113 protein-coding genes and 3 pseudogenes (2 of these 116 running past the window's edge) are annotated in these 114,946 nt (G+C 44.5%); 86 read left to right on the top strand and 30 right to left on the bottom strand.

Annotation, left to right across the window (positions count from 1 at the left end; genetic code table 11):
* Positions 1–996: the 3' portion of an aminopeptidase gene (locus tag AAIR98_RS08540; RefSeq protein WP_423971771.1), read on the top strand. Its footprint begins 204 nt before the window's first position; only the last 996 of its 1,200 coding nucleotides appear in the window; its start codon lies beyond the left edge, outside the window; the stop codon is at positions 994–996.
* A 220-nt stretch (positions 997–1,216) separates the two neighbouring features.
* Here AAIR98_RS08540 and AAIR98_RS08535 read toward each other — a convergent pair whose 3' ends face one another.
* The 3 genes from AAIR98_RS08535 to AAIR98_RS08525 all read right to left on the bottom strand — a co-directional run bounded on the left by AAIR98_RS08535 (position 1,217) and on the right by AAIR98_RS08525 (position 2,554).
* Entirely contained in the window at positions 1,217–1,705 is a 489-nt protein-coding gene (locus AAIR98_RS08535; protein ID WP_423971770.1) for a type IV pilin protein, read from the bottom strand.
* 17 nt (positions 1,706–1,722) lie between these two features.
* A complete protein-coding gene (locus tag AAIR98_RS08530; RefSeq protein WP_423971769.1) occupies positions 1,723–2,235 on the bottom strand; it encodes a type IV pilin protein in 513 nt (170 codons plus the stop codon).
* A 64-nt stretch (positions 2,236–2,299) separates the two neighbouring features.
* A complete protein-coding gene (locus tag AAIR98_RS08525; RefSeq protein WP_423971768.1) occupies positions 2,300–2,554 on the bottom strand; it encodes a hypothetical protein in 255 nt (84 codons plus the stop codon).
* A 239-nt stretch (positions 2,555–2,793) separates the two neighbouring features.
* On the opposite strand from AAIR98_RS08525, the gene AAIR98_RS08520 reads away from it, so the two are divergent.
* From AAIR98_RS08520 to AAIR98_RS08510, 3 genes are all read left to right on the top strand, one after another.
* Positions 2,794–4,857: a ribonucleoside triphosphate reductase gene (locus AAIR98_RS08520; RefSeq protein ID WP_423971767.1), complete on the top strand. Its 2,064-nt coding sequence runs from the start codon at positions 2,794–2,796 to the stop codon at positions 4,855–4,857.
* A gap of 181 nt (positions 4,858–5,038) precedes the next feature.
* Positions 5,039–5,227, top strand: a complete 189-nt coding sequence (gene nrdD, locus AAIR98_RS08515; protein ID WP_423971766.1) for an anaerobic ribonucleoside-triphosphate reductase — start codon at positions 5,039–5,041, stop codon at positions 5,225–5,227.
* Positions 5,228–5,391: 164 nt separating this feature from the next.
* A complete protein-coding gene (locus tag AAIR98_RS08510) occupies positions 5,392–6,006 on the top strand; it encodes an anaerobic ribonucleoside-triphosphate reductase activating protein (RefSeq protein WP_423971765.1) in 615 nt (204 codons plus the stop codon).
* A 34-nt stretch (positions 6,007–6,040) separates the two neighbouring features.
* On the opposite strand, the gene AAIR98_RS08505 is transcribed toward AAIR98_RS08510, so the two are convergent.
* The 13 genes and pseudogenes from AAIR98_RS08505 to AAIR98_RS08445 all read right to left on the bottom strand — a co-directional run bounded on the left by AAIR98_RS08505 (position 6,041) and on the right by AAIR98_RS08445 (position 18,251).
* Complete coding sequence (locus tag AAIR98_RS08505) at positions 6,041–6,781, bottom strand: glycerophosphodiester phosphodiesterase (RefSeq protein ID WP_423971764.1); 741 nt, start codon at positions 6,779–6,781, stop codon at positions 6,041–6,043.
* A gap of 5 nt (positions 6,782–6,786) precedes the next feature.
* The gene (locus AAIR98_RS08500; RefSeq protein ID WP_423971763.1) at positions 6,787–7,899 is read right to left on the bottom strand and encodes a GNAT family N-acetyltransferase; all 1,113 of its coding nucleotides are present in this window, start codon (positions 7,897–7,899) and stop codon (positions 6,787–6,789) included.
* A gap of 9 nt (positions 7,900–7,908) precedes the next feature.
* On the bottom strand, positions 7,909–8,556 hold the full coding sequence (locus AAIR98_RS08495) for an LA_2272 family surface repeat-containing protein (RefSeq protein ID WP_423971762.1): 648 nt from the start codon (positions 8,554–8,556) through the stop codon (positions 7,909–7,911).
* A 401-nt stretch (positions 8,557–8,957) separates the two neighbouring features.
* Positions 8,958–10,148 (bottom strand): aminotransferase class I/II-fold pyridoxal phosphate-dependent enzyme, encoded by a 1,191-nt coding sequence (locus tag AAIR98_RS08490; protein ID WP_423971761.1) that lies wholly within the window; start codon positions 10,146–10,148, stop codon positions 8,958–8,960.
* 10 nt (positions 10,149–10,158) lie between these two features.
* The gene (locus AAIR98_RS08485) at positions 10,159–10,626 is read right to left on the bottom strand and encodes an adenylyltransferase/cytidyltransferase family protein (RefSeq protein WP_423971760.1); all 468 of its coding nucleotides are present in this window, start codon (positions 10,624–10,626) and stop codon (positions 10,159–10,161) included.
* Positions 10,607–11,974 carry an acetyl-CoA carboxylase biotin carboxylase subunit gene (accC, locus tag AAIR98_RS08480; RefSeq protein ID WP_423971759.1) on the bottom strand — a complete coding sequence of 456 codons (1,368 nt, stop codon included), beginning with the start codon at positions 11,972–11,974 and terminating at the stop codon, positions 10,607–10,609. The genes AAIR98_RS08485 and accC overlap by 20 nt, the downstream gene beginning before the upstream one ends.
* 13 nt (positions 11,975–11,987) lie before the next feature.
* Complete coding sequence (locus AAIR98_RS08475) at positions 11,988–12,362, bottom strand: acetyl-CoA carboxylase biotin carboxyl carrier protein (RefSeq protein ID WP_423971758.1); 375 nt, start codon at positions 12,360–12,362, stop codon at positions 11,988–11,990.
* Positions 12,363–12,701: 339 nt separating this feature from the next.
* Complete coding sequence (gene secG / locus AAIR98_RS08470) at positions 12,702–12,995, bottom strand: preprotein translocase subunit SecG (RefSeq protein ID WP_423971757.1); 294 nt, start codon at positions 12,993–12,995, stop codon at positions 12,702–12,704.
* A gap of 55 nt (positions 12,996–13,050) precedes the next feature.
* The gene (locus tag AAIR98_RS08465) at positions 13,051–13,812 is read right to left on the bottom strand and encodes a phosphopantothenoylcysteine decarboxylase domain-containing protein (RefSeq protein ID WP_423971756.1); all 762 of its coding nucleotides are present in this window, start codon (positions 13,810–13,812) and stop codon (positions 13,051–13,053) included.
* Positions 13,805–15,046, bottom strand: coding sequence for an ABC transporter permease (locus AAIR98_RS08460; RefSeq protein ID WP_423971755.1), 1,242 nt, complete (start codon positions 15,044–15,046; stop codon positions 13,805–13,807). The genes AAIR98_RS08465 and AAIR98_RS08460 overlap by 8 nt, the downstream gene beginning before the upstream one ends.
* Positions 15,039–15,763: pseudogene (locus AAIR98_RS08455) on the bottom strand (ABC transporter ATP-binding protein). Before AAIR98_RS08455 ends, AAIR98_RS08460 begins: the two are co-directional and overlap by 8 nt.
* Positions 15,764–15,793: 30 nt before the next feature.
* Positions 15,794–16,975 (bottom strand): efflux RND transporter periplasmic adaptor subunit, encoded by a 1,182-nt coding sequence (locus tag AAIR98_RS08450; protein WP_423971754.1) that lies wholly within the window; start codon positions 16,973–16,975, stop codon positions 15,794–15,796.
* A gap of 1 nt (position 16,976) precedes the next feature.
* Positions 16,977–18,251 (bottom strand): TolC family protein, encoded by a 1,275-nt coding sequence (locus tag AAIR98_RS08445; RefSeq protein WP_423971753.1) that lies wholly within the window; start codon positions 18,249–18,251, stop codon positions 16,977–16,979.
* 79 nt (positions 18,252–18,330) lie between these two features.
* Between AAIR98_RS08445 and AAIR98_RS08440 the strand changes: the two genes are divergently transcribed.
* The 3 genes from AAIR98_RS08440 to AAIR98_RS08430 all read left to right on the top strand — a co-directional run bounded on the left by AAIR98_RS08440 (position 18,331) and on the right by AAIR98_RS08430 (position 20,763).
* Positions 18,331–18,663 (top strand): DMT family protein, encoded by a 333-nt coding sequence (locus AAIR98_RS08440; RefSeq protein WP_423971752.1) that lies wholly within the window; start codon positions 18,331–18,333, stop codon positions 18,661–18,663.
* A gap of 193 nt (positions 18,664–18,856) precedes the next feature.
* Entirely contained in the window at positions 18,857–20,257 is a 1,401-nt protein-coding gene (gene creD, locus AAIR98_RS08435; RefSeq protein WP_423971751.1) for a cell envelope integrity protein CreD, read from the top strand.
* Complete coding sequence (locus tag AAIR98_RS08430; RefSeq protein ID WP_423971750.1) at positions 20,257–20,763, top strand: deoxycytidylate deaminase; 507 nt, start codon at positions 20,257–20,259, stop codon at positions 20,761–20,763. The genes creD and AAIR98_RS08430 overlap by 1 nt, the downstream gene beginning before the upstream one ends.
* 304 nt (positions 20,764–21,067) lie before the next feature.
* Here the strand turns inward: AAIR98_RS08430 and AAIR98_RS08425 are convergent, their stop codons facing one another.
* Positions 21,068–21,664, bottom strand: a complete 597-nt coding sequence (locus tag AAIR98_RS08425; RefSeq protein ID WP_423971749.1) for a ribonuclease HI family protein — start codon at positions 21,662–21,664, stop codon at positions 21,068–21,070.
* Between the two features lie 54 nt (positions 21,665–21,718).
* On the opposite strand from AAIR98_RS08425, the gene rlmN reads away from it, so the two are divergent.
* From rlmN to AAIR98_RS08360, 13 genes are all read left to right on the top strand, one after another.
* A complete protein-coding gene (gene rlmN, locus AAIR98_RS08420) occupies positions 21,719–22,735 on the top strand; it encodes a dual-specificity RNA methyltransferase RlmN (protein WP_423971748.1) in 1,017 nt (338 codons plus the stop codon).
* Positions 22,736–22,851: 116 nt separating this feature from the next.
* A complete protein-coding gene (locus AAIR98_RS08415) occupies positions 22,852–23,310 on the top strand; it encodes a hypothetical protein (protein WP_423971747.1) in 459 nt (152 codons plus the stop codon).
* A complete protein-coding gene (gene queC / locus AAIR98_RS08410; RefSeq protein ID WP_423971746.1) occupies positions 23,291–24,751 on the top strand; it encodes a 7-cyano-7-deazaguanine synthase QueC in 1,461 nt (486 codons plus the stop codon). Before AAIR98_RS08415 ends, queC begins: the two co-directional genes overlap by 20 nt.
* A gap of 1 nt (position 24,752) precedes the next feature.
* The gene (locus AAIR98_RS08405) at positions 24,753–25,262 is read left to right on the top strand and encodes a hypothetical protein (protein WP_423971745.1); all 510 of its coding nucleotides are present in this window, start codon (positions 24,753–24,755) and stop codon (positions 25,260–25,262) included.
* 172 nt (positions 25,263–25,434) lie between these two features.
* Complete coding sequence (gene rpsO, locus AAIR98_RS08400) at positions 25,435–25,704, top strand: 30S ribosomal protein S15 (RefSeq protein WP_423971744.1); 270 nt, start codon at positions 25,435–25,437, stop codon at positions 25,702–25,704.
* A gap of 6 nt (positions 25,705–25,710) precedes the next feature.
* Complete coding sequence (gene pnp / locus AAIR98_RS08395; protein ID WP_423971743.1) at positions 25,711–27,807, top strand: polyribonucleotide nucleotidyltransferase; 2,097 nt, start codon at positions 25,711–25,713, stop codon at positions 27,805–27,807.
* Between the two features lie 150 nt (positions 27,808–27,957).
* The gene (locus AAIR98_RS08390; RefSeq protein ID WP_423971742.1) at positions 27,958–29,268 is read left to right on the top strand and encodes a hypothetical protein; all 1,311 of its coding nucleotides are present in this window, start codon (positions 27,958–27,960) and stop codon (positions 29,266–29,268) included.
* 168 nt (positions 29,269–29,436) lie between these two features.
* On the top strand, positions 29,437–30,585 hold the full coding sequence (locus AAIR98_RS08385; RefSeq protein ID WP_423971741.1) for a hypothetical protein: 1,149 nt from the start codon (positions 29,437–29,439) through the stop codon (positions 30,583–30,585).
* Between the two features lie 128 nt (positions 30,586–30,713).
* Positions 30,714–31,661 (top strand): PIN/TRAM domain-containing protein, encoded by a 948-nt coding sequence (locus AAIR98_RS08380; protein ID WP_423971740.1) that lies wholly within the window; start codon positions 30,714–30,716, stop codon positions 31,659–31,661.
* Between the two features lie 2 nt (positions 31,662–31,663).
* Positions 31,664–32,812 carry a 2-C-methyl-D-erythritol 4-phosphate cytidylyltransferase gene (gene ispD, locus AAIR98_RS08375; RefSeq protein WP_423971739.1) on the top strand — a complete coding sequence of 383 codons (1,149 nt, stop codon included), beginning with the start codon at positions 31,664–31,666 and terminating at the stop codon, positions 32,810–32,812.
* Positions 32,813–32,828: 16 nt separating this feature from the next.
* A complete protein-coding gene (locus tag AAIR98_RS08370; protein ID WP_423971738.1) occupies positions 32,829–33,329 on the top strand; it encodes a hypothetical protein in 501 nt (166 codons plus the stop codon).
* A complete protein-coding gene (gene cysS, locus AAIR98_RS08365; RefSeq protein WP_423971737.1) occupies positions 33,329–34,714 on the top strand; it encodes a cysteine--tRNA ligase in 1,386 nt (461 codons plus the stop codon). Before AAIR98_RS08370 ends, cysS begins: the two co-directional genes overlap by 1 nt.
* Position 34,715: 1 nt before the next feature.
* Positions 34,716–35,927 carry an adenosine deaminase family protein gene (locus AAIR98_RS08360; protein ID WP_423971736.1) on the top strand — a complete coding sequence of 404 codons (1,212 nt, stop codon included), beginning with the start codon at positions 34,716–34,718 and terminating at the stop codon, positions 35,925–35,927.
* Positions 35,928–35,955: 28 nt separating this feature from the next.
* Here AAIR98_RS08360 and AAIR98_RS08355 read toward each other — a convergent pair whose 3' ends face one another.
* Positions 35,956–37,461, bottom strand: coding sequence for a chloride channel protein (locus tag AAIR98_RS08355; RefSeq protein WP_423971735.1), 1,506 nt, complete (start codon positions 37,459–37,461; stop codon positions 35,956–35,958).
* 87 nt (positions 37,462–37,548) lie between these two features.
* Between AAIR98_RS08355 and AAIR98_RS08350 the strand changes: the two genes are divergently transcribed.
* From AAIR98_RS08350 to AAIR98_RS08315, 8 genes are all read left to right on the top strand, one after another.
* Positions 37,549–38,196, top strand: a complete 648-nt coding sequence (locus AAIR98_RS08350; RefSeq protein WP_423971734.1) for a TatD family nuclease-associated radical SAM protein — start codon at positions 37,549–37,551, stop codon at positions 38,194–38,196.
* Positions 38,189–38,650, top strand: a complete 462-nt coding sequence (locus tag AAIR98_RS08345) for a glycogen-binding domain-containing protein (RefSeq protein ID WP_423971733.1) — start codon at positions 38,189–38,191, stop codon at positions 38,648–38,650. The genes AAIR98_RS08350 and AAIR98_RS08345 overlap by 8 nt, the downstream gene beginning before the upstream one ends.
* Positions 38,651–39,127 carry a tRNA (adenosine(37)-N6)-threonylcarbamoyltransferase complex ATPase subunit type 1 TsaE gene (tsaE, locus tag AAIR98_RS08340; protein WP_423971732.1) on the top strand — a complete coding sequence of 159 codons (477 nt, stop codon included), beginning with the start codon at positions 38,651–38,653 and terminating at the stop codon, positions 39,125–39,127.
* Positions 39,117–39,797 carry a tRNA (adenosine(37)-N6)-threonylcarbamoyltransferase complex dimerization subunit type 1 TsaB gene (tsaB, locus tag AAIR98_RS08335; protein WP_423971731.1) on the top strand — a complete coding sequence of 227 codons (681 nt, stop codon included), beginning with the start codon at positions 39,117–39,119 and terminating at the stop codon, positions 39,795–39,797. The genes tsaE and tsaB overlap by 11 nt, the downstream gene beginning before the upstream one ends.
* Positions 39,794–40,231 (top strand): ribosomal protein S18-alanine N-acetyltransferase, encoded by a 438-nt coding sequence (gene rimI, locus AAIR98_RS08330; RefSeq protein ID WP_423971730.1) that lies wholly within the window; start codon positions 39,794–39,796, stop codon positions 40,229–40,231. Before tsaB ends, rimI begins: the two co-directional genes overlap by 4 nt.
* Positions 40,228–41,763 (top strand): tetratricopeptide repeat protein, encoded by a 1,536-nt coding sequence (locus AAIR98_RS08325; protein WP_423971729.1) that lies wholly within the window; start codon positions 40,228–40,230, stop codon positions 41,761–41,763. The genes rimI and AAIR98_RS08325 overlap by 4 nt, the downstream gene beginning before the upstream one ends.
* Before the next feature lies 1 nt (position 41,764).
* A complete protein-coding gene (locus tag AAIR98_RS08320; RefSeq protein WP_423971728.1) occupies positions 41,765–42,487 on the top strand; it encodes an acyl-[acyl-carrier-protein] thioesterase in 723 nt (240 codons plus the stop codon).
* 82 nt (positions 42,488–42,569) lie between these two features.
* On the top strand, positions 42,570–43,004 hold the full coding sequence (locus tag AAIR98_RS08315; protein ID WP_423971727.1) for a type IV pilin protein: 435 nt from the start codon (positions 42,570–42,572) through the stop codon (positions 43,002–43,004).
* Positions 43,005–43,058: 54 nt separating this feature from the next.
* Here the strand turns inward: AAIR98_RS08315 and ruvC are convergent, their stop codons facing one another.
* On the bottom strand, positions 43,059–43,619 hold the full coding sequence (ruvC, locus tag AAIR98_RS08310) for a crossover junction endodeoxyribonuclease RuvC (protein ID WP_423971726.1): 561 nt from the start codon (positions 43,617–43,619) through the stop codon (positions 43,059–43,061).
* Positions 43,620–43,666: 47 nt separating this feature from the next.
* On the bottom strand, positions 43,667–44,419 hold the full coding sequence (locus AAIR98_RS08305; protein ID WP_423971725.1) for a YebC/PmpR family DNA-binding transcriptional regulator: 753 nt from the start codon (positions 44,417–44,419) through the stop codon (positions 43,667–43,669).
* Between the two features lie 127 nt (positions 44,420–44,546).
* On the opposite strand from AAIR98_RS08305, the gene AAIR98_RS08300 reads away from it, so the two are divergent.
* Together AAIR98_RS08300 and AAIR98_RS08295 are read left to right on the top strand one after the other, a co-directional pair.
* Positions 44,547–45,374, top strand: a complete 828-nt coding sequence (locus AAIR98_RS08300) for a sulfite exporter TauE/SafE family protein (protein WP_423971724.1) — start codon at positions 44,547–44,549, stop codon at positions 45,372–45,374.
* Complete coding sequence (locus AAIR98_RS08295) at positions 45,371–45,628, top strand: hypothetical protein (protein ID WP_423971723.1); 258 nt, start codon at positions 45,371–45,373, stop codon at positions 45,626–45,628. Before AAIR98_RS08300 ends, AAIR98_RS08295 begins: the two co-directional genes overlap by 4 nt.
* Here the strand turns inward: AAIR98_RS08295 and AAIR98_RS08290 are convergent.
* The 5 genes from AAIR98_RS08290 to AAIR98_RS08270 are packed head-to-tail and all read right to left on the bottom strand — an operon-like array spanning position 45,603 to position 50,904.
* Entirely contained in the window at positions 45,603–46,079 is a 477-nt protein-coding gene (locus AAIR98_RS08290; protein WP_423971722.1) for a hypothetical protein, read from the bottom strand. The genes AAIR98_RS08295 and AAIR98_RS08290 overlap by 26 nt on opposite strands.
* 12 nt (positions 46,080–46,091) lie before the next feature.
* The gene (locus tag AAIR98_RS08285) at positions 46,092–46,709 is read right to left on the bottom strand and encodes a thiamine diphosphokinase (protein ID WP_423971721.1); all 618 of its coding nucleotides are present in this window, start codon (positions 46,707–46,709) and stop codon (positions 46,092–46,094) included.
* Complete coding sequence (locus AAIR98_RS08280) at positions 46,694–48,094, bottom strand: sodium:solute symporter family protein (protein WP_423971720.1); 1,401 nt, start codon at positions 48,092–48,094, stop codon at positions 46,694–46,696. The genes AAIR98_RS08285 and AAIR98_RS08280 overlap by 16 nt, the downstream gene beginning before the upstream one ends.
* A gap of 7 nt (positions 48,095–48,101) precedes the next feature.
* Positions 48,102–49,493 carry a YfcC family protein gene (locus AAIR98_RS08275; protein WP_423971719.1) on the bottom strand — a complete coding sequence of 464 codons (1,392 nt, stop codon included), beginning with the start codon at positions 49,491–49,493 and terminating at the stop codon, positions 48,102–48,104.
* A gap of 16 nt (positions 49,494–49,509) precedes the next feature.
* Positions 49,510–50,904 (bottom strand): YfcC family protein, encoded by a 1,395-nt coding sequence (locus tag AAIR98_RS08270; protein ID WP_423971718.1) that lies wholly within the window; start codon positions 50,902–50,904, stop codon positions 49,510–49,512.
* 170 nt (positions 50,905–51,074) lie between these two features.
* Here AAIR98_RS08270 and AAIR98_RS08265 point away from each other — a divergent pair, with 170 nt between their 5' ends.
* The 8 genes from AAIR98_RS08265 to AAIR98_RS08230 all read left to right on the top strand — a co-directional run bounded on the left by AAIR98_RS08265 (position 51,075) and on the right by AAIR98_RS08230 (position 59,345).
* Positions 51,075–51,569, top strand: a complete 495-nt coding sequence (locus tag AAIR98_RS08265) for a pilin (protein WP_423971717.1) — start codon at positions 51,075–51,077, stop codon at positions 51,567–51,569.
* A gap of 119 nt (positions 51,570–51,688) precedes the next feature.
* On the top strand, positions 51,689–54,517 hold the full coding sequence (gene ileS / locus AAIR98_RS08260; protein WP_423971716.1) for an isoleucine--tRNA ligase: 2,829 nt from the start codon (positions 51,689–51,691) through the stop codon (positions 54,515–54,517).
* The gene (gene lspA / locus AAIR98_RS08255; RefSeq protein WP_423971715.1) at positions 54,517–55,017 is read left to right on the top strand and encodes a signal peptidase II; all 501 of its coding nucleotides are present in this window, start codon (positions 54,517–54,519) and stop codon (positions 55,015–55,017) included. Before ileS ends, lspA begins: the two co-directional genes overlap by 1 nt.
* The gene (locus tag AAIR98_RS08250; RefSeq protein ID WP_423971714.1) at positions 55,014–56,003 is read left to right on the top strand and encodes a tetratricopeptide repeat protein; all 990 of its coding nucleotides are present in this window, start codon (positions 55,014–55,016) and stop codon (positions 56,001–56,003) included. The genes lspA and AAIR98_RS08250 overlap by 4 nt, the downstream gene beginning before the upstream one ends.
* A gap of 10 nt (positions 56,004–56,013) precedes the next feature.
* Positions 56,014–57,963 carry a heavy metal translocating P-type ATPase gene (locus AAIR98_RS08245; protein ID WP_423971713.1) on the top strand — a complete coding sequence of 650 codons (1,950 nt, stop codon included), beginning with the start codon at positions 56,014–56,016 and terminating at the stop codon, positions 57,961–57,963.
* A complete protein-coding gene (queF, locus tag AAIR98_RS08240; protein WP_423971712.1) occupies positions 57,960–58,364 on the top strand; it encodes a preQ(1) synthase in 405 nt (134 codons plus the stop codon). Before AAIR98_RS08245 ends, queF begins: the two co-directional genes overlap by 4 nt.
* Positions 58,361–59,110 (top strand): hypothetical protein, encoded by a 750-nt coding sequence (locus AAIR98_RS08235; RefSeq protein ID WP_423971711.1) that lies wholly within the window; start codon positions 58,361–58,363, stop codon positions 59,108–59,110. The genes queF and AAIR98_RS08235 overlap by 4 nt, the downstream gene beginning before the upstream one ends.
* Positions 59,111–59,135: 25 nt before the next feature.
* Positions 59,136–59,345 carry a hypothetical protein gene (locus AAIR98_RS08230; RefSeq protein WP_423971710.1) on the top strand — a complete coding sequence of 70 codons (210 nt, stop codon included), beginning with the start codon at positions 59,136–59,138 and terminating at the stop codon, positions 59,343–59,345.
* 217 nt (positions 59,346–59,562) lie between these two features.
* Here AAIR98_RS08230 and AAIR98_RS08225 read toward each other — a convergent pair whose 3' ends face one another.
* Together AAIR98_RS08225 and AAIR98_RS08220 are read right to left on the bottom strand one after the other, a co-directional pair.
* The gene (locus AAIR98_RS08225; protein WP_423971709.1) at positions 59,563–61,596 is read right to left on the bottom strand and encodes an APC family permease; all 2,034 of its coding nucleotides are present in this window, start codon (positions 61,594–61,596) and stop codon (positions 59,563–59,565) included.
* Entirely contained in the window at positions 61,596–62,066 is a 471-nt protein-coding gene (locus AAIR98_RS08220; RefSeq protein ID WP_423971708.1) for a PTS sugar transporter subunit IIA, read from the bottom strand. Before AAIR98_RS08220 ends, AAIR98_RS08225 begins: the two co-directional genes overlap by 1 nt.
* A 98-nt stretch (positions 62,067–62,164) precedes the next feature.
* On the opposite strand from AAIR98_RS08220, the gene AAIR98_RS08215 reads away from it, so the two are divergent.
* The 7 genes and pseudogenes from AAIR98_RS08215 (at position 62,165) to prfA (ending at position 75,768) form a co-directional block, all read left to right on the top strand.
* Positions 62,165–63,136, top strand: coding sequence for a tetratricopeptide repeat protein (locus AAIR98_RS08215; protein ID WP_423971707.1), 972 nt, complete (start codon positions 62,165–62,167; stop codon positions 63,134–63,136).
* A 210-nt stretch (positions 63,137–63,346) separates the two neighbouring features.
* Positions 63,347–67,735, top strand: a pseudogene (locus AAIR98_RS08210) (beta-ketoacyl synthase N-terminal-like domain-containing protein); the annotation flags it as partial.
* Between the two features lie 876 nt (positions 67,736–68,611).
* Positions 68,612–68,743: pseudogene (locus AAIR98_RS09895) on the top strand (phosphopantetheine-binding protein); the annotation flags it as partial.
* A 63-nt stretch (positions 68,744–68,806) separates the two neighbouring features.
* A complete protein-coding gene (locus AAIR98_RS08200; protein WP_481128624.1) occupies positions 68,807–72,316 on the top strand; it encodes an SDR family NAD(P)-dependent oxidoreductase in 3,510 nt (1,169 codons plus the stop codon).
* Complete coding sequence (locus AAIR98_RS08195; protein WP_423971706.1) at positions 72,316–72,915, top strand: 4'-phosphopantetheinyl transferase family protein; 600 nt, start codon at positions 72,316–72,318, stop codon at positions 72,913–72,915. Before AAIR98_RS08200 ends, AAIR98_RS08195 begins: the two co-directional genes overlap by 1 nt.
* Positions 72,916–72,941: 26 nt before the next feature.
* Positions 72,942–74,555 (top strand): acyl-CoA carboxylase subunit beta, encoded by a 1,614-nt coding sequence (locus AAIR98_RS08190; RefSeq protein WP_423971705.1) that lies wholly within the window; start codon positions 72,942–72,944, stop codon positions 74,553–74,555.
* A gap of 154 nt (positions 74,556–74,709) precedes the next feature.
* Positions 74,710–75,768 carry a peptide chain release factor 1 gene (gene prfA / locus AAIR98_RS08185; protein WP_423971704.1) on the top strand — a complete coding sequence of 353 codons (1,059 nt, stop codon included), beginning with the start codon at positions 74,710–74,712 and terminating at the stop codon, positions 75,766–75,768.
* Positions 75,769–75,901: 133 nt separating this feature from the next.
* Here prfA and AAIR98_RS08180 read toward each other — a convergent pair whose 3' ends face one another.
* Positions 75,902–76,393, bottom strand: coding sequence for a hypothetical protein (locus tag AAIR98_RS08180; RefSeq protein ID WP_423971703.1), 492 nt, complete (start codon positions 76,391–76,393; stop codon positions 75,902–75,904).
* Between the two features lie 69 nt (positions 76,394–76,462).
* Between AAIR98_RS08180 and prmC the strand changes: the two genes are divergently transcribed.
* The 20 genes from prmC (at position 76,463) to AAIR98_RS08080 (ending at position 95,179) form a co-directional block, all read left to right on the top strand.
* A complete protein-coding gene (prmC, locus tag AAIR98_RS08175; protein ID WP_423971702.1) occupies positions 76,463–77,299 on the top strand; it encodes a peptide chain release factor N(5)-glutamine methyltransferase in 837 nt (278 codons plus the stop codon).
* Between the two features lie 327 nt (positions 77,300–77,626).
* On the top strand, positions 77,627–78,610 hold the full coding sequence (locus tag AAIR98_RS08170; RefSeq protein ID WP_423971701.1) for an AAA family ATPase: 984 nt from the start codon (positions 77,627–77,629) through the stop codon (positions 78,608–78,610).
* 18 nt (positions 78,611–78,628) lie between these two features.
* Positions 78,629–79,489: a DUF58 domain-containing protein gene (locus AAIR98_RS08165; RefSeq protein WP_423971700.1), complete on the top strand. Its 861-nt coding sequence runs from the start codon at positions 78,629–78,631 to the stop codon at positions 79,487–79,489.
* Positions 79,486–80,409, top strand: a complete 924-nt coding sequence (locus AAIR98_RS08160; protein ID WP_423971699.1) for a hypothetical protein — start codon at positions 79,486–79,488, stop codon at positions 80,407–80,409. The genes AAIR98_RS08165 and AAIR98_RS08160 overlap by 4 nt, the downstream gene beginning before the upstream one ends.
* Positions 80,406–81,521, top strand: coding sequence for a VWA domain-containing protein (locus AAIR98_RS08155; RefSeq protein ID WP_423971698.1), 1,116 nt, complete (start codon positions 80,406–80,408; stop codon positions 81,519–81,521). The genes AAIR98_RS08160 and AAIR98_RS08155 overlap by 4 nt, the downstream gene beginning before the upstream one ends.
* Positions 81,521–82,534 (top strand): vWA domain-containing protein, encoded by a 1,014-nt coding sequence (locus tag AAIR98_RS08150; protein ID WP_423971697.1) that lies wholly within the window; start codon positions 81,521–81,523, stop codon positions 82,532–82,534. The genes AAIR98_RS08155 and AAIR98_RS08150 overlap by 1 nt, the downstream gene beginning before the upstream one ends.
* A complete protein-coding gene (locus AAIR98_RS08145) occupies positions 82,531–83,154 on the top strand; it encodes a tetratricopeptide repeat protein (RefSeq protein WP_423971696.1) in 624 nt (207 codons plus the stop codon). Before AAIR98_RS08150 ends, AAIR98_RS08145 begins: the two co-directional genes overlap by 4 nt.
* Before the next feature lie 2 nt (positions 83,155–83,156).
* Positions 83,157–84,959, top strand: a complete 1,803-nt coding sequence (locus AAIR98_RS08140; RefSeq protein ID WP_423971695.1) for a BatD family protein — start codon at positions 83,157–83,159, stop codon at positions 84,957–84,959.
* Positions 84,956–85,678 carry a tetratricopeptide repeat protein gene (locus AAIR98_RS08135; protein WP_423971694.1) on the top strand — a complete coding sequence of 241 codons (723 nt, stop codon included), beginning with the start codon at positions 84,956–84,958 and terminating at the stop codon, positions 85,676–85,678. Before AAIR98_RS08140 ends, AAIR98_RS08135 begins: the two co-directional genes overlap by 4 nt.
* 1 nt (position 85,679) lies before the next feature.
* A complete protein-coding gene (locus tag AAIR98_RS08130) occupies positions 85,680–86,261 on the top strand; it encodes a D-sedoheptulose-7-phosphate isomerase (protein ID WP_423971693.1) in 582 nt (193 codons plus the stop codon).
* Between the two features lie 4 nt (positions 86,262–86,265).
* Entirely contained in the window at positions 86,266–86,718 is a 453-nt protein-coding gene (gene rpiB / locus AAIR98_RS08125; RefSeq protein WP_423971692.1) for a ribose 5-phosphate isomerase B, read from the top strand.
* A 32-nt stretch (positions 86,719–86,750) separates the two neighbouring features.
* Positions 86,751–88,409 carry a glucose-6-phosphate isomerase gene (locus AAIR98_RS08120; RefSeq protein ID WP_423971691.1) on the top strand — a complete coding sequence of 553 codons (1,659 nt, stop codon included), beginning with the start codon at positions 86,751–86,753 and terminating at the stop codon, positions 88,407–88,409.
* Between the two features lie 292 nt (positions 88,410–88,701).
* Positions 88,702–89,943, top strand: coding sequence for a tRNA (N6-isopentenyl adenosine(37)-C2)-methylthiotransferase MiaB (miaB, locus tag AAIR98_RS08115; protein ID WP_423971690.1), 1,242 nt, complete (start codon positions 88,702–88,704; stop codon positions 89,941–89,943).
* 6 nt (positions 89,944–89,949) lie between these two features.
* Positions 89,950–90,108 carry a hypothetical protein gene (locus AAIR98_RS08110; RefSeq protein ID WP_423971689.1) on the top strand — a complete coding sequence of 53 codons (159 nt, stop codon included), beginning with the start codon at positions 89,950–89,952 and terminating at the stop codon, positions 90,106–90,108.
* Positions 90,096–90,413, top strand: a complete 318-nt coding sequence (locus AAIR98_RS08105; RefSeq protein ID WP_423971688.1) for a hypothetical protein — start codon at positions 90,096–90,098, stop codon at positions 90,411–90,413. The genes AAIR98_RS08110 and AAIR98_RS08105 overlap by 13 nt, the downstream gene beginning before the upstream one ends.
* Before the next feature lie 387 nt (positions 90,414–90,800).
* Positions 90,801–91,733 carry a tRNA (adenosine(37)-N6)-dimethylallyltransferase MiaA gene (gene miaA, locus AAIR98_RS08100; RefSeq protein ID WP_423971687.1) on the top strand — a complete coding sequence of 311 codons (933 nt, stop codon included), beginning with the start codon at positions 90,801–90,803 and terminating at the stop codon, positions 91,731–91,733.
* Positions 91,712–92,974 (top strand): GTPase HflX, encoded by a 1,263-nt coding sequence (gene hflX, locus AAIR98_RS08095; protein WP_423971686.1) that lies wholly within the window; start codon positions 91,712–91,714, stop codon positions 92,972–92,974. The genes miaA and hflX overlap by 22 nt, the downstream gene beginning before the upstream one ends.
* 51 nt (positions 92,975–93,025) lie before the next feature.
* Positions 93,026–93,667: a glycerol-3-phosphate 1-O-acyltransferase PlsY gene (gene plsY, locus AAIR98_RS08090; protein WP_423971685.1), complete on the top strand. Its 642-nt coding sequence runs from the start codon at positions 93,026–93,028 to the stop codon at positions 93,665–93,667.
* Positions 93,654–94,637, top strand: coding sequence for an NAD(P)H-dependent glycerol-3-phosphate dehydrogenase (locus tag AAIR98_RS08085; RefSeq protein ID WP_423971684.1), 984 nt, complete (start codon positions 93,654–93,656; stop codon positions 94,635–94,637). The genes plsY and AAIR98_RS08085 overlap by 14 nt, the downstream gene beginning before the upstream one ends.
* Before the next feature lie 281 nt (positions 94,638–94,918).
* A complete protein-coding gene (locus AAIR98_RS08080; RefSeq protein ID WP_423971683.1) occupies positions 94,919–95,179 on the top strand; it encodes an HU family DNA-binding protein in 261 nt (86 codons plus the stop codon).
* A gap of 44 nt (positions 95,180–95,223) precedes the next feature.
* Here AAIR98_RS08080 and AAIR98_RS08075 read toward each other — a convergent pair whose 3' ends face one another.
* Positions 95,224–95,634 carry an ACT domain-containing protein gene (locus AAIR98_RS08075; protein ID WP_423971682.1) on the bottom strand — a complete coding sequence of 137 codons (411 nt, stop codon included), beginning with the start codon at positions 95,632–95,634 and terminating at the stop codon, positions 95,224–95,226.
* A gap of 60 nt (positions 95,635–95,694) precedes the next feature.
* On the opposite strand from AAIR98_RS08075, the gene AAIR98_RS08070 reads away from it, so the two are divergent.
* Positions 95,695–97,278 carry a hypothetical protein gene (locus AAIR98_RS08070; RefSeq protein ID WP_423971681.1) on the top strand — a complete coding sequence of 528 codons (1,584 nt, stop codon included), beginning with the start codon at positions 95,695–95,697 and terminating at the stop codon, positions 97,276–97,278.
* 18 nt (positions 97,279–97,296) lie between these two features.
* Positions 97,297–98,166 carry a S1 family peptidase gene (locus AAIR98_RS08065; protein ID WP_423971680.1) on the top strand — a complete coding sequence of 290 codons (870 nt, stop codon included), beginning with the start codon at positions 97,297–97,299 and terminating at the stop codon, positions 98,164–98,166.
* A 256-nt stretch (positions 98,167–98,422) separates the two neighbouring features.
* Here AAIR98_RS08065 and AAIR98_RS08060 read toward each other — a convergent pair whose 3' ends face one another.
* Entirely contained in the window at positions 98,423–98,956 is a 534-nt protein-coding gene (locus AAIR98_RS08060) for a prepilin-type N-terminal cleavage/methylation domain-containing protein (RefSeq protein ID WP_423971679.1), read from the bottom strand.
* A 106-nt stretch (positions 98,957–99,062) separates the two neighbouring features.
* Here AAIR98_RS08060 and murA point away from each other — a divergent pair, with 106 nt between their 5' ends.
* The 19 genes from murA to AAIR98_RS07965 form a co-directional block, all read left to right on the top strand.
* On the top strand, positions 99,063–100,343 hold the full coding sequence (gene murA, locus AAIR98_RS08055; protein WP_423971678.1) for a UDP-N-acetylglucosamine 1-carboxyvinyltransferase: 1,281 nt from the start codon (positions 99,063–99,065) through the stop codon (positions 100,341–100,343).
* Positions 100,336–101,514 carry a bifunctional folylpolyglutamate synthase/dihydrofolate synthase gene (locus tag AAIR98_RS08050; RefSeq protein WP_423971677.1) on the top strand — a complete coding sequence of 393 codons (1,179 nt, stop codon included), beginning with the start codon at positions 100,336–100,338 and terminating at the stop codon, positions 101,512–101,514. The genes murA and AAIR98_RS08050 overlap by 8 nt, the downstream gene beginning before the upstream one ends.
* Before the next feature lie 71 nt (positions 101,515–101,585).
* Positions 101,586–103,370: a hypothetical protein gene (locus AAIR98_RS08045; protein ID WP_423971676.1), complete on the top strand. Its 1,785-nt coding sequence runs from the start codon at positions 101,586–101,588 to the stop codon at positions 103,368–103,370.
* A gap of 64 nt (positions 103,371–103,434) precedes the next feature.
* Positions 103,435–104,496, top strand: a complete 1,062-nt coding sequence (locus AAIR98_RS08040; protein ID WP_423971675.1) for a D-alanine--D-alanine ligase family protein — start codon at positions 103,435–103,437, stop codon at positions 104,494–104,496.
* Positions 104,493–104,936, top strand: coding sequence for a hypothetical protein (locus tag AAIR98_RS08035; protein ID WP_423971674.1), 444 nt, complete (start codon positions 104,493–104,495; stop codon positions 104,934–104,936). The genes AAIR98_RS08040 and AAIR98_RS08035 overlap by 4 nt, the downstream gene beginning before the upstream one ends.
* A complete protein-coding gene (locus AAIR98_RS08030; RefSeq protein ID WP_423971673.1) occupies positions 104,914–106,905 on the top strand; it encodes an O-antigen ligase family protein in 1,992 nt (663 codons plus the stop codon). Before AAIR98_RS08035 ends, AAIR98_RS08030 begins: the two co-directional genes overlap by 23 nt.
* Positions 106,875–107,111, top strand: a complete 237-nt coding sequence (locus tag AAIR98_RS08025; protein WP_423971672.1) for a hypothetical protein — start codon at positions 106,875–106,877, stop codon at positions 107,109–107,111. Before AAIR98_RS08030 ends, AAIR98_RS08025 begins: the two co-directional genes overlap by 31 nt.
* A 198-nt stretch (positions 107,112–107,309) precedes the next feature.
* Positions 107,310–108,515 (top strand): phage major capsid protein, encoded by a 1,206-nt coding sequence (locus AAIR98_RS08020; protein ID WP_423971671.1) that lies wholly within the window; start codon positions 107,310–107,312, stop codon positions 108,513–108,515.
* A 49-nt stretch (positions 108,516–108,564) separates the two neighbouring features.
* Positions 108,565–109,113 carry a phage head-tail connector protein gene (locus tag AAIR98_RS08015; RefSeq protein WP_423971670.1) on the top strand — a complete coding sequence of 183 codons (549 nt, stop codon included), beginning with the start codon at positions 108,565–108,567 and terminating at the stop codon, positions 109,111–109,113.
* The gene (locus AAIR98_RS08010) at positions 109,110–109,439 is read left to right on the top strand and encodes a phage head completion protein (RefSeq protein ID WP_423971669.1); all 330 of its coding nucleotides are present in this window, start codon (positions 109,110–109,112) and stop codon (positions 109,437–109,439) included. The genes AAIR98_RS08015 and AAIR98_RS08010 overlap by 4 nt, the downstream gene beginning before the upstream one ends.
* The gene (locus tag AAIR98_RS08005) at positions 109,436–109,615 is read left to right on the top strand and encodes a hypothetical protein (protein ID WP_423971668.1); all 180 of its coding nucleotides are present in this window, start codon (positions 109,436–109,438) and stop codon (positions 109,613–109,615) included. Before AAIR98_RS08010 ends, AAIR98_RS08005 begins: the two co-directional genes overlap by 4 nt.
* Entirely contained in the window at positions 109,612–110,004 is a 393-nt protein-coding gene (locus tag AAIR98_RS08000) for a hypothetical protein (RefSeq protein ID WP_423971667.1), read from the top strand. The genes AAIR98_RS08005 and AAIR98_RS08000 overlap by 4 nt, the downstream gene beginning before the upstream one ends.
* An 8-nt stretch (positions 110,005–110,012) precedes the next feature.
* Complete coding sequence (locus tag AAIR98_RS07995) at positions 110,013–110,522, top strand: hypothetical protein (RefSeq protein WP_423971666.1); 510 nt, start codon at positions 110,013–110,015, stop codon at positions 110,520–110,522.
* A 13-nt stretch (positions 110,523–110,535) separates the two neighbouring features.
* Entirely contained in the window at positions 110,536–110,901 is a 366-nt protein-coding gene (locus AAIR98_RS07990) for a hypothetical protein (protein WP_423971665.1), read from the top strand.
* A gap of 62 nt (positions 110,902–110,963) precedes the next feature.
* Complete coding sequence (locus tag AAIR98_RS07985) at positions 110,964–111,122, top strand: hypothetical protein (protein ID WP_423971664.1); 159 nt, start codon at positions 110,964–110,966, stop codon at positions 111,120–111,122.
* Entirely contained in the window at positions 111,115–111,834 is a 720-nt protein-coding gene (locus AAIR98_RS07980) for a hypothetical protein (RefSeq protein ID WP_423971663.1), read from the top strand. Before AAIR98_RS07985 ends, AAIR98_RS07980 begins: the two co-directional genes overlap by 8 nt.
* Complete coding sequence (locus tag AAIR98_RS07975) at positions 111,831–112,484, top strand: hypothetical protein (protein WP_423971662.1); 654 nt, start codon at positions 111,831–111,833, stop codon at positions 112,482–112,484. The genes AAIR98_RS07980 and AAIR98_RS07975 overlap by 4 nt, the downstream gene beginning before the upstream one ends.
* Position 112,485: 1 nt before the next feature.
* Complete coding sequence (locus AAIR98_RS07970) at positions 112,486–114,828, top strand: hypothetical protein (RefSeq protein ID WP_423971661.1); 2,343 nt, start codon at positions 112,486–112,488, stop codon at positions 114,826–114,828.
* A protein-coding gene (locus AAIR98_RS07965) for a hypothetical protein (protein WP_423971660.1) crosses the window boundary here: on the top strand, positions 114,825–114,946 show its beginning. 139 nt of this gene lie beyond the right edge of the window; only the first 122 of its 261 coding nucleotides appear in the window; it begins with the start codon at positions 114,825–114,827; its stop codon lies beyond the right edge, outside the window. The genes AAIR98_RS07970 and AAIR98_RS07965 overlap by 4 nt, the downstream gene beginning before the upstream one ends.

The raw sequence follows: 114,946 nt of genomic DNA, 5'->3' as shown, positions 1-114,946 counted from the left end.
GCCAAATCTTTTTATACATATGCTGACAATACCCAGCTTAAAAATATGCCAAAATGGGTGGTAGCGCAACAGGCAAGCCTTAACGGGCTTATAGCCATACACGCGCCGCAAAGCCTTACACATTTGGCCGCGGTTGACCCTAAAAAAATAGCGCTTGCCGCGCTTGCCAAAAAGGGTATTAGAGAAATTTTAGATAAACGTGAAGCGGCGGGGGATTTTGGCTGGACGCTGTGCAGTTTTCCTACCGAGGCGCTTGCCAAAAGCGCGGGCCTTACCGTGGCGCAGTACGCGGAGCAGGTTAAAAAAGCCGTTTACATTACCGAGCGCGACCCCATAGCCAAATGGCAGGAAATATTTAAAAGTATGAACGATATCGCCGCCTGGCTGGGCAGCCTTAAAATAGACACTATTAATACGCAAAGTAAAAATATGGATTTAACCGTTAAACTTGGTGAGCAGCGCAAATTTTTATGCGCGCGCGGCTGCAATATGCCGTCGTTCGAGATATTTACCTCGCCCGATTGGCGCGGCACAAAAGGCACGTATTTTGCCAATTTAAAGTCACTTAGAAGCGGGCAGATTATTGAAAATATTAAAGTAGAGTTTGCCAAAGGCCGCGTGGTAAAAGCCAAAGCAGCGAAAGGCGAGCAGTACCTTAAAAAAATGATAGCCATGGACGCCGGCGCGGCGCAGGTGGGGGAATACTCTCTTACAGACGCAAGAATGTCAAAGATAGACCGCTTTATGGCTGACACTCTATTTGACGAGAATTTTGGCGGTAAATACGGCAACTCGCACATAGCTTTGGGTTCCAGCTACGCAGATACCTTTGCCGGTGACGTAAGCAAACTTACCAAAGTAAAAAAGAAAGCGCTTGGTTATAATGACTCATCTTTACACTGGGACATTATTAACACAGAAGATAAAATAGTTAAAGCTACGCTAAAAAACGGCAAGGTGGTAACTATATACGAAAGCGGCCGGTTTAAGTATTAGTTAATCTTTCCCACTTTAGCTTGGGGGAGTATGTCAATGTAGGGGCGGATCTTGTGTCCGCCCTTTGCTAATTAAAAAACACCGTTCCTTTGGCAGTAAATATAATAACAGCTTTGCTTGGGGGCCTCACGCCCTTACAGGCCTGAGGGCGCTGCAATAATATATAAAAATACCGCACCGGAGTTAAGCCCGGCGCGGTATTTTATTTTTTATAAATTTATCAATCCAACAGCCAATAGCCGTCATCGTCTTTTTTTGCGCCGATTGTTTTGCAAATACTATCATTATCACCGTCTAGCGACTGGCAGTGGTACCGGTTGCTGTAAATGGGGTCCGTGCCACCATCATAGGCAGGTGTAAAATACTGCACAATATAGCCGCGTTTGGTATTTTCCGCTATTATAGATAGTCCGCATAACCCGTTGCTCCCGCAAATAGCTTCATCTATATAATAGGTAAAATTTTTTGACGTCGGTTTATCTATCCCGCCCATGGCGTATAACTCGTCTTCGGAAGCGCGTGAGGCGGTTTCATAGTCAGACATAAACGCAAAGTCCCCCGCAGAGCCCAGCGCTCTTAATACTGTTTTAGCTTCCGCTATGCGGGATTTTTCCACAGCTTTGGTATACTGCGGCAAAGCGATTGCCGCAAGTATGCCTATAATAAGTACTACTACCAAAAGTTCAATCAGTGTAAAACCTTTCTTCATTTTTTATCTCCTTGAATTTACCAGCATTGCCCCGCGCCTGCTTCGTACGCGTATCCGGACCCTTTGCAAATACTTTCGTATTTATCGTCGTCATAAGAACACTTTATTTCGCCTGTTGTGTCGTCCACATATAAGCAAAGCATACAGTTAAAACTTGTTGTACAGTCCGCGCCGCCGGGGCCGGTGTTTCTGCGGTAAGCCACAGGTGTGCCGCCCGGGGAGTAGATTACTGCGTAAAGGAAGTTTTTAGTTTGCACAAACTGTGTGCCTATTTTTGTGCCGGGCAGGTCTATATCCAAATCATCAATTGTAGGCGCGGATATTTGATAAGGGGTTTCCGGGTTAATGGGGCCGCCTTGCGCCAGGTCATAAATTTGGCCGGCGTCTTTAATTGTTTTAAGCATAAGTCCGGCTTCGGCCAGACGTGACTTTTCCACCGCTTTTGTATACTGCGGCAAAGCAATTGCGGCAAGTATACCTATAATAAGTACCACTACCAATAACTCAATCAGTGTAAAACCCTTTTTCATATTTTATCTCCTTAAGACAATAATCCCCCAGTACAGGGGGATTATTATATAACAACAAATTTATTTATTTCTTGGCGAATTTGGCCAGCGCCATAGCCGCGCCAAAAACTTTGCCCCATGTGCCCGAGAGCGACAGTGTAATAGTTTCCAACAGTTCAAATGTTTTGCTGGTGCGTTCTACCTGCTCGTTGGCGTTTAGCACTAAAAGTTCTACAGACTCGGCCGTTTCTCTTGCTTGTATAAGAAATTTTACCGCGTAAATTATTAAAATTACCAACGCTACCGTAAGTACCCCTGCGCAAATTTGATAAACCAACATAAGCCCCTCCCGCCGTATATATTTATACGTATAATAATATTAAACAAGTTTCCGCCCCCGCAGTCAATATAAAAATGAGCCAAAGTCAAATTTTAGACGGCGCGGCCCCAAACTACGTGCCAAACTTTACCCCCGCTGTATAGGGGATTTGCAATTTTCCCGCATATTTGCGAAAATTAGAAAAGAAAACAAAACCTGCAACAGTTTTCAGCATTATATTAAGAAAAGGAAGTCCCCTCATGGAAAAGTCCGACATAATTATAAGCATTGTTAAAAGAGACGGAACCACACAGAAATTCGACTCTAAAAAAATTACGCGCGCCATACAAAAAGCAGGCGAGGCCACCGGTGAATTTACCAAAGAAACAGCGGATAAACTTACAATAAGAGTGGTAAATATTATACAGCAGCTTTACTCTGACGTCGCCCCAAACGTTGAAAACGTGCAGGACATTGTGGAAGACGTTCTTTTAACATCTAATTTTCATAAAACAGCCAAAGCTTATATTCTTTACAGAGACCAGCACTCTAAAATGAGGGAAATTACCTCCAAGTTCAACGTGGACCTGGTGGACCAGTATCTTAAAAAAATGGACTGGCAGGTAAACGAAAACAGTAATATGAGCTACTCTCTGCAGGGGCTTAACAACTACATTTCTTCAGAAATCAGCAAAGTATACTGGCTTAACAAAATTTACCCCGATACCATCCGCAAAGCGCACCAAGAAGGCGCTTTTCATATACATGACCTTGGCCTTTTGGGCGCGTACTGCGTGGGTTGGGACTTGCAGGATTTGCTAACGGTAGGTTTTAAAGGCGTGGCAGGCAAGGCGGAAAGTAAACCCGCCAAGCATTTACGCACCGCTCTTGGCCAGATAGTAAACTTTTTTTACACTTTACAGGGTGAATCCGCCGGCGCGCAGGCGTTTTCTAACTTTGACACGCTGCTGGCACCGTTTATCTACTATGATAAGCTCAGCTATAAAGATGTAAAACAGGCTTTGCAGGAGTTTTTATTTAACGTAAACGTGCCTACCCGCGTCGGTTTTCAAACTCCGTTTACCAACCTTACTATGGACCTTAACGTGCCGTCTTATTTTAAAACGCAGCCCGTTATAATAGGCGGTAAGCTGATGGATAAAACGTATGGCGAGTTTCAGGCGGAAATGGACCTGCTTAACAAAGCTTTCTTGGAAATTATGCTTGACGGCGACGCTAAAGGCCGCGTGTTCACCTTCCCCATACCCACATACAACGTAACTAAAGATTTTGACTGGGATAACCCGCAGCTTGACCCGCTGTGGGACATTACCGCCAAATACGGTATACCGTACTTTGCCAACTTTATTAACTCTGACATGAGCCCCGAGGACGCCAGGTCTATGTGCTGCCGCCTTAGGATTGATAACAGAGAGCTTAAAAAACGCGGCGGCGGCCTGTTTGGCGCGGCGCCGTTAACGGGCTCCATAGGCGTGGTTACTATTAACATGCCAAGGCTCGGCTACCTGGCTAAGGACGAGGAAGACTTTTTTAAACGCTTAGAAGAACTTATGGAACTGGCCAAAGACAGCCTTGAAATTAAACGCAAAATTATTGAGCGTTTTACCGAGGGCAACCTTTACCCTTACATGAAGTTTTACCTGCGCGTAGTTAAAGAACGCTTTAATCAGTACTGGAAGAACCACTTCTCCACCATAGGTTTAGTGGGCCTTAACGAAGCGTGTTTGAATTTACTTGGCGAAGATATAGGCACGGAGCGCGGCCGCAAGTTTAGCGAGCGTGTGCTTGATTATATGAGAGAAACGCTGGTCAGGTTCCAGCAGGAAACGGACAATAACTATAACCTGGAAGCCACGCCCGCCGAGGGCACCTCGTACCGCTTAGCCAGACTGGACAAAACACAGTATCCTGACATTATTGTGGCTAACGAGGCGCAGGTAAAAAAAGGCAGCGAACCTTTCTACACCAACTCCAGCCAATTACCGGTTAACTATACAGACGACTTGTTTGAATTCCTTGATTTGCAGGATTCTTTACAGGGCAAATACACGGGCGGCACGGTGCTGCACATTTACATGGGCGAGAAAGTTAAAGATATTAAGGCGCTTAAAACGCTTATTAAAAAAGCGTGTGAGAACTATACATTGCCTTACTTTTCTATCACGCCAACCTTCAGCGTCTGCCCCAAGTGCGGCTATCTTGAGGGCGAGCATAAAGAATGCCCCAAGTGTAAAGAAGAAGCGGTGGAAGACTTGGAACGCAGGATTAAAATGCTGGAAGAGCAGCTTTACGCAAGGCAGTAATAAAATTAGCGGCTTGTACGTCTGAAATTTTGCATTAATGTTTACTTTTAACGGGTATTTTTGATTAAAACAACTAATTAAAAATACCTGTTGAATGAAACTGGCAAAACAGATAAAATGAAACAAGAGATTTAAGATTTTTACAGTTTTATATTCAATAGTACCACGGGGGGACTAACTTATGACAGCAAAAGAAAGAACAGCCTTAGAAACCGAACTTGCCGCTTGCAAAGCGCAGCTTAGCGAGGTAAAAGGCTCTAAATGTGAAGTATATTCCAGAGTTTGCGGCTACCTTAGGCCTATTACAAACTGGAACCACGGTAAAAAAGAAGAATTCGGCATGAGAAAGTTCATGTCAGTTTGCAAATAAATTTATCCGCTTTTAACTTTAACGTCATAGCGCGTTAAAGTTAAAAGCCATACAATCCTGCTGCAGTACCAAATTAACCTAAACTTTTAGTTTTAAATTTGAAAAACTTAATCTTACTTAAGTTTTAGCGGTTACTCGTAATTTGATATATTTTAGGACGTAAAATGAAGATAGGCGGTTTGATAAAAACATCTTTGGTGGATTACCCCGGTAAAGTTGCGGCTGTAGTGTTTACCCAGGGTTGTAATCTGCGCTGCCCCTATTGTCATAACCCGGAACTTGTTTATCCTAATATGTTGTTGGAGCCTTACGACGAGGCGGAAGTACTGTCTTTCCTGCAAAAACGCGTTGGTATGCTGGACGGAGTGGTTGTGTCGGGCGGCGAGCCGGCCATGCAGCCTGATTTGCTTGATTTTCTTGCTAAAGTTAAGGCGATGGGTTATAAAATAAAGCTGGACACCAACGGCACTTACCCGGGCGTAATTAAGCAGGTTATAGCGCGCGGCCTGGCAGATACTATAGCTATGGATTTAAAGGCCCCTTTTGCCAAATATAACGCCATTGCGGGCGTAAAGGTAGACACGGGCCTTATATCTGAAACCATGGCTATTATTATAGAAAGCGGCATTGATTACGAATTTAGAACAACTTACGACAAAACCATACTTAACGAGGGCGACATTAAAGAAATCAAGTCACTTGTCCCCGATGAGCAGCACTTTACTCTGCAAGAGTGCCTGCCAGTAGAAGAAAAACCAGTTTTAAAGATAATAAAATAAAGGATTTGCTTTTAAGCAAATCCTTTTTAAATTTCTATAATTCTACGTTTGTCATCAGTATATCCGGGTAATCACTAAAAACCCCGTCTACGCCCATTTTATCCAGCTTAACAATTTTGCTATAAGAGTTAACGGTGTACACAAATACTTTCATGCCGTGCGCGTGTGCTTCTTTTACTATCTTTTTGGTGACAATGTCTTTTGACATGTTAACGCTGTAAGCGTCCAAAGCGTCGGCGGCGTCTATGTCAAAGCTTCTCATAAGCACGCCTATTTTTATTTTGGCGTCCAGCGCTCTAACGCGCTGTAAAGTGGGGTAGTCAAAAGAGGAAATTACAATTTTGCTTTTAAATTTCTCGCCGTAGCCGTTAAGCATATCCATTACCGCTGTTTCAATGCCGGGGTAAATGCCGCCGTCATTTTTTATTTCTATATTAAGCGCGGCGTCTTCGGGCAAATAATCCAACAGAGATTTTAATGTGGTTAAATTAAGCTTAGACTGGGCGGTATCTTTTATGATATTGCCTTGATATTTATAATCATGTATAAGCACCAGCACGCCGTCTTTGGTCATTTGCACGTCGGTCTCAAAAAATTTATTTCCAAGCGCGGTAGCATAGCGGAAAGCGTTAAGCGTGTTTTCCGGCTGGTGCCCGCTGGCGCCGCGGTGCGCTATTATTTGAATATCAGGCACTTTCATTATAGGGCCGGCTGACATGGCGGCGGCTGGTATTGTTAACGCAAAACAAAGTACTGCCAATATAAATTTTTTCATAATCCTCACAGTTTACTTTCGTATACGCGGTAACGTCTGTTGGACAGGCGGCAGCCGCTTTCTTTTACTACTGTTGTAATATCTTTGTTATCTTCCAGCATCCAGCTGAGTTCGGCCATGTTGTAGCCCACTTCCTGGCCGTGCTCTACTATATGTTTTATTAAAATAAGGTCCAGGCCCCTGCGGCGGTACTCCGGCAGTACCCCTAGCATTATCAGGCGGCAGTGTTTTATTTTGCGCCACGCTAAAAGAGCGCGCACAAGGCGCAGCGGGTTAAGTATACTGCCTTTTAAAACTTTTAAAACTTGGTTCATGTTAGGTATAGAAATATAAAAGCCCGCCGGCACGCCGTCCACTTCGGCAATGGCGGTAATTTCTGTGTTTACAATGGGTTTAAGCTGGCGGGCGGTTTCCATAATCTCGGCCTCGCTTATCGGTAAAAAACCCCAGTTTTGCGCCCAGGATTTGTTGTAAATATCACGCACTATCATAACTTCGGCGTTAAAATTTTTAATGTCTATGGGGCGTATTTTTACGCCGCCTTTAGCGGCTGCGCGGTCAACAATTTTGGCAAAACGGGGGCTAAACTGGTCTTCACCGGTTCTTTCAAAAGCAATTAAATCTTTAGCCTTTGTGAACCCGGCAGACTCCATAAGTTCATTATAATACGCATAGTTGTAGGGCATCATTATAAAAGGGTGCTCGTCAAAGCCGGCGACAAGCATGCCGCAGGTGTGGTTGGTAGACGGGTTAAACGGGCCGCGTATTTTATCCATCCCCTTTTCTTTAAGCCAAGTTTTAGCAGCGTTTAAAAGAGCGTCAGACACTTTTTTATCGTCTATGGTATCAAAAAAACCAAACATGCCTGTGTGCTCGCGCCAGTATTCATTGTGCGTATGGTTGATGAACGCGCAAATGCGGCCGACAACTTTTTTATCGCGGTAAGCCAGAAAAAGTTTTTTGGTGGCGTGATTCCAAAACGGGTCTTTGGCAAACAGGTGCTTGGCGTCCATCTTAAGGTCGCCCACCCAAAATTTATCATTCTTATATAACTTGTAGGGGAAGTTTATAAACCGGTTAAAGTTTTTTTTGTTTACGGGTATTATTTCAACGCTCATAATTGTCCTCTAGAAAGCGCCGTTAATTATTGGCAGGAACGGCACGGTGCCTTTGGCATGATAGTTAAACGGGCCTATCTGCACGCCTTTTTTTATTTCACCGGCGTAGTTAAACACGCCAATTTGCACGCCGGTAAGTACGGTTGTTGTATTAAAAAAACCTATTTGTACGCCGTCTATTAAGTTGGTTCTGTTTATAAAACCTATCTGCGCGCCGTTAAAAGCGCCGCTTGCGTGATAGACGGAAGAAAAGTTAAACGCGCCCAACTGCAGGCCCGATGATTCGCGCATATTAATATTGGCCACCGCTATCTGCAGGCCTTTCATATAAGAAGAGGCGTTTATTAAAGCCGATATTGAAACACCGTGGGACTGCTCATGGTTAAGCGTAGCTAATGATGCTATCTGCAGCCCGTTCATGCGGCGCGCGCCGCCAAACATGGCAAATAATTGTACTCCGTTTAAGGCGTGTGTGTCGGGCGCTAGAATGCCGGTGTCCAAACCATAGACATTATAGAAATTCCACGGCACGCTGTATACGGGGGTAAGGCTGAATTTAAAGGGGGTTATTTTGGTATATTTATTATCAGTGTTTTCCTGTGCGTATATCGCGGCGGCGGAGAGTATAAAAATTAATAAAAATAAAAATTTCTTCATACCAGATTATAACAAAATAAGAAGAGAAAGCAGGAGTATTTATTTAGGGAAAAAGTTATAAAAAACCAAATAAACTTGTTGTAGGGGCGGAGCTAGTCTCCGCCCATTGTTATTTTATTCTCAGTAAATAGGACGCGAGCATTGCGAGTTGTAAATATATAGTTATTAAATAAAGTCATATTTAGTTTGCGCGTAAGTGCGTTGAAGTAAATGTCTGTAGTTTAAAAATGTAAATTATGTTATGTAAGCCGAGTAGCGGCGCGGCGGGCGGATACAAGATCCGCCCCTACATTTTTTATAAAGTAGATTCTCATGGCGCTATGGCGCGGCTCAGGATGACTTTATTTATATGACAAAATAAAAACCCCCGCAATTCTGCGGGGGTTTAAAACTATTATATTCTATTTTATTATACCAAGCGCTTTGCCTGCGGCGGCGAAAGCTTCCGCTATCTTATCTACTTGCTCCTTGGTATGCGTGGCCATAAGAGTTACTCTTATAAGCGCGCGGCCCGGGGGTACCGCTGGGCTGACAACGGGGTTTACAAATACGCCCATTTCGTTAAGCGCCTTCCACATTTTAAAGCAGTTCTCATTGCTGCCTACCACTACGGGCAGTATTGGTGTTTCGCTCTCGCCAAGGTTAAAGCCAAGCTTTGCCAGACTTTCTTTAAGATAGGCTGTTTTTTCAAAAAGCGAATCGCGCCTTGAAGTGTCGTTCTCAATTAAATCTAAAGCTTTTGATATTGAGGCTACGCATACGGGCGGCAGAGCGGCTGAAAATATTTGGCTGCGGGCGTTGTGGCGCAAGTAGTGTATAACGTCAGCGTCACCCGCTACAAAGCCGCCTACTGAGGCAAATGTTTTAGAGCATGTGCCTACCACAAGGTCAACCTCGCCGTTTTCAAGGCCAAAGTGTTCGCATGTGCCGCGGCCTGTTTTGCCGAGAATGCCTGTGGCGTGCGCATCGTCTACTATAATTCTGGCGCCGTATTTTTTGCCCAATCTTACAATTTCAGGCAACGGTGTAATATCGCCCTCCATACTGAACACGCCGTCTACAATTATAAGTTTGCCTTTAGCGGGGTCAATTTTGGCAAGCACCTTTTCTAAATCTTCCATGTCATTGTGTTTGAACCTTACCATCTCACCCTCAGACAGTTTTACGCCGTCTAAAATGCTGGCGTGGTCCAGTTTATCTACAATGGCTACGTCGCCTTTTTTTAGCAGCGCGCTTACTACGCCCAGGTTCATTTGGTAGCCTGCGGCAAAAACTAAAGCGGCTTCTTTTCTTTTAAATCTTGCTATCTGTTCTTCCAGTTTATCATGGTAAATTGTGTTGCCGTTTAGCAGCCTGCTGCCGGCGCAGCCTGTGCCAAATTTTTCTACCGCTTCTGCGGCGGCCTTTTTCATTTCCGGGTCATTAGCCAGGCCTAAATAATTGTTAGAGCCCGCCATAATAAATTTTCTTCCGTTTAACATCACTTCAGGCGCCTGCGCGGATTCTATCGGTTGGAAGTACCCGTAAACCCCCATCCTCATTATCAGCCTGGCTTCTTTAAATTCATAACACTTCTCAAAAATATCAGACATAATTACTCACCTATGATTTTATTTTACCGATTAAATTTGTGGTAGAACGTCCTTTTAAAAGAGAAAAACGCACAACTTTCTGCGCGAATTCGCGCCCTACAATTTCACACGCTTTATAGTCCCCGCCTTTTACAAGCACATCGGGGCGTACAAGCTTAATTAAATTATAAGGGGTGTCTTCGCCAAAGAAAGCCACCGCGTCTACTGATTCTAACGCGGCGCATACAAGCGCTCTGTCAGATTGTTTATTTACAGGTCTGCTCGGCCCTTTAAGGCGTCTGACTGACGCGTCCGTATTAAGACCTAAAATAAGCACATCGCCTTTAGAACGCGAAAACTCCAGCACGCTTACGTGGCCCGCGTGCAAAATATCAAAGCAGCCGTTAGTAAACACTATCTTCTTGCCTTGTTTTTTGCATTTAGCCACAAAAGCCGCCAGCGCGGTTTTGCTTAATATTTTAGTTTTTGCTTTTCTCATTTTTAAACATTCTCTCTAAAAGGCCTGTGTCCATATTGCCTTTCACAAAGTCTTCGTTATTTAAAATCTTATTGTGAATACTTATTGTCGTTTTTATGCCGCCCACGGTAAACTCTTCCAGGCAGCGTTTTGCTCTTACAATGGCCTCGGCCCTTGTGGGCGCCCATACTATAAGCTTGGCTATTAAACTGTCGTAGTAGCTGGGTATGGTGTAGTTGGTGTACATATGCGTGTCTACGCGCACGCCTAGGCCGCCCGCCGGTATCCACTCTGTTATAGTGCCTGGGGAGGGGACGAAATTATTCTCGGCGTCTTCGGCGTTAATGCGGTGCTCTATGGCGTGGCAGTTAATTTGCAAAGCTTCTTTTTCCGTTAAAGAAAGCGGCATGCCTTGCGCTATTTCCACCTGCATTTTTACAAGGTCATGGCCGCACACCATTTCAGTCACAGGGTGTTCTACCTGTAAGCGGGTGTTAACTTCCATAAAATAAAAGTTTCTGTCCTGGTCCATCAAAAATTCTACCGTGCCCACGCCTGTGTAATGGCAGGCCCTTATCATTTTGCTTGCGGCGTCCGCAAGGCGCTTTCTTACTTCGGGCGTTACAAAAGGCGACGGGGATTCTTCCACTAACTTTTGGTGCCTGCGCTGCATGCTGCAATCACGTTCGGCAAAAGAAAGTACTTTGCCGTGCGCGTCAGCCGCTACTTGCACTTCTATATGGCGGGGGTTTAAAACTAATTTTTCAAAATATACTCTGTCGTCGCCAAACGCGGCCTTGGCCTCGTTCTGCGCCATTTGTAACATATTGTCTAAATCTTCTAATTTGGTAACGGCCCTCATACCTTTGCCGCCGCCGCCCATGGTGGCTTTAATCATTATGGGGAACCCTATTTTCTTAGCTACTTCCCTGTAATTTTTGCCTACTATACCGTCAGAACCGGGTATTACCGGCACGCCCGCTTTTACCGCTATATCGCGCGCGGCGCTTTTTACGCCAAGCTGCTCAATAGCGTCAGGCGTAGGGCCTATAAAAACTATGCCAGCTTTGCTTACAGCGGCTGAAAATTTGGGGTTTTCTGAAAGGAAACCGTAGCCCGGGTGCACGGCGTCGGCGTTGGTTATTTTAGCGGCTGACACAATGGCGTCTATGTTAAGGTAAGATTCTCTTGACGGGGCGGGGCCTATGCAAACGGCTTCATCCGCCGCGCGTACGTGCAGTGAATCTCTGTCCGCCTCTGAATATACAGCTACTGATTTTATGCCCATCTCTTTAAGTGTGCGGCAAATACGTACGGCGATTTCGCCGCGGTTGGCAATAAGTACTTTATTAAACTTTTTAATTTTCATCTAAACCATGCTCCTAGGATTCAATAAAAAATAAGGGCTGGCCGTAGTGCACGGGTTTACCCTCTTCTATGGAGATTACTCTTAATACGCCGCTTACAGGCGCTAAGACGTCATGGTTTTTAGAAGGCATTTCTATGGTGCCTAGTATGTCGCCCTCGGCTACTTTTTGCCCTTCCGCAATTACTTTGGCCTTGCCTTTTATTGTGCGGTGGTAAATGCCTACCGCCGGAGATGTGACTGGTGTTAAATTACATTCAAAATTGGTTCCTGCCGCCGGCGCTTCTATTGTTTTAATTTCAATATTCTGGCCGTCTTTTTTATAAACAAATTCAACTATATCAGTTTCTTTCAGCCAGGTTGTTATTTGCGTAAGGGTCTTAGTGTCCATACAAACCTCTTTAAAATTAAGTATATACAAATGATACCATTTTCAAATGCTAAATAAAATAAGCTAGGGGGTGGTTAATGGCTTGTTTTTTCGCTTTGCGTCCGTTTATCGTGTCGCTCTCTGCGTTTGCTTAGTTTTCATCAGCGGTATAAATTTTCTTCGGATTTTGGCGGATTTTTGGTTTTTCTACTTCCACCACACCCACCGTGTTCCCGCACCAAGTGTGCCGGAAGTAGAAAAACCAAAAATCCGCTCAAACTCCTGTGAAAATTTTGTTCTATAATGGCACTTATTTATAAAATAAAAAACCCCCGCGTTGGCGGGGGTTTGGTTTAAATCTTATTTGCTTTGGGTTTGTGCCGCGGGGGCTTTGTAATTATCTATTACAGAGCTGGCGCCGCGTTTGCCTGAAATCATGGTAAGTGATATTGATGTGCAAAATATAATTATGGCAACCGCCGCTGTAAATTTGTTAAGAACGTTAAACGCTGTGGGGCCGGCAAAAATATTGTCACCGCTGCCCGCACTGCCGCCAAATAAACCAGCCGCAGAACCTTTGCCGCTTTGCATAAGTACTGATAAAATTAAAAGCGCGCACGCTATAAAGTGGATTACTAAAATAAAAGTATACATTACTAAGACCTCGCCAAAATCAATTTTCTATATTGTACTATTTTTTTGTTAAGTGTTACAGCAGTGTTTTAAGGAAGGCCGCTATCTCCACGCCGCCCTCTAGGTCACGCCCTGTATAGCCGTTCTCATCAACTACGTGGCACAGGTGGCGGCCCTGGTTTATAAGAGACAGGTCATTAGCTATTACGTAGTCTAAATTATTTTTGGCGCATAATGCGGTGGCCACGCTGATAATATGGCTTTTGGTTACATTGTCTAAAAGTTTAAACCCTACAAGCTTTGCGTTTGGAAACCATGTGCGTAAGTTTGAAATTATTTTTGGCGTTAGGCCAAGTTTAACTGTAAGGTTAGGCTCGTAAGAAGATATTTTTGTGTGGGAGTTTACGGCGCACTCTGGGGCGGTCAGATGTTTGAGTATGGCTTGGCGCCTGAGCGCCGCGTCAGCGGCGCAAACGGCCGGGTCCGCAGTTAGTTCATCGGCCAGCATTTCCATTGTGAACACGGCGTCCGCCTTATAGTCACCCACCGCGCTGTTATGCACAACCAGGTCAAAGTGTTGGCCTGCCATGGCGGCAAGCGCGGCCAGCATATCCTGCGTTGTTTCTATAACGGTAAAAGCGCAAGATTCTAAACCGTATTCTTTAAACAAAACATCCCGTGTTAAAAATTTGTTGCCCACCAGGTGCACTTCATGCCCAAGGTCTTTAAAGTGGCGTGCTATCTCAAGCCCCGTGCGGCCGCTGGACATATTGGTAATTTTCATTACCTCGTCTATATATTCATTGGTGGGGCCGGCGGTAATTAAAATTTTACTCATATCTTAAAGCGTCTATCGGGTTAAGTTTGCTGGCTTTGTACGCAGGGTAAAAACCAAAGGTTATACCTATAGCCGCTGATACGAAAAATGACAGCAGTATAGAAGACAGCGTGATATCCACCGTCATCCCGCCAAAAGATTGTATGGCTTTTGCTATAGAAATACCTAAAATAATACCCGTAATACCGCCAAGCAGCGAGAGTATTACTGATTCCATTAAAAACTGCATGCGTATATCCCATACATTTGCGCCTATGGCCATGCGTATGCCTATTTCTCTTGTGCGTTCTGTGACAGACACAAGCATAATGTTCATAATGCCTATGCCGCCAACCAAAAGCGATATGGAAGCGATTGCCGCCAGCAGCAAGCTCATTGTTGTGGCTACGCCTTGCATAGTCTCCAGCATTTGGGCTAAGTTTCTGATAAAAAAGTCGTCGGGCTGTCTGGCCGTAAGTCTGTGGCGCTGGCGCATAAGTTTGGTAACTTCTGTTTCTGTTTCTTCAATTTGGTCAAAGCTTCTGGCTTTAATTGTAATAACCTGTACGTATTTAGGGCGGTTGGCGGCGTAACCCATTTTGGTTTGCATTGTGCTTAACGGGATTATGGCGCCGCTGTCAGGGTCAAAACCCCAAGAACCTTCGCCAACTTCATCTAATAAACCTATTACTCTATAGATAATACCGTCAATACGTACGTTTTTGTCTATAGGGTCCATATCGGCAAAAAGTTCTTTGGATGTCTCGCTGCCTAAAATACATACTGTGCCGGCAGACGCAAGTTCCGCCTCTGAAAATGTGCGCCCGCGGCCCACTGTCCAGGGCTGCACGTTGAATGCTGTGTTGGTGGTACCCATAACGCGTATTATGGTGCCCACATTATTATTAACTATGTTTTTGCCGCTGGCAGTTATATAAGGGTAAGCAGCTTCTACGGTGGAAATTTCCCTCTGTATAGCTTCAACGTCATCGGTAGTTAAATATTTAGCCTGGGAGGAAAACGTAAACCCGCCGCCGCTGGCAAAGCCTGCCTGCAGGTTAATAATGTTAGAGCCCATTTTTGCCACTCTGTCTGAAATATCTTTACTGGCGCCCGAACCTACAGCCGTCATGGCGATGACTGACGCCACGCCTATAATAATACCCAAACTGGTAAGCGCGGAGCGCATTTTATTGGCCCAAATAGCTTTAACCGCTATGCGGATAACGGTGTAGGTGGTAACAAAGTTAAGCATTGTCGTCCTCCGTTTTCTCAAGAGGTTTGCGCGGTTTTTGCGTTTGGTCTTCTACAATTTTACCGTCTAAAAAGCGTACTACCCTTTTGGCGTATTGGGCGATATCATTTTCATGCGTGATAACGATAACAGTCTTTTTAAACTCGCTGTTAAGGCGGCTGAAAAGCGACATTACCTCATGGCTGGTTTTGGTATCCAAGTTGCCTGTCGGTTCGTCGGCAAAAATAATAGGCGCGTCGTTAACCAAGGCGCGGGCTATGGCCACACGCTGCTGCTGCCCGCCAGAAAGCTGGCTGGGCACGTGGTCAAAGCGGTTGGCAAGGCCAACTTGTGATAATGCGTGCATGGCGCGTTCGCGCATTTGCGCGGGGGGATTCTGTTATAAATCATGGGGAGTTCAACGTTTTCTAACGCTGTTGTGCGGGAAAGTAAGTTAAAACCCTGAAAAACGAAACCTATTTTCTGGTTTCTTATGCTGGCCAAATCAGGCAGAGATTTTGAAATAATATCTATGCCGTCCAAATGGTACGCCCCGCTGGTGGGTTTGTCCAAACAGCCAAGTATGTTCATGCAAGTGCTTTTACCGGAACCGCTGGGGCCCATGATGGCAACAAATTCCCCTGCGTCTATGGTTAAAGACACGTCGTTAAGCGCGTGTACTTTAACCTCACCCAGTTCGTATATTTTAAATAAATTTTTAATCTCAATAAGCGCCATAATTAAACCCTTTTGTTAAACTTTTTTAACTTATCTCCTGCCGCCTCTGCCAGGCGCGGCGAATAAGCTTTTTGTCTGTTTGGCGGTGGTGGATTCCGATATAATAGCTTCCTCACCCTCACTGATGTCGCCGGACATTATTTCGGTATTTTTATCGTCCATAATACCGGTTTTAATATCTATGCGCTCGGGGCCGTTTTTGGTAAGCAGCCAAATGCCTTGTGAGCGGTATTTTTCTGTAGACGCTTTGGGACTGTAGCGCAGCGCGGCGTTGGGCGCCAACAGGACGTCTTCTTTTTGCTGTGTAACAATGGTTACGTTTGCCGTCATGCCGGGTTTAAGTTTAAGCTCGGGGTTGTCCACAAGTATTACCACTGTGTAGGCCACCATGCCCTGCACTGTCTCGGGCGATAAACGCACCTGGTTTACCTTACCTTTAAAGTTGGCTGTGGGGTAACCGTCAATTGTAAACGTAACGTCTTGGCCTTCTTCTACTTTAATAATGTCGGCCTCGCTGACTTTTACTTCTATTTGCATTTTGGTTAAATCTTGCGCCACTAAAAATAATGTAGGCGTGTTAAAGCTGGCCGCCACCGTCTGCCCGAGGTCAACCGAGCGGGATATAACAATGCCGTCTACAGGTGAAGTAATTTTGGTATAAGCTAAGTCTGTTTTGGCTTTTTCTAAACTGGCCTGGGCCTGAATGGTGCTGGCCTTGTTGGTAAGGTAAGTTGTCTCGGCCTGGTCAAGCTCGCTCTTGGAGACAAAATTTTCTTTGTAAAGCTCTTTGTAGCGGTCATATGTGCGCTGTGAGTTGGCAAGCTCGCTCTGCGTTTTCATGAGCGACGCTTCCTGCTGCAGTACCTGCTGTTTTAACGTAGCGGGGTCAATTTCCGCAAGCAGCTGGCCCATTTTTACCGGGGTGTTATAGTCCACATACATTTTATATATAGTGCCGGAAACCTGCGTGCCAACCTCTGTCTGCGCGACGGGGTTGATAGTGCCGCTGGCTTCTACCACTTCTTTAATAGAACCTTTGGTAATTGCCGCGGTTTCGTAGTACATTTTCTCGCCGCCGCTAAATATTATTATAAGGATAATAATAACTACAGGCGCTAAAACTAAAGCTTTTTTAAACAAGCTTAACCCTAAAAACCATGCCAATAATGATTTAAGTTTTTGTCCAAACCCTTTTTTATTTTCTTTTTTCATATTATCTCTTTCCCATTGATTTTAAAATATAAGCTTTTGCTATCTGGTAATCCGCTAAAGATTTGGCGTAAGACAACTCTGCCTCGCTGTAAGAAGACTCGGCGTCTTTTACCTCAATACTGTTACCTATGCCCACTTTGTAGCGGCCGTTGGCAAGCTCTAAATTTTCTTTGGCTTTTTCCACGTTAAGTTTAGATACGGGTATAGCTTCTTCCGCCTGCGTTAAGTTGGCGTAGGCCTGCGTAAGGTCTTTCATAATAGACTGGCGCACAGCTTCCTGCGTGTACTGGTTAGCCATAAAAGTGGCTTTTAATTCTTCCACTCTTTTAGTTGTGCTTAGGCCGTTAAATATTGACCAACTGGCGCTGAGGCCCACAGAGCCGTTTTCTCTGCTTAAACTGGTGGACCCGCTTACCCCGTATGAGGCGCTTGCGTTTATTTCAGGCAGATAATTGGTGCGCTGCGCGTTTAAAGTAGCTTTGGACGCTTCGGTTTTGGCTACTGCGGCGGCTAAGTCCGGCCTGTTTTGATAGGCTGTGGTTAGGGCGTATTCGGCCGAAATTTCGTACTTTTCTGATTCAAGGTCGTCATCCACAGAGTAAAGTTCCAGCTTTTTAAGGCCCATAAGGCTGTTAAGCGTGGCGTAAGATGTTTTAACATTATTATAAGCTTTAATAAGGTTAAGTTTAGCGTTGTTAAGGTTAACTTCGGCGTTTGTAACGTCTATTTTAGAACGTATGCCTACCTTGTAAAAGCTTTGCGCCTGGGCAAGCTGTTGTTCATATTGCTGTACGGAGGTTTTGTAAACTTCTACGCTTTTTATGGCGTAAACTAAATTGTAATAGGCTTCTTTAACGTCGTAAACTGTTTTGTTAAGCGTGTCTTGGTAGGTATAGTCAGAGCTGGTGTAGCTTAACTGCTGCGCGCGGAAAGCAAGGTAGTCTTTACCAAAGGAAAATACTGCCAAGCTGGCGCTTACGCCGGCATTGACTTTGTTGCCGTAGCTAAAAACGTCGTCTAAAACTTCAGTCCTGCTGCGGGACCACCCGCCTGAGGCGCTTATTTGGGGGAAAAAGACTGACCCGCTTTGCCACACTTTTGCCTTAGCGCCAAGTAAATTGCTGTGAGCTGCGGCTAATGTGGGGTTTTTTTCAAGCGCTATTTCTATGCACTTGTCTACAGAGTACAGCGGGATGTTAACATCCTGCGTAGCGTCCTGCGCGCTTACGGCTAGCGCTAACGGTAAAATTAATAATGTGAATATAGCTTTTTTCATATATTTATTGTACAAATTATTATAAAGTATAATGGTTATTACCTTAATACAACGCAAAAAAATTAAATTTATTGCATTTATGTATAAAACATTAATATTATTAACAATTTCAAACATTTTTATGACGGCGGCCTGGTACGGGCACCTAAAATTTAAAAACAAAGCTTTATGGCTGGTAATACTTGTTAGCTGGCTTATAGCTTTTGTAGAATATTGCTTTCAGGTGCCGGCTAACAGGATAGGCTCGCAGTATTTTACCGTCACACAGCTTAAAACTATACAGGAAATTATAACTCTGGCCGTTTTTGTAATATTTTCCACATTATATTTTAAAGAAAAGTTTGCCTGGAACCATTTTGTAGGTTTTTGCTTTTTGGTTTTGGCGGCATATTTTATATTCAGGGCGCGTTGACACTATTTAAGCGTCTGCGCCACTATCATTTTTTTCGTAAATTTCCACTTTTTTACGACGAGGATAGTGGTGCTATCTAAGGAGTAAAAAAGTGGAAATTTACGAAAAAGGAGTGTGGCCCTATGGGTTGTGTCAATTTTGACACAACGCAGATGTTTAAATAGTGTCAACGCGCCCTAAGAAGAGGTTATTTATGGCAGAAAAAAAGTCCAATATAAAACTGATGGTAAAGGCAGGTATAATAGGCGTGCTTTTGCTTCTCATGTTAATACCGCTGGCGTTTATTAAAAATATTATGATGGAACGCAAAGGCTATAAGGCCGAGGCGTTTAAAACAATTTCCAGCTCCTGGGGCGGCGACCAGCTGGTGGCGGCGCCGTTTTTAAATGTGCCGTACAGCTATTCTTACCAGCAAACCGACAAAGATAAAAATGTAAAAACTATTACGGTAACGGGTATTTATAAGGTATCCCCAAGAGATTTAAACGTTGACGTAAACCTTGTGCCGCAAATACGCTATATAGGTATATTTGAAATGCCTGTGTACACGGCAGATATTTCACTTAAAGGTAATTTTGGCAAAATAACAGATACCCCGTCTGACAGAAAATTAGACTTAGCTAAAGCTTTTATCACGCTTGAGCTTACAGACGTTAAAGGCATAGTAAAAATGCCTGAAGGCAACTTTAACGGCGGCGCGCTGGACTTTGCCCCTTACGCCGTGCCCAACACCGTTGAGTTTAGCGGCAACCTTGGTAATGATGAAGATTATAAAGGCACGGCCGACGCCCCAAGATCAAAGGCTTACGCTGCTTATGACTATGAGTATTCCCGCAGTTCAAGCACATCACTTAAAGCTATTTTTTCCGATGTTAACTACGCAAACCAGAAAGGGGAATTTGATATTAAATTTTCGCTTCGCGGAAGCGGCAGCATAAACTTTGTGCCGTCGGCCAAACAAAATAAGTTTAATGTTGCTTCCACCTGGAAAGACCCGCTGTTTTTTAACAGCTTTTTACCCTCAACCAAAACAATTAATAATGACGGTTTTACGGCGGAGTGGGACATATCTTACCTGGCCAGCGGCATACCGCAAGTGTTTGAAAAGCTTGACGTAAGCAGCGCTATTTTCGGCGTTAAACTTTCCACGCCGGTGGATAATTACCGCAACGGGCTGCGCGCTGCAAAGTACGGCATTTTATTTGTGGCGTTGACGTTCTTGGCATGCTTTGTTTTTGAGATGGTTGGTAAGTCGTCCATACACCCGTTCCAGTACACGCTGGTCGGCCTTGCTATGGCGTTGTTTTACTTGTTGCTAATTTCTTTCTCGGAGTTTATCGGCTTTGGCTGGGCTTATATAATAGCGTCGGCCGCTGTTGTGCTGATGATATCCTTATATATAAGGTACGGCGTTATTAAGCAGGGCGGGTGGAAATATTCTGTCCTGCCGGGTGTTATAATAGCCGCTTTATACGCTTACTTATATATACTGCTGCAGCTGCAGGATTTTTCCGCGCTGTTTGGCGCTATAGGTTTATTTGTGGGCCTGGGCGTTGTTATGTATACTACAAGGAATATTAACTGGTACGAATAATGAAAAATAAACATAAACTTTTTATAAATATGGCGGAATTAATAGCGGACCAAAGCACCTGCTGCCGCATGAAAGTAGGCGCTGTGCTGGTTAAAGACAGCAGAGTTATAAGCATAGGTTATAACGGCGTGGCCTCAGGCCAGGCGCACTGCGAGGATTGCTTTAAAGATATTTACGCGGAAAAATTTGCCGCTAAATACCCGCAGTCTGAAGAGTTTTTTAAAAGCCGAGATTTTTTTGACGCGCACGGCGAGTTTTCTAACAATAATGAACTGCACGCTGAGCAAAACGCTATTTTATTTGCCGCCAAGAACGGTATTTCTACAGCCGGCGCCACTGTTTACGTAACCTGGTCGCCCTGTATAAACTGCGCCAAGGTTATTGTAGCCGCCGGCATAGAACGCGTGTATTTTAAAGAGCTTTACGACAGGTCGCAGGAAGGCATAGTATTTTTAGCCAAAAACGGCATAGAATGCAGACAACTTACAGAAGAAGAAATTAAATAATAAAAAATGCCCGCAAAAAACTGCGGGCATTTTTTATCCCCAAATCTTTGGCGGCTTTTGGCTTTTTCTTGACATCAACACACCCCGTCCGCCCTTTGGGCTCCTCACGCAAGTGTGCTGATGTCAAGAAAAAGCCAAAAGCCACTCAAAGCTTCGGGACCCCTTGGAGCGGCATTTATAACAGCAAATAGGAATATGGCTTCACGGCACTTATGATTTCCTCTCCCTTCTTTGACGGGAGAGGAGGTTTTTATTTTGCAGAGCAAAATAAAAACAGGTGAGGGTGAATATGAGTGTTTGCGGGTTAAAAAAGTTCTAGTTGTTCTGAGCCTTGTACCTTTTTCTTTTGAGGTTTTGGTTTGTCTTCTGCTTTTTTGGCGGTAGTTTTTGGTTTGGGTTCAGGCTTTGTTTCAGGCTCCTCGGGCGCGGCAAGGTGGTTTACTATTTTGGGCTCGGTCATTGGCATGGCGGCCTCGCGCTGCATTTTTTGTACAGACGGGTTTATCGCGCGGTCCATGGCTATGTTGGCGAGTTTGTCGGCCTCTTTATTTTTTTCGCGCGGGACGTGGTTGATAAGCACCAGGCTGAACATGCGGGCTTTGCGGCGTATTTCTTCCATTAATTCTTTTAAAGTGGGGTGTTTTATTTTGTATTCGCCAAGAAATTGTTTTACTAAAAGGAGCGAGTCTGAGTATACCTGTAGCTCAGTAGCTTTTAATTTTTTAGCGGCGTCAAAGGCTATTAAAAGGGCGGTAAACTCGGCATAATTGTTGGTGCATACGCCTAAAAATTTACCTTCACTGGCAAGCAGCTTGCCCGAGGTATCTTTTATAACGTACGCAGAGGCCCCAAAACCGGGGTTGCCGCGTGAGCCGCCGTCTATATTAATAATCACTTTCATAAATTAATTATAACATTTTGCCGTGCCACTCTGATAAATGCTAAAATATCATATATGAATTTTGAGAATATAAAGCAGTTTTTAAAAGATAATAAATACCCTTCTTACCGCATGGCGCAGGTTAAAGACGCCGTTTATAAAAACGCCGTTTCCTCATGGGATGCCGCCACCACCTTACCCGCGGACATTAAAAAAGTTCTTAACGAGAACTTCCCGTTACTTTCCTTTACCGTAAATAAAATGGAAATTTCACAGCGCGACAGGACGGCGAAGGCGCTGTTAAAACTTACCGATAAATTAAAAATAGAAACTGTTCTCATGCGCATGGGCGACACGTGGACAGTGTGCGTTTCCACCCAGGTTGGCTGCGCGGTGGGGTGCAGCTTTTGCTCTACGGGTAAAATGCGCTTTAAACGTGATTTGACCGAAGAAGAAATAACAGACCAAGTGCTTTTTTGGACACAATATTTAAGAAAAGAAAAACTGGCCGAGCGTGTAAACAATGTTGTTTTTATGGGCATGGGTGAGCCGCTGCTTAACTACGCCAACACCGTTAACGCGGTAAAAGAACTTGCTAACCCCGACCACCTGGCCATAGGCATGCGCCATATTTCAATTTCCACCTCAGGCATAGCGGACAAACTGCACGCCATGGCGGTGGATTTGCCGCAGGTTAACTTGGCTATTTCTATACACAGCGCCGACGATGACGAAAGAACAAAAATTGTACCCATTAACCGCAAATATAATTTAGAAACATTACAAAAAGCTGTTACAGAGTATATCGCCATGACCTCAAGACAGGTTTTTATAGAGTATACTGTAGTTGAGGGCGTTAATGACCGCCCGGAACACGTGCGTTTACTTGGTAAGTGGATTATGGGTATTAAAGACAACTATCTTATTCACGTTAACCTTATTGCCTGCAATATGGGCAAAGGTAAAAATACGGACGAAAGAATAGTAAAACAATTTGCAAAGGGCTTGCAGGGCCTTAATATAAGCGTAAGCATAAGGCGCAGCCTTGGCAGTGATATTCTGGCGGCCTGTGGGCAATTAGCCACAAAATAAAATCCGTGTAGGGGCGGAGCTGGTCTCCGCCCGTTTTACCGGGATAACCAACATGATTTAATTGACGTAAACAAGTATTCAAACGCAGAATAGCAATAATTAAGGAGTATTTTTTTATGAAAAAAACTTTAATAACTCTTATGGTAGCTAAAAAAATTATCACATTAATTTTAGTTTTATTTTTCGCGGCCGGCTGCAGGGGCTTTTTTGTGCAAACGCCGGACTGGATACCTACGGGGCCTGTATTTGCGCCTAATAAAGGCGAAGTTGAACTTTATTCCAACTATACAGAAATCAAACGGCCTTATGGTAACCTGGGCATGATACGTATGAAAGGCGTGCCCCAGAGAAGAGAGGACGTAAAGTCGGCATTAAATACTATGGTCAAGTTTGCGGCTGAAAAAGGCGCTGACGCGGTGATAGTGGCGCAAGAGGCTGAGGGTGAAGGCATGACAGGTACCATAATGATAGTTGGCTACGCGTTAAAATATGTGGATAATCTTACCCCGGAAGATGACGCCGCCATAAAAGAATTTAACTTAATAGGTGTTATAGATGAATACACTCGTCGCTAGAGCGCCGTCCGAATGTGAAGACTGGCAGGGTAACGCGGTGGTAATAGACGTACTTAGAAGCGCCACAACAGTGTGCGCGCTTATTAAAAAAGGCAAAAAAGATATTAAGCTTTTTGGCGATAAAGAGCTGGCCGCGCGGTACAAACTTGCCAACCCCAAAGTAGAACTTTACTCAGAACTTACTTTTGATAAAAATATTATTAAAGAAGACAACTCCCCTTACGCCGCTTCTAAATCCTCCGCCAAAACACCCGCGGCTATTGTAACCACAGCGGGCACACCCGCCGTAATGGCGCTAAAAAACGCTAAAAATATTTTTATGGGCGGGTACTGCAACATACTTACCCTTGTAAGTTATCTTAAAACACAAGAGGAAGATGTGCTGTTGGTACCGTCCAATTTGTTTGGACATATTAGCGATGTTGAGGACGCGTTATGCGCGGAAAGCTTTATGTCTCTTATGATAGGCTTGGGCGATATAGAGCAGGATGTTGAATCTGTCCAATCCACCGCGCGTTATGAAGATTTTTTAAAAAACGGCCCCAAAACAGCCGCTAAAGACGCCAAACTTGCCTTTGATATTAACGCCATGCCTGTAATACCCATGATAAAAATTGTGGGTGATTATGGTATTGTGGCAACGCCTTTTACCATGGAAGAAGCTATTAAAGAACATGAGGCTTCTTTATCCCCCGCAGAGGTTCAGGCCGTGCCGCTTGAAAAAGAAGCGCCACTACCCGCTAAAGAAGCAAAGGAAGAAATTGTCTCCGTTCCGCTCAGGGCTAAAAAGAAGGCCGTTATTATGTTTTCGGGCGGTATGGACTCTACGGTATGTCTTTATTGGGCTATGGATAAGGGGTATGAGTGTGAAGTTTTAACGGTATCTTACGGCCAAAAACATCTTAAAGAAGTTGAAGTGGCCAGAGCGTTGGCCGAAGATGCTGGCGTAAAGTTTAACCATGTTGAACTTAACCTGCCTTGGCTGGCGGCGGCAACTTCGCTGGTCGGCCTTGGGGAAATACCTAATACGCCTTTTGAGGAAATAGGCGCGAATGGCGTGCCGTCTACATATGTGCCCGCGCGTAACCTTATGTTTACCGCATTGGGCGCTAGTTTGGCCGACAGCATTGGGGCCGAGGCTATTGTGCTGGGGCCAAACGCTGTTGATTATTCCGGCTACCCGGATTGTACTCCTGAGTTTTATAAACCTTTGACCGAGGCTGTAAAAGTTGGCACTCGTTTGGGCAAGAAATTTGAACTTTTAACGCCCATTATTAAACTTAACAAAGCCGAAATTGTTAAACTTGGCCGCAAGCTTGGCGTACCGCTTGAGCGCACCTGGACATGCTACCGCGGCGGCGATAAACCGTGCGGGGAGTGCGAGTCCTGCAAACTGCGTAAAAAAGGCTTTGAAGATGCCGGGGAAAAAGAGGAATATTAATATGAAAAAATTATTTTTAACATTTACATTGTGCTTTTTTGCCGCTGCCGCTTTCGCGCAGACCTGTACGGACGGTAAAAATTGCGCGGATGGGTTAAAATCACCCAAAATGCCGCTGGATTTCAGCGCGGTATCAAACAATAAAAAAGCTAAAGATAAAAAGAGCGAAAAGCTGGAAAATCTTTCAAATTCTTATAAATCAGCCAAAACCAGCGCCGAAAAAACAAAAATAAAAAAAGAAATTGAAGAAGAAGTAACCAAAAACCAAAAAGAGCGTATAGAGCGCGAACGCACCCAAATAGCCCGCCAGCAGGAAAAACTGACCCAGTGGAAAAAAAGCCTGGATTCCCAGGAAAAAAACCAGAAAAAGCTTATTAAAGAGGAAGTGGACAATGTTATAGCCGGCACCTCTAAGCCTGAAGCGTGGGAAAAACTGAAAGAAAAAAAGACGGACGAGGCCAAAGACCTTAAACAAAAAGCTCTAGACAAAGCCACGGCCGCCAGCAATTAATTAGCTACCAGCGGCCGCTACCCAAATTTAGTACAATAGTAATGTAACATAATGTATTCAAAAGTGAATATAAATAAAAACAAGGAGAAGGTTGGACTCAGGCTTGGTTTTCCATTTTGTGATGTATGCGGGGAAAACTCGGTTTGTGTTATTAACCTAAGTGTATAAAACAATGGTATTATCAGTAAACGACAGAAAAGAAATCATGGGCAAATTCCAGACAAGCGCCGCCGACACAGGCAGCCCCAGCGTGCAAGTTGCCCTTATTACGGAAAGAATCAAATATTTATCAGAACATCTCAAAGCTAACCCTAAAGACTACGCTGGTGAAAGAGGCCTTAACAAATTAGTAGGCCAGAGAAAAAGACTTTTAGCTTATTTAAAAAAGTCAGACTTCGCTAAATACACGCAAGTCACAAAAGAACTTAAATTAAGGAAATAAAAAATAATGTCTAATCCTAACACAACAACCCTTGACGTTAAAGTCGGGGATAAAACTTTATCTTTAGAAACAGGTTGGGTAGCAAAACAGGCCGACGGCAGCGTAATTGCCCGCATGGGTGACACAATGGTGCTGGCCGCAGCTGTTTCAGATAAAACACAAAAACCCGGAATTTCTGACTTTGTCCCTTTAACAGTCAATTACAAAGAAAGAACTTACGCCGCAGGTAAAATACCTGGCGGTTTTTTCAAAAGAGAATCCAGACTCAGCAAAAAAGAAACATTAGCCAGCCGCATTATCGACCGTACCTTAAGACCTATGTTTGACGCCGGCTACGCCTGCGAAACAAACGTAACGGCCATGGTGCTTTCCGCCGATAATGTTTATGACTCAGAAATTTTAGCTGTAGCGGCTTCTTCCACAGCTCTTATCATTTCTTCCATACCGTTCAACACGCCGGTCGCCGCTGTAAGAGTAGGCCGTTTAGACGGTAACTACATTGTTAACCCCACCTTAGAAGAACAGAAAAAATGTGATATGGACCTGGTTATAGCCGGTTCCATCTCAGGCATTTTGATGGTAGAGGGCGGTTCTAAAGAAGTAGGCGAAGAAGACGTTATTAAAGCTTTAGAAATAGCTAAACCGGAAATTGACGCTTTATGTAACGCCCAGCTTGAGCTTAAAGCTAAAGTAGGCAAAGAAAAGTTCGCTTTCACGGCCGAAGTTTTGCCCCAGTCAGTAGTTGACCTTGGCAATAACAAATACAGGGCTGAAGTAGCTAATATTTTAAACGCTTTCTACGACAAACAGACAAGAGACGTTAAAATAGCCGAGCTTAAAGCCGCTTTCGCCGCTGAAATTACCGAAGAACACGGCGCCAACGCGACAATGTTTGCCGGTATAGCGATGGAAAATTTATCATACGAAGAATCGCGCAAACTCGTACTCGACAAAGGCGTACGTGTTGACGGCAGAAAAACCGACGAAATAAGAGCGCTTAACAGCATTATCGGTTTACTTCCCAGAGCGCACGGTTCCGCTTTATTTACCAGAGGCCAGACACAGGGCTTAGTAGTTTGCACACTGGGCACTTCAGGCGACGCGCAGATGGTAGAAGGTTTGGACGAAACATATGACGAAACGTTTATGCTTCACTACAACTTTCCGGGCTTTTCAACAGGCGAATGCAAACCTGACAGAGCCCCGGGCCGCAGAGAAATTGGCCACGGCGAACTTGCCAGACGCGCATTACTCCCGTTGATACCGGACGCTGAAAAGTTCCCGTACACAATAAGAGTAGTGTCTGACATTATGGAATCCAACGGTTCCAGCTCTATGGCTAGCGTTTGCGGCGGTTCACTGTGCTTATTTGACGCGGGCGTACCTATGAAAGGCGCTTGCTCCGGCATAGCCATGGGTCTTATTAAAGAGGGCGACAAATACGCCGTTCTCTCTGACATCATGGGCTTGGAAGACCACCTTGGCGACATGGACTTTAAACTTACAGGTTCACGCAAAGGTATTACCGCTTTCCAGATGGACGTTAAACTTGCGGGCGGTATTTCCATAGAAATTTTAAAACAAGCAGTAGCGCAGGCCACCAAAGGCAGAATGCATATTATGGACCATATGGAAAGCGTAATAGCTGAACCTAAGAAAACAGTTTCAGACTTTGCTCCTATAATCTATCAGATGCAGATACCGCAGGATAAAATCGGCGCGTTAATCGGCCCCGGCGGCAAAAATATCAAGAGAATTACAGAAGCCACAGAAACCAAAATTGATATTAATGACGACGGTATCGTACAAATCGCCGCTGCCAATAAAGAAAAGCTTGAAGCCGCTAAAGCTGAAGTTGAAATGCTTACAGCTGAAGTGGAACTTAACAAAATCTACAAAGGTAAAGTTGTATCCATACAGCCCTTTGGCGCTTTTGTCGAGCTTATCCCGGGCAAAGACGGTCTGCTCCATATATCTGAAATTGACAAAAAACGCATCAATAAAGTTGAAGACGTGCTTAAAATGGGCGATATTGTCGAAGTTAAGGTTGTGGAAATTGATAATAACGGCAAAGTCCGCTTATCACGCAAAGTATTGCTTTAATTAATACTTTTAAAACCCCCGTCCATTATTGGACGGGGGTTTTTAAATACCCACGCCAAAAGGCCCAGGGTAAAAATAGGCCTTTGGACCCATGACAAAATATTAGTATTTCTTATATTTGTAGTATAAATCAGTACAGTCAGGAGACTTATGAAAAAGTTTAATAAACTAGTCTCTCTAACGCTCAGCCTGCTTTTGCTTTCTAACACGTTCACCTATGCCCAACTACCCAGAGAAGACTTTAACAAGATGCACCTTAAAACCCTGGACAGCTTTACTTTGCTTAAATCACAACCCGATGTAAAAAATGCGGACGACTCACTTGTTTATGCAATAATTGCTTACACTGTTCTTACGTATGTTGTCATGTTTGCATATATGCATATGGATAACAAGGCGTTAATAAGATATTTTGACAACTCAGATGCGGGCGCAACAAAAAATAATCATCTTGCAAAATCAAGTAAAAAATCCATAAAAAGAACGACAGGTAAACTTGCGCAAGGAATAAAAGCCCACGCTAATTACGCCAGCAATGATATTATTAAACAGGTTATAGATAATAACGCTTCCCGCCTGGCCTTAAGCGGTGAAGGTGTAGTAAACAGCCTTGAAAGCGCTATGAGGAAATCCTCTTCTATAGATAGATTTGTCTATTTACAAGAAGCTGAACTGCGCTTTAACAGAAGCTACCTTGAGGCTGCCGGCGGATATCATGAGGAGTTGAGTAACAGTCTTAAAAAAGTGGAAAATGGCATTTTATCCCCTAAAGAATACCGCTATCATAAAAACCAGGTATACGCCCGTCTTTATGACCCTAAGAAAATGGAGTTTTATACAGAATTAAAGGCTGGTGTTTTGCATGCAAGAAAACTTGGCATGGAGCATAGGTCTCTCTATAATGCCCAAACAAGACTTTATGAGGGCAAATGGTCTTATGATCTTTTTATAATAGAAAAAGAATTAGTAAAAGCGCATTTACCGCCTGTCTATCATAGTGAAGTAAACGGTTTGTTTAGAGAAATGTACGCGGCAGCCAAAACCAACTCAACCCAAAAACTTTATGTTCCCAAAGGTGCCGCCTATAAAGGCCTGCGTGGTATGGCAAAGGGCCTTGGCCTGGCGGTGGTAATGTTTGCCGTAGCCACGTCTCTAGACGCCGCCGATGACAACGGCATGCTTGAAAAGTTTGTTGCTAAGCCGGAACTTTTATTAAAAGTAAAAGATCCTCAAACTCTTACCTCTATTTATGAAAATGAAACCACCAGAGACCTTGCCATAAGTATGTATATGGCTATAGAGGATATAGTAAATATGTCAGAGGAAGAGCGCGCGGAGTTGTTTGACCACCAATTAAAGACAGATAAAAAACAAGTCATAGCGCAAAACCAAGCTGACCGCCAGGCGGAAAAAATAACCGCACAAAAAACAGTGGCTAAATACAGCCGCATGGGTAGATAAGTAAAATTATTTTAACCGCTCCCCATTATAATGGAGAGCGGTTTTTTATGCCAAAATAATTAGTTGTTTGGTCTTAAGGGCCTATGTTTAAATTAGGTCTTTAGGCCCTGTTTTTGGGCGCGTAAAATACATATTATTTAATTAATAATCTCAGTTACAGGAAAACTTATGTATAACATTAAAAAAATATTTACACTCACATTAACCGCCGTGCTGTTATATAACAATACCGCAATGGCGCAAAGCAATTCTTCCTCACAAAAACACACCAAGTTTCAAAATGATCTTAGGGTAATTGAAACCCGCTCGCAAAATTTAAAAATTAATACCGCAAATACCGCAGCCTCCGTTTTTTTAGCCGGTGCGGCGCTGCGCGGCACGGCGTATTTGCTGCCTAAAAGTTTTAGCTTTTTAGTTAAAGAATCTTTTTGGGAAACCCCAGCCAATCTTAAAAAAGTAATTAATTCCAGCCGCTCCGCCGGGGTCAAATTGTCTTTAGAAAATTTGCTTGAGCAAAAACTTACAGGCCGCGACCTTATGATAGCGGTGCAAAGGACAGAGCTTGAATTAAATAAAAAACATCTTTTAGGTTCTTATAAAATATTTAATGAGGAGCTTGAAAAGCTTGCCGCCGGCAAAATAACCCCCCAGGCGTACCTTAATAAAAAATGGAGTTTATACGGCCAATATAATATTCTTACAAACTACAGTTATCATAACGGTAAAGGTATTAAAATGTTTGACGGCGCAAACGGTAAATATCTTATAAAATTGGACGCGGATTTTGCCGCCGCGCAGTTTCCTAATTTAGAACGAAAAGCTATAGAACAAGTAATAAAAGAAGGGGAAAACCTGGCTTTTCATATGACAAACCCCTATGCTTGCAAAACTAAGATTTTTAAAGGCTTTCTAAAATCAAACACAGTCATTTCAGGCAGTGCGTGGAAAATATTAAAGCGTTCCGGTATAATACTTGGCGCCATGTTTGTTTTTTCAAGCGCTTTAAACGCTGCGGAAAAAGACACTCAGATTATTGAAAAATTTATACAAAACCCGGAGCTTCTGGCCACAGCGTCAGCCCAGCAGGCCGCCGCAATAAATGCCAATAAAGAAGCGCGTGAAATAGCGGACATTATGTATGGTTACGCGGCTGAATTTGCCGCGATGTCTGACAAAGAATTTAAACAAAACATGACCGCGCTGGCGGCGCAGCAAGGCACGCAGGAATTTAAAATAGAAAAGTCTAAAGCGGTACGCGAGCAGGAAAAGAAAACCTACCGCAAAACAGTTTCTAAATACGGCAAAGTGGGCCGCTAGAAAAACTGTTACATTTGTATTTAATAAAACCCCCGGCATTACGACGGGGGTTTTATATTCTTTATATAACATTAACATTTTTGCTAATATGTATATATATTATATATATATTATAAAACGGAGGTTTTATGTCCCTTTGGCTTTACAGGCTTTCAGCTTTAGTTGCGTTCCCTTTTTTAACTTATAACTTTATTTTAAGTGATAAAACTGGCTTTATAGCAGGACTACTTTGCGCTGTTATTTTAATTTTTGTTGAGATGGTGTTTAAGAAGCTGCGTCTTATAAAAATAATGATAGCGCTTTTCGGCGGTATAATGGGCTACTTTGTGTACGCTTTTTTTGACCACGCCGTTTTTAGAATGGACGTGCCGGACATTACGGTCTGGTGGGATAAATATGATTTTTATGTGCAGTTTACGTTGGTTTTCATAGGCGCATTGGTAAGCGTTATTAAATCGCGCGACCTTGAAGGCCTTAGCAAAATAGGCAACCACTTAAAAGTGCTTGATATCACAGCTTTTATAGACGGCCGCGTAATAGACCTGGTAGAAACAAACTTCCTTTCGGGCGCCTTAGTATTCCCAAAATTTATACTTAACGAGCTTGACACTCTGGCCAACTCTAAAGACGCGCTTGAACGCGCCAAAGGCCGCCGCGGCCTTGACGTTGTAGCCCGCCTGCAAGAGCAAAAAGAAGTGCCTATCCGCGTAACCAATAAAGAAATTGAGGCCGCTACCGAGCAGGAAAGAATAATTAAGCTTGCCCAGTCTCTTAAGGCGGAAGTTGTTACATTAGATTTTAACGTTAACAAAATGGGCGCCATATATGACGTTGTTGTGCTTAACGTGAGCGACCTTGCTACCGCTCTTAAACCTGTTGTTCTCCCCGGTGAAGCCATGTCACTTTTTATAATGAAAGACGGTAAAGAAAAAGAACAGGGCGTAGGCTACCTGGACGACGGTACAATGGTAGTAGTTGAAGAGGGCAGAAAGCATGTAGGCAAACGTGTGGAAGTAGCGGTTTACTCTATACTGCAAACTTCAGCCGGCAGAATGATTTTTGCCAAAGTTAAATAAATATGAATTTTATTTCAGCGGTAATAGTGGCGGGGGGCAGCGGCAGCAGAATGGGCCGCCCCAAACAAATGCTTAACGTGGCGGGCACGCCTGTTTTAACGCGCAGTATTAACGCGTTTAAAGCTGTGCCGGGCGTTAAAGAAATTATAGTTGTAACCACCGCCGAGGTACGCGCTGAACTTGAAAAAACTTTTGATAATTTGCACTACGCTTTACCTGGTGATACCAGGTTAATTTCCGTTATAAACGGCGTGGCTAAAACCGCGGCTGAAGCGGACATTATACTTGTGCACGACGGCGCCCGCCCTTTGGTAGTGCCTGAGGATATTACTAAAGGCGCCGAGTTAGCGTTTGAACACGGCGCAAGTGTACTCGCAGTACCCGTAAAAGACACTATTAAACAAGTTGACGGCGGCACTGTGGTAGTAAAAACGCTTGAGCGCGGCGCGTTATACGCGGCGCAAACGCCGCAGTGTTATAAGGCAGATATTATCAGACAAGCTTTAGCAAAATTTGGCGCCGATATTAACGCTACCGACGAATCGCAGTTAGTTGAAAAGCTTGGCGTAAAGGTAGTTATCGTGCCTTCAAGCTACAAAAATATAAAAATAACCACGCCGGAAGATTTGTTAACGGCGGAGGCTTTTGTGAACGAAGATAAAAACGATTTTATACAGCGCACCGGCATAGGCTTTGACCTGCACAGGCTGGTGGAAGGCAGAAAGCTTTTTATAGGCGGGCTTGAAATACCGCACAGCAAAGGGTTTCTTGGCCATAGCGACGGCGACGTTGTGCTGCACGCTGTTTGCGACGCCGCTTTAGGCGCCGTATGCGCCGGGGAAATAGGCATCTATTATCCGCCGACGGACGCTAAAATAGAAGGCATTTCCAGCGTTACAATAGCTAAGCGTGTGCTTGAAATACTCAAAGAAAAACACGCTGAAATTGTGCATATAGACGCCACCATTATCACAGAAGAACCTAAAATGAAGCCGCATTACGCCGCCATTACCCAAAGCATGGCAAGCGTGTTTGATGTGCCGGCGGCAAATATTAATTTTAAATCAAAAAGCCACGAACGCCTGGGCGACATAGGCGCGGGTAACGCCGCCATGTGCCAGTGCGTGGTGACAGTAAAAATAAAACAGTAAAAGAGAGGTAGTTGTTATGAAAAGAAGTATTTTACTTTTAGCTTTAGTTGCATTTATATTTGCGTGCGGCGGCAGTTCTACCGACGTTACCAGACGTTCCGGTATAGACTATTCCCAATACGCCGGCGTACCTACCACAGATACGGACTACCAAGGCAGTGAAGAAGAAGATTTTGTTGGCGAGTCACGCTACAGCTCACAGGCCGCATACGGCGACGCGGTTGTAACCGTAGCCAGCAAGAAAATACCGCTTGGCAGAAAAGCCAGCGAAGCGCACATGAAAGTTTTTATGCAAAGCTTAGACAAGGCTTACATTGACGCTAAAAGGGCGTACAACCCGGTTGGTTTTACATACGCTATGTCACTTGCGGGCACAATTAACCCGTTTTCAGATATGGAAGTGCAGTGCATGCTCAGCCAGGAAAGCGCCGACGATATTGGGCAAGTTGCCTGTGATTTATTTTTTAAATCTTTACGCTCTGAATACGCTTTAGCTATTGAAGAGGCCAAGCTTTAATGCTGCTTTACAACACTTTTACAAAAGAGAAAGAAGAGTTTGTACCCTTACACAACAGCGGGGCTACGCTGTACGCCTGCGGCCCTACTGTATACAACTACGCGCACATAGGCAATTTACGCACATATATTTTTGAAGATTTTTTAGTACGCACCTTACGCACGGAAATGCCCGTTAAGCACGTTATAAATATAACGGACGTAGGCCATTTAACCTCAGACGCCGACAGTGGCGAGGACAAGATGGAACTTGGCGCCGCGCGCGAGGGCAAAAGCGCCTGGGACATAGCCAAATTTTACGAGAAAAAGTTTTTTGAAGATTTTGACGCGCTTAACTGCACCCGCCCCAGCATAACCAGCCACGCCAGCAAGCATATTGATGATATGATAGCGCTTGTACAAGTGCTTGAGCAAAAGGGTTATACCTACAAAACCTCAGACGGTATTTATTATGATACGTCTAAATTTCCTAATTACCACGGCTTAGTCGGGCACGCGCACATAAGCGGCCTTAAAAGCGGCGCGCGTGTAGAGTTTAATACAGAAAAACGAAATCCCAGCGATTTTGCTTTATGGAAGTTTTCACCAAAAGACAGCACAAGGCAAATGGAATGGGACAGCCCGTGGGGCGTGGGGTTCCCCGGCTGGCACATAGAATGTTCCGCCATGGCCATGAAATATTTGGGCCCTACAATTGACATACACTGCGGCGGCGTGGACCACGTGGCCGTACACCACAGCAATGAAATAGCGCAGAGCGAGGCCGCCACCGGCAAGCCCTACGTACGCTGCTGGGTACACGGCGAGTTTTTGGTTTTACGCGCCGGCAAAATGTCTAAGTCAGACGGTACATTTTTAACAATAGACGCGCTTAAAGAGCGCGGTTACAGCCCGCTTGACTACCGCTACTTGTGCCTGGGCGCGCATTATAGAACCCAGCTTGAATTTACTTTTGAAAGTTTAGACTTTGCCCGCACCAGCCTTAAAACGCTTAAAGAACGTATCAAAGCGCTTACTGATGAGGGGGATTTTGACAAACCCGGCTACAAAGATTTAAAAGATAAATTTATGGCGGCCGTACGTGACGATCTGAACACCGCCAAAGCGCTTGCCGTAGTATGGGAGTCTTTTAAATCACCAACAAATGACCATACTAAAAGAGAATTTCTTAAAGAAGCGGATAAAATACTCGGTTTAGATTTACTTAAAATAGAAGAAGAAAAACCGCTTAATATACCGGCCGGCATTCAAGCATTGCTTGACGCCCGCGCCGACGCCCGCAAAAACAAAGATTTTAAAAAGTCCGATGAATTGCGTGATCAACTTGCCGCCCTGGGTTTTGTAGTAAAAGACACGCCCCAAGGCCAAGTATTGGAGGCAAAATAATATGCCCATAATGGATATAGAATTAATAAAAAAACTTCCTAAGACGGATTTACACTTGCATTTAGACGGTTCAATACGCCTAAGCACGCTTATAGAGTTGGCAAAAAAAGACAAAATAACTTTGCCCGCCTACAGCGAAGACGGCCTGAGAAAAAAAGTTTTTAAAGAAAAGTACAGCAGCCTTGTGGAATATTTGCAGGGGTTTAATTACACAACTCTTGTAATGCAGAGCAAAGAAAATATTGAACGTATTTCCTATGAACTGGCGCAGGATAATATTGAAGACGGCGTGCGTTATATAGAAGTGCGCTTTGCCCCGCAGCTGCACACAACAAACATGACCAGCGAGGACGCGCTGAGAGCGGTTATAAAAGGCCTGCAAAAAGCGGCCGATGAGCATAATAAAACTAAAGCCGTTGCCTCGGGCGAAGACATCAAATTTTATTTTGGCATAATAGCCTGCGCCATGAGAAGCTTTAATGAAAATATGTCACCGTATTACCGCCGTCTTTTAAACACACTTTCACACGCGCCGCAGGACGAAGTTTTTGCCGCCGCGTCTATGGAGCTTGCCAGAACGGTAGTAAGGCTTGTTAAAACGGAACGCTTGCCCATAGTAGGCTTTGACCTTGCCGGGCAGGAGGCGGGGTACCCTGCCGAAGTGCACATGAAAGCATACCAGCTGGTGCATGAAAATTTTATAAGAAAAACCGTTCACGCAGGCGAGGCTTACGGGCCGGAATCAATATTTCAGGCCATTACGGACTGCCACGCCAACCGCATAGGCCACGGCACATTCCTTTTTGCCAAAGATATGATTATGGACAAAAAAGTAACCGACCGCAGAAGATATATTGAAGATTTGGCCAGCTACATAGCCAGCGAACGTATAGGCGTAGAGGTTTGTTTAACCAGCAATTGGCAGACAAACCCCGCCATTAAAGATATAGCGTCACATCCTATTAAAGAGATGATTAAGCGCGGCCTTTCCGTCAGTATATGTACGGATAACCGCCTTATTTCTAACACTACAATATCTAAAGAAGTTAAACTGCTTACGGATAATATTAAACTTTCGCCAAGAGAGTTTAGAAATATTATTATAGCGGGTTTTAAAGGCGCGTTTTTCCCGGGTTCATATAATGATAAACGAGCGTTTGTAAAAGCCGCCGTACAAAAGTATAACAGAGTGGAACAAGAATATAAGAAGTAGAATTTTTTCTAACAAAAACAACCCCGGGTTAACCGGGGTTGTTTTTGTTTGTGTTATTTTTATTATTATCTTCTTTTTCTCTGAAATTTGGGAATAGATGTTTAAACACCGCAAATGGGCTTCTGTCCACGGGTTCCTGAACTTCTTGCGGAGTAATGTTTGGCTTTTGGGATTGTTGGTGCGCAACCTTTGTTTTCTTCTTTTTGCCGGGTTTTTCTTCTTGCGGTATTAAGTGCCTGGCCAGCTTAATTAGCGAGCCTCTTGTAACGGGCATACTGTGGCGGGCCTTGGTAAGTTCGGCGGGGTTGGCGTCCATATTCTTACTGAAAGAAACTTTTTGCTTTATAAAAATACTGCGTTGCCCCGTCATTAAAAAGCTTATCACGCAGCATACGGCGGCGTACGGCGCAATCTGCGGGCCAAACAGTTCTATTGCCATAATGCTGGCCGCCAGCGGCGCGTTTGTGGTGCCCGCAAGCACGGCCACAACGCCAAGCGCGGCCATGGTACGCGGGTCAACCTCTAAAAATGCGGACAGCACCGCGCCCGCCTGCGAGCCTATAAAAAATATCGGCGTTACTATGCCGCCCACGCCGCCTGCTGAAAACGTGATGGCTGTGGTAAGCATTTTAAATAAAGAGCCCATCGCGAATGTCGGCTCCGCCCCGTGCAAAATATCGTTGGTAGTATCCATGCCCAGGCCCAGGTATTCGGGGGAAACAAGCAACCCTATTAACACAAGTATAACACCGCCCGAAAACGCGCGCCAGAACATAGAAAATTTAAAAGAAATAAACCTGAACACAGTTCTAAAAAACTTCATAAGTTCAATAAATAAAAGCGACATTAACCCAAAGAATATACCCGCGAAAAGCACCTTGAGAAAAAAGCCTTCCGTAAACACAGGTATAACGGTGATAGGGTGGTACACATATTCCACGCCAAGGTAGCTGGTTACCTGGTAGGCGGTAATACCGGCCACAAAAGCGGGGAACATAACTTCATAAAAAATATAACCTACCCACAGTACTTCCAGCCCGAATATCGCGCCCGATATCGGCACGCCAAATACGCCCGCAAACCCAGCGCTTACGCCGCATATCATAAGTTTGCGCCTGTCCTCGGCGTTTAAGCGCAGCCCCGCGGCCAGCATAGATGCCAGGCCAGCGCCAACGTCGGCGCAAGGGGCTTCTTTACCGGCGCTGCCGCCACCTGTTATTGTTATAATCGGCAGGAAAAACGCTTTTAGTGTGGAAATTAATGAGACCGGCTTATGCGCATTAATTTTATTAATAGCGGCGTCTGTAGAAAAATCTGTATGTTTAGCTGCCACCTTACGCGCCAGCAGTGACGTTACCCACAGCACCAGCGGCAGCCCTACAAAGTATAGCGGCACACGGCTGACACTAGCGGTGCTGGCGTCCAAAAGGGTAAGGAACAGCGCGTCGGCAATGCCTACTATAATGCCTATTATGGTAGATAGTATAAACCACTTAAGAATATTTAAAAACATTCCCGTTTGATCTTTAAACATATGTATATATTACAAAATTGTCGAAAGTATTAAAAATTTGTTTAAACGGGGTGTTAACCGCGGTGCCAAAAAGCTATAATAAAAGTTATGGAACCAAAAGATATTTCTATAGTATACCGTTTTAAAAACTCCCTTTATATAAACCTGACCAACAGGTGCCCTAACTTGTGCTCTTTTTGCATAAAAACCAAGTGGGCAATGCAGTTTGGCGGCTATAACCTTAACTTAGCGGGTAAAGAACCGTCGGCTAAAGAGGTTTTGGACCTTATCTACGCCGGGCTTAAAGAAGCCCCGGCCGAGCAAATAGTATTTTGCGGCTATGGCGAGTCCACCATGCGCCTGCCTGAAATGCTTGAAATTTGCGATACCTTGCACGCCGATATGGCATCCGGGCGTATACCTAATATGATTACCCGCCTTAATACCGTTGGTCTTGGCAGCCACATCTGGGGCAGAAATATAGTGCCGGAGCTTAAGGGCAGAATAAACCAAATTTACATCAGCCTTAACACGGCGGACCCTGGACAGTGGGTTAAGTTGGTCTGCCCCGCCAAAGGCTATGAAGACGGCTTTAACAGCGTTGTACAGTTTATTAAAGACTGCGTGGGCAATTTTGACCGTGTGGTTGTGTCTACCGTTGGCGGCCTTGGCGTGGATACTGCCAAAATGGAACAGTTTGTAGAAGATTTAGGCGCGGAGTTTTATATAAGAGAGTTTTTGGATAACAATGACTAAGCATAAAGAGCAAAAACCGGAAGATAAAAAGGATAATATAACTCCGATGATAATGTCGCTGTTGTTATTGGCGGCATGTCTTTTTGGTCTTTTGTTGGCCGCGCAGGACTATCATAAAGAAGTTACCGCCGTACCAGGTGAAAAAGTTGAAATAACCCCGCTTAAAAAAACGCCCAAGCCAACGCCTGTAGATACAGAGATAAAATTTAGAAAGTTTTTCTTAACCGCGCCCGGCGCTAAAAAAGTTGAGCTGCTGGCGGATTTTAATGATTTTGGCAAAACGCCCATAATTTTAACGCCTTATAATAAAGGTTATTTTGATACCTCCGTCGCATTAGCGGCGGGGGACTACAAATACGTTTTTTTAGTTGACGATAAAGAAGTGCTGGACCCTGTGAACAGCGATATAATAGAATTTAACGGCAGAAAAGTAAATATAAAAACGGTTAAGTAAATGTATAAAATAACTACTGACAGCCCTAGCCGTACAGAGCACCTGGCCCAAATAATGGCGCGGGGGCTAGAGGGCGGGGAAATAATTTTTTTGCGCGGCCCCATAGGCGCGGGTAAGACGATTTTTGTTAAAGCTTTAGCTAAAAGCCTTGGGCTAAAAGGTTCGCCTGTTAGCGCCAGCTTTAGCATAATGAAGGAATATAAAGGCAAAGGCAAAAGGCTGTTTCACGTAGACCTTTTCAGGCTGGAAGAGAACGAAATGTTCAACCTCGGCTTTGAAGAAATGCTGGAGGCGGAAGACGCCATAATAGTGGCCGAGTGGCCGGACCCGATAGCAAATTTAATAAACTCACCCCGTATAGAAATGAACTTTGTTTTACAAGAGGGCGATAATAGAATAATAGAACTTACCGCCAAAGGCGCCGGCGCTAAAACACAATTAGACAATTTTATTAAACAGGTTGAAAATGAAAGATAATATAATTTTAGCTTTAGACACAACAGCGTCACCCTTACTGGTTACCGTTACAAAAAACGGTAAAACTTTTTCCGCCAGAAAATCAGGCATTAAGCAGGAGGAATATTTATTCCCCACAATAAAAAAAGTTTTGGCTAAAGCGGGGGCGCAGCTGGGCGATGTTAACAAAGTTTTTTATGTGCGCGGCCCGGGCAGGTTTACGGGTATAAGAATAGGCCTTACGCTTGCCAGCATGCTGCGCAGCCTTGTTGGGGCGGAGGCGGCCGGCGCCACTATGTTTGAAACGCTGCGTTTTACCGCCGTAAAATCAAAAGAATTTAAGACATGGCAAAAGGCAAACCCGGCGGGTATGATGGCGGTAGTGCTGCACGCTTTTAGAGAGGAATATTTTATACAAATTTTTGACGGCTCCGCCCCGCAGTGGTTTACCAAAGAGGATTTGTTTGCTTATATGGATAAGTACCGGTACCCGCTTTTTGTAATAGGTTTTGATAAAGACCGCTCATATTTAGACGGTTTACTGGTTGGCACAAAATATACTTTGGGCAGCAAAAAACTTTGCGGCGTAAGCGCAAAAGGTTTGGCGGAAATTGCCGAAGCTTCACAATTCGCGCAGGACACGCTGGAACCGCTTTACCTAAAACCCGCTCGCTTTGAGTTAGGCAAATGATTAAAGTAAGGGCGGCCGCCGTTACAGACGCCGGCGATTTAGCCGAGATTGAGGCCACTCAGCCTTGCAGCGCCCGCTGGGGCGAGGCGGGGTTGCTGGCTGAAATAGCTAATAAATTTTCCTGCGTATTGGTTGCGTGTATGTCTGAAGGTGTGGTTGGTTTTATCTGCTTTCGCGGTGTTGTGCCGGAGGGGGAGTTGCTTAACTTTGCCGTGGATAAAAACGCCGAGGGCAACGGCGTAGGCACAGCGCTTATAAAAGAACTTTTTAAAGAACTTAAACACAGAAAATTTAAACGCGTAACGCTTGAAGTAAACGAGCACAATGCTAAAGCCGTAAATATTTACGCCAAAAACGGTTTTAAAACTATCGGGCAGAGAGAAAATTTTTATAACGGTACCGAAAATGCCCTTTTAATGGAAAAATTTTTATGAAAAAGTTTTTAATAATATTATTTACATGTTTAGCGTTGTCAGCCTATGCGGAGCAAGAACCGCAGATGGGGCAGGACTTTTATTTAAATTTTCTTACCGGCGTTATTTATGAGATGGATGGTAACCCCAAAATGTCTTTAGAGTTTTTTAATAAAACGCTTAAAGACTACCCCGAGTCGCACTACCTTAAAACTCTTATTTTATACACCGCGCTTGGCGTTAACGCGCAAAAAGATTACGCCGAGCTTGCTAAAGAAGTCGCCGCCTACGACGATGTTTTCTCTCTTACCACATACGCAGATTATTTGCGTACTGAGGGCAGCTTGAAAGAGGCCGGACACTACTATGAACTTGCCATAGCGGCCGAGCCTGACGATATCAGAATAGTAGTAAGATACTTTCAAATGCTTTATATGATGGACTTTGACAAAGGCATCAAGCTTATGACGGATACCGCAAAGCGCATGCCGCAGCTGGCCCCCGGCATTTACCAGGAATGCGGCGGCGCGTACCTGCGTAAAGGCGAGGTTGAACACGCCATTAATATGTATAACAGAGCGACGGCGGCAGATAACCTTTACAAACCTGCCTACCTTGCCCGCGCTAAAATATACGAGACAACCGGGCAAATGGAAAAGGCTTTAAAAGAATATAAAATGCTTGAGGAACTGGGCGAGGCGGATAACGCCACCTACCAAAGCATAGGTACAATAGAAATTATTTTAAAAAATATTCCTGCGGCAAAAAAGTATTTTGAAAAAATTTTATCGTCTGACCCGGGGCACATAATGGCCAACCAATTTATGGCCGCTATCGCGGAGGATGAGCAGAACTACGGTGCGTCTATTAAATATTTACAGGCGGCATCTAACTACGCAACCAACGCGGACTTTCAGTTAAGGGCGGCCTTTTACGCGGCCCGCATGGGTGCCCTGCAAAAAGCCGTGGACATTTTGGCCGAGGCATACGGCACATCGGGCAAAAGCGTGGAAATAGGTTATTTTTACGCGGTAGCCTTGCAGGATTTGCATAACCATAAAGATGCTGTAAAAATATTTAAAGAGATTTTAAAGCAAAGCCCGTCGTATGAAAAAGCGCGCCTTATGTACGGCGTATCGCTCGAGCGCATGGGTAATTACAGAGAGTTTGAACGCCAAATGCGTGAAGTGCTTAAGATAAACCCTGATAACGCCGTGGCCTTAAACTCGCTGGGTTACGCTTTGCTTGAGCAAAATAAAAAACTTGAAGAAGCGCGCGGTTATATAGAACGCTCGCTTGCTATCGCTCCTGACGATATTGCGGCGCTGGACTCTTTAGGCTGGTATTACGTAAAAGTAAAAAACTATACTAAGGCGGAAGAATATTTACTTAAAGCGTATAACGCTGCCGGACAGGACGGTGAGATAGCGGGCCACATTGGCGTGCTTTATTATGAGATGGGCAATTACAATAAAGCCAAAGAATATTTTGATGTGTCAGACAAAACAAAATTTGAAAAAGATATAAAAAAGAATAATAAAAAGGGGGCGTAGTATGAGCAAAACAACATTAGAGTTTTTACCCAGATATTATGAACTTGCCTTAGACGGCAGTTTGCCGCCGCACAGCCTGTGTAATTATTTTCAGGAAGCGGCCGGGGTAGACGCGCATAATCTTAACTTTGGCCGCGAAGAGGGCATAGCCTGGGCCATAGTACGCATGCAAATGGAAATGGGTAAAAAGTACAGCGGCAAAGACGCTGTTACCATACAAACCTGGCACGCTTTTTCAGACAAAATTACCAGCCGCAGAGAGTTTGAAATAAAAGATAAAGACGGCAATGTTTTAATGAAGGGCTCCACCTGGTGGATTATTTTAGATTTAAACACCCGCAAAATTACCCGCACGCCTGAATTTTTACTTCAGAGAAATAAAGAAAACCCTGATTTTGTGCTTGAAGAGGGCAACTTTAAAGCCAAACTGCCCGAGGGTTTAGAGCCTGTGGCGGTAAAAGAGTTTGCCGTGCGCCTTGAGGATATTGATATTAACGGCCATGTTAACAACACACACTATATGGCCTGGGCTATGGAATCTATGCCCGCCAATATCCGCGCCGAAAAAACGCTTAAAAACTACAAAATAATTTTTAAGCAGGAATGTGTGGACGGAGACAAAGTCATAGCCAAAATTTACGATACAGGCAACGGCGTTTACTTTCACGAACTTGTGCGAGAAGACGGCAAGGAAGTTGTAAGAGTAATATCTGAATGGGCCTAAAGACTTGATTTTTCCATAAAAGAATTGATAGCTTTTGTTTTTTTAATCTAATAACTAATAGTGTTTTGCAAAGGAGTTGTATATGAAAAAATATGGGTTTACTTTAATTGAACTTTTGGTTGTTGTGCTCATTATAGGAATTCTGGCGGCTATAGCCTTACCGCAGTATACACGTGCGGTGGATAAATCGCGTCTGGCGGAAGCTCAAACAAACTTACGTTCATTATCAAATGCGCAGGAAATTTATTATATGACACACGCGGCTTACACAACACTTGAAGAGTTGGACATAGAAATCCCGGTATCTCAAAATTACACATATGGAATTTCTGATAATAAAAATTTTATATTTGCTGTTAGTTCTAAAAATGGTCCGAAATTAGAATTATATCTTCAAAATAGTACAGGGCTTAAAGATGTTTGGGTTTGCAGGCATGACCAAGTTGAAAGAAGATTAAAGCTGTGCCGCAATTTAGGATGCAAAACAGAAGATACCAATTGGTGTATTTTAAATTAATATAATAAAATAAAAAATCCCCAGTTTTTCAACCGGGGATTTTTTATTTTAAAATTATTTCTTTAACTGCTGTTTTTTAGCTTCCGCTATTTTTGCCAGAAACTGCGCCTGCAGGTTTATTTTATCTTTTAAGGGTGCTGTTTTAAGGTGGCATATGGCAATGGCGATAGCGTCTGCCACGTCGTCAGGTTCAGGCTTTTTGTCCAGCTTTAAAGTTAACTGTACCATGCGCTGCACCTGCGCTTTGTCGGCTGTGCCGCTGCCGCAGATTATGCTTTTAACTTTTTTGGGGCTGTAGGAGTTTATGTCCACGCCTTTCATATGCGCCGCCAGCAATATTACGCCGCGCGTTTGTATAGTTTGGCTAACAGTTATGGCGCGTTTTAAAAAAAACATTTCTTCCATGGCGGCGTGTTGGGGGGTGTAGTGTTCTACCAGTTTGCCTATTTCATTAAAAATATATTCCAGGCGCGCGGGCAGCCCCAATTCTTTAGAGGTATGCACCAACCCGCAGGCAATTAAGGACAATGCGGCCCCGTCGCCGCGTTCCAATATGGCCCAGCCTGTTCTGTCTAACCCGGGGTCTATGCCCATTACACGTATTTTTTGTGTCATATTTTATATCAAAAAGGCTGGGTGTTAGCCAGCCTTAAAATTTAAATTTAAACGTTTAACTTCTCCATAATTTCATCGGGTATGTTATAGTTAGAGTAAACGTCTTTTGTGTCGTCATGGTCGTCCAGCTCGTCCATCATTTTCATTATGGATTGCGCTACGTTAGGGTCCGTGATTTCAGTTTCCGTGTCCGGTATCATGGTTAAATTGGCGGATTCTACTTTGATATTTTTTTCTTCCAGTGCCTTTTTAACTAAGTCCAGGCTTTCAGGCGCGGTAAAAATTTGGTAAGAATCGCCTTCTGTTTTTACATCATCCGCGCCGGCTTCAAGCGCGGCGTTCATCAGGTCGTCTTCACTCATGGCCTCTTTGCTTACTATTATAAGGCCTTTCTTTTTAAACATATAAGACACGCAGCCTGTTGTGCCAATGCTGCCGCCGCGGCTTGTAAAAATTTTGCGTACTTCTGAGAATGTGCGGTTTTTGTTGTCTGTGGTGCACTCAACAATAACGGCTATTGAGCCCGGACCGTAACCTTCGTACGTAATTTCTTCGTAAGAGGCGCCCTCCAGCTGGCCGGTACCTTTCATGATAGCGCGTTTAACATTGTCGGCCGGCATGTTTGCCGCTTTGGCGTCTTCAACGGCTTTACGCAGTCTCGGGTTATCTTCTATTTTACCGCCGCCCATTTTAGCGGCTATGGTAATTTCTCTGATAATTCTTGTGAATATTTTGCCTCTCTTAGAATCTAAAATCGCTTTTTTATGTTTAATACCTGCCCAATGTGAATGTCCACCCATATCAGGAACTCCTTGTTTTAAATTTGGTTAACTTGGTGTGCAGGCGCATGTTCAGCCTGACTGTTCTTAATTATTTTAGCAAAAAAATGCATATGGTTTACTCTTTTCCTTTTGATATCATATATACATGACAGAACTTTGGACGCTTTTACCGTTAGGTTTTTTGGTGGGCCTTGTGGGCAGTATGTTTGGCATAGGCGGGGGCATTTTTGTTGTGCCCATACTGCACTTTGGCTTTGGCATACCGCTGCACCAGGCTATAGCGTGCTCGCTTATGACGGTGGTGGCGTCGTCCATGATGTCCACCATGGCAAAAATAAGAACGGGCATGATAAGCATACGCCTGTCTAAAATGCTGGAAATACCTTCTATACTTGGCGCTATAATAGGCTCGGCCGTTGTGGGCGCTATGCCTATAGGCGTAATAAAAATAGCTTTTGCCGCAGTCGCCGTGGCAATGGCAATCAGCATGCTTAAAAACCCTTTTAAAAATTTTATAGGCGCTAAGCAAACTATATACGCTTGCGCTAACACAGACGGCGTTTTTGCCGATTCCTACCGCGACAAAGCCACCGGCAAAACCGTGCGGTATGAAGCGCAAAACTTACGCTACGCTGTGCCGCTCTCAATATTTTCAGGTTTTTTATCCTCCACTCTGGGCATAGGCGGCGGGGTGATAAACGTGCCGCTTATAACAAATGTTTGCAAGGCGCCTATTAAAGTTGCCAGCGGCACCAGCAGTTATAAGCTGGGGCTGACGGCGTGCGCGGGCAGTATACTTTACTTTAAAAAAGGTTATATAGTGGAAGACGTTACTATTATTATGATACTGGGCATACTAGCGGGCGCGTACGTTGGTATGAATGTGCTGTTAAGAATAAAATCTATTTATGTGGAAATTTTATTTGGCTGCCTTATGCTGTTTGTGGCCGGCAGAATGATATTTAGCTTATGAAAGATAAACAATTAAAAACATATATTTACTATTTACTTTTATGCGGGCTTACGCTGGTTATTGTTCTTGCCGTGCTGTACCTTATATTCGGCGGGTTTTGGGGCAAAGCCGCCATGGGCGTGCTTATCATGCTGCCGCCTGCCAGGCTGGTGGCCGAAATATACGGTTTTACCCAAACAAAAACATACCGCTTTGCGGCTATATCCGCCGTACTTTTATGTATGATTGCTATTGAGTTTTTGTTTCTGAAGTAACTTCTTCTGCCGCAGGTTCCGCTGCCGGTTGTTGCGGCTTTTGCGCGGCAAAGTAGTCTTCTAAAGATTTTTTAGCGGTGTTATATTCCGCCGCCGCTTTGTTGTATTCCGATGTAGTGGGGGAGTTTGCGTTAACTTTTGCCATTTCAGACAAATAGCGGAAACGTTTAATTCTGTAGTCTTGGTACCTTATAACCTCGCTTATAAATTTGGCCCACGCTTCTTGCTCTTCTTTTGTTAATTTGCCTGTTATTACGGCGTTCTGGTGGTCTTGCATAACTTTGGCGGCATTCTCTGCGGTAAAGTCATCCACGTTAACGCCGTAACTGTCCAGCGTTGGCGCGGATATAGCGGTAGCTATGGACGCCCCTTTCTGCGGCAAATAAACATTGCCCACATATACGCCCATGGCAAAAATTATAATTAAAAGTAAAAATTTAATTAACTTCATATAAGTATATTATCATTTTTCAAGATAGACAAACAGGCCGCCGCGCTTAATTTTAACCTCAAAACTGCGCTTTACGGTACTATTGCTAAGCGTAAGCGTTTGGGTAGCGCCAAGCGTAACATTAGTAAGCGGGAATTTTAAGTTAACCAGAGTTATGCCGCTGCAGTCTGTAGCGGGAATAAGGCTGACGCGTTTATCCGGTGTACACTTAAATTTTGTTGTCTTGTTTGTTGGGTAAATTGCCCAGCCGCGCCCCACAAAACTGATTTTCATTTTAGAAAGATATTTGAAAGACGAGTAGAGGTTACTGAGCGTAAAATCCAGCCTTTTGCCTGTGGCGCATACTATGGTGATATCTTTCAGTTTTAATTTTTTAGCGTAGTCTAACGCTTTTTCAAAATCCGTATTATCCTGGCGGGATATTTTTATCATTTTCACTTTGGCAAATTTGCGCTTTGTGGCTGCGGTAACAGAGTCCAAATCGCCCACAATTATATCAGGCGTAACGCCGGAAGCGGCGGCTATATTGGCTCCGCCGTCCACACATATTACAAAGTGTTTTTGGGCCAGTTCACGCAGATATGCGGCGGGTTCTTTAGCGCCGTTACATATAATTAAGGTTTTACGCATTTATATTTTCTCACTAAAAGTGATGTTGATAAAATAATTATACTAGTTAACAGCCCTATATAAAACCCGTCCAACTCAAAATGGTACTTAGGTGTTGCGGCCCACAGCGTCATCATTAAAGCTGAAGTTACGGCGGAAACACAAAAAACTTTATCAGTTATTTTACCGGGCCAAATATAGCCCGATACCAGCGGTATCAGCATGCACGCAGACATGTACGAGCCCAGCGTCAGCCAAATAGTTTTGAAACTGCCGTCTAAAAGTATGGCTATTACTATAGAAAACCCGCTTACAACAAACATGGCTACGCGGTTGGTTAGTATTACGTTTTTAAATTTATTTCTTAAAAAGTCATAGCTTAAAGTGTTAGAAGCTATGAACATAAAAGAGTCCAAAGTTGAAAGAATAATCGCCAAAATACCCGCTACAAAAAAGCCTTTCAAGCCAATAGGCAGCAGCTGCACAGAGTAAAAAAAGTAAGCGTGCGCTGGCTGGCTGTCCGGCAGTACGGCGCGCGCGTAAAGCGCGCCAAGCGTGGTGCAGATGTCAAAGCAAATCCAGATAACGGTGGAAATCAAAATACCTTTTTTTGCCGTCCCCGCAGAATTGGCGGCAAAGCAGCGTTGGTAAAAACTGGGGTCAACCAAAGTAGCCAGCGCTATAAAACCCCATATCAAAGTATTGGCCACGGTATTGCCGCCTGTAAGCGAAAAATGTGACTGCGGCAAATTATCAAATAAAAACTGCGTGCCGCCAAAAGTATAGAGCGAAAACAGCACAACAACCAGCACCGCAACGCACATAACAACAAACTGCACTATCTCAGAAAATACCACCGCCCTAAACCCGCCCCAGGCGCTGTAACAGCATGTAAACAACGCGCCCAGTATCATGCCCGTAAGCGTGCTTACGCCAAGCACCATGTTTAAAAACATGCCTATGCTTAACACGTAAGCTACCGGTAAAATATAAAAAAATGTAAACACTGCGGCGGTCTTAGCTGATTTGGGGCCAAACATTTTACCCGTAAGCTCTGGCAGTGTAACTGAGTTATAAGAGTAGATTTTTTTGACAATAAAAAAGGCGAATATGATATACGCGATATACCAAAAAACGCCTTGTATTAGAAAATTATGTATGCCGTAGTTAAAGGTAATTTCATTAACGCCAAATATGCCGCCGTACCATGTGGCGGTAAGCGTGGCCACAAACATGGGCAATGTAAGTTTGCGCCCCATCAACATATACTCAAGCACGCCGCCTTTGCCCTTTTCTTTTATGCGGTGCCCGTAAATTGCGGCGCCAAAAGTAATTATAAGGATAAACGCGAATACTACCCAATCTAACGGCGAAAGATAATTGTAAACAACTAAACTTGACTGCATAAAACCCCTACCAGCCCGATAAAAACGGTGGTATAAGTAACAGCATTGATACAAAAAATAATATTACCTGCAAAACTAAAATCCATTTTGCCCAGCGTATCCAGCTTATGCCGGCCATGCCTATGGCCGCAATTGTGACGGGGGCGGTGGGGATAATGGCGTTAGTCCAGCCTTCGCCAAACTGGTACGCCAAAATAACGGCCTGGCGTGAGAGGCCTATAATATCACCTAGCGGTATCATAATAGGCATGGTAAGTACAGACTGGCCCGAGCCGGATGCTATAAAAAAGTTTATTATTGTGTGTGATACAAACATACCTTGCAAAGCAAGCAGCGGGTGCAGTTTGCCTATAAGCAAAGCGATGAAATTTAAAATTGTATCAAGTATATTACCCTGCCCGGCCACCACAACAATACCGCGCGCCAACGCCAGCATTATGGCCACGCCAATCATGGTGCCGGCGCCCTGTATAATAGCGTCGGTAGTTTTGTTAAGCGGCAGCTTGCCTATAGCGGCGCATATTATGCCGCAGCCTAAAAACAGCGCGCCAATTTCCGTAATATACCACCCCAGCCTGGCCACGCCGTAAACCAAAAAGCACATAGACAGCGCGAACACAACCGCCACAATTTTATGGCGCGCGCTAAAAGCTGGTTTAGTTTTAAACTCATGCATATTAAGGCTTTCTTTTTTCTTAAGGTCATCTTGGTAAGTAATACTTTTTTTAGGGTGTTTCCTTACCTTCTCGCCGTACCAGGCTACAAAAGCCACAATAACGCTTGTGCATATAAACCACACCAGCACACGGTATCCCATGCCGCTGTACAGCGGCAGCTGGGCGATGTTTTGAGAAATACCAACAGTAAACGGGTTCATAAAGGCCGAACAAAACCCCGCCCACGCGCCTAAAAACGGTATGCTTACACCCACCACGCTGTCATAACCCAAAGACAATGCCAGCGGTATAAAAACGGGTATAAAAATAAGAGTTTCCTCTTCCATGCCAAATATGGCGCCGCCTACGGAAAAGATAAACATACACACAGGTATAAAAAGTACTTTTAACTTTGGATTATTGGCAAAAAAATAAGCTGTATTATTAATAATAGAGCTTATTGTTCCGGTGCGTTCGATAATTGTAAAAATGGCGCCTGTTATAAAAATAAAAATAATAATTTCGGCGCACTGGGTAAAACCTTTAATTGGCGCTTGCAAAATGTCGGCAATGCCTTGCCCGCTGCGCTCAACGCTGTGGTATGTGCCGGCAACCGTGTAAGATCTGCCGTCGCGTTCCACACGGTCGTAAGAGCCTGCGGGCAGCACCCAGGTGAGTGCTGCCATTATAATAGTGATACCAAAGATAAGCGCGTAAATATTTAATTGCAGGCCTTTATTCATTAATTACCAACCTAAATTACCATCCTATAAAAAATGGCGGGATTAACAAAAGCATAGACATTATTATAAGTATAAGCTCTAACTTCCAAAACCATTTTAACCATTTGGTCCAGCTTATGCCCGCTATAGCAAGCACAGCCACCGTAACGGGGGCGGTAGGAATAATCGGATTACCCCAGCCCTCGCCAAACTGGTACGCCAATACGGCAGTCTGCCTTGATACTCCCACAAGATCAGCCAAAGGCGCCATAATAGGCATAGTAAGCACCGCCTGCCCGGAGCCCGAGGCTATAAAAAAGTTTAGTATCGTCTGGAATATAAACATAGCCTGCGCCGCTAACCACGAGGGTAACGCGCCAATGGCCATGGCCATCCAGTTTAAAAACGTGTCTAAAATATTGCCGTCGGTAGCTACTATAATAATAGAGCGGGCTAAAGTGATAAGCAAACAAACGGAAATCATGTTCTTCATGCCGTCTATAATAGCGTCAGTTGTTTCAGTCACGCCCATGCGGCCGAATATGGCGCACAGTATACCTATAAGCAGGAACATGGCGGCAATTTCATCTATATACCAGCCGTAGTATGTTACGCCCGCTACCACGCCTACCAACCCCGCTATAAAAATAGCTATTACGGCTTTGTGCCCAAATTTTATTTTGGGTTTGCCAACTTCAATGTCGTTGACAATTTTAAGTTCGGCGCGTTTTTCGAGGTCAGTAGTATAGGTAATGCTTTTAGACGGGTTTTTAAGTATTTTCGCGCCGTAGCGGCTTACATATATGGTAACTATGCTGGTGGCTATAAGCCATACTATTACCCTGTAACCCCAGCCGGAGTATATGGGTAGTTCCGCTATTTTTTGCGCTATGCCTACGGTAAAAGGGTTTAAAAATGCCGAGCAAAAACCCGCGAACGCGCCCAAAAACGGCACAGCCATACCTACTATAGTATCGTAACCAAGAGAGAGTGCCAGCGGTATAAAGATGGGAACAAAAATAATTGTTTCCTCCTCCATGCCAAACAGCGCCCCGCAAATGGAAAACGAAAACATGCACACAGGAATAAAAAGCTTTTTAAGATGCTGGCGGTTAGAAAAAAAGTAGCTTATATTCTGAATGATAATATTAACGGTGCCGGTGCGTTCTATAATTGTAAAAACCGCGCCTATTACTAAAATAAAAATAATAATGTCTGAGCAAGCCTGAAAGCCTTTTATAGGGGCAAGCAAAATATCCTGCACGCCCTGCCCGGACTTTTCAACGCTATGGTAGGAACCTGCTATGGTTAAGGTCCTGCCGTCTTTTTCCACCCTGTCAAAGTGTCCCGCCGGGACAACCCATGACAATGCCGCTGTAAATATTAATATTCCAAAAACCAGCAAATATGTGTTAAGTTTCAGTTTTTCCATTTTTGTTTAGTGACTAACCTCTCTATCTTTCATGAATTTAACAGCAAAAATTACAATGCTATATTTTACTATTTTGCAGCCCGGCTTTGTAAATAAAAAAGACCTATAAAAGCTTGCCTTTTTGCTTGTACTGTATTATAATTAAAAAACATTCTTAAAAGGAGAAACTTATGAAAAAGGGTTTTACATTAATTGAACTTTTGGTAGTAGTTTTGATAATAGGTATATTGGCGGCCATAGCGCTGCCGCAGTATAATAAAGCGGTATTAAAAAGCAGGTTTGCCGAACCGCTTACAGTACTTCCCGCAATTAAAAGAGCCGCTGATATTTGCATGATGGCAAATAACGACGACGCGGACCATTGCAGAAACTTTAACAACCTTGACGTTGAAATCCCCGGTACAATAGTGGATTCATATACCGCTAAAACAAAAAACTTTCAGTATACGTTTGAGGTTAACTACAACCTTGCCGCGCCAGCCGCTTTTTATTTAGGCTCACAGGGCGAGCTTAACATAGGTTACCAGCCGGACGACGATGGCAACTCCAAGCTTATGTGTTCACAGAGCTGCGGTTGTATAAACGATAATTTATCTGAAGATGACGCAAAGTCATTATGTAAAGCGCTGGGTATAGATTATACGGCATCTTGTTTTACCTGCTAAAAATATTTAAATCTAAAAAACCCCTGGGACGTAACCGGGGGTTTTTTAACGTATCACGGCACACTTTTAACCGGCGCATTTTTGTATAATATATATACATATCTTTTAAGGAACATTATATGGCTGATAATAACAATAAAAACAAAAATAATAATAACAAATATTCCACAACAGTTTTACTTCCTAAAACAGAATTTCCCATGAGAGCGGGTCTGGTGCAAAAAGAACCTAAATTTGTGCAGTTTTGGGATGATATGAAGCTTTATGAAAAAATGCTTAAACTGCGTGAAGGCGCACCCGTATTTATGCTGCACGATGGCCCGCCATACGCCAACGGCCGCATACACATAGGCCACGCGCTGGACAAAACTTTAAAAGATATTGTTATTAAAAGCCGCACGATGGACGGTTACCAAGCCCCGTATATACCGGGCTGGGACTGCCACGGGTTGCCTATAGAAACAGCTTTAATGAAAGAGCTTAAAATAGACAAAAAAAGCATTAAAGAAGAGGCCGACGTGGCCAAATTCCGCGCACAAGCGCGTGAGTTTGCCGGTAAATTTATAGGCTTACAGAAAGACGGCTTTAAACGTCTTGGCGTGCAGGGTGATTTTGAAAATTATTATTCCACCATGGCCCCGCGTTTTGAGGGCAATATTATAAGCGTATTTTTAGACTTTGTTGAAAAGGGTATGGCGTACAGGGGTAAAAAAACAATTTCCTGGTGCCCCACCTGCGAAACCGCTTTGGCCGACGCTGAGACAGAGTATAAAGATAAAGTTTCCGTCTCAATATACCTGCGTTTTAACTTGGCCGACACATTTAAAGGCCACGACAACGCCTCTTTAGTAGTATGGACCACAACCCCGTGGACGATACCCGCCAACAAAGCCGCCGCCGTTAATAAGGACGAGCAATATATATTCCTTAAAGACAATAAAACGGGCGAATACTATATAGTGGCAGAGAAGCTGGCTGATACATTTATACAAATTTGTAATATGGACGTAACTAAAGAAGATACGTTTGCCGGTGAAGAGCTGGTTGGCGTTAAATACAAGCACCCGCTTACGGGCGAGCTTAACCCCGTCATATGGACAGACTTTGTAGCTATGGACACAGGCGTAGGTATAGTGCACATAGCGCCCGGCCATGGCGAGGACGACTTCCACGCGGGTCTTAACTGGAAGTTGGACATCTTCTGCCCTGTCGACGAAAAAGGTGTTTACACTAAAGAAGCCGGCGCATGCGCGGGCGAGCATGTTTTTAAAGCCAATATGAAAATTGTTGAACGTTTACAGCAGCTTGGCAACCTTATAAAACAAGAAAATATCACACACAGCTATCCGCATTGCTGGAGATGTAAGCAGCCCATCATATTTAGAACAACCGAGCAATGGTTCCTGTCAATTGACGGCCAAGGCTTAAGAGGTAAACTTACCGACGCGCTTGCGGGCGTAAAGTTCTACCCCGAGGCCGGCAGAGAGCGTATAACAAGCATGGTGCGTAACAGGCCCGACTGGTGTTTAACCCGCCAGAGATTCTGGGGCACGCCCACAACAATTTTCTACTGCGAAGACTGCGGTAAAGAACAAATAGACGCCAAGCTTTTTGCCCATATAAAAGAAATGGCCTTAAGATTAGGCGGAGATTTCTGGTTTGATTTGCCTAATGATCAAATTTTACCGGCCGGCTACACCTGCAAATGCGGCGGCAAAAACTTTAAGAAAGAAAAAGATATTTTAGACGTTTGGTTAGACGCCGGCTGTTCTTGGAAAGCCGTGCTGCTTGACCGCGGCCTTAAATATCCCGCAGACCTGTACTCCGAAGGGTCCGACCAGCACAGAGGCTGGTTTCAAACCTCACTTATACCGTCTGTGGCGCTGGAGGGGCAGTCACCCTTTAAAGCTATTTCCACGCACGGCTTTGTGCTGGACCAAGAGGGCAAGGCTATGCATAAATCCCTTGGCAACAGTGTTGAGCCGCACGAAGTTTTTGACAAATACGGCGCGGATATTTTGCGCTTGTGGGTCAGCCTGAGTGACTACCACGACGATATCAGAATATCGGACGAAATTTTAGGCGGCCCCGTTGACTCTTACCGCAAGTTTAGAAACACGTTAAGATACGCTATGGGCAGCTTATTTGATTTTGACCCTAAAAAACATAAAATGGCACCTGAAGAAATGACCGAGATGGACCGCTATATGTTAAGCAAACTCGGCGCTTTAATAGACGAGGCCCGCGCCGCTTACAATACCTACGAGTTTAGGCGTGTGGTACGCGCTTTGTTAGACTTTTGTATTTTGGATTTGTCTTCCTTTATGTTGGACGCTTCCAAAGACCGCCTGTACACAATAGGCACCAATGCCAAGTCAAGACGCAGCGCGCAAAACGCGCTTTATGAGATACTGCTTGTTTTGCTTAAATTTTTAGCGCCTGTAGTTTCTTTCACCACGGAAGAAGCCTGGCAGGAACTTAAAAAGATTGAGTGCGGCAAAGACTTGGAAGAAAGTATTTTCTTATCCTCATTCCCCAAAGAGTCCAGCGTTAAACGTGACGCGGAGCTGGAAGCCAAGTGGGACAAAATAAGAAACGTGCGCGAAGTTATACTTAAAAAATTAGAAGAAGCCAGGGCGGCTGGGTTAATAGGCTCCTCTCTGGAAGCTAAAGTAATATTTGCCACAACCGCAGAAGCGGAGTTTGCTTTCTTAGAAGAAAACAAAAATATTTGGCCGGAAATTGCCATAGTATCCGCCGTAGAAATAAACAAAACAGGCGGCGAAGCGCTAGATATAACCGTACAGCACGCCGACGGCGCCAAATGCCCCCGCTGCTGGCAGTGGAAAACGGATATCGGCACCAACACAAAATACCCCGAGCTTTGCGCCCGCTGCGCCAGCGTATTAGAAGAAGAGGGCGTTATTTTGCCGCAAGAGGCCGCTTAATGCACGGTATATCGGCAAAATTAAAAAGTTTAATTAAAAACAACAAAGCCACAATAATTATTTTGCTTATACTTGTGGCTTTGGACCGTATTACAAAAGTGCTGGCGCTTGACCTTTTGCGCCCGGTGGAAAGCGTGGAAATATTTAAGTATTTTCACCTGACATACCTTGAAAATACGGGCATGGCTTTTGGCATACTGCAAAACGGCAATTTGCTGTTAACCGGTATGATGATAGTGGTAATAGTTTTTATTTTAAAATCCTGGAAAGAACTTGCTGCGCTCAGGCCGCCGCTGGGGTGGTTGGGGCTGGTATTGATTCTTGGCGGCGCAATTGGTAATCTTTATGATAGAATTGTGTTAGGGTTTGTAGTGGATTTTATTGATTTCAGGGTCTGGCCGGTGTTTAACGTAGCGGACAGCGCGATATGCGTGGGCGCGGCGTTAGTGGCGCTGGCGATGTTTTTAGATAAACCTAAAAAGGACGCGGAGGCAAAATGAGAAAGTTATTAATTTTTACAGTATTATGCTGCGCCATACTCGCCGTAGGTTGTAAAAAAGACAGTGAGGTAGCCAAACTTAAACAGGCCAGGTATTATACCGACATAGGCCAGTACAGCAAAGCGCTGCCTTTGTATTCCTCCATAATCAAAGTTAACCCAAACAGCTACGCCGCCTACACAAACCGCGGTATTGTATATGATATCCTTTCAAACAAAGATTTTGAAAATAGAAAAAAACATATAGCCAACGCTGAGAAAGACTATATTAAAGCCGCTCAAATTAACCCCTATAGCGTAGAGGCGTTAAACAACCTGGGCGCGTTTTATATTGACCAGCGTAAATATTTTAACGCTATTATTTATCTTAACGAGGCCGTTAGATTAGCGCCTAATTATTATTCCGCTTTAGTTAACCGAGGTATCGCTTACTATAACGCTGGCGAAGGAATAAAGGCGTATAATGATTTTCATAAAGCAATTTCAATTAATCCAGAAGGCTGGCTGGCGTATTTTAACCGCGGGCTTTATTATTATGATATAGGCGATTATCTTAGCGCCGCGTTTGATTTCAGCCGCGTGCTCGCGCTGCGCCCGGACTATGGCCGTGCCTACCTTGAAAGAGGCCGCGCGCTTAAAATGCAGGACATGTACGCCGACGCTATGGAAAATTTTGAACAAGCCGTCGCACTTAACCCTAACGACCCTTTAGCGCATTACTATCTTGGCGAAATGTACTTAAAAGACGGCGACTATGAGGCCGCTTTGAGCGAGTTGACCAAATCAAAAGAATTAGACCCTGTTTTTGTGCCCACTTACGAACTTATGGGCGACGTTTACGCTATTGAAGACGCCGTGCAGGCGGCAGCCAATTATATCATAGCCAAAAAGATGGACCCCGCCAACGCCAGACGTTACGACGCTAAAATAAGAGCCATGCTTACCGACGAGGGCAGAGCAAGAGTTGTAGAAAGAAGATTTTTATAATTAATTTAAAATGACAAAAGAAGATAATATAACACCTGCGCACGCTAAGTCCGGATTTCTTTCTGTAAGTTATTACAGGATCAGGTTTATATTATCTTTTTTATTTCTGCTGCTTGTTATTTTATCGCAATATTTTCATAATGTGCCGCTTAGCATATTTTTGCTTTCCGTATTTGGCTGCCTTGTTTTTGGCGGGCACATATTTTACGCCGCGTATGAAGATATTAAAAACTTAAAATTTACTTTTAACGTGCTTGCCTCATTTTCAATATTGTCGGCGTTATGTTTTGGCCTGGTTAACTTGCTGTTGCACTTTAAAGTGTTTGGCGGCACAACAAATTTGTTTGTGTTTAGCATACTTAACGTATGTCTTATAAACTATGTTTACAGCACATTTGCCCGCTCCACAGAAATTTCTAAGGCTTTTATAAATAAAATGCAGGATTTTCTGCCCAAATCCGCCAGGCTTGTTAAAGAAGATAAAGAAGTAAGAATATTCGCCGGGGAAATTAAACGCGGTGATGTGCTGCACGTAAAAAAAGGCGAAGTTATCCCAACCGACGGTTTTATACTTAAAGGCAAAACCGATATAGAGGAAACAATTATCACAGGCAACACTGAACTTGCCGTTAAAAGAGAGGGGGATAATGTTTACGCCGGCACTACTAATAAAGCGGGTGATATTTTTATTGAAGCGTCTTGCGTACTTGCGCAAAGTGAGATAGCCTTTGTAATATCTAACCTTAAAAACAGCGAACTTAAAAAGAGGTTAAGTTATAATCCGCTTGATATATACGCCAAATATATGGCGGCGGTGCTTATGGCGGCTATTGTGCTGTTTGTGGGGTATAATATATACGTAAACGGTTTAAATAATGTTGAGTATTATATAAGGATAGGTTTGTTTTTAGCGGCTATGTGCTGTCCGTCCGCGTTTATAGTTTCTTTTTCTTTATCGGATTATTTCTCTAAAAAAGGGGCCGCGCGCCGCGGTATAGAAGTGCAAAATTTGCAGGCTTTAAAAACTTTTAAAAATGCGGATGTGCTTTATTTAGACAAGACAGGCACTTTAACAAACGGCGTTTTGGCCGTGGCCAAGGTTTACCCGGTAAAAGCCAAAAATAATATGCTGCTGCTTAAAAGCGCTCTCACGGCGGAAAAAAACTTGCAGGACCCATACAGCCAGGCCATAAAAAGATATTGTAAGGATGAGGGGATAACACCGGAAAAAGTAGATTCTATGGAAATTTACCCCGGCCAGGGCGTAATGGTAAAAAGCGGTAAAAACACTATATTAATAGGTAACGAAACCTGGTTTACGGAACAAAAAATAGAGTTTAAAAAGATTGACTCCGTACAACCTAACGAGATTACCATAGGCGTAGCCAGAAATAAAGAGTTTTTAGGTTTTATAACATTGTCGGACGAACTGCGCCACGGCGCCGGCGCCACGGTGGAAAACCTGAAAGCGCTTGGTAAAGAAATTATTTTAATTTCCGGCGACGGCAGTAAAACGGTTTCTTATATAGCGGGTATTCTTGGCGGGTTGGAATACCATTCTTCAGTACTGCCCGAAGCCAAGGCCGCCATGATACGCAAACGCGCCATAGACGGTAAAACCACAGTAATGGTGGGCGACGGGTTTAATGATATTTTAGCCATGTTGGAGGCGGATACAAGCGTGGCGTTTTACTCACCCAGTTCCGCCCACGCCAATTGGGTGGATATTGTTATAAAAAGGAAAGACTTTTCCGCGCTTAATTTACTTTTAAAATTATTTAATATTGTAAGGTTAAACATTTTGCAAAACATTGTCATAGCGTTTTTGGTAAATATAGCTTTGGTAGTGTTTTTGCTGGAATTTTCTTCTACGCCGTGGTATACCGTAATATCGTTTTGTTTAGGCGGCATACTGCTGGTTACTTTAAATTCAGCGAGGTTAGTTAAAATAAAATTATGAGCGAAAATGATATAGATTTTGGATACACCAAAGACCATGCCAGAAAGGGCGCCGACGCGGTTTTGCCCGACATTCAATGCTGGGAAAACCAGTATAAAAGGGACTATGATATTAAAATAGTACTGCCGGAGTTTTCCTCCGTATGCCCCAAAACGGGTTTGCCTGATTTTGGCGTTATAACCATAGACTATGTGCCGGACCAGCTTTGCCTTGAACTAAAGTCTTTAAAATACTATTTTCTTGAGTATAGAGACATGGGCATATTTATGGAAAACATAGCCAATAAAGTGCTTGACGATATAGTCAAAGCCTGCAGCCCCAAGAAAGCCGTTGTCACGGGTGACTTTACGCCCAGGGGCGGCTTGCGTTCCGTAATAGTGGCTAAATACGAGAAAAAATGACAAAAAAACTTAAAGGCCGTTTAGTATTTTTTATAATATCGCTGCTTACTTTAGCGGCGGCGGTGAGTTATGTGTATTATTCTAAACAGCCTAAAGGCACAATAATTACCTTTGAGGAAGAGCCCGCCGATATTGAAAACAGCCAGTACGCCTTTACGGGTGAGGTGGAAGCGGTTGAGCCCGACAGCCTGCCCTTTGAACCTGAAAGCACGGCGAGCGCCTTTGAGAATACAAACTTTGACGGCGTGGCCGAGAAAAACAAAAGCCTTATGGAGATGATAGCGGAAAATGAGGAAGACAGACGTTTACGTCCCGTTTATATAGAGTCTTTAGAAATGACGCCCGTGCCCCAAACCCCGCTGCTTAACGATGAACAGTCCGAGAGTGCGGTTGTTGCGGAGATGCCGGGTGACGAAGAGCTTGCCCAAACCAGAAGCGTAAGCATGCTTACCGCGCCTGTGGATTATAAAATAATACGCACCACGGCGGAGTATAACAAATTTAAAACGGCGGCCAAAGGTAAATACCCTGCGGTCGATTTTAATAAAAACGCCATTGTTGTGTTGGAGTCAAAAAGTAATTTGCCGGATAATATTTTTGAAATTACCGAAAGCAGGAAAGAAGACGGCAAAGATATAATAGACTTCAGGGTAAATATTTTCGGCCTTGATAAACGCACCCACAGCCACACCTACAAGGTGGTTGGCAAAAATATAAAGACTGTTACCTTAAACCAAATCTTATAAATAAAAAGCAATATGAGAGGGAATTATGAAAAGAAGTACTTTATTTATTGTTTTAGCTATTTTAATAGCCTTTGTCACAGTAGGACGTATTATACTTTATGTGATTGCGCCTGAAGTCAACTCTTCTTCAAGTCCTGTTTTAGGATTTGTGTTGGGTTTTATTATGTCAGGATGTTCTCTTTTTCTTGGATTTGATATGAGAAGAAAAGAGAAGTCTGGTGGAAATAAAAAATAAAATGCTTCTCTCTATCCAGTTTTAAATAACCCCCCCACCAAAAAGTGGGGGGGTATTTTAGATATATATATGTATAAATTAAGTCATCCTGAATTTTTGCGTCAACGCAAAAATGTGAGGATCTACCTTATAAAAACAATAGAAGTTTAAAAAGTGGTAGATGTCCACTTCGGCGCGTTGCCGCGCCTCCTCAACATGACCTTACTCGGCAACTTTTTTACCTGTTAAATTTATAATTTACTTCTCTTCCTTCCCATACTATTTGCACCGTTACGGGGTGTGTAAGCGGGTGGTCTTTTACCGCGCCCCAGGCCATTACCATGCGTTCCATTTGGTCGTTAGCGCCGTGCGAGCCTGACACTCCCATTATAACCCTGCTTGCGTCCGCCACGTGTGCAACTTGGCTGAGCGCGTAGTACGGGTCATTAGATTCCACCAGTATCGGTATTATGGTATGTCCGTATTTTTCGGCCACTAAAATTACGTTAGAAAATATTTCTTTAACGTCTACTATACAGGCGGACTTAAGGGAATTTTTGCCAAACATAGTACCCTTGGACGGTTTTGCGTACAGCACTATAATGTCTGTGTCGTCGCTGGTAAGTTCTTTTAAAAAATCTTCAAGGTGGTACAAGTTATCCGGGTCTTTCACACCTATTACCACACGGTTGTCATGCTCCAGGTCTTCCAGCGCGTCGCTTAAAGTAGCTACTGTGGATGTGTTAAGTTCTTCTCTGTGCCCTTCTTCAAACATAATGTTGGCTTTTTTAGCGTTAAGCCGTTCTGATATATAAAACACCGTAAACAGCAGCGCCGTAAAACTTAAGCCCGCCACAGTGGCGGTACGCTTTGTAATTAAGTTTATAGAGGCTATAGAAAATAACATTAAAAATATTAATATGGCGCCAATGGGCAGATTGTAATTTCTAAATTTAATATTGAGCGGCACCATAAATTTTCTTGTGCCGGGAGCTTTAAAGCGCAGCATTATTATGGATAATGTTTCCAGCACGGCGCTCCACAGTACGCCAAAGGCGTACGCCTCGCCCAGTATATATACGTTACCGCGCGACGCTACTATTATAATAAGCTGCAGTATTACCACTATATTTATTAAGTGGTAGGTGGTGCCGTATTTTTTATGTATTTTTCTAAACCAGTCTGTTAAAATACCGTCTTCCGCTATTCTGTTAAGTACGGAGTTAGAGCCTATAAGCGCGGTGTTAACCGCCCCCGCAAGCATGACGGTGCCGGCTATAACCAGCGCGCCCTGCAGTATCAGGCGCAGTATTTCCGGGCCGCTAAGTTCCATGGCCAAACCTGCCAGCAGGTTAGAATTATATTTAGTGGCAATAAGTTCCGCCGGGATTATGACGGAAGATAAGAATGTCAGCCCGCCCGTAAAAAGCAAAGCGAACACAAATACCAGCAAAGCGGCTTTTTTAAGATTTTGTATTTTTGGGTATTCAATTTCCCTGTAAACCTGTGCCAAAGTTTCCAACCCGCTTAACGCCAAAACGCTGTGCCCTATTGCCATCATCACGCCTATTATACCTATGGAGCGGGCCCAGTCTATATTTTTGGCCCAGCCAAGGGCGTAGTCTGTAAGCTGCGGTTTTATGGGGGGGAGTGTGGCGCCTTTTATAAAAATTGTTATTATGCCCCACACCGCAAGTATGGCGGCTACTATTAAAGAGGCTGTTATAATTTTAACGCTTTTATCAGTACTTTCCGATATGCCTTTTATGTTTTGGCGCCAAAAATAGAGCGTAACAATTATGGCAAACATTACTGAGAACAGATTGTCCGGCACGCTGATATTCACGCCAAAGTGCGCCATGGTAGAATTTATAAAACCGGATAAATAATGTCCCGCCGCCACGGAACTTATAGGCCCCGTAAGCACAAAGTCAAACACTATGGCGGACGCCGCTATCTTGGCCATACGGTTGCCCAGGCCCTCTTTTACCACCTTATATATACCGCCGCGCACAAATAGTGAGCAGGACTCTATGTATACAGTCAGCAAAATACCCGCGAACAACATTACAAATAAAATATACCACGGGAACGCCGGGCCAAACGCGCGCATAGCTATGCCGCCGGCGTAAAACGCGCTGGAGCCAAAGTCGCACAGCACTACGGCAGCCGCTTTCCAAAAGGGTATAAATGTGAGAACGGCAGTGGTTATAACCATTACCTTTTTAACGCCCATAGGGCTTTTGGTACTTGGGGGTTGGTCGCTGGTCATTATTCGTTTATAATTTTAAGCACTTCTTCTATACTGCCCGCGTTTGTAAGGGCGGACACAAAACTGTCTTTAAATCTCTCAGACAGTTCGGCTAATATTTGTAAGTGTTTCTGAAAAAATTCCGGGTTGGAGGGGGAAAGAAACAGGAACATCACTTTTATAACGGCGTTGCCGGCGGCGGGGTCTTTAATGCCCGCGGGCACTACTGCCAGCGCAGCGCGGAAAGTGGTAATCTCATCCACCCTTGAGTGCGGTATGCTTAAGCCTGTGTCTAAGGTTGTGGGTATACCTTCTTCGCGTTTGAGCACACGGTCCAGTATCTCTGCCGTGTCCATTTCGTTAAGGCCCTTGCAGGCTATAGAGACAAGCTGTTTTATCAGCTCTCCCTTTTGAACATTCTGTTCTTTTACTAATACTACGTTTGTTTGGTCAAGTAAACTGCTAATACTTGTTTGAATATCTGGTGACATATAGACTATTATATCACAATAAAACAAAAAGGTTGACAGTCCCGTATGTTTAAGGCTAAAATCTAAGTTTAACGGTCAATATTATTAAGGAGAGCATTATGTCTAAAAGGTCAATTGTCATTATATGTGTGGTACTGTTACTGGCGCTTGCCGGCTGGCAGGCCTATAAGAACGTTCAATACAAAAGGTATATAAGAAAAGCAGCCAGCAGACTGTACGCGGTTGAACCCGCCAGAAAAGAAGCCGCCGCAGAGTATTTTGCCAAAGCAAAAGCGCTTTACCCTAACAGGCTGGATACTATTTATTTAGACGCTCTGTTTAAAGCGCGTAGTATGTATTTACCCAGCACGGCGCAGCAACGTATAGATATTTTTACCCCTGTAATAAAAAAATTAAACACCATACCCCCGTCAAAAATATCTATGGAAATACCCGGTTATGTGGATATGTATTTTAACCGCGCGGCGGCATATAATGATATTGGCGACAAAGAGTCCGCCTTAAAAGACATAAACGCTATTATAAAAATAGGCGGCGGTGTTGACACTAATCCCCAAACGCTTGCCATTGCTGACTTATACTGCGGCGCGGGCGAGTACGACGAGGCGCTTAAATGGCGTGAGCAATATGTTAAAGACAATAAGGAAAGCCACTATGTTTTACATATGCTTGCCATAATAAAAACCAGGCAGGGCAAATATGATGAGGCGCTTAAAGCCTTAGCTGAAAACAAAAAAGTTCTGGACGCCGCTGTAAAAGAAGGCAAAACAAAACCCGGCAGCCCCATGGAGTTGGCCATTTACACACGTGAGGCAAAGGCGTTATTAGGCCAAAAGAAATATAAAGAAGCTTTGGCCGCTTCAAACAAAGCTATTAAAGGTTTAGAAGATTATAAAAAGACGCGTCCGGAAGCTCTTAAATTTCCTTTCTATATCTGCGGCTTAGAAGACGCCTACTTTCTCATAGACTACAAAACCAGGGCGGAAATTAAAAAAGCCCTTGGCGACAGCAAAGGCGCCGAGGCCGATTTAAAGAAAGATAAAGAATACCAGGCGACATTGGCAAAATAGCCTTTCGTTTTAACAAAATAAATTAGCAGCGGGGCGCAAAACAACACACGGTTTTGCGCCCCAACCCTACCAAAAACCGCCATTTAAGTCAATATCTAATAATCTGAATCAGTTTTCAACTGTCTCCAAATTTAATAATATATATATAAGCAATATTCCAGGGTGTTTGTGATCACCCTTATCAGTTATTTTAAAAACCGGAGTTATTAAATGGCGAATAAGAATCTAGAACCTATAGCTATTATAGGTATAGGCGTAGTAATGCCTGAAGCTTTAAATAAAGATATTTATTGGCAGAATATTTTAGATGGTAAAAATTGTATTACGGAAGTGTCTAAAGACACTCACTGGGACCCTGAACTTTTCTACAGCCCTGACCACAGCGCCCCGGACAAAACTTATTCCAAAATAGGCGGCTTTATCCGCGGGTTTCAGTTTAATTCTATAAAATACCGCATACCGCCCCAAGTGGCTAAACAGATGGACATGGTCCAGTGTTTAGCGGTGGAAACAACCGCCATGGCTCTCGCAGACTCCGGCTATGACAAAAAAGAATTTGACCGCACCCGCACTGCCGTTATCATAGGCAACGCCATGGGCGGCATGAAGGGCGAAATGTCCAACACCCGCGCCAACGCCCCGCTTTTTAATGAAATCATAAAAAAAACCAAAACATTCGCCTCATTAGACCCCGCTTCAGCAGAGGCTCTTATTAATGAAATACAAGCAGGCGTTAACGAAACCTTCTTACCTATTACCGAGGACACTATGCCTGGCGAACTTTCCAACGTTATCGCCGGCCGTGTTGCCAACGTTTTCAATTTAAACGGCACCAACTTTACGGTTGACGCCGCCTGCGCCACATCACTGGCGGCGGTGGACCAGGCCGTTAACGGCCTTAGGCTTGGCAACTACGACATGGTAGTTTGCGGCGGTATTGACCAGATGATGAGCCCGTCCGCATTTATCAAATTTTCCAAAATAGGCGCTTTGTCAGCCACAGGCTCCCGCCCGTTTGACGCGGACGCGGATGGCTTTGTAATGGCAGAGGGCGCCGGCATAGTTATACTTAAGCGCCTTAGCGACGCTGTTAAAGACGGCGACAAAATTTACTCCGTAGTCCGCGCCATTGGCGCCAGCAGCGACGGCAAAGGCAAGGGCATAACAGCACCCAACCCCAAAGGCCAAAAGCTTGCGGTAGAAAAAACATTTGAACAGCTTGAATATACCCCCGGCGACGTCGGCCTTTTAGAAGCGCACGGTACCAGCACCAAAGTTGGTGACGCTGTTGAAGTGGCTTCACTTAACGAAACTTTTGCCCCTCACGCCAAACCGGGCACAATAGGTTTAGGTTCAATCAAATCACAAATCGGCCACGCAAAAGCGGCGGCCGGCGTGGCGTCACTTATCAAGGCGTCGCTTGCTATATATAATAAGGTACTGCCGCCTTCAATTAACTTTGTTAAACCCAACCCTACGGTTGACTGGTCTACCTGCCCTTTTAGGGTTATTACTAAACCAGAAGCTTGGGGTGGTGATAAAATAAGAAGGGCCAACGTTTCATCCTTCGGCTTTGGCGGTACCAACTTCCACGTAGCTTTAGAGGAAATGCACCCGGCTTTAACGCAAAAAAAATACGGTACAGCTTTAGAATCAAATAACACAACACAAACTTGCGCATGCAGCCAGCAGGCGGCCGCGCAAGGCAAGGAGAATGTAATGGACAGTAGTAAGTATGCTTTACTTGTTGACCCGGAAAAACTGCAGGGGGATATGTTAACCTTCTCGGCGGATTCCAAGCAGGAATTAATTAACGAACTTCAGCGCGCCGTGGTCGCCTCCTCGGCGGACCCTTTGTTTATAGCTAAGAACGCCTACAAAAATCACATTGCCCCGCACAAGCAGTTTGCTGTTGTTATCAATGTTGAATCAATAGCCAAACTTAAAGAAAAGGTAGAATTTTTTATTAAAGTATCCGCCACCATGGACGTGTGGACGCAGGATTCTTTACACCTTAAAATGAAAGGTATTTACCCGTTTAAACCTTCTAAACATACGCCCAAAGTAGCGTTTATGTTCCCGGGCCAGGGCTCGCAGTACGTGGACATGATGAAAGACCTTGCCAGCAAATATAAAGTAGTTAAAGACACCTTTGACGAAGCCGACAGAATTTTAAAAGACCTTATAGACACCACTCTTACAGAAGTAATTTGGTCAAAAGAGGGTGAGTCTAAAGAAGAGCTTGCCAAACGTGAAGACGCCATTAAGCAAACACAAATGACACAGCCGGCAGTTATGACGGCCGACGTCGCTATGATGCGCCTACTTTCTTCTTACGGTATTAAGCCCGAGGTTGTTATGGGCCACAGCCTTGGCGAGTACGCCGCCGCTGTCGCCGCAGGTATTTTTGATTTTGAAAACGGTTTAAAATCTGTAACAAACCGCGCCAAATCTATGGCTAATATTACAGTGGAAGACCCGGGTATGATGATATCCGTCTCCGCCCCCGTAGAACGTGTGGAACCTGAGCTTAAAAAGATCAGCGGCTACATTGCCATAGCTAACAAAAACTGCCCTACGCAAACAGTAATAGCCGGCGAAACAAAATCAGCCGAAGCCGCCTTAAAAATGTTTACAGACATGGGCATACAGGCTGTTAAAGTACCTGTGTCACACGCTTTCCATTCACAAATTATTAAACCGGCCGAGGCCCCTTACCGCGCTTTCCTTAACACCTTAACGGTAAATGCGCCTAAGCTGCCTATTACGTCTAACGTAACGGCGGACTTCTTTCCTAATGACCCGGCTAAAATTAAAGACCTTTTGGTTGAGCAGTTGGTAAGCTCTGTCGAATGGATTGAACAGCTTAAACGCACCTATGATTCCGGCGTAAGGCTGTTTGTTGAATGCGGCCCCAAACGTGTGCTTAGCGCGTTTGCCGCCAATACATTGGACGATAAAAAAGACATCAAAGTTCTTGCCTCTAACCACCCTAAAAAGGGCGGTATCAGTGAATTTAACGATTTGCTTGCCAACTTAACTGCCAGCGGCATTGACCTTAACTGGTCAGGCACTGAAGTTAACGGCGGCGATGTTCTAAACCCCGCGTTTGCAACGTGGGTAAAAGGCGACACTCAGGCACAAGTTCCGCAGCAAGCGGCGCCGTCTGTTGCGCCAAGGGCGGAGGCTCCTAAAATGACATGTAACAATGAATCAATAGTTATCAGCGGTATCGCGGCGGGTACACCCGGTACCTGGGAAAAAGTTTTCAGAGAGGGTGCGCTTGACGATATTTTGCAAGGCCGCAACCTTATAGAAAATATTCCCGCAGACATGCAGCAAAAACAGATTGATAAAAATGTGGAATACGTGGTTAAATCACCCGATGGTAACCACAGGGTAGAAAAATTAAACTCTATTTCACAGGCCATTAAACTCAGCGCCAGAGCGGGCAGCTTTGACCTGGAAAAAGAATTTGGCCTCCCCGCCAAATGGGTGTCTTCTATGGACCAGTCTTTTAAGCTGGCCATAGGCGCCGGTATGCTGGCGCTTAAAGACGCGGGCATTCCTTTAACCTTATATTATAAGCCTACATCAACCGGCGGTTATTTACCGGACAGATGGGGTTTACCTGCCGAGATGATTGACACCACAGGCGTTATTTTTACCTCAGCCTTCCCCAACTTTAACGGTATAGTAACAGAGGTTGTGCGTAACTTAACCAGCAGCCTTGCCGCTAAATCAAAAGATGAAATTTACAGCTTTTACGAACATCTTATTTCTAAAATATCAGATGCCGCGCTTAAAAGAGAAATTTCAGAATGGTTCGCTTCCAACTACGCGCAGTACGGCGATAAGAGGGAAGTATTCGCGCAGGACTTCCTGCTTAAATCTATCCCGATAGCGCACAGTCATTTCGCGCAGTGGATAAGGGCCAAGGGCCCAGCCACGGCGCTTAGCGGCGCTTGCGCCTCAACAGCCCAGGCGGTAGGTGTGGCCAGTGACTGGATTAAGCTTGGCCGCGCAAAACGTGTTATCATTATCAGCGCCGATGATATTACAAACGAGAAAGTGCAGGAATGGCTTATCACCGGCTTCCTCGCCAGCGGCGCAGCCAGCACGGAAGCTGACGTTACCAAAGCCGCCGTACCTTTTGATAAGAGAAGAAACGGCATGATTGTGGGTATGGGCGCGGCCTCACTGGTAGTAGAGGCTGAGTCTGAAGTGCTTGCCCGCGGTATGAAGCCGCTTGTAAAAGTGTTGGAAACCGATATCAGAAACAGCGGTTTTCACCCAACCAGAATTGATGTCGCGCACGTGGCTGATATTATGGACCAAATGGTTGGCAGAGCGGAACGTGATTATGGCATAAACAGGTCTGATATAGCCAAAAACTTAGTTTTTATCTCACACGAAACCTACACCCCGGCACGCGGCGGCAGCGCCAGCGCCGAGGTACACGCGCTTAAGCAGACATTTGGCGCAGACGTGGAAAAGGTTATTGTCAGCAATACCAAAGGTTTTACAGGCCACGCCATGGGCGCGGGTATTGAGGATGTTATAGCGGTGCGCTGTCTTAACACAGGTATTATACCGCCCATTGCCAACTATAAAGAGGCTGACCCTGAACTTGCGGGTATTACCTTAAGCAAAGGCGGCAAATATGATTTTAAATACTCACTGCGCTTAGGCGCGGGCTTTGGCTCCCAGGTGGGTATGACGCTGATGGAAAAAGTATGGACAGACGGCGAACCCAGAATTGTTGACGCCGCCAAACATACAGAGTGGCTTAAACAAATTTCAGGCCAGGCTAACCCCGCGCTTGAAGTTGTGCAAAACACTTTAAGGGTAAAAGATAATTTTACCCCGGGCCAAAAACCTGCTTTAGTTATGGAAGGGTCGCAGGCTTTTGTGGACAAAGTGGCAAAACCCGCTGTTAAAGCGGTGCCCGCCGCCGCGCCCGCGCCTGCGGCAAAACCCGCAGTTGTGGCACCCGCACCTGTGGTTGCAGCGCCAGCCGCCGCCGCACCCTCAAAATCTTTTGATAAATCAGCCGTAACAAAAGAGATTGTAGATTTAATTTCAGACAAAACAGGCTACCCGCAAGACATGTTAGAGTTGGACCTTGACATGGAAGCGGACCTTGGCATTGACACGGTAAAACAGGCCGAACTTTTTGCCGCTATCCGTGAAAAATACGGTATAGCCCAGGCAGAGGGCACAGGCATACAGCTTAAAGATTACCCTACAATTAATCATGTAATAGGTTATGTAATGGACGGCGGCAACGCCGGGTCTTTAGCCGCTTGCCCAACGCCAACAGCCCAGCCCGAGCCTAAACTTGACCTGCCCGACCTTCCCAAGCCGGAAGTGACCGAGACCTCAAGCGAGCCCGCCGCCCCGGGTTTAGCCCACGCCGTAGCGCACAAAGCTAACCTTGATAAGACAGCGGTAACAAAAGAGATTGTTGATTTAATAGCCGAGAAAACCGGCTACCCGCAGGACATGTTAGAATTAGATTTAGACATGGAAGCGGACCTTGGTATTGACACGGTAAAACAGGCGGAATTATTTGCCGCTATCCGTGAAAAATATAATATAGCGCAGGTAGAAGGCGCAGGCATACAGCTTAAAGATTATCCTACAATTAACCATGTAATAGGTTATGTAATGGAAGGCGCTGTAGACGGCGGTTCTGCTTCTATCCCCGCTTCTTCCACGGTTCACACAGCCGCGCCCGCACCTGTAGCGGTTGCACCCGTTGCCGCACCCGCACCCGTGCAAGCGTCGGCCCCGGCAACATCTTCATCAAGCTTAAATGAAGACGCTGTAGCTAAAGAAATAGTAGATTTAATAGCCGAGAAAACGGGTTACCCGCAGGACATGTTAGAGCTTGACCTAGACATGGAAGCGGACCTTGGTATAGACACGGTAAAACAGGCGGAACTTTTTGCCGCAATCCGTGAAAAATACGGCATAGCCCAGCAAGAAGGCACAGGCATACAGTTAAAAGACTACCCATCTATCCGCCACGTAATAGGTTTTGTAATGGACGGCGGCAGCGCGGGCTCTTTAGCCGCTTGCCCCACCCCGGCCCCGCAGCCTGAAGTAAAACTTGATTTACCCGACCTTCCTACACCGGAAGTTACCGGAACATCAAGCGAACCTGCCGCGCCCGGCCTGGCCGAAGCAATAGCTCCGGCCCCTGTGCAGACAGCGGCCCCCGCAACATCATCAAACTTAGATGAATCAGCGGTAGCCAAAGAAATAGTAGATTTAATAGCCGAGAAAACAGGTTACCCGCAGGATATGTTAGAGTTAGACCTAGACATGGAAGCGGACCTTGGTATAGACACGGTAAAACAGGCGGAACTTTTTGCCGCTATCCGTGAAAAATACGGCATAGCGCAAGTGGAGGGCGCAGGCATACAGTTAAAAGACTACCCGTCCATCCGCCACGTAATAGGTTTTGTAATGAATGGTTCTCAGCAGATTGCTACGGCAGCTGCGCCGCAGGCGCAGCAAGAGGCGGCGGCACCCGTTCAAGCGGCCGCACCTGCCCCCGTGCAAACGGCGCCCGTAGCGCCGGCCCCGGCTGCAGACAAACCTTACGAGGGTGAAAAGTGTCATGAAAGAAAATTAAGGTACGTACCTACATTGGTAGACGCACCCTTAACCGAAGAAGCCGACAGAAAATTATCTTTAGACCGCCCGGTACTTATATTTGCCGATAACTCACAGCTTATTAAAGCTTACCAGGAGTGGTTTAAAAAGCGCGGCATACCAACACACGTGTTTACCACGCTCAAAGCCAGAAGCAAAAACACAACAATAGTAAACTGGGAAAGCGTTGAAGAAACCGAGGCCGTGCTTAGGCAGTACCAGGCGGAAAACCCCGGTACGCAGGGTATAGTTTACCTGCTTGGCGCCACGGTTAAAAAGTTTGACAAAAAGAATAATCCGCACGCCGACCTGGTAAAACATGTTATGCCGCTGTTTATAGCGCTTAAAGTGTTTGCCGGCGACTTGGCTGACAGAACGGCCGCTGATACATTCTTTGCCGTCAATACCAAAGTTGACGCCGCGTTTACCTACGCCACTAAAGAGCTTGTTAACCCCATTGTGGGCGGCCTTTACGGCGCGGTACAGTGCTTTAGAAAAGATATGTTTGAAGTAGCCAACGGCTGCATAAGCAAGTTGTTAGACTTTGAGGCTGAAGCGGCGCCCGAAGAAATGGCCGAGAAAACAATGTATGAACTTTTGCGCGGCGACATGCGCTTTATGATTTCCTATAAAGACGGCAGACGCTCAACCGTGCTCTCATTACCCACACGCCTTAATATGAAGCAAAAGAACTTTGACCTCGCCGGCAAAACCATAGCCTTTACGGGTTGCGGCCGCGGTATAGGTTCACTTCTCAGCCAGAAAATAGCGGCGCAGTATAAGAGCAAGCTTATCGTGCTTGATATTATTGAGATAACAGAAAAAACGCCTGTCTGGGCATCTATGAACGAGACGGAACTTGCCGCTCTTAAAAACCAAATATGGGCTGATTTAAAATCTAACCCTAACGTAAAAGCCACGCCTGTAATGCTTGACAGAGAGTTTGGTAAAGTAAAAGATTCCATTTCACTTTACAAAAATCTTGAAAAGTTAAGAAGCTTGGGCAGCGAGGTAGAGTACTACCACTGTGACGTTATGAACGGCACTATGATGAAAGACGTTGTAACCAAAATCAAAGCAAAAAGCGGCCGTGTGGATGGTTTAATCCACTTTGCCGGCCTTGAACGCAGCAAACTGGTAACAGATAAAACGGTAGAAGAATTTTTTAGAATCTTTGACGTTAAAGCCACCAGCGGCGGCGCGCTGTTAGCCTTAGGTTTGGTTAAAGACAGCGGTTTTTACGCTTTCGCTTCGTCAATCGCGGGCAAATACGGCAACCTTGGCCAGAGCGACTACGGCTGCGCCAACGAGTACCTTGCCAAACTCGCCCTTACCTTGCAAAACCAGGGTACAAGAGCAATCAGCATTGCTATGAGCGCGTTCTCTAATATTGGCATGGGTATCAGACCCGGCGTGGAAACATTCCTCAAGAGCAACGGCGTTGAGTTTGTGGACCCGCAGGACGGTATGCAGCTGTTCTTAGACGAAATTGTTTACGGCCGCGTTTCAGAAATAGCTTTGACAGACGTGCTTGGCAAGCTTGACTGGGACCGTCAGGTTAAAACAGATTGGGAAGAAATTATAGATGGCGATGATACCTCCGCCGGTAACGGCGGAGGGTCGTCTTCCTCATCCGCCCAAACAGAGGCTGACCCTGAGCCGCAGGATTTAAAAGAAAATCATTTTTTAGGTGACATTAAATCCAATGTTACAGGCCAAAGCATTGAGGCCGAAAAAAACTTTACCTTAGAGACCGATTACTATCTGGCCGACCACGCGATAGAAGGCACGCCGTATGTGCCGGGCGTAATGGGTATAGAAACTTTTATGGAAGCCGCCACACTTGTGACAGGCCAAAAGCCCAAAGGTTTGCAGGATGTGCACTTTTACCTGCCCATAAAATTGCTTCGCAACAGGCCGCAGGCTGTTACCGTTAAAGGCACGGTAGTTAATGGGCAGTGCGAGATGGAAATTGAGTCAGATTTTATTAACAGCAAAGGCGTAAAAATGGGCGATACAAGACGCCACTTTACAGCCCGCACGCTGGCTAACCCGCAGTCCAACTGGGCGGCCGTAAAAGACAGCATAAAACTCAGCAACAAATTTATAGCTACTAACGAAGATATTTATAAAAGGTATTTCCACGGCCCCAGTTTTCAGGTATTAGAGGGCGTGCTCAGCATTACCGATAACACCGTGCTGGCCCGCTACAAACGCCCGGCCGAAAAACTTTTTACGGACGGTCCTAAAAAATTAATAGCCTATCCTTTACTTATAGAGGCCGCATTCCAGGCCTGCGGTTACAGAGATTTAAGCGTAGACAACCGCATGAATTTACCGGACAGTATAGGCCAGTGCATTGTGCACGGCAAAGGGGAGTCGCCGGAATCATTGTACCTTTACGGCGTATACAAAGGCCTTAGCATAGAAGGCAAAAGCATTTACGACGCCTACGTATTTGACGAGGACATGAACCTCTGGATTGAGTTATCGGACTACTACGGTATAGGCCAATAATGTATAAATTTTTGATAGTGCCGCTTTCGCAGATGCCCTTGGCAGAGGAGTTTCTGACCGAGGGGGAAATGCGGTACTACCAAACTTTAAAGATAGAAAAAAGAAAGAATGATTTTGCTTTAGGCCGTTACGCTTTAAAGTTGCTTATCAAAGGGCATTTTATAGATACGGAATATAAAGACATAGAAATACTAAAGCATGACGACGGGCACCCGCTGCTGTCAGTTAACGGCGCGGACCCGGGGCTATACATATCAATATCACACAGCAACGGCGTAGCCGCCGTGGCCGCCAGCAGCACCAACAAAGTTGGCATAGATATTGAAAAGATTGAAGACAGGTCTAATGCTTGGGCGGAGATGGTTTTTACCAAGGCCGAGCTTACCGGTTATAACGCCGCCTACCTTACAACCCTCTGGGCTAAAAAGGAGGCCGTGCTTAAACTGTACGGTTTAGGCTTAAGCGTTGGCATGCATGATGTTGAGTTTGTAGGAGATGAAATAAAATTGCATGGCAAACTAGCGGGCAAAGATAGTAATATAAAAGTAGATGTTAAAACAGATTTTGAAGATTTTGTAACAGCGGTAGTATATATATAAATTTACCCCCTTTACGGAGGCAATATATGGACATGTTAGGCAGGCCGGAAAACGACGTTGACCAAGAGAAAAAGCGTGAACGTAAACCCAGCAAAAGTTTAGAAAAATTTAGAAAAATTTACGAAGACGCCCTTAAAGGCGGCCCCGAAGATAAAATAAAAGCGCAAAAAGCCAAAGGTAAGTTTACCGCCAGAGAAAGGATAAATTACCTTGTGGACGAAGGCAGCTTTTACGAAGTTAAAACCCTTGTTGAAAGCAACTGTACTGATTTTGGCATTAAAGACAAACACATTAAAGGCGACGGCGTTATCACAGGTTTTGCCCGCATAGCGGGGCGTGAGGTTGCCGTGTTCGCGCAGGATTTTACGCAGCTTGGCGGTTCGCTCGGGTTAGCGCACGCTAAAAAAATAGCTTCGCTTATGGACATGGCGCTTGAAACTAAAGTGCCTGTTATCGGACTGTTGGACTCCGGCGGCGCGCGCATACAAGAGGGCGTGGAAAGCTTGGACGGTTACGGTGAAATATTTTACCGCAACGTTAAGGCGTCGGGCGTTATACCGCAAATTTCCGTTATACTTGGCCCTTGCGCTGGCGGCGCGGTGTACTCACCGGCGCTTACAGATTTTATTTTTATGGTTGAGGGCATCAGCCATATGTTCGTTACCGGCCCCAGCGTTGTAAAAAGCGCTACCGGCGAGGAAGTAGACTTTGATACACTCGGCGGCAGCGTTGCGCACAGCGAGAAAAGCGGCGTTTGCCACTTTGTAGCAAAGAGTGAGCAAGACTGCTTTAGACAAGTACGTGAATTGTTAGAATTTTTGCCGCAGAACTGCGCCGAAAAACCGGCCCTTACCACAACCGAAGACCCCGCCACAAGAAAAACAAAAATGTTAGAAACAGTGTGCGAGTTGGACGCCGGCAGGTCATTTAGAGTGCAGCATGTTATCTGGCGTCTTGCCGATAATTACGAATTTTTTGAAGTACACCAAAACTTTGCCAAGAACGTAACCGTGGGCTTTATGCGCATGGGGGGCGAGGTTGTGGGCGTGGTGGCCAATAACCCCGCGTACCTTGGCGGCGCGCTGGACCTTAACGCCAGTGATAAAGCGGCCCGTTTTGTGCGCTTCTTAAACGCTTTTAATATACCTATACTTACCTTGGTAGACATCGGCGGTTATCTGCCGGGTGTTGAGCAGGAGCACGGCGGTATTATCAGGCACGGCGCCAAACTGCTTTACGCTTACGCCGAGGCCACGGTGCCTAAAATTACCTTGGTGCTGCGCAAAGCTTACGGCGGCGCCTACATTGCTATGAGCTCAAAATATTTAAGGGGCGATTTTAACTTTGCTTTCCCCAGCGCCGAAATTGCCGTTATGGGCCCCAGGGGCGCGGTGGAAATATTGTACTCCAAAGAATTAAAAAATACTCCCGCTGATAAGTTGGACGAAGTTAAAGGCAAGCTGGTGCAAGAGTACAGAGATAAATTTGCCAGCCCGTACCAAACCGCTTCCACAGGTTCTATAGATGAAGTTATAGAGCCGTCTGAAGCGAGGGAAAAGATTATCCGCGCTTTAAGAATTTTAAAGAACAAACGCGACCCTAGAGAGAACAATCCTAAAAAGGGTAATATACCGTTGTAATGTCGCTTCCTAATCTACGGGGCCTCTATACTTTCTCCCTTTCATAAAGGGAGTACCCGAGGAGCGGGGGAGGGATTTATCACGCTGCGTAGCAGCTTACTATAAAATGCCGTGCCGCTAAATGGACGTATCAAAACATCAAAGAGAGAACATAATGGACATTAGTAAATATTTAGAAGAATTTAAAACTTTAGAAGCCGAGATGGCCACAGGCAATTTGGCGAGTGAGGATTTACAAAAAAAATCTAAACGCCACGCCTTCCTTCGCCCGATAGTTGAGAAAGGGCTTGAACTTGAGGCCGCTGTAAAAGGTATAAAAGATTCGCAGGATATTATCAAAGAAAACTTAGATAAAGAAATGACGCAAATGGCCGCCGAAGAGTTGGAAATTTTACAGGCTAAAGTGCCTGAGCTTGAGGCTGAACTGCGCGTGCTTGTTATACCGCCCGACCCGAATGACTATAAAAATATCTACCTTGAAGTACGCCCCGGCGCAGGTGGGGACGAGTCCTCGCTTTTTTCTGCCGAGATGCTGCGTGTTTACCAGCGCTTTGCCGAAACCAGAGGCTGGAAAACCGAACTTTTGGAATATACGCCCACAGGCCTTAAAGGCTGCAAATACGCCAGCATGTTTATAAAAGGCGACGGCGCTTATTCATGGCTGCGCGACGAGTCCGGCACGCACCGCGTACAGCGTGTGCCAGACACCGAAACTTCAGGCCGTGTGCACACATCTACAATAACCATTGCTATTATGCCTGAAGCGGAAGAAGTAGACATTCAAATTAACCCCGCCGATATTGAGATGGAAACCTGCCGCGCCGGCGGCGCGGGCGGGCAGAACGTTAATAAAGTGGAAACGGCGGTGCGCCTTATCCACAAACCCACGGGCGTTGTGGTAAGCTGCCGTGAAGAACGTTCGCAGGGCGCAAACAGAGAAAAAGCTATGAAGATGCTTCGCGCCAAACTCTACCAGATGGAAGAAGAAAAAAGGAATAAAGAAATTTACGATACACGTAAATCCCAGGTAGGCACCGGCGACAGGAGCGAAAAAATACGCACCTATAACTTCCCGCAAAGCCGCGTGACGGACCACAGGACAGAAAAATCTTATCACAACATAACAGAAATTATGGAAGGTAATATAGATGAGATTTTGGGTGACCTTAGAAAGTTAAGAGTAGAAGAAAAAATTAAAAACTTGGCCATATAAACAACCCAAATAAACCTATTGTAGGGGCGGAGCTAGTCTCCGCCCCTTTTGTGCAAATTATGGGTCTAATATGCAATATAGGGCGGAGTCTAGCTCCGCCCCTACGGGTTTTTAATGTGGATTGTTTGATATACTACTGCTGTATAGAGCGGAACGCGCCTATTAACGCTTGTGTTGATAAAAATATCTGGTGGAACGGGTTGTCTGTTTTCAACGCTTCCTCATTAGCAATTTGCTTAACAAATAAATGTTTTTCAGACACCGCGAAGAATGTGGTGTGGTAAAGCTTCGCCTCCGGTAATTGTGAGGCTATTTCCATAAGGTTATTAAGCTCGGCCGTTTTATTTAAAAAATCTTCTGCCGCCGCTTTCATTTCAGGGTGGTTTTTGCCGCCTATTGTGCCGCCAATGCCGCTTTTAGAATTGTTTTCATAATACATGCTGGCGTCACCGAGGGTGGAGGCGGCTAAGAAAATATTTTTAATTTTATTTTGCCCGTCCGTCATGCAAAATTCTATGCCGGCAACGGATATATTGTTGTCGCCAATGGTTGGGAATTTGGCCTTTTTATCGTAAATAGTTTCATGCGTCCAAAAGTTTCTCATGTTTTTATAAGATTCGTTCATAATCATTCCCCTTTAGGTGTATATCTATATTTTAGTATTTTTGGCTGTCAAAATATATAGAATATAAGTATGCAAAATACAATCTCAGAACTGCTTAAAGATACAGAAAATAAATTTACAAATGCCGCCATTGAAGACCCCGCCGCCAACGCGGAGTTTTTGCTTGCGCATATTATTGGCGTAAGGCGTACCTGGCTGGCCGCCAACGCGGATTATAATCTAACCGAAGAAGAATTGGCTAAATATACAGACGTGGTAAACAAAAAACTTACAGGCGTGCCAATGGCCTACATCATAGGCAGCGCAGATTTTTGCGGGCACAGCTTTATAGTGGATGAGGACGTGCTTATCCCCAGGCCGGAAACGGAAGAGCTGGTACAATTTTCCATGGACATGTTGCCCGCCAAACCCCGGCGTTTGTTAGACATGTGCACAGGTTCTGGCGCCATAGTCTGCACGCTTGCCATGAAGTATAGAAATACAGAGGTTGTAGGCGTGGATAATTCTATGCCCGCGCTGTTAACAGCTAAAAAAAATATTGAAAAGTTTGACCTGCCCGTGCAGCTAATTTACGGCGATTTATTTGAAAATGTTGACGGCGCTTTTGACGCCATTATCACTAACCCGCCCTATATTCCCAGCGCCGATTTGCCGGGTCTTTCGCCCGAAGTTCAGCGCGAGCCCGCAAGTGCGCTTGACGGCGGGGAAACGGGGCTGGATATAATCACGCAAATTATTTTATACTCGCCAGACTATCTTACCCCCGGCGGTCTGCTTGCCATAGAACATTGCAAGGGCCAGGAAGAAGACATTAAAAAAATATTTGACATGAACGTGTGGCAGAGTGTGGCGTCCCGCAAAGACATGTACGGCATAAACCGCTTCATATTCGCTATAAAAAAATAATTTCCTCTCCCTCTTAGGGGATAGCGTAGTATGCATATATCAAGTATGTAGAGGAAGTTTTTTTGCGCTGTCTGCTGCGTAGCAGCAGCAAAAAAGCAGGTGAGGGTACTGTTTATGTTTGTTAAAGGCACATGATTTTACAACAGCACATATTTGTGTTTATCACCCTCACCCGCTCGCTACGCTCACACCCTCTCCCCTAAGAGGGCGAGGGAAATATTTATGTTTAAAAAGTAATAATTAAAGCCGCAACATCGCCCATAAAATTGGCTATAATATAAAAAAGGGCCACGTACGCACACGCGCACGTAGGTACGGGGAGGACGAATGGATATCAATTCTATCAGCCAGGCTGTACAGCAAGATAATTTGTTTGTACAAAATTTAAAAAGTGAAATGGCCAAAGTTATAGTAGGCCAGCAGGACCTTGTAGATAAAATGCTTATCGCGCTTATTGCCGACGGGCATATTTTAATAGAAGGCGTGCCCGGCCTGGCTAAAACGCTTACGGTAAAAACGCTTGCGGCTTGCTTAAACGCGGTGTTTTCCCGCATACAATTTACGCCCGATCTTTTGCCCGCCGATATAACAGGCACATTGGTTTTTAACCCTAAAGAGGGCACCTTTGCGCCTAAAAAGGGCCCCGTATTTGCCCACCTTGTATTGGCAGATGAAATCAACCGCTCTCCAGCCAAAGTGCAAAGCGCCCTTTTAGAATCTATGCAAGAACGCCAGGTTACTATAGGCGATAAAACCTACCGCTTACCCACCCCTTTTATGGTGCTTGCCACGCAAAACCCTGTTGAGCAGGAGGGTACCTACCCGCTGCCGGAAGCGCAGGTGGACAGGTTTATGCTAAAAATAAAAGTGGGCTACCCTACTAAAGAAGAAGAAAAGCAGATTCTTGAACGCATGAGCGGCGCCACCATACCCAGAACGGATCATATTTCAACAGTAGAGTCTTTGTTAAAAGCCCGCGCCACGTCGGACAATATTTATATAGACGAAAAAATTAAAAATTATATTGTTGACCTTGTGTTCGCCACGCGTAACCCTAAGGACTACAATTTATCTAAACTCACCCAGCTTATAAGCTACGGCGCCAGCCCCAGGGCCAGCATATATTTGGCCAAAGCGGCCAAGGCCTATGCCTTCTTAAATGGCCGCGGCTATGTTATACCAGAGGACATTAAAGCCATAGGGCCCGATGTGCTGCGCCACCGCGTGCTGCTGTCTTACGAGGCCGAGGCCGAAAATATAACACCGGACGATATTATCAAACAGATATTTGACGCCGTGGAAGTCCCGTAATAACCTTGAGGGGTTTATATGGACACCTTTGAAATTCTAAAAAAAGTACGCCAAGTTGAAATTAAAACCGGCCGCCTTGTGGCGGAAACTTTTGCCGGGGAGTACCTTAGCGTATTTAAAGGTGTTGGCATGGAATTTGCCGAGGTGCGCGAATACGTGCCCGGCGACGACGTACGTTCTATAGATTGGAACGTGTCCGCCCGTACGGGCAAAACTTATATAAAGAAATTTCTTGAAGAGCGCGAGCTTACGCTTATGCTGGCGTGTGATGTGTCGGCGTCAGGCCATTTTGGCAGTACGGGTAAACTTAAACGGGATGTTATCGCTGAGCTGGCCGCGTTGTTCGCTTTTTCCGCCCTCACAAATAACGATAAGGTTGGGCTTATGTTGTTTTCTGACCAAATAGAACTTTTTATATTACCTAAAAAGGGCCGCAAACATATTTTGCGCATTGTGCGTGAGCTGCTGGCGTTTGAGCCCAAAAGTAAAAAGACCGATATCAGCCTGGCGCTTAATACGCTTAACAAAGTTATAAAACGCCAGGGCATTATGGTGCTGTTGTCAGATTTTATGGATTCCGGCTTTGAGCGCCCTTTTAAGCTGGCGCAGAAAAAGTTTGACTTAATACCCGTTTTAGTGCGTGACCCGCTGGAAACCAAAACGCCAAACGTACCCATTTTTATAAACGCTACTGACCCGGAAACCGGCGCGCTTGCCGTGTTTAACCTCTCGGGCGCGCCAAGGTATAACGATACATCTGTGCTGGAAACATTTTTTAACAAGCTGGGGTTGGATTATATTAACGCATCTACCACCGGCGACGCGGCTACAGAGGTTGTAAAATTTTTTAAAAAGAGAGAGCGTAAAATACGAAGATGAAAAAGTTTGTAATTACTCTTTTAATTTTTATTTTATCCTGCGCCGCACTGCAAGCGCAGGAAGCGCACCCTGCCGCGCAGGCTACTCTCAAAGGCCCCGTGCCAAAGGCAACCCTGGCAAACTCTTTTGATATAGTGTTTAATGTTCCGCTGTCTGACGGTGTGCACGCGCAGGAGTTGAAGGTTGATAAAGAAGAACTTAGCAAAGATAATTTTGAAGTAACCGCTTACCTGGCAACACAGGTTGGTAACGCGGCCGAGTTTAGGCTAAGTGTAATACCGTTTGCTTTGGGCCCTACCAAATTCCCGGCTGTAACCTGGTATAACGGAACGCGGGAAGTTGCTAAAAGCGGGGAAATTACTATAGATATACAAAAAACCGCCACAGGCATAAGGGGCGATTTGGTAGATATACGCGGCCCATACAGGCCTGTGGATTGGTGGATGTGGTTTGCGGTATTTGTGGTAGTTTTTATATCCTTGGTTATATATTATTTTTACAAAAAGAGGAAACCCGGGGTATATAAAGAACCTGAGGCAATTATTAAGCCTGACAACCGCCCTATAGAGGTTATAGCAAAAGAGCGTATTAACAACTTGTTAAGTACAGACTTGTGGGAAAAAGAAAAATACAAAGATTTTTACATAACGCTTACAGATATTCTGCGCTGGTACCTAAGCAAGCGTTTTGATATAGACGCCAACGTGCAAACCAGCGCCGAGCTGCTTCGCAATATAAGACACTCTGACGCTAGAATAGTTTTAAATGAAGTTAAAGAGTTTTTAAACGCCGCCGACATGGTAAAGTTTGCCAAGTTTATACCGCTGTCTATAGACCGTGACCAGGATATAAGACTGCTTAGTGAAGTTATAGATATAACCGTCCCCAAACAACAGGAACCGGAAGGGGGCAAACTATGACGCTGCTGTTAAAAATACTTTTTATATGTTTGTTTATATTTACAATTACATTTTTATGTACGGTGTCGCTTGCGGGCGGGCGTGTTAAAAGAAATTTGATAAAAGCCTGCTGGGCTATGCTGGTGCTTACGCTGTCTGTCATAGCGTTAAACGTTGTTGTTTTTATATTTTTTAAAGACGTTCAATTCGCAAATCCCAAACACCTTTTCCTGTTAGTGCCGCTGTTGCTTTTATGGGTGGCGTACCCGTCTATGCAAAAGTTTTTAACGCCGTCTATTTACTATAACATGGCGTACGCGCCAAAGCGCACTTTTTCAACGGTGCTGGCAAAGTATTTTTGTTTTACTCTTATAATATTGGGGCTTTCAATAGCCGTAGTCGCGCTGGCCCGCCCAAGGGACGTACGCAAAACAATACTGCCGCCTACCGAGGGTGTTGATATCATTTTAACGCTGGACATATCTAACAGTATGAACGCCAGAGATTTTTCGCCCACACGCATGGAAGCCGCCAAGGCGGCCGCCAAAAGTTTTATAGAAAAGCGTAGTGCCGACAGAATAGGCATAGTGCTGTTTGCCACGGAGGCTATGCTGCAGTCTCCGCTAACGTTGGACTATGACTCTCTTACAGATTTTATAGGCCTTGTGCACACGGGTATGCTGCGGGCCAACAGTACCGCGGTGGGCGACGCGCTGGCCGTATCTATAGCGCACTTACAGCGCAGCGAAGCCAAAAGTAAAATAATAATTTTACTGACAGACGGCGAGTCTAACGACGGCGCTATTACCCCGCTTGACGCCGCGCGCAGCGCGGCCGCCATGGGCATAAAAATTTACACCATAGCAACCGTAGGTTATAAAGAGGGGGCGTATTTTGACACTTCGGGTCTGCGCGAAGTAGCCGCGCTCACCGGCGGCAGGTTTTTTATGGCTAACGATAATGACCAGCTTGACGCCGTATATTCAGAAATAGATTCTCTTGAAAAAACAGAATTTAAAAATTTAACCATGGTTAATTATAATGACCGTTACCACCCGTTTTTAGCTGTTGCCGTAATGCTGCTAACAGTAAGTTTTATTTGCTATAAAACTATTTTTATGAGGGTACCATAATGTCGCTGTTTAAGTTTCCTGTTATGCTTAGTCTCATGCTCCTGTGCGCGGTTGCCATAGGGGTGTTCTGGTACCTTGGCATAATTAGAAAGAACTTGGCGTTAAAAAAACTTTTCAGCGCGGAAGTTATGGCAAAAATAAATGTTAATTATTCTGCTTTTACCTCCAGGCTTAGAGATGTTTTGTTTTTACTGGGATTATTTTTAATGTTTATATCTTTAGCGGGCCCGCAGTGGGGGCTGGAGGAAGTAAATATTCAAACAGAGATGTCCTATACGGTAATAGCGGTGGACGTGTCCTCATCTATGAAAGCGCGTGACCTTAAGCCCAACCGTATTGAAAACGCCAAAACTATGTTAAAAATTTTGTTGGAAACTATGGCGGGTTCACGCGTGGGTATAGTAGCGTTTACTTCAAAGGCATATGTGCAAACGCCTATTACTAACGATGACGACGCCTTGCAGTATTTTGTTAACAACCTGCGCCCCGACATGCTGCGTGCTAAAGGCACGTCGCTCTTTGCTGCGGTAGAAACCAGCGTAGGGCTGCTTGGCAAATACCCCGGCAAAAAGGCGCTTGTTATACTTACCGACGGTGAGGACCATACCCCTGACGAACTTAGAGACGCCGTGCGCCTGGCAAAACTTTCTAACGTTAAAATTATAGCCGTAGGCATAGGTACGCCCGAGGGCGAACTTATACCTGAAGATATTGTAGACGGCCAGGTAACGGGTTATAAAAAAGATAAAGACGGCAACACCGTTGTAAGCAAGCTTGATGAAAAGGGTTTACAAACGCTGGCGTCTTCTACAGGCGGGGCTTATATCAAGTACACCAACTTTCAAAGCGTGGCCCAGCAAATAGGTAAAAGTTTGGAAGATTTAGACAAAGAAACCAGAGACTCGCGCGTAAACCAGGGTTATAAAAACAGGTATCAAATACCGCTTGCGGTTGGCATAATTTTAGCGCTGTTAAGTTTAATAATTCCTACAAAAAAGGTAAGCTTATTATGAGAATTATATTAACTTTTTCAATTTTAATTTTCAGTTTGCCCCTTAGCGCGGCAAGCCTGAACAGCCTGCTTATAAAGGGCGGCAAAGCATATAACCGCGCCCAATACGGCAAAGCGCTGGATATTTATAAGCTGGCCCGGCAAGAGGACCCCTCCTCAGACAAAGCGCAGTTTAACACGGCGGCGTCTTTATATAAACTTAAAGATTACCCGCAGGCGGCCGCTTTATATAAAACAGTTGCTGGGGCGAGCGAAGAGTTCAAGCAAGACTCTTACTTTAATATGGGCAACGCCTACTTTCGCGCGGGTGATAACGCCAAGGCAAAAGCCGCTTACAAAAAAGCTATTTTATTAAACCCCAGGGACAAAGAGGCCGTGCATAACCTGCAAATATTATTACAGCAGAATAAAGAAAACGAAGAATCTGAAAATAAAAAGCAGGACGAAGATAAGGAAAAGAATGACCAGCAGGGGGAAAATAACGATTCTAACTCCCAGCCTGACCAGGCGCAGCGTGACGCTGAGCGCCTTATACAAATGGCAAGAGAGCAGGAACGTAAAGACCGTTCCCGCAGCCGCGAGCAGTACGGCGAGGCTGGCGATGTTGAGAAAGACTGGTAACTATGAAATTTAGAAATATTATTTTAACACTATTAATTCTTACTTTTAGCGCTGCCGTATACGGGCAGGCCATAACGGCCCGTGTGGACAAAACAGTGGCGGAAGTGGAAGACGAAATATTGCTTACCGTAGAAGTCAGCGGCGTCAGTGGCGATATTATGCCTGACTTGCCCTCTATGCCAAGCTTTAGTTATTACAGCAGCGGCATGGGCAGCGGTGCGCGCGTGGTAGAGGTAATAGGTACGGGCGGAATATCCTCAAGCGCGTCTGAAATTGTTAACGCTTATATGTTCACATTGGTGCCGCGCTTTGCGGGCAAGGCGGAAATAGGGCCCATAACAATAGATTACCTTGGTAAAGAATATGCCACCAGGCCCATTATTATAGATGTATACAGAAAAGGCGAGTCTAAGGGTAAGGCCGCGCCGGTGCAGCCGGCTGCCGCCGCGCCTGCCAAACGCCCGACTGTAGACAAACCGCAGCCCAAACCTACCCCGGCCGACACAATAAACCCCGTTAAAAAGTACGACCCAGTTTTTGTTGTTAACGAAACCGACAAAAAAGAAGCGTACGTTGGCGAACAAATTACACTTTATTCCTATATATACACCAGCGTTCCTATATACCAAGACAGCTTTCAAGGCTCGTCTTTTGAGGGGCTTGTTAAAGAAGATATAGACGTGGAAAAAGGCAAAAAAACGCTTGGCGGCAAACCTTATTCTTACGGCGTAACTAAAACAGCGCTGTTTGGCACCGGGCTTTCTAAGGCCAAAGTTTTGCCGGCCTACTATGAATTTTTAGTGGGTGTTACGGGCAACTCTATGGTGGACAGCCTGTTAAAAAGGGGCGGCATAGTAAAAACTGATACCATTGACCTTACCATTAAACCGCTGCCTTCAGGCGCCGGGGAGCACTTTTACGGCGCGGTGGGGGAAAAGTTTTCCGTCACCGCCGAGCTGGACAAAAACGAAGCCCCCGCCGGTGAGGCCGCCACAATGACACTTACCATAAAGGGCGTTGGCAACCTTAAAACAATTTTGGCCCCGCAGGTGCCTGATGTAAGCGGTCTTAAAAAATACAGTGTGGCGGGCGTTACAAACTCTACGCCTATTAATGATGTTGTGCAGGGCTACAAAACATTTAAAACAGTTTTTGTGCCAGTAGCCGCGGGTAAATATATAATACCGGAAATCCCATTTACCTATTTCAGCCCGCAAAGCGGTTCTTACCATACGGTTAACACAAACGCTGTGGAACTTACGGTTACCCCATCCGATAACAGCGAGGGTGCGGCGGTTACTTATTATGGCGATGGGGCCGCCCCTTCAGCCCGCGCTATCGGCAAGGATATTAACTATATTAAACAAAACGCCGCCCGCGCTATGTTTAACCCGCTTAAATTTATAGCTTCTTTGGGTGTTATAAACTTTATTCCCATACTTTTGCTGGCATTAGCTGTTATAGTTAAAACCTTAGCGGCGACAGGTTTTTTTGAACGTCCCATAAGCAAGGCCTGCGCCTTGGTAAAAAAAGGCGGCAACGCGGGGGACCTTAGCGCCGCGCTCAGAACATTTATCAGTTTAAAAACGGCTATCCCCACAGGCAGCCTGAAAGTGGGTGATATTACGGCGCTGCTAACAACGAAGCACCGTGTCAGCGCGGGTACGGTGCAGGCGCTCAGTACGCTTTGGCAAAATTTGGACGCTTTAAAATTTGCCCCCGGCGCGGCTAATTTATTGGAATTTGCCAAACTTAAACACGAAACGTTTAAAGTTTTAAAAGCTTTAGAGAGGGAAATCAAATGAAAAAATATTTAGCGTTTTTAATTATTCTTTTTCCCATTTTTAGTTATTGCCAAGCGGCGCAGGGGGATAGTTTGTATAGCCAGGGCAACTTTGCGGGCGCTTTAACCGCTTATCAAACTGAGCTTGCGGCGGCCCCTAATAACGCTTATCTTTACTATAATATAGGTAACTGCTATTACAAAATGGGTGACCTGGGTTACGCTATAGCTTACTACTCAAAAGCGTTTGATTTAAACCCCAGAAGTTCGCTCGTAAGGGAAAACCTTGAAATGGCTCTTACCCGCAGCGGCGCGGTGCTTGTACCCCACGGCGTGCCTGAAGTGCTGCACAGGGCTTTTTATATACTTTCCAAGGCGGAAGTGCGGGGGCTGTGCATGATTTTTGTATGGTGCTTTGGCATAAGCGCGGCCTTGTATATATGGAAAGGCAAGGGTAAAAAAGTAATGATGGCAACAGGGGTAATACTTGTTTTAACGGCCCTTTGGCTGGGCGCTATATCTTACGCTGGCAGTGATATAGACGCTGTAGTAAAGGTAAGTAAAATGACGCTAAGAAGCGGCCCCGGTGAAAAATTTGAAACAACGGCCACTTTGCCCGAGGGCTACTATTTAACAATAGAAGATAAAAAGGACGACTGGTATTTAGTGCGGGAGTACAGGGACGCAAACTTAAAAGGCTGGACTAAAAAAAGCAGTTTCATAATAATAGAGGAGATTTAATATGTTTTTACCTAAAGAAGCGGATGAACTGATAGAAACCTTAACCTGGGTTAAAGAAAACCTTTCGGCCAAAGTGGAAGAACTGGCCAATGTTATTATTAACTGCTATAAAAACGGCGGCAAAGTAATTTTAATGGGTAACGGTGGCAGCGCAGGCGACGCGCAGCACATAGCGGCTGAGTTTGTGGGCAGGTATAAATTGGAAAGGGGCTCCTTCCCGGCCTTAGCCTTAAACACCAATACGTCTTCTATTACCGCTATCGGTAACGACTATTCTTTTGACGAAGTGTTTTCCCGCCAGGTTGAAGGCTTTGCCGTAAAGGGGGATATTGTTATAGGTATTTCCACCTCTGGCAACAGTAAAAACGTTTACAAAGCTTTAGAAGCAGCCAGGAAAAAGGGCTGCTATACAGCGGCTTTCTTAGGTAAAGACGGCGGTACTATAAAAGGCATTGTAGACCTGGACCTTACCGTCAAGTCCAACAATACGCCCCGCGTGCAGGAATGCCACATTTTTATGGCGCACAGCATGTGTGATTTGGTAGACAGGGCTTTATATGATTATGTAAAAGGTGTAAAATAGTATTATGATTATCGCGATAGGTACGGACCACGCAGGCTTTCCTTTAAAAGAAACAGTAGCTGCAAAAATTAAATCTTTAGGTCATGAAGTTCTGGACTTTGGCACATTTAACTGTGACAGTGTGGATTTTCCTGATTTTTCCGCAAAAGTGGCCGAGGCCGTGCTTGAAGGTAAAGCATGGCGCGGTATACTACTGTGCGGCAGCGGCGTGGGGGTAAATATAGTGGCCAATAAATACAAAGGCATTAAAGCCAGCGTATGCCACGATACCTACAGCGCGGCCCAAGGCGTACAGCATGAGGATATGAACATACTTTGCCTTGGCGCCAGAATAATAGGCCCCAGCCTGGCGGAAGCGCTGACAGAAGCTTTTTTAACCGCCAAGTACGAGGCTAAAGAACGCCAGGTAAGGCGCGTAAACAAAATAGAAGAAATAGAAAGCAAAAATTTTAAATAGTGGTAAGAAGATTCTAAGTGAGGATAACTAAGATGAACTTTAAGACAAACAACGCGGCGGAAAGCTTGATAAGAGAAGGCTTGTTAAAACTGGAAAGGATGGACTTTTTAAACAGGCTTTATAAAAAAGACGCAACAGTATGGAAGACGGAAGAAGAACATACAAAAATTATTGATAACTCGCTGGGCTGGTTAACAGTTTATGACTGGACGCTTGAACGCCTGGAAGAGATAAACGAATTTGCGGACGTAGCCAAACAAACATTCACCCATTGCGTAGTGCTTGGTATGGGCGGGTCCAGCCTGGCGCCTGAAGTGTTTAGGGTGCTTTTTGGCAAACAGAAAAACTGCCCCGAACTTTTAGTTTTAGACTCTACCAACCCCGACTGGGTGGGTACCGTAAGAGAGCAAATTAATATTGAAACAACACTTTTCATCTTCGCCAGCAAATCAGGCGGCACGGTGGAACCCGCTTCACAATTTGCTTACTTTTATGACGAAGTTAAAAAAGTTTCTAAAGAACCGGGCAAAAATTTTATAGCTATTACTGACCCCGGCACAGGCCTTGAAAAACTGGCTAAAGACAAAAAATTCCGCAAAATATTTGTTAACCGCGCCGACATCGGCGGCAGGTTTAGCGCGTTATCTTTCTTTGGCATGGTGCCCGCCGCTATTATGGGCGTGGATATTAAAAAAGTTTTAGAATCCGCCAAAGCAGCGGCCGAGACATTTGCCCCCGGCGCAAACATTAAAGAAAACGCCGCGCTCAGACTGGGCGCTTTCATGGGCGGCGCAGCCGTACGCAGAGAGGATAAACTTACCCTTCTTATGCCTAAAGACGTTGATACTCTTGGCCTTTGGATAGAGCAGCTTGTGGCAGAATCCACCGGTAAAGAGGGCAAAGGCGTAGTGCCTGTAGCCGGCGAGCAGACGGGTATTAACTTTGACTATAAAGACGACAGAATTTTTGTACACATAGCTTTTGACTCCAAAGACGGCGACAGAGTTGATGACATTGCCGAAGCTTTGGAAGAAACGCAGCACCCTATCATGACTGTTGAAATGAAAGACCTTTATGATATAGGCGCACAGTTTCTTATGTGGGAAGTTGCCACAGCGGCCGCCGGCGCGGTAATGGCGGTTGACCCGTTTGACCAGCCTAACGTGCAGGAAGCTAAAACAATAGCCAAAGGTATTTTAGAGGACCTTTCCGCCGGCAAAGAAGACCCGGATACCAAAAAAGACATGATTGTATCAAAGGTATTAGAAGGCAAATTTGAACTTAAAGAGCTGGCGCAAGATTTATACTCAGTACTTGAAAGCAATGACTACATTGCCCTGTTGCCTTACGTTAACGCCACAGCTGAAGTAGAAGAAATACTTGCGGACCTGCGCTACAAAATATTATCCAAAACCAAACGCGCCGTACTGTTTGGTTACGGGCCCAGATATTTACACTCCACAGGCCAGCTGCATAAAGGCGACGGCAATAACGGCGTGTTTATAATCTTCTCGGCCGACGCGGCTAATGACATTAAAATACCGGGCCAGAACTATTCTTTTGGCGATTTAGCCAATGCGCAGGCTTTGGGCGATTTTAAAGCGCTTGATTCCAAAGGCAGACGTGTAATTAAACTGCACCTTGCTGCGCCTGTGGCGGATTCACTTAAAAAGATATCTGCTTTGTTCTAAACTAAAAAATCTAACCATTCACAGGGGCGGGGAATACCCGCCCCTGTATAATTTATTTAACAGGTTGTCTAAAGTTGTTTTTTCCTCTCCCTTTTAGGGGAGAGGGTAGGGTGAGGGTGTTGTACACAAATATATAGTTGTAAAGTTCAAGCCAAGCTCCTTTATATAAAAACAGAAATACCCTCACCTGCTTTATCGCAGCTGCTTCGCAGCAAACAACCGCGATAAAACTTCCTCTCCCCTAAGAGGGCGAGGAAATAAATGTGGCATATTATAAATTATTTAATTAACTATGAAAAGCGTATATATTCAAACTTTTGGCTGTCAAATGAACGTGGCTGACTCTGCGGAAATGCTGGGGCACCTTGCCGCGCGCGGCGTCAGCGAGACTTTGGATATGGACGACGCCGACATTGTTCTTGTAAACACCTGCACCATACGCGAACATGCCGAGCACAGGGCCGTATCATTCCTTGGCCGTTTGGCTAAGTGGAAGGAAAAGCGTGAAGGGCGTGTAATTATTTTTGCCGGCTGCGCGGCGGAGCGCCTTGGCGATAAACTTAAAAAAGACTATCCGTTTTTAGACATTGTAGCTGGCGCCAAGGGCATAGAAGCTTTTGCGGCTACCCTTGACGATACCGGCCTTTTTGAAGCGCAGGCCCGTGAGTTTGAGGCGCAAGAACTGCTTAGCAGAAACGCTGTAGTAGACTTTGTTACCATAATGCGCGGCTGTAACTTTGCCTGCTCATATTGCATAGTGCCGTCTGTAAGGGGGCGTGAACGCTGTATAGACCCGCAAACCATTTTAGCTAATGCCCGCCAGTTGGCGGATAAAGGCGTAAAAGAAATTGTTTTGCTTGGCCAAACGGTAAACGCCTATAAATATGAAACTACAGATTTTGCAGACTTGCTGACAATGGTCAGCCAGGTACCGGGCGTAGAGCGTGTGCGTTTTATGAGCCCGCACCCCGCGCACATTACCCCCAAACTTATAGAAACAATACGTGACAATAATAAAATAGCAAAACACGTGCACCTGCCTTTGCAAAGCGGGTCCGATAAAATACTTAAAGAAATGAAGCGCGGTTACGACAGAAAAACACTTATGGCTAAAGTAAACGCTCTTAAAGCCGCCGGGGTGTTGGTATCAACGGATATTATTGTGGGTTACCCTACGGAAACGCAGGAAGACTTTGACGAAACGCTGAGTATGGTGGAAGAAGCGCAGTTCAGTTTTGCTTACTGTTTCAAGTTTTCGCCCCGTAAAGGCACGGTAGCTTATGATATTAAGAATGTAACGGCTGATAAAGAAGTGGAAAAAAGGCTGGATATTTTGTTAAATAGAGTAAAGTACTATGCGGGCAAAGCGTATGAAGACGCCGCAGAAACCACTCAGGCAGTATTACTGGAGACGCCCTATAAAGGCCGCACTTCCGGTAACCTTTGGGTTAAGCTCAAAAGTCCCGCTAAAATTGGCAGTACTGTTAATATTAGAGTAAAGAGTACCGACGGAAAAATTTTGTTGGCGGAGTAGATTATTATGGAAGATAAACGTATAGAAAAAAGACGTCACGCAAGGGTGCCCATTTTACATAACATAGTGGAACCTATTAATTTGTGCTACAAAACGGAAGAGGGCAAAGAGCAAAACGTGCTTGCTATTTTGGCGGACCTTTTTCTTCAGGCATGCGTCTTATAAGCTTTTTAGAGGCTCCGTTCTCAAGCAATATCGCTATTACTTTAGACCTGCCCGCAGTAGGCAAGTTTGACGTAAAGGCCAAAACCTCATGGGTTAAACAGAAAGACGGTATTTTTACCCTAGGCATAGAATTTTTTGAAATCAGCCAGGCTATTTCAAATAAAATAAGCGCCATGGCAGAGGACTTTGCCGACTGCGATACCAGAATCTTGCTTAAACTGCCTGAAGTGTGCGTACCTACATGCAAAGCGCATGAGCTATGCAACAAGATACAAAAAGACGTAACCTTCTTCGGCAAAAAATAATATTTAATAAAAAAGCCCCGGCCAAAAACGGCCGGGGCTTTTTTGTGCTTCGCATCTTCCAATGGGTCGCTCTCTGCGTTCGCTTAGTTTTCAATAAGCGGAATCAAATTTCTTCGGCTTTTGGCGGTTTTTGAGTTTTTATACTTTCACCACACCCACCGTGTACCCGCACCAAGTGTGCCGAAAGTAGAAAAATTCAAAAACCACTCAAAATCCTGTGAAATTTACTGGCACAACAGCACTTATTATATTTTTTGATATGCCTGTAGGGGCGGAGCTTGTCTCCGCCCGTTGTTAATTAAAAAAGTGCCGCTCCCTCAGCCCCGTAGGGGCGTGAGGGCCTCAAGCCAAAGCTTTAACAAATCGTTTATTTAATATAATAATTATATGACTATTATTATAGCGGCGCCGACAGCCAGCGGCAAAACAGAACTTGCGCTTAACCTTGCTAAAATTATTGGCGGGGAGATAATTTCCGCAGATTCGCGCCAGGTTTACAAAGGCCTTACCATAGGCACCGCCAAGCCTGAGGGCCGCTACATTGACGGCGTTTATAATGTGGACGGCGTTAATTACCATTTAGTAGACTTCCTTGAACCTGAAGAATCCTACAACAGTGCTTCTTTTTCCGCCGACGCCGCCAACCTTGAAGCCGCTATAAAAACAGCCAAGCATACCCCCATATTCGCGGGCGGCACAGGCATGTACATGCAGGCGCATTTTAGCGGTATGGATAAACTGCCCGAGGGAGATGCCGAACTTAGGGCAGAGTATAAGGCCATAGCGGACAACAAAGGCAAAGAGGCTTTGCATGAAATGCTTGCCAAGGTTGACCCGGCCAGCGCCGCCGCCATTCCCGCCGGCAACCTGCACCGTGTTATGCGCGCGCTTGAAATACACCGTCTTACCGGTACCCCCGCAAGCGAGCTGCGTACAGGCAAGTTTAACGCCACGCTCGGCAATAACTACACCGTATATATAAACTGGGATAAAGAAGATTTAAACAAGCGTATAGTTACCCGCACCAACGCCATGTTTAGCGGCATGCTTGCTGAAACCGAGACCATGCTTGCGCAAGGTTTTAACCGTGAAACACTCGCCCTAAAAAGCTTGGGCTACCCGCAAATAATAGATTATATAGACGGCATATTAACCAAAGAAGCTGCTATAGAAAAAATTATTATACTAACCCGCCAGTACGCCAAACGCCAGCGCACCTGGTTTGCCCGTTATAAAGATATGAATATTTTTAACGGCAAAACCGTAACGGCAGAGCAGGTAGCCAAAGGATATGAACAGTGGAAAAAGTCTACCTGGTAGCCGCTTATCTTAAAGGCGAACCTTACTCTAACGAGAGCGTGTATGAGCTTGAACGTCTTGCCCACACGGCGGGCGCGGAGGTGGAGGAAATTTTTTACGCCCCGCTTGCCGCCTATAACCCCGCCACATTCATAGGCAAAGGCAAAGCGTATGAAATAGCCGAGGCCGTGCGGGAAAACGATATTTCAGCCGTTATATTTAACGAGGAAATTACGCCCGCCCAGCAAAAAAACCTAGAGTCAATTATCCCCGCTAAAATTATAGACCGCACCTGGCTTATTTTAGACATTTTCGCCAAACGCGCCAGAACTAAAGAGGGGGAACTGCAGGTAGAATTAGCGCAGTTACAATTTTTACTGCCCCGCCTAAGCGGTAAGGGGGCGGGACTGATGCAGCAAAGCGGCGGGCGCCGCGGCGGCATTGGCACCAGAGGCCCCGGCGAACGTAAATTGGAATATGACAGACGCCGCCTGAGAATACGCATTGCCAAGCTTGAGCGTGAAATAGAACAGGTAAAACAGGAGCGCAAAGTGCGCCGTATGAGGCGCGCCATTTTACCGCTGCCCCAGGTTGCGATAGTGGGCTACACCAACGCCGGTAAATCTACCCTTTTAAACACTCTTACCAAAGAAACAGCTGTATATGCCGACGACAAACTTTTTGCCACGCTGGACCCTACCACCCGGCGTGTCAGTATGCCCGGCGGCGGCAGCGTTTTATTTACTGATACCGTGGGATTTATACAAAAGCTACCCCATAACCTGGTGTCCGCCTTTAGGGCGACGCTTGAGGAATTGGCAGACGCGGACGTGATATTGCACGTTAAAGACGCAAGCTCTAAAGATATAGATGCGCAAAACGCCACCGTGCATAAAATCGTACGTGATTTAGAAGCGCAGAAAATACCTATGGTAGAAGTTTTTAATAAAATAGACGCCGTAAGCCAGTACACATTAAAGGCGCTCAAAGCCAGAAACCACGGCGCGGTGTTTATCTCAGCGTTGGAAAACAAGGGCGTTAAAGAACTTTTAAACGCGGTAGAAGCCGCGCTCAACGCCAAATGGCCGCAGCGCAAAATTAAGTTAAAAGCAGAAGATTTAAACTTACTGGGCTTTATATATGACCATAGCCTGGTTAAAACAAGGAGAGAAAGTAAGGATGGCATTACAACCCTTACCGTTATGATTACCGACGGTAACTACCACAGTTTACAGCAAAAACTAAAAAAACATAATAAATAAAAATTTTGTTTTTTAGTGTTAAACGCTTTCCTTATTTAATATAATAATTATATGAACACACAGATTATAACAATGGTTGGACTTGCAGTTTTAAGTTATTTGCTTGGCGGTATCCCCACAGGGTACTTAATCTCACGTAAAGTCATGGGCATTGATATAAGAGAGCATGGTTCCGGCAACCCCGGCGCGGCAAACGTTTACCGCACCGTTGGCGCAAAAGCCGGCTGGGCCACATTTATTACGGACGCTCTTAAAGGTTTTATCTGCGTTAAACTTGCCTTAATAGTTTTCCCTGGCAATTATATTTTCGCTATAATTTGCGGTACCATAGCCATAGCCGGCCATATGTGGACGATTTATCTTAAATTCCGCGGCGGTAAAGGCGTGGCAACGGCCGCCGGCGTATTTGGCGCTTTGCTGCCCATACCCACAATAATAGCTTTTGCGGTATTTGCTTTTGCCGTATGGTTAAGCGGGCATATTTCTGTAGGTTCTATATCTGCCGCCGCCATACTGCCCATAGCCGCGTTTTTTATAGGCGACCAGCCTTTAGCTGTTAACATAGTTACAGCCATTATAGCCGCTGTTGTAATATATAAACACGTGCCTAATATGAAACGGTTGCTTGCTAAAAAAGAACTTAATTTTGAAGACGGCTCTAAAAAAAGAAAAGAACAACATGAAAATAAATAATATTACAGTATTTGGCGCGGGTGTGTGGGGCAGCGTTATAGCCCAGCATCTGGCTGATAAAGGCTACAATATTTCACTTTGGGAATATTCCGAAAAACTTTTTGATATTCTTAACACCACCAGGCAGCACCCTAATATAGAAAACTTTAAGCTGCACGGCAACATAACGCTTAAACGCACAGTGGCCGAGGCTGTGGAAAACACTGACATGCTGGTATTTGTAATATCGTCCAAAAGCGTAAGAAACTTTTGTAAAGAGCTTAAACCGCTTATAGGCGGTAAAGTACTGCCCGTTGTCAGCGCGTCTAAAGGTATAGAAGACGGCACATTTAACACAGTTTGCGAAGTTATAGAAGAAGAACTGCCACACCTTAAGGGTCACGCCATGGCGTTTAGCGGCCCCAGCTTTGCCTTAGAAGTAGCAAAAGGCATTCCCACCAAAATTTTAGTTGCTGGCCCCAATGCCGAACTGGTAAAAGAAACCGCTCAGGTATTTAACGGCGGCGCTATAGCCACTATAGAATCCGGCGACAGGCGCGGCGTTGAGTACGGCGGCGCTATTAAAAACGTAGTTGCCATAGGCTGCGGTATTTTAGAAGGCATTGGCGACGGCGCCAACACAAGGGCCGCTCTTATTACGCAGGCCATGCAGGAGATGGTTGCCATCACTGTTTCACAGGGCGGCAAAATGGAAAGTGTGTATAACCTTTCCGGCCTTGGCGACGCTATTTTAACGGGTATGTCACAAATTTCACGTAACAGGCGCCTGGGCGAAAAGCTTGGCCAGGGCCTAAGCCTTGACGACGCCAGAGCGCAGGTAGGCACCATTGCTGAGGGTGCGGATTCTGTTAACAGCGTGCATAATATAGCCAGAAAAAACAATCTCTGCACCCCTATATTAGACGCTGTGTGGCAAATACTTACCAAAGGCGTAAAGCCAGACGTTCTGCTAAAAGCTTTAGGATTTTAAATAAAAAAACCCCTCTTGTGAGGGGCTTTTTTTGCGCCTTGCGTCCCAACTATATCGCTCTCTGCGTTCGCTTAGGTTTCATCGGCGGTTTAAATTTTCTTCGGATTTTGGCGGATTTTCTTTTTTCTTCGCACTCACCGTACGCTTCGCTTTTAAGTACTTGTTCGCGCGAAGAAAAAAGAAAATCCGCTCAAACCCCTGTGAAAATTTTCTTCTATAACTACACTTATAACGGCATTTTATGAGCGTAACAGTACTAATTTTTTTGATAGAATATTGTTATGAAGAAAGAAGATATTGTTAACGAACTTGCCAAGCATTTGCTTGATAAACGCCAGGCCAAAACAACTGTAGATAAATTGTTTGATATTATAAAGGCGGGTGTTGAGCGCGACGGCAAGGTTACCATAAGCAACTTTGGCACATTTAAACGTGTTAAGGTAAAGGCTTCCGTTCGCCATAACCCCAAAACTTTACAGCGTGTTGATGTGCCCGAAAAAACCAAAATCCGCTTTAAACCGTCACCCTCTTTAGAAAAATAAAAAGTCCCGTAAAAACGGGGCTTTTTATTTAAGCGTAAAATTTTTTACACCATGCCGGACTGGGCAAGCACGTCTACTGCCTTAGCTATATCGTTAACCACAATTATAAGGCGCGATGATTCCGTATTGGAAATTGACCCGTATACTGCCGATATGTTTATGCCTTGTTTACCCAAAATTTCTGTAATATCGGATATTAGGCCCACTCTGTTGGGGGCGTCCAGGCAGATGGCGTCCGTTTTAACACTGGTAAAGCCCGCTTTGGTTATGGCGTGGCTGACGGATTCTGAGTCGCTGTCTATAGCTATTCTTACTACGGCCGCGTCGTAGCGCACGTCCTGGGATATGGCTATAATGTTAACATTTTCTTTTAAGAATAAATTGGAAAAAGAGTGTAACGCGCCGGGTTGGTTGATAAGAAAAACACTGTATTGTTTAATTATATTTATTGCCATAGATACATTTTAACAAAAAAAGCCAATCTTAAAAACAATATTATTATATATAATGTGATTATGAATAGTATGTATAGAAAAATCATTTTAAATATTATTATTTTAGCTTTGCCCGCTGTCTTAAACGCGGCGGTTTTTACGTCATCCGACGGGCAGTTTTCCATGGATATGCCAAGCGGCTGGGCGGCAACGGCTGCTAATGCGGAAAATTCCGTTCTTTCATTATCTAAAGGCGGCAGCAAAATAGAATTTAAATTTTTATCAGACTGCGACAAAGAAGCCTGTGTTGAACAAAAAGTAAACGATGACCTGCTGGACGTAAGAAACAGAAAAATGAAGGTGCTTGGCAACTCTTACACCGGTGAAGATATTAAGAGGGTAGAGTTTGCCACCGGCGAGCCGCTTATGTACATCAGCTTTTCCACGCCTAAGACAGATTTTAGCGCGGGTTATTTTCTTATAAATAAACGCGCCTACTCAGTACTTGCACAAAACGTTACTTACGCCGAGGCTGACTTGTTTTTTTCTTTTATTTCACCCAAAGCCGGGGCGGCTGCTAAGACATACGACACCTACTCCCTGCCGCAGGTTGAACATGCCGATATCCTGCCCACAATAAAAGATTTTAAAGTGGCTGTGGTAGAAGAACCCAAAAAAGAAGTTGTTAAAAAAGAACCCGCTTTAAGCGCGTTGGCCAAAATTAAAAGAACTTTAGCCGCTAATAAAAATTTTACGTTTGTAAGCAAAAACATGCCGCCTGTTATAAGGGAGCTTGGCAGACTTTTTGACATTGTCGTATTACTTTTCGCTCTGTATGTTTTTGTATTTTTTGCCTCACTTATATTAAAGTTTTTTATTAAAGGGGGAGCGCCTGAAATTACCGCTAACCCGGCGTCCGCGTATCCTATTAAATTTAAAAGGTTGTACGGTACGCCTTCTTTAATACACAGCGCGCGTGATAACCAGGGCAACACGTTTATTTCTTTTAATACAAGGTGGGGTACTACGTTTGAGTTTATAGGGGCTATATTTATAATGGTGTGCGTCAGTTTTATGTGCGCCGTCAGCTTTAACGAGACGTTCGGCCTTGTAAAAATGCACCAGTTTCACTATACTACGTCATACTCTGTTTCCTCTCTTATTTTGGCTATCGGGTTTTTTATATTCGCGCTTGGTTTGATAATATCTTTAGTTTCTCTTAGGGAGTTTACGCTGTATAATAAAAACGGCAAAAAATCCGTCTATGTTTTACAAAAGGGGTATGGTATTAAGAGGGAAATTTATACTATTTATTACGCCCATACAAAAGAAACTTTAACTTTAGAACGTAAAAAATTCGCTTTAAAACGCAGTTGGTCACTTTTGGACAGCAGGGGCGACAAGCTTGCCGGGTTTGAAGAGGTTTCCACGGGCAAAGCAGTGCTTAGAAAGTTTTTTGGGCATATGTGGGGCATGCTGCGCGCAAGTTACGCAATTAACGGCGTGCTGGACTCTAAGGGTTATTTAAAAAGTCATAACACAATATTTAACGCGTTTACAGCCAATATAGATAAGCCGCAGGCCATAGACGCTTTAGACATGCTGGTGGCGGGCCTTGTTATCAATATAAGAGACAGCGATTCCTGGCACCCCTCGGCAAACTAATCCCGTAGCGGAGACTTTATGAAAAAACTTCTTGCCTCTATCCTTTTTGTTCTAGCTGCCATACCCGCGGCGGCGCAGTGCCAAAACGCCGCTTTTTTTGACAATACCTATGCCATACAGGTAAAGAGCGATAAGCACGATAAATTTGGCTACAGCTGCCACTCCGTAAGATTAAACAAATACTGGTTGTTAACTTCCGCCCACTGCGTGGCCGACAGGTGTAAAAATAAAGATTGTGTTGTTTTGGTTGACATGATTAACACCAACCCCGGCGCCAGAATAACAGTAAATCATACCAAAGACGCACCAAGAGTGTTTGTGGACCCTGATTTTGTGCACAAAAGGTTCAGCGCCTACGGCGACCTGGCGCTTGTCAGAATTAACCCTGACTCGGATTCTTTTACCTATTACGAAAGGACAGAAAACCAGGAAATGCGCACCGATGAATTTTCTTTGGCGCTGCGTAACGAGCGTGACGTGCAGGTGAAGTGGAACAAAGCCATGAAGTATGACAAGCCCGTAACCATACTTGAATTTGACAGAAATAATTATGAAATGACCAGCACATTTTCCGTGGCGGATATTTCCACCGGCACAGTTGTGCCTTCTTGCGCGGTAGCGGCCAAGGCGTACTTCCGTAATACTAACGGCATAGGCAATATCAAGGGTTTTGCACCGGGTAAAGGGTATTCGGGCGGCGGCGTGTTTGATTTTGGCGGGCATTTAATAGGCATAATTTCCGGCGGATCAGACGACGCGTATTTCCCCGTATTTAACGCCGCCAACACAAAGTTTATTACGGACACTATGCGCGGCGGGCTTTATAAAAAAGACGTCGGCATGGGCTTTGGCAAAATAATCCCGCCGGACTCAGCTGAGCTTTTATAATTTTAATGGCAAAAAGCCCCGCCAACTGGCGGGGCGTATTAATTGGTAAAAATTTTAAAAGTTGTTATTTTGATGAAGTCAAAATATTTAAAATTTGCTTTTGCGTTAGCAAAAGCCCCGCCAACTGGCGGGGCGTATTAATTGGTAAAAATTTTAAAAGTTGTTATTTTGATGAAGTCAAAATATTTAAAATTTGCTTTTGCGTTAGCAAAAGCCCCGCCAACTGGCGGGGCTTTTTATTTTTACAAACTATAATTTATATATAACACCTTTCAAAGTTTACATACCCGGATATCGCTTTTACTTGCGGCAGCCCCAAGCTGTTAAGCATGTCCACGGCCTTTGTGCTTGTTGTAAGAGCGCTTATGCCGCATTTGCCGGTATGGTCTATGGTAAAGGCGTAGAAATTAGCGTCCTTGTATGGCTCTCTTGATATTGTTATCGCGGGATATTTGCCAGAGACATATGATATATAAAAATTATTATCCAGCATTATGCCTGATGAGATTGAAGTTTTATCAAGCCTGGCCTGTGTTACTCTGTTTCCGTCGGCGTCTCTTACCTGTATATCAAGTTTATCAAATGTGCAGTTTGTTGCCGACATATTGTTGCCTGATTCCACGGTGCATCTTTTTACAGAATCCTGTATGCCGCGCACCATGCTTACTATTGAGGAGTATTTTGATTTTTCTACAGAAGCCAGGTAAGTAGGCGTCGCCACAGCGGCCAGTATGCCTATAATAAGCACTACCACCACTATTTCAGTTAACGTAAAACCTTTTTTATTCATAACGGTAACCTCTTTAATAATTGTGCAGATTTATTTTATATACTCTTAGTATACCTGATTTTTCGCTTTCAGAACACAAAATTTTATTAATTAAAAGGATATTGTTATGGACCAATTTATCATTAAAGGCCCCACCGCTTTAAAAGGAACCGTAGAAATAAGCGGCTCTAAAAACGCTTCGCTCCCAATACTCATGGCCACCCTGCTTACAGACGACACTTGCGTACTGCGCCGTGTGCCAAATCTTAGAGATGTACGCACAACATTTAAACTTTTAAAAGAACTTGGCAAAGAGGTAACTTACGAAAACGGTACGGCAACAATCAAAAGCAACGGCCCGCTGCACTCCTCTTTACCATATGAATTAGTTAAGCAGATGCGCGCCAGCTTTTGGGTGGCGGGGCCGCTGCTTGCCCGCCTAAAACACGCGCAAATCCCCTTGCCCGGCGGCTGCGCCATAGGCGTGCGCCCCGTGGATATTCACCTTAAAGGGTTTGAAAAAATGGGCGCCGTTTGCGCTACCGAAAAGGGCGATATTTTAATTAAAGCCGCCAAGCTTAACCCCGCTAAAATAGTGCTTAGGTTCCCCAGTGTTGGCGCAACAATCAACCTTATGATGTGCGCCTCTTTAGTGCCCGGTAAAACAGTTATAGAAAACGCCGCGCAGGAACCTGAAGTGGACGACCTGATTAATGCTCTTAAATCTATGGGCGCGGACATCAGCATAAACGCCAAAGGCAGCATAGTTATTAACGGCAAAGACTCTATTAGCGGTATGAACCATACCGTAGTGGCTGACCGCATAGAGTCCGGCACTTATATTATAGCCGCCGCCGCTACAAAGGGTGATGTTCTGGTAAAAAACTGTGTGCCCACGCATAATGACATTTTAATAGAAAACTTAAGAGAAGCCGGCTTTGATCTTACAGTTGGGGGGGATTTTGTGCACGTGCGCCCGCCTAAAGACGGTAAAATAAAACCAGTTGGCATCAGGACTATGCCCTACCCCGGTTTTGCTACCGATTTACAGGCGCCGTATATGACATTGCTTTGCCTGGCAGACGGCTCCAGCGATATTACGGAAGATATTTTTGAAAACCGCTACATGCACGCGCCCGAGCTTGTGCGTATGGGCGCAAATATTACTATAGAAAAAACTATGGCTAAAATAAAAGGCGTGGAAAAGTTTTCGGGCGCCAGTGTGATGGCGTCTGACCTCAGGGGCGGTATGGCGCTTATTTTGGCCGCGCTCTGCGCCGATGGCGAAAGCGTGGTTGACCGTATTTACCACGTGGACAGAGGTTACGAAAATGTAGAGGCTAAGCTTACCCATTTAGGCGCCAATATTAAACGTTTTAACCCCAGAACCCAAGAAGAAAATGTTTAACGCTTTACATAACAAAATACTTAAAAGACACTTAACCATAAAAAAAGAGCAGAATTTTAATGCGTTAAATACTGCTCTTTTCGCGCTTAAAAACCCGCACAGTAAAATAAAAACTATTCATATAACAGGTACCAACGGCAAAGGCAGTACGGCGGCAACACTTGCGCTTATATTGCAAAAAGCCGGCTACAAAGTTGGGCTTTACACGTCGCCGCATATAATTTCACCTTTAGAAAGAATACAAATAAACGGTAAAAATATTTCCGCCCGCTCAATGTGCGCGGCTGTAAAAAAGGTATTGGCGGCGGAGGACGCGGCGCTTAACTATTTTGAGGTGCTTTCGGCCGCCGCTTTCTACTACTTCGCCAAAAATAAAGTTGACTACGCTGTGATAGAGGCAGGCCTTGGCGGCACTATGGACGCTACCAATGTCGTAACCCCCGCAGTATCAATAATAACAAGCGTAGGTTTAGACCATAAAGACGTTTTAGGCGGTACTTTACGTAAGGTAGCGGCAAATAAAGCGGGCATTATAAAGCCCGGCGTGCCATGCGTGTGCGGCAAGCTGCCCGGGGCGCCCAAATCTGTAATAGAGACGGTGGCTAAAAAAAATAAAAGCAAGCTTGTATACGCGCAGCCTTCAAATATTAAAGTTTCTTATAAAACATTATCGACAACTTTCAAATATAAAAATAAAAACTATACTGTTTCATTACTTGGCGAAGCGCAAGCTTTTAACGCCGCGCTTGCTATAGAAGCGGCCGCGTTGTTAGGGGAAAAAAGCCCGTCAAAGTTAAATGTAAAAATACCGGCCAGGTTTGAAATAATAAAGCATAACGGCATTACTCTGATACTGGACGGCGCCCATAACCCGGACGCAATACAAAACCTGCGTAAAAATCTTTCAGGATACAAAGACTGCGCGATAGTGTTTGCCGCTATGAAAGATAAAGATGTTAAAGGTATGCTTGGTGTTTTAAAAAAACAAAAAATTTATTTAACGCAGTTAGCCGCGCAGCGCGCGGCAACAGCGGCGGATTACGGTGTGGCTAAAACACAAATTATACCGCTTAAAAAAGTGATTAAAATGGCTCTGTCGGGCAAGCTTGGTAAAACGGTAGTGTTTACAGGTTCATTTTATTTGGCCGCTGAAGTAAAAAAATATCTGTAATTACCGTTGACAACAGGCGGAATTTTAAGTTTAATTATAAGTAAGAAATTACGGGTTTTTAAGGATAATCAATGGATTTGGAAAATAACGAGAATTTACCGTCTGACATATCACAGTTTTTAGACCAATTTGAAAAAGAAAATTCAGAACTGGAGCGCGCTTTTGCCTCCGGTAAAAGCAATTTTTATAATACTATAGAGCCCAAAACACCTTCGGCTAAACCTGAAGAAAAAGACCAGTCTTTCAAAAAACTGGAAGAAAAAATATCAGAACTTGAACAAAAGTTTGAATCTTCCATTAAAGACCGCGACCAGCTTATGGACGAACTGGCCAAGTCTAAAGCGGAGAATGAAAACTCCAAATCTAAAGACGAATTTTTTAATAATATCTCTGCAACAATAGCCAACCTTAAAGAAAGTGTTGACCGTTTAAACCGCGCGCAGCAGCAACCGCAGCGCACAGCGTTCATGCCGCCCACGGAAATTTACGGTCAGGGCTATTACTACGGCGCTCCCATAGACCAAGCCAGCAAATTTGGCGCTGAGCAGCTTTACCGTGCGCACCAGGAAGTGGAAAGATATTCCAAAGAACTTTTTGACGCTAAAGAAGACAGCGTAACCAAGCAAAACATTATAGAAAAGCAGAGAGAAGACCTGGAAATACAGTCCCAGCTTGCCAATACGCAAAAGCAGGAGCTTGCCCAGCATAAAATTGATAAAGAAGAAAAAGAACGCTTTATAGCCAGCCTTAAAGAGAAAACATCCCGTCTTAAAGCGGTTAACAGCGCGTTGGAAAAAGAATTTAAGCGCGTGCAGGACGAAAAGATAGAAGCCCTTAGAAAATCGGCCGAGCAGGCTAAAGAAATTTTATCCCTGCGCGACCAGCTGACTAAGGCGGAAGAGCGCTTTAAATCATTCGACTTTGAAGGGCGCATAATTTCTATTAAAAACCACTACCAGCAAAAAGTAAGCAAGTTGGAAACACAGCTGCAGGAAATGTCGGCGCTGTGTATGAAGCAGGTTGAGGAAATAGAAGGCCTTAAACTTGAAAACACCCGCTTGCAAGCCGCGCAGGAAGAAAGTGCCGCCCTGCAAACACAGCTGGAAGAAAAGAACCGGCAGATAGAACAATTTAAAAAAGACCTTGAAGCGCTGACAAAAGCTAACGAGGAAGCCCTTGCCAAAGTAAAAACAGAAGTTGCCAGTGAGGCCAATCTCGAACTTACCGGCAAAATAAAAGCTATAGAAGAGTCCGCCAGCAGCAAGCTTAAACAAAAAGAGGACGAAGCGGCGGCCGCTCTTAAGCAAAAAGAATTTGAAATAGCCAAAAACGCCGCGCAAAAAATACGCGCCATTACGCAGGAAGCTAATGATAAAATTACCGCGCTTAACGCCAAAATACTTGAAGTGCAAAAAGAGCGTGACGATATCGCCGTGCGTTTAACCGCCGCGTCATCGGCCTCTTCCGCCGCAGACTCGGCAGAGAAAAAGCGTGTGGATGACACATTTAAATCCTTAATGCAAAAAATACAGGATAATGACGGCGTAATAGAAAGTTTAAAAAAGAAAATAGAAGTTTTAGATAGTGAAAATAAAAATTTAAAAAAGCCCGCTAAAAAGGCCGAGCCTTCTGTAGAGCTCAGCAAAGCCGCGCCCGAGGAAATAGTGCCGGTTAAAGAGGCCCCCGCCGCGCCGGCGTCAACGGATCTTAAATACCCGGACCCTGCCAAACGCGCCGCCCCAACCCGCGCAAAGGCAGCCGCTTTAGGCGATGAATACGGCGGTAAAAAAGATTTTCTTGAAGACACTCAAACATTTTTTGGGCGTATGAAGTGGTCTTTACTTAAGGAAGATTAATTATTTTTATATTTAAGATAAAGCCTGATGTATTACGTCAGGCTTTTATTTGTTAGAGGAAAATATGAACAATTTAACTATAGCGGTTTTATACGGCGGCAAAAGTGTGGAGCATGAGGTGTCCATACACTCCGCCGGTGACGTATGCAAGTTGCTTGCTAAAAAATTTAACGTACTGCACATTTATATAGATAAGCAAGGCAAATGGTTTTTACAGCAAAGCTGCGGCACTCCTGCTGCGGGCGACCTGCAGGTAACGCCTGTACTGGGTAAGGAATACCCTTTACAAACCATAGACGGCAAACCGCTGCATGTTGACGTGTTTTTCCCGGTACTTCACGGTACCAAAGGTGAGGACGGCACAATGCAGGGCCTGTTTGACCTGCTGGAAACGCCTTACGTTGGGTGCGGTGTGTTGACTTCGGCCATGGGTATGGATAAGGTTATAAGCAAGATTGTTGCGCAAACGGCAGGGGTGCCCACATTGCCCTATATCCGCCTGGAAGCGGACTATAAATATGACAAGATTTTAGAGGATAAGGCCGCTGCGCTGGGCCTGCCTGTTTTTGTAAAACCTGTCAGCCTCGGCTCTTCTGTAGGCGTAACAAAAGTCAGCGAGATTAGTAAACTTAAAGAGGCAATAGACTTCGCTTTTAAATTTGACACCAGCATAATGATAGAAAAAGGCGTGGATAAACCGAGGGAAATTTTTTGCGCCGTTTACGGCGGAGGGGATAAAATAAATACTTCCCCTTGCGGCGAGCTTATACCCAACGGGCATGAGTTTTTTGATTATTTTTCCAAATATATTGACCCCAATGGCTGCATAGTCAAAGTGCCCGCGCAGGTTAGCGCGGGGGCAGAAGCCAAAATGCAGCAATATTCCGATATTCTTTTTAGAGAGCTAAGAGGCGTAGGCCTTGCCCGTGTGGACTATTTGGTTGCGGCGGACGGCGGGATATATTTCTCTGAAATTAATACTTTGCCAGGTATGTCAGACACAAGTTTATTCCCGCAATTATGGCGCGCGGCGGGCAAAGATTACGGGCAGATATTAGAAGAGCTTGTTATGCTTGCCGTTAAGAGAACTGTGGAACTTAAAAAATTGCAGACGGATAAAGAATGAAGCTTTTAATAAAAAATTTTAAATCCATTAATATTTATTTAAAGATAATAGTGGTTTTTTGTTTGATAGGTTTTGTAAAAAACTTTTATCTTTTATTTACGCAGGGGCCGCACGTTATAATGGGGTACCGCTTGTTCGCGGGGTTTGCCATTATATTTTTAAGCCAGGCGGTTTTTGTCACGCTTAAAGACTGGCGCGCGGCGTTTTTTAGCGCGGCGCATTGCTTTTTCGCGTTGTTTTTATATGAAGATTTTACCTTTTTGCCCGTCTTAAAACCTGTTTTTACTTTTTTTGTTTATATGACGCCCTTTGCCAGTGAGAGAGCAACACAGTTGCTGCAGTATACTATGGTGTCTATGTTATTCTCACTTGAAATGTTAAAAACTTTTACTATATACGATTATTTAAAACCTAAGCATGAAAAAAAAGACAACTGTTAAAACGCCGCAAATTAGCAATGTTAAAAGCATGTTTTTGCAAAATGCTTTAAGCTATGTTATTGCTGTTACGCTGCTGCTTATAACAATTTCTTTTTCCATCAGAACATACGATACCTCCGCCGTAAAAACTGCGCTTTTATTAAATACGTTTGCTCTTACGCTGGTATTGTGGGGCGCGTTTCACATAACGGTTAAAAAGTATTTTACCAGAGAGAAACTTATTGCTCTTTTGCCTTTTGGTGTGTTTTTGATTTGGCTAGGTATTTCGTATCTTTTTAATTCTTATAAACTTGCCTCCGTAGAAGAGTTTGTTAAAAATATAATGTTTTGGTCGTTCCCGCTGTTGCTGGCTACATGCCTTGCCAAGAGGAATGTTGGTGTAATAAATAAGTTTTTTATAATTTCCGTCTGGGTTTGCTTTATTTACGGTATTGTCCAAACATTAGACCTGTACGTATTTAGCGGCATTGATATTATGCCTTGGCGCGGCGCGTTTGGCAAACGTGTTTTTGCCACGTTCGCTAACCCCAACTTTTTTGCTGATTTTATAGTCTTATCGCTTTTCATAATTGCCGCTAATTACCTTAGAACAAAAGAAAAAAAATATATTGTGCTTGCCGTGCTTGGTCTGGTTAATTTGTATTTTACGGAGTCTAAGGGCGCGTGGGTAAGTTTTGGCGTTGTGGGCGCCTTGTTCACTCTGTCATACACATTCTTTTTCGCTCCGTCTAATAAATACGCTAAGGCGGCCAAGTGGAGCGTGCTGGCGCTTTGCGCGCTGGCGCTGGCTCTTACTGTAATATTCTCCTTTAAACGCGCGCAATCGGTTAATTTCCGTATGGTTACGTGGGGTTCTGTGCTGGATATGGTTAAAGACGCCCCTGTCATAGGCCACGGCAGCGGCAGTTTTGCTTACGCATATTACAAGTATAAGCGCCCGGATATTTTTTATATGGAAAAGTTGCATAACGTGGAAACAGGGCACGCTGAAAATGAATTTCTGGAAGTATTGGCCAACAACGGCATTATCGGGCTGGCAATTTTTATATGGCTTATTTTTGCTTTATTTTGGCGTGGGATAAAGACATTGGCAGAGTATAAAAAGTTTTCATCTTCTTTAAGCCCGCCCTATTTATTATTTGGTTTTATGGGCGCGGCGGCGGCGGTGCTTGTGCATAATATGTTTGACATCAGTATGCGTATGGCGTCTACAGGTTTTATACTTGCGGTGCTAGTAGGGCTTATAATTGTGTTATGCGCTGAAGACGTAGAGGTTCAAGATAAGGTTTTTAACGCCAATAAAACCGTGTTAGCTGTTGCCGCTGGGCTGCTGTTTATAATAATGATTTATTTATTAAAAATTGTATTGGTTGACATAAATCTTGTTGCCGGCAGCTCTGTGGAAAGCAGAGATTTTGGGCGAGGGGTTTTACGGTTTGCTTTTTGGATTGGGGCGCTGGGTGTAATAGGCGTTGTTTTTTATATTTATTATAAAACTATAAGAGTATCACAAAGCTTGCTTGCCGTTTTATTTATGCTGCTTTCTCTTCCAATGTTTTTTATTTCCTCAAAATATTTATTGTCGGATTACTACACTAATGCCGCGTTATTTTTTGCGCAAAGGCAGGAGTGGAAGAATTCTATGGAGTTTTATACCAACGCCATTAAAAATAATCCTGTTAAGGTTTCTCTTTACCACTCACGCGGCAGCGTTACGCTTAACCGTTGGGACATGTCCTCTTCCTATGACGTAAAAGTTGGCGACAAGGATAATGTTTACAGAACAGATTTTGACAGGGCCAGCCAGGATTACCAAACAATATTCAGGTACTCACCTAATGAGTCAATGCTGCACCACCATTGGGGGAACTGTTATATAAACGCGGGCTTGATTTTTACAAAGCGGGCAATTATACCGAAGCGTTTAAATATTTTGATATGGCGGCGGAACGTTTTAGCTATTCTCTAAAGTTGGACCCTGTTAATGAAAACACTTATTTTCACCTTTCAAACATCGCGTTTTTAAAGGGCGACGCGGCGAAGGCCTTATACTGGCTGGACAACTACGAGGCCGGCCCGACAGACTTAAAAAATAAAGAATATTTAAATACCCACAAACAAAACCCCAAACTGCAAACCATGCGCCTAAACATAATGCGTAACGCGCAAAAATAAATTTTGTCTTTTTACGTCTTAAAATTTGACAAAATTAATTTACCTGTGCTATACTGAAACACGGAGAGACGTCAAAATCATAAGGGTAACCCCTTAGAGGTTTGGATGAATCTTTTATTTTTAAAAACAACTTTAAGAAGACAACTTTTCCATAGCGAAAGGTGTCTTCTTTTTTCGTCCAACCTTACGGAGATTTAAATGGACGAAATAATGCACTCCATAAAGGAATTAAGAAAGACTTTAGAAGGTAAAATAGATTCTTGTATCACAAAAGAAAAAGCGGAAAACATGGTGGCTGATATTGTAAACAATCTTCACCCCGCGCAAAGAAAGGCCGTAATGCCCACCACTACAGAAGAGGTTTTAGAACGCTTCGCGCAGTTCTCCTCCTCCGCTAAAAATAAACCCGAGTCCGCCTGGACAAGCGAGTACGGCAGAAAGTTTGGCAGCATGAAAAACTTTATTTTAGCCGCCAAAGGCAATCAGCCGTTATATGAAAACAGCAAGTCAGTATTAGCCGAAAGCGGAGTCAGCGGCGGCGGCTATTTAGTACCGACGGAATTTTCCGCCAATGTGGCCCGCATAATGAACGAGGTTTCCCCCATTATGCAAATTGCAAACGTTATGCCCATGGGCTCATGGAAAAGACAGCTGCCTAAGCAAACCTCCAACCTCAGCGTAGGCTGGGTAGCGGAAAACGGTATAAGAGGCATAAGCAACCCGACATTCGGGCAAATTGAACAGGTAGCCAAAGTGCTTGCCACGGTAGTTAAATGCACAGACGAGCTTATCAGAGACAGCGCTGTTAACTTAACGCAGTTCCTCTCAGAACTTGTGGCCGAAGCCATGGCGCTTGAAATAGAAAGAGTAGCTCTTGTCGGCGACACAACCAAAGGCGACCCTTTTAAAGGCGTTTACAATACAGACGGCCTGGCCAAAATAGATATGGCCGGCACCAGCGTGTCATTTGACGATATTGCTAACTTAATTTTTAAACTTAATGACGCTAACGCCGCAGGCAGCGTGCTGGTACTTTCCCGCACCGGTCTTAGCAAACTGTTAAAGTTAAAAGACGCCAACGGCAATTACTTATGGCAGCCGCCGGCCGCCACAGGCGCGCAGCCTACAATCTGGAATACGCCTTACGTAGTAAGCTCACAAATCCCCAATGACATTGATACTGATAAAACAATAGCCCTCTTTGGCCGTTTTAACAGGCACTTGCTCATCTCTCCCAGACAGGAAATGGTGGTTAAAGTTTCGCAGGACGCGTCCAGCTGGAACGCGGACACAAGCAAAGCCGACAGCGCTTTCATGTTAGACCAAACATGGTTACGCTTTACACAGGCTTTATCTATCGACGTTACATTCGGTAACGCCTTCAGCTGCCTTACATTCAAATAACAACCATACATTTTACCGGCGCCCACAGCGGCGCCGGTAAAGGGGATAAATGACACAGGTTTTAACAACATTAGAAGAAACAAAACAATATCTTGGTATTACAGGCACAGAGCAAGACGCCCTTATAAGCATGCTTTTGGAAAGCGTAAGCAGCGCGGCGGAAGTATTTTTGGGCCGTTTTATTATAAGCAGGATAATATCTGAAGAAGCGCATTTTATAGAAGATAAGAGCAAAGTTTTACAGCTATCTTTCTACCCGGTGGAAGAAGTAAACATGATTATGCAAAACGGGGAAGAAATAAGTGGGGAGCAGTTTAGCATAAACCACAACAGCGGCATTTTACATATAAAATACGGTTTTTTTACAGGCGCGGTATTGGTAACTTACAAAGCAGGTCTGGCCGAAAACGTTGACGCTGTTCCCGCCGATATTAAACTGGCCATGTGGCAGTGGGTAAAATACCTTTTAAATAAATCAGACGGCGCCGTAAAGTCAGAAAGCCTGGGCGACTATTCCGTATCATACGCTGAGCTGCAGGGCGCAATGCCTGTAAGCGTGCTTAGCATTCTTGAGCAGTACAGGAGGTACAGCGTATGAGCTTTACCTCACTATTAAATAAAACCTGCAATATAGAAATTTGCACCAAAACACAATGCCCTGTAACAGGTGAAATTAAAAATACTTGGCACACGCTTTATAACAATATCAAATGCCGTATAAGAACACGCAGTGCCGACGAAAGAATAAGTTCTTATAACGAATACAAACTTTCCACCCATGCCATGTACCTGGAGTATTTAAAACTGGACGACGCGCTTACAAGAATAGTGCTGGACGGCGAAATTTACCATATAAAAGGCCAGCTTAATATGGGCGGCGGACATGAGTACCTTTGCCTTTATTTGGAGGTAAAAAAACAATGACGGAATTTGAAGTAAAAATAGAAGATTTTTACCAGTTTACCCAACTCCTGGCAAGGTTAAAGGAAGAAATGAAAAGTGTTGAAAATAACGCAAAAATATCCGACGAAGATATCGAAAAAACTTGCAAAGAGATAATAAAACGTTATACCACGCTCATGAAAAGGAGTCTTAAATGATAGCTAAAGATATTTATTTATACTTAGCAGCAGACACTGCCTTGCAGGTTTTACTTGAGGCGACAGAAGCGGACAGTAAACTATACCCAAACATAGCTAAAATGACGGCCAAGCCGCCATTTATAGTGTACCGCAGTACAAACCCCGGCGGAACCACCGAGGAAGTGATAAGCGAAGAATCTTTAAACATTATTATCACTGCCGCAGATTTTGAGGGTGTGCTGGCTGCGGCCGCGCGGGTAACAGAATTGTTAGACGGGGTAGAAGATGTCCCTGCAGAGGATTATTATATATATTACGCCAAAAAAACAGGCGGTAATGATTATGTGGACGACCTTAACAGAAGCGTGCGCGTATTAACTTTCAGTTTTAAATTTAGAAGTAAATAGGAGATTTTATGTCAACAACAAATATAGTAGTGGGCCTGCAGGCCCAAAATACAATTAAACTTGCCGCGTACGGCACTGCGGAAGAGAGTGCCACTGCGCTTGGCCTTGTAAAGGGCGGCATCAGCATAGAGCATGACAGCACGCAACAGGAAATTATGGTAGACCAGTACCTTGGCCCCATAGACCAGGTTGTGACGGCGGAGTCCTTAAAAGTAAAAACAACTTTGGCCGAGGCTACATTAAATAATTTATCTATAGCTATGGGGTTGGGGGAAGTCAGCGGGAGTTCCGCCAATCTTACAACGGCGGCGGACAAAACTTACACCTTATACATAAACGTAAAAGGGGCACAGGGCAAAAAACGCAAATACACTTTTTGGAAAACAAAAATAAACGGTAAGACAACACAAACCTATAAACGCGACGGCGAAACCGTGGCTGACATTGAATTTACCGTACTTGTGGACACAAGCAAAGCCGATACCGAGCGTTTTGGCAAAGTGGAAGATATAGCTTAACTAAGGGGGCGATATGCAGCCGTTTATAAACAAATCAACAAAAGTAAATATTTGTGGCAGAGAAGTGCAAATAAAAGCATTAACCTTAAAGCAAACTATATGCCTTGGTTCCATAATGGGAAAGTTGTACGAAGCGTTTGGCGCGGACACAAGCAAAGATAATAATTTTATTCTTAATATGCTTTGCAGCGCCGGGCCCGGGCAGGCGGGTGAAATAATAAATATTCTTACCAACTTTTGTTTTGAAAGGGAAAAGGATATCTCCGCCCAGATTACTCTTGAGGAAACCGCCGCACTGGCTAAAGCTGTAAGTGAGGTTAACGATTTTGCGGCGGTAGCGGCAAATTTCAAATTGGCGTTCGAAGGCAAGAAAATTTAGACGCTATTTCGAACGCCGTAGGAAAGGTGGCGTCTGCGTTCGGTTACAGTACCGAATATATTTTGTCTCACCCAATAGGCTGGCTTGTTTGGGCCGCCCGCCAGGCGGATAAACATACGGAAAGAAACGTTAACGCTTTTTTAAGCGCGTTTTTCCCACAGGCGGAAGCGGCGGATGAAACAAAAGAAAATTTAGGAAATATCGGAATTAAATATGAATGAAACACAAGCAGGAAAATTTTTTATAGAACTGGGCGCGGTATTTAACCCCAAAGGGTTTGAGGAGGCCGACAGAAAAACCTCCGAGACTATGCAGGCGGTAAGTAAGTCGTTTGAAAATTTAAATACAAAAACCTCCCAGTATTCTAACAATATGACACGGTTTATAAGTAATACTGTAAAGCTGTCGTCTTCTTCCATGCAAGGCTTTTTTGATAAGTCTTCTAAGAACTTTTTAAATTTAGAAAGCCTTACCAAAAATGTTTTTGGCAATATCTTGCAGAACTATACAAGTATGATAGCGCAAATGCTGTCCAACTCTGTAATAAGCGGCGTAACGGGGCTTTTGGGCGGGGGCGGCGGGCTGCTGGGCGGCCTGTTAGGGTCGCGCGAGACAGGCGGGCCCATACCGCAGACAGGGCCATATTTACTGCATGCGGGGGAATATGTTTTACCCAGCGATGTTGTGTCTTCTATCAAACAAGGCACAGCGCCAGCAAGTGCGGCCCGCAGTGCCGGGGTCACGGGCGGCGGCAGTGTTAACCTAACGGTTAATACACCGGTAACAGTAAACGGCGGCGGCTCAAATATCGACGCTAAAAGACTGGCGGAAGAAGTTTCCGCCGCCGCGCGCCGCGGCGCCGCATGGGCGATAGAACACGCCAAAATCAGCTACAAAATAGGTAAACAAAAAAGCGGGGAGGCATCGTTATGAGCTACCGTACTATAGATATTTACGGCCCCGGGCTAATTGACAATACCACTTCGTCCGATTTGTGCAACGGTATTGAGCTTGATGTTACAAGCGCTGAGTACGCTGTAACATTTAGCACGGCAACCGAGGTTAATATTTTGGTATTAAAAAATTCTAATCTCAGTAAAATAAAATTATATTCTTCCGCAAGGGTTTTGTTGTTTGAAAGCGTACTCAGCGCGGCAGATATATATTTGCGCTTGCCTGATATAAAAGACAATAAGATTTATATTTATATGGAAGCCGCCGCTAACATAAGCGTAGGCAGTATAAAGTTATTTGGCAAATTGTTAAGTTTGGGGCATACTTCCACGCAGTTTAGCCGCAGCGACTTAGGTAAACAAGGTTATTACTATCTTGCTAATAGCAGCTTACTTACCTGGCAGGAGTATAAAAAAGCAGGCGGACGTTTGTATATATCCAACTGCAGTTCTGCGGTAAGAGACAAAATCATACAGGCCTTTGCAGAGGGGAACTCTCTGGTTTTTCATTTTGTTCCGATGGAGGGGCGTGGGGAGATGTATGACTTCGCGCTTATCAAAACCCCTTCTGAAAAGTATGACGTAAAAACAGGCTTGTTTGAACTGGACTTAAATCTGGCAGAGAGATAATATGCAAAATATTTCACAAACATTTAAACAACTGATAAACAGTAATGATATTTGCTATACAAAAAAAGTTTGCCTGCAAATCCGCACCGTCAGCGCGGGCGGCATATCCTACAGCGCAAGTAAAAATATTTCCGCCTATATTGTGGAGATGTCACCCATAAAGTGGAAACTGGATACCGAGGGCTACGGCGTGTGGAACACGCCTGTATGCACAATTACCCTTGCCAATACCGCCGGAGAGTTTGATGAGGGGGGAAATTTTTTTAATGTGCCCGGCTGTATATACGGCAGTAAGGTAATTATTGAAGCCGGCATAAAAAAAAACGGCGGCATAGAAAATATAAAACTTTTTCAAGGTTATATTTTAACCGCACCTGTTTACCAGCCTGAAGAAAAAACAGTAACTATAACAGTAACGGGGGAATTGGCCACATTGGACAATGTAACCACAGATTGTTTTTCTTTATCGTCAGAAGATGAAGAAGCGGCGCATGTGGAAGAAAATACTTACGCCACTTTAACCTCGGCAATTAATAAGATTACATGCGTAAAAAAAGGCGTAATCCTTGCGGCCGCAACTATATTAAAAGAGGATTATGATTACACCGTTGAAAACCTTTGCGAACATAAGCAGGGGGCCCGTATTGTACTAAAAGAACCGCTTGCGGAAGATGAAAAACTGTGGGTATCCTTTACCCACTTTCACGAGGATAAATATATACACTGGATAGCACATTCTATTGCCGACGCCGCCCAGGCCCAAACCAGAGACATAGACGAGGCCGAGTTTGGCAACAGTGTTATAAACACAGTGCAGGAAAATACAACAACCGGTTTTAAAGGCGAACTTGTGGGACTGCAAACGCAAGACAGCGGGCTTGGCGTAAAAACATCTTTCCCGGAAAGAATAACAGCCTCTTGGGAAGTTATGGAAGCCCCCGCCACAGTAAGCTGGACGCTGGGCGGTTATTACGCGCAGATAGCGGGTTTAGTAAGCAGCTATTGCTCCGCCCGCACACCGCAAAAAAATTATTACGGTTCGTGGGAATTTGCCATGTTACAGGATGTTGCCGGGCAAACCTGCTATTACCACTTTATAAGTGACAGCGGCGTGCGTACAAATTCTAACGGTTATGCAATAAGTATGGAAGTGAAGTACAGCAGAGAACTGTGGATATATATTTACAAAGTTACTAACGGCGCGCTTACTAAAATAGGCGAGGTTAGTAATAACTACGGCTATAACATGACGCAAATACACGTCAGGCTTACGCGTGATAAAAACGGTGTGTTTAGGGCGTATAGTATTCCTACAAAGCCTACGCATGCGGGTATTTGGTTAAACCTTGGCATTATTTGTACGGATACCTCTTACAACGCTTCCAACTATCAAATAGCGGTATTTTGCCCCGGTACAAATTCTAACGGTTTGTTGGAAATAAAAAACTCAAACCTTTACGATACCGCTTTTTCCGCCGTTTACCCCGAAGGTTATTATTTAACACCTGTTATTGACGGTACCGAGTCCTGGGGCCGTTGGGGCAGTTTAGATTATTATGACTATGTGCCCGCGCAACACACAACGCAAATGTACGCGCGTACAAAAACCTCTGAAGACGCTGCCTGGAGCGATTGGGCCAGTGTGTCAAAAGGTTCTTTAGAATTTTTGCCGGGCAGGTATATTCAGTTTAAATGGTATGTTAATGTACACGTGTCATACCAGTCTAATTTACCCTATTTAAAATACTGGTCTTTTAACTGGCTTACAGATACTACAAAGGTTGCCATAGTAAATGCCGAGGGCATGAGCGGGCTGGAAGTTATGAAAGAGCTTGCCGCGCTTACCGCCTATGAAATAGGCTATGACCGTAACGGAACTTTCTTATTTAAAAAAAGAAATACCGACATTTCCTCATACTTTAAGCTTTTGCCTAAAGATGTATTTGAAGTGGATAACCTTAACGGCGGGTTGGATTATATTTACAACCATGTAAGCGCGTCATTTGGCAACTACACCCTGCTGACAACGCCCGCAACTATGCGCGAACAAAAACCTGACTGTGTTGATTTATACGGTATCAGGCGCATGTCTTTACCATCGGGTTCTTTACTGCCTGCCAGCGGGGTGGATATTACTAAGGCACTTTCAGAAGCGGTTTATTCTTATGTAAGCAAAAAAAGAAAACGCGCCGTGTTTGTAACCCGCTTACTTCCGCAATTAGACCTTGGCGATATTTTACTGCCGCAATTGCCGCAGATAAATAATATCTTCATGAGAATAGAAGGGCTGGAATTTGATCTTGAAAACTGGCAGACTCGCATAGACGCCGTGGAGGTTGTATGATAGAGGAAAACATAGTGCTTAACAGCGGCGGCCACCATAACTTCAGTCTGCCTAAAAATACGATATTAATAATAACCGCCCTGGTATCTTTCGCGTTGTGGCTGGCATCTACTATTGT

The organism is Elusimicrobium simillimum (genome assembly GCF_049639735.1).
Lineage (GTDB): Bacteria > Elusimicrobiota > Elusimicrobia > Elusimicrobiales > Elusimicrobiaceae > Elusimicrobium > Elusimicrobium simillimum.
The sequence above is the reverse complement of the archived record's forward strand: the minus strand, read 5'-3'. Positions and strand labels throughout refer to the sequence as shown.

Coding starts and splice junctions, on each gene's coding strand:
- AAIR98_RS08535 (WP_423971770.1), bottom strand. CDS start 1,705: ATGAAGAAAGGTTTTACACTGATTGAACTTTTGGTAGTAGTACTTATT.
- AAIR98_RS08530 (WP_423971769.1), bottom strand. CDS start 2,235: ATGAAAAAGGGTTTTACACTGATTGAGTTATTGGTAGTGGTACTTATT.
- AAIR98_RS08525 (WP_423971768.1), bottom strand. CDS start 2,554: ATGTTGGTTTATCAAATTTGCGCAGGGGTACTTACGGTAGCGTTGGTA.
- AAIR98_RS08520 (WP_423971767.1), top strand. CDS start 2,794: ATGGAAAAGTCCGACATAATTATAAGCATTGTTAAAAGAGACGGAACC.
- nrdD (WP_423971766.1), top strand. CDS start 5,039: ATGACAGCAAAAGAAAGAACAGCCTTAGAAACCGAACTTGCCGCTTGC.
- AAIR98_RS08510 (WP_423971765.1), top strand. CDS start 5,392: ATGAAGATAGGCGGTTTGATAAAAACATCTTTGGTGGATTACCCCGGT.
- AAIR98_RS08505 (WP_423971764.1), bottom strand. CDS start 6,781: ATGAAAAAATTTATATTGGCAGTACTTTGTTTTGCGTTAACAATACCA.
- AAIR98_RS08500 (WP_423971763.1), bottom strand. CDS start 7,899: ATGAGCGTTGAAATAATACCCGTAAACAAAAAAAACTTTAACCGGTTT.
- AAIR98_RS08495 (WP_423971762.1), bottom strand. CDS start 8,556: ATGAAGAAATTTTTATTTTTATTAATTTTTATACTCTCCGCCGCCGCG.
- AAIR98_RS08490 (WP_423971761.1), bottom strand. CDS start 10,148: ATGTCTGATATTTTTGAGAAGTGTTATGAATTTAAAGAAGCCAGGCTG.
- AAIR98_RS08485 (WP_423971760.1), bottom strand. CDS start 10,626: ATGAGAAAAGCAAAAACTAAAATATTAAGCAAAACCGCGCTGGCGGCT.
- accC (WP_423971759.1), bottom strand. CDS start 11,974: ATGAAAATTAAAAAGTTTAATAAAGTACTTATTGCCAACCGCGGCGAA.
- AAIR98_RS08475 (WP_423971758.1), bottom strand. CDS start 12,362: ATGGACACTAAGACCCTTACGCAAATAACAACCTGGCTGAAAGAAACT.
- secG (WP_423971757.1), bottom strand. CDS start 12,995: ATGTATACTTTTATTTTAGTAATCCACTTTATAGCGTGCGCGCTTTTA.
- AAIR98_RS08465 (WP_423971756.1), bottom strand. CDS start 13,812: ATGAGTAAAATTTTAATTACCGCCGGCCCCACCAATGAATATATAGAC.
- AAIR98_RS08460 (WP_423971755.1), bottom strand. CDS start 15,046: ATGCTTAACTTTGTTACCACCTACACCGTTATCCGCATAGCGGTTAAA.
- AAIR98_RS08450 (WP_423971754.1), bottom strand. CDS start 16,975: ATGAAAAAAGAAAATAAAAAAGGGTTTGGACAAAAACTTAAATCATTA.
- AAIR98_RS08445 (WP_423971753.1), bottom strand. CDS start 18,251: ATGAAAAAAGCTATATTCACATTATTAATTTTACCGTTAGCGCTAGCC.
- AAIR98_RS08440 (WP_423971752.1), top strand. CDS start 18,331: ATGTATAAAACATTAATATTATTAACAATTTCAAACATTTTTATGACG.
- creD (WP_423971751.1), top strand. CDS start 18,857: ATGGCAGAAAAAAAGTCCAATATAAAACTGATGGTAAAGGCAGGTATA.
- AAIR98_RS08430 (WP_423971750.1), top strand. CDS start 20,257: ATGAAAAATAAACATAAACTTTTTATAAATATGGCGGAATTAATAGCG.
- AAIR98_RS08425 (WP_423971749.1), bottom strand. CDS start 21,664: ATGAAAGTGATTATTAATATAGACGGCGGCTCACGCGGCAACCCCGGT.
- rlmN (WP_423971748.1), top strand. CDS start 21,719: ATGAATTTTGAGAATATAAAGCAGTTTTTAAAAGATAATAAATACCCT.
- AAIR98_RS08415 (WP_423971747.1), top strand. CDS start 22,852: ATGAAAAAAACTTTAATAACTCTTATGGTAGCTAAAAAAATTATCACA.
- queC (WP_423971746.1), top strand. CDS start 23,291: ATGAATACACTCGTCGCTAGAGCGCCGTCCGAATGTGAAGACTGGCAG.
- AAIR98_RS08405 (WP_423971745.1), top strand. CDS start 24,753: ATGAAAAAATTATTTTTAACATTTACATTGTGCTTTTTTGCCGCTGCC.
- rpsO (WP_423971744.1), top strand. CDS start 25,435: ATGGTATTATCAGTAAACGACAGAAAAGAAATCATGGGCAAATTCCAG.
- pnp (WP_423971743.1), top strand. CDS start 25,711: ATGTCTAATCCTAACACAACAACCCTTGACGTTAAAGTCGGGGATAAA.
- AAIR98_RS08390 (WP_423971742.1), top strand. CDS start 27,958: ATGAAAAAGTTTAATAAACTAGTCTCTCTAACGCTCAGCCTGCTTTTG.
- AAIR98_RS08385 (WP_423971741.1), top strand. CDS start 29,437: ATGTATAACATTAAAAAAATATTTACACTCACATTAACCGCCGTGCTG.
- AAIR98_RS08380 (WP_423971740.1), top strand. CDS start 30,714: ATGTCCCTTTGGCTTTACAGGCTTTCAGCTTTAGTTGCGTTCCCTTTT.
- ispD (WP_423971739.1), top strand. CDS start 31,664: ATGAATTTTATTTCAGCGGTAATAGTGGCGGGGGGCAGCGGCAGCAGA.
- AAIR98_RS08370 (WP_423971738.1), top strand. CDS start 32,829: ATGAAAAGAAGTATTTTACTTTTAGCTTTAGTTGCATTTATATTTGCG.
- cysS (WP_423971737.1), top strand. CDS start 33,329: ATGCTGCTTTACAACACTTTTACAAAAGAGAAAGAAGAGTTTGTACCC.
- AAIR98_RS08360 (WP_423971736.1), top strand. CDS start 34,716: ATGCCCATAATGGATATAGAATTAATAAAAAAACTTCCTAAGACGGAT.
- AAIR98_RS08355 (WP_423971735.1), bottom strand. CDS start 37,461: ATGTTTAAAGATCAAACGGGAATGTTTTTAAATATTCTTAAGTGGTTT.
- AAIR98_RS08350 (WP_423971734.1), top strand. CDS start 37,549: ATGGAACCAAAAGATATTTCTATAGTATACCGTTTTAAAAACTCCCTT.
- AAIR98_RS08345 (WP_423971733.1), top strand. CDS start 38,189: ATGACTAAGCATAAAGAGCAAAAACCGGAAGATAAAAAGGATAATATA.
- tsaE (WP_423971732.1), top strand. CDS start 38,651: ATGTATAAAATAACTACTGACAGCCCTAGCCGTACAGAGCACCTGGCC.
- tsaB (WP_423971731.1), top strand. CDS start 39,117: ATGAAAGATAATATAATTTTAGCTTTAGACACAACAGCGTCACCCTTA.
- rimI (WP_423971730.1), top strand. CDS start 39,794: ATGATTAAAGTAAGGGCGGCCGCCGTTACAGACGCCGGCGATTTAGCC.
- AAIR98_RS08325 (WP_423971729.1), top strand. CDS start 40,228: ATGAAAAAGTTTTTAATAATATTATTTACATGTTTAGCGTTGTCAGCC.
- AAIR98_RS08320 (WP_423971728.1), top strand. CDS start 41,765: ATGAGCAAAACAACATTAGAGTTTTTACCCAGATATTATGAACTTGCC.
- AAIR98_RS08315 (WP_423971727.1), top strand. CDS start 42,570: ATGAAAAAATATGGGTTTACTTTAATTGAACTTTTGGTTGTTGTGCTC.
- ruvC (WP_423971726.1), bottom strand. CDS start 43,619: ATGACACAAAAAATACGTGTAATGGGCATAGACCCCGGGTTAGACAGA.
- AAIR98_RS08305 (WP_423971725.1), bottom strand. CDS start 44,419: ATGGGTGGACATTCACATTGGGCAGGTATTAAACATAAAAAAGCGATT.
- AAIR98_RS08300 (WP_423971724.1), top strand. CDS start 44,547: ATGACAGAACTTTGGACGCTTTTACCGTTAGGTTTTTTGGTGGGCCTT.
- AAIR98_RS08295 (WP_423971723.1), top strand. CDS start 45,371: ATGAAAGATAAACAATTAAAAACATATATTTACTATTTACTTTTATGC.
- AAIR98_RS08290 (WP_423971722.1), bottom strand. CDS start 46,079: ATGAAGTTAATTAAATTTTTACTTTTAATTATAATTTTTGCCATGGGC.
- AAIR98_RS08285 (WP_423971721.1), bottom strand. CDS start 46,709: ATGCGTAAAACCTTAATTATATGTAACGGCGCTAAAGAACCCGCCGCA.
- AAIR98_RS08280 (WP_423971720.1), bottom strand. CDS start 48,094: ATGCAGTCAAGTTTAGTTGTTTACAATTATCTTTCGCCGTTAGATTGG.
- AAIR98_RS08275 (WP_423971719.1), bottom strand. CDS start 49,493: ATGAATAAAGGCCTGCAATTAAATATTTACGCGCTTATCTTTGGTATC.
- AAIR98_RS08270 (WP_423971718.1), bottom strand. CDS start 50,904: ATGGAAAAACTGAAACTTAACACATATTTGCTGGTTTTTGGAATATTA.
- AAIR98_RS08265 (WP_423971717.1), top strand. CDS start 51,075: ATGAAAAAGGGTTTTACATTAATTGAACTTTTGGTAGTAGTTTTGATA.
- ileS (WP_423971716.1), top strand. CDS start 51,689: ATGGCTGATAATAACAATAAAAACAAAAATAATAATAACAAATATTCC.
- lspA (WP_423971715.1), top strand. CDS start 54,517: ATGCACGGTATATCGGCAAAATTAAAAAGTTTAATTAAAAACAACAAA.
- AAIR98_RS08250 (WP_423971714.1), top strand. CDS start 55,014: ATGAGAAAGTTATTAATTTTTACAGTATTATGCTGCGCCATACTCGCC.
- AAIR98_RS08245 (WP_423971713.1), top strand. CDS start 56,014: ATGACAAAAGAAGATAATATAACACCTGCGCACGCTAAGTCCGGATTT.
- queF (WP_423971712.1), top strand. CDS start 57,960: ATGAGCGAAAATGATATAGATTTTGGATACACCAAAGACCATGCCAGA.
- AAIR98_RS08235 (WP_423971711.1), top strand. CDS start 58,361: ATGACAAAAAAACTTAAAGGCCGTTTAGTATTTTTTATAATATCGCTG.
- AAIR98_RS08230 (WP_423971710.1), top strand. CDS start 59,136: ATGAAAAGAAGTACTTTATTTATTGTTTTAGCTATTTTAATAGCCTTT.
- AAIR98_RS08225 (WP_423971709.1), bottom strand. CDS start 61,596: ATGACCAGCGACCAACCCCCAAGTACCAAAAGCCCTATGGGCGTTAAA.
- AAIR98_RS08220 (WP_423971708.1), bottom strand. CDS start 62,066: ATGTCACCAGATATTCAAACAAGTATTAGCAGTTTACTTGACCAAACA.
- AAIR98_RS08215 (WP_423971707.1), top strand. CDS start 62,165: ATGTCTAAAAGGTCAATTGTCATTATATGTGTGGTACTGTTACTGGCG.
- AAIR98_RS08200 (WP_481128624.1), top strand. CDS start 68,807: ATGGAAGGCGCTGTAGACGGCGGTTCTGCTTCTATCCCCGCTTCTTCC.
- AAIR98_RS08195 (WP_423971706.1), top strand. CDS start 72,316: ATGTATAAATTTTTGATAGTGCCGCTTTCGCAGATGCCCTTGGCAGAG.
- AAIR98_RS08190 (WP_423971705.1), top strand. CDS start 72,942: ATGGACATGTTAGGCAGGCCGGAAAACGACGTTGACCAAGAGAAAAAG.
- prfA (WP_423971704.1), top strand. CDS start 74,710: ATGGACATTAGTAAATATTTAGAAGAATTTAAAACTTTAGAAGCCGAG.
- AAIR98_RS08180 (WP_423971703.1), bottom strand. CDS start 76,393: ATGAACGAATCTTATAAAAACATGAGAAACTTTTGGACGCATGAAACT.
- prmC (WP_423971702.1), top strand. CDS start 76,463: ATGCAAAATACAATCTCAGAACTGCTTAAAGATACAGAAAATAAATTT.
- AAIR98_RS08170 (WP_423971701.1), top strand. CDS start 77,627: ATGGATATCAATTCTATCAGCCAGGCTGTACAGCAAGATAATTTGTTT.
- AAIR98_RS08165 (WP_423971700.1), top strand. CDS start 78,629: ATGGACACCTTTGAAATTCTAAAAAAAGTACGCCAAGTTGAAATTAAA.
- AAIR98_RS08160 (WP_423971699.1), top strand. CDS start 79,486: ATGAAAAAGTTTGTAATTACTCTTTTAATTTTTATTTTATCCTGCGCC.
- AAIR98_RS08155 (WP_423971698.1), top strand. CDS start 80,406: ATGACGCTGCTGTTAAAAATACTTTTTATATGTTTGTTTATATTTACA.
- AAIR98_RS08150 (WP_423971697.1), top strand. CDS start 81,521: ATGTCGCTGTTTAAGTTTCCTGTTATGCTTAGTCTCATGCTCCTGTGC.
- AAIR98_RS08145 (WP_423971696.1), top strand. CDS start 82,531: ATGAGAATTATATTAACTTTTTCAATTTTAATTTTCAGTTTGCCCCTT.
- AAIR98_RS08140 (WP_423971695.1), top strand. CDS start 83,157: ATGAAATTTAGAAATATTATTTTAACACTATTAATTCTTACTTTTAGC.
- AAIR98_RS08135 (WP_423971694.1), top strand. CDS start 84,956: ATGAAAAAATATTTAGCGTTTTTAATTATTCTTTTTCCCATTTTTAGT.
- AAIR98_RS08130 (WP_423971693.1), top strand. CDS start 85,680: ATGTTTTTACCTAAAGAAGCGGATGAACTGATAGAAACCTTAACCTGG.
- rpiB (WP_423971692.1), top strand. CDS start 86,266: ATGATTATCGCGATAGGTACGGACCACGCAGGCTTTCCTTTAAAAGAA.
- AAIR98_RS08120 (WP_423971691.1), top strand. CDS start 86,751: ATGAACTTTAAGACAAACAACGCGGCGGAAAGCTTGATAAGAGAAGGC.
- miaB (WP_423971690.1), top strand. CDS start 88,702: ATGAAAAGCGTATATATTCAAACTTTTGGCTGTCAAATGAACGTGGCT.
- AAIR98_RS08110 (WP_423971689.1), top strand. CDS start 89,950: ATGGAAGATAAACGTATAGAAAAAAGACGTCACGCAAGGGTGCCCATT.
- AAIR98_RS08105 (WP_423971688.1), top strand. CDS start 90,096: ATGCGTCTTATAAGCTTTTTAGAGGCTCCGTTCTCAAGCAATATCGCT.
- miaA (WP_423971687.1), top strand. CDS start 90,801: ATGACTATTATTATAGCGGCGCCGACAGCCAGCGGCAAAACAGAACTT.
- plsY (WP_423971685.1), top strand. CDS start 93,026: ATGAACACACAGATTATAACAATGGTTGGACTTGCAGTTTTAAGTTAT.
- AAIR98_RS08085 (WP_423971684.1), top strand. CDS start 93,654: ATGAAAATAAATAATATTACAGTATTTGGCGCGGGTGTGTGGGGCAGC.
- AAIR98_RS08080 (WP_423971683.1), top strand. CDS start 94,919: ATGAAGAAAGAAGATATTGTTAACGAACTTGCCAAGCATTTGCTTGAT.
- AAIR98_RS08075 (WP_423971682.1), bottom strand. CDS start 95,634: ATGGCAATAAATATAATTAAACAATACAGTGTTTTTCTTATCAACCAA.
- AAIR98_RS08070 (WP_423971681.1), top strand. CDS start 95,695: ATGAATAGTATGTATAGAAAAATCATTTTAAATATTATTATTTTAGCT.
- AAIR98_RS08065 (WP_423971680.1), top strand. CDS start 97,297: ATGAAAAAACTTCTTGCCTCTATCCTTTTTGTTCTAGCTGCCATACCC.
- AAIR98_RS08060 (WP_423971679.1), bottom strand. CDS start 98,956: ATGAATAAAAAAGGTTTTACGTTAACTGAAATAGTGGTGGTAGTGCTT.
- murA (WP_423971678.1), top strand. CDS start 99,063: ATGGACCAATTTATCATTAAAGGCCCCACCGCTTTAAAAGGAACCGTA.
- AAIR98_RS08050 (WP_423971677.1), top strand. CDS start 100,336: ATGTTTAACGCTTTACATAACAAAATACTTAAAAGACACTTAACCATA.
- AAIR98_RS08045 (WP_423971676.1), top strand. CDS start 101,586: ATGGATTTGGAAAATAACGAGAATTTACCGTCTGACATATCACAGTTT.
- AAIR98_RS08040 (WP_423971675.1), top strand. CDS start 103,435: ATGAACAATTTAACTATAGCGGTTTTATACGGCGGCAAAAGTGTGGAG.
- AAIR98_RS08035 (WP_423971674.1), top strand. CDS start 104,493: ATGAAGCTTTTAATAAAAAATTTTAAATCCATTAATATTTATTTAAAG.
- AAIR98_RS08030 (WP_423971673.1), top strand. CDS start 104,914: ATGAAAAAAAAGACAACTGTTAAAACGCCGCAAATTAGCAATGTTAAA.
- AAIR98_RS08025 (WP_423971672.1), top strand. CDS start 106,875: ATGGCGGCGGAACGTTTTAGCTATTCTCTAAAGTTGGACCCTGTTAAT.
- AAIR98_RS08020 (WP_423971671.1), top strand. CDS start 107,310: ATGGACGAAATAATGCACTCCATAAAGGAATTAAGAAAGACTTTAGAA.
- AAIR98_RS08015 (WP_423971670.1), top strand. CDS start 108,565: ATGACACAGGTTTTAACAACATTAGAAGAAACAAAACAATATCTTGGT.
- AAIR98_RS08010 (WP_423971669.1), top strand. CDS start 109,110: ATGAGCTTTACCTCACTATTAAATAAAACCTGCAATATAGAAATTTGC.
- AAIR98_RS08005 (WP_423971668.1), top strand. CDS start 109,436: ATGACGGAATTTGAAGTAAAAATAGAAGATTTTTACCAGTTTACCCAA.
- AAIR98_RS08000 (WP_423971667.1), top strand. CDS start 109,612: ATGATAGCTAAAGATATTTATTTATACTTAGCAGCAGACACTGCCTTG.
- AAIR98_RS07995 (WP_423971666.1), top strand. CDS start 110,013: ATGTCAACAACAAATATAGTAGTGGGCCTGCAGGCCCAAAATACAATT.
- AAIR98_RS07990 (WP_423971665.1), top strand. CDS start 110,536: ATGCAGCCGTTTATAAACAAATCAACAAAAGTAAATATTTGTGGCAGA.
- AAIR98_RS07980 (WP_423971663.1), top strand. CDS start 111,115: ATGAATGAAACACAAGCAGGAAAATTTTTTATAGAACTGGGCGCGGTA.
- AAIR98_RS07975 (WP_423971662.1), top strand. CDS start 111,831: ATGAGCTACCGTACTATAGATATTTACGGCCCCGGGCTAATTGACAAT.
- AAIR98_RS07970 (WP_423971661.1), top strand. CDS start 112,486: ATGCAAAATATTTCACAAACATTTAAACAACTGATAAACAGTAATGAT.